Here is a 115,343-nt window from a genome sequence, read left to right as displayed (position 1 = left end):
TTGGCGGTTGCATGACTTGGTGCGGGTGTTTGGGGTGGGTTTGGTGGCTGGGGATAGGGGGTTGGCGGAGGAGGGGGTGGCGGCGCGGGAGCGGGTGCTGGGGTTCTTCTGGCGGTGGGCGGGGGCGGCTGATGGGTGGTTGCGGTGGTTGGAGGGGGATGTGGTGCCGGGGTTGTTCGGGGGTCGGGGGGAGGCGTTGGTGTGGCTGGACGGTGAGCGTGCGGGGTTGGTGGGGGCGGTGCAGTGGGCGGTGGAGGAGCGATTTGCGGGTGCTGGGGTGGGGCTGGCGTCGTGTCTGGGGGAGTATTTGTACTGGCGGCGGTATTTCGATGACTGGGTGAGTGTGGGTGTGGCTGCTTGTGCGGGTGCCCGTTCGGTTGGGGACCGGGAGGGTGAGGCTGTGGCGTTGACCAACCTCGGCAGTGCCTTGCGAGAGGTGGGTCGGGTGGAGGAGGCGATCGGCGCCTACACCCAGGCCCGCGACCGATGCCAGGCTGCAGGGGACCGCCTCGGCGAGGGCATGGCGTGGAACAACCTCGGAGTAGCCCTGCAGAAGGTGGGTCGGGTGGAGGAGGCGATCGAGGCTCACACCCGCGCCCTCGACCTGGACCAGGCTGTCGGGGACCGCCGCGTCGAGGGCAGGGCGTGGAACAACCTCGGCCTCGCCTTGCGGGAGGTGGGTCGGGTGGAGGAGGCGATCGACGCCCACACCCGGGCTCGCGGCTTGTATCAGGCTGTCGGGGACCGCCATGGCGAGGGCAGGGCGTGGAACAACCTCGGCCTCGCTCTGCGGGAGGCGGGTCGGGTCGAGGAGGCGATCGAGGCGTACGGCAGAACTCTGGAGATCTGCCGGGAGTTCGAGGACTGGTACGGGACGGGCTTGGCCTTGAACAACCTGGCCAGTGCCTACGAGGTTGCTGGCCGCCCCGCCGAGGCGCGAGCTGCCTGGTTCCGGGCTGCCGACGCCTTCACCCAGGCCGGTGCCACCGGGAATGCAGCCGAATCCCTCGCCAAGATCAACGCGACGGACACCACCCCACAGTCACCCCCAGCCCTCACCGATTGACCGCCCCACTCAAGCCGCTGCTTCCCGCGTCGCCGATCATGGCAAGGTCAGTAGGAACCAGAAGGGCGGAGACGAAGAGCGTGCCGGAGTCACCTGGAACAGACGTCGCCCCTTGGGGGGCTTCTGCTTGCTGAGTACATGGTCCTCAAGGACGAGCAGAAGACCGTATCGGCTTCCGGGACAACCTTCTCTACGTCACCCTCACCGTCGTTGCCGCCGTCCTCGCGGCCACCGCGCAGGCCGAGCAGCCCGTCATGCTGCTCGCCCTCCCGCCCGTGTGTGTCGTCCTCGGCTGGACCTACCTCATCAACGACCAGAAGATCTCCGCGATCGGCACCTGGCTCCGAGTGTGAATGAAGGGGCGGGCTCCAGAGGACCCTGGCCTGCGACGGCGATGCAGGCGTTGTCGTTCGGGTCGGGTTCCAGACGGGGCAGCAAGCGGCCCAACTCCGCGGAACGGCCGGTGAAGCCCAGCGGCCGGGGTGGGAGGGTGGCCGTCGCTACCGGGACCGGGCCATGGGAGTGGCCTCCGCGTCCAGCGTCCTGGCTACCGCCCGTCCGCGTCGCCGGGCCGGTGTCCGACGAACTTCGCGACGAAGGAGCCGTTGAACGTGCTCTGCCGGAAGTCGAAGTGGTCCCCTCCGTACGTCTCGCCGCGAAAAGGACCCTCCCGGGGGTCGGTGGTCTGCTTGGGGGTCAGCTCGCGGAGTACGGCAACGGCCGCCGCTGCCGCGTTCCCTGCGGCCCGGGGTTGCGAACCTCCCTTGTCTGCCTCGGACTTGTCCGGGTCCGCCTTGTCGCTGATGCCCCGGATGATCAACGCGCCCGCCTCACCGGCGAGTTGGACCGCGTTGGCCACGCCGGAACTCTCCATCTCGATGGCGGCGGCGTCGTTGTAGTGCTTGTGGATGTGCTTCGCGAGCTTGGATTTCTTGTCCGTGAGGAGTACGTCTCCGACGGCGATCGGCTTGAAGTACGTCTTGAAGTCCGACGTGTTGCCCAGGGCTTCCTTGGCCGCCTGTTCCAGGCGGTGCGACGCGTGCCAGGCCTCCGGGCGGACCAGGAAACCCTCGGGGGTCTCCTTGCCGCCGTGGATCGAGTACACCTTCGTTGCGACCACGACGTCGCCGATCCCGATGTCGTCCTTGAGGCCGCCCGCGACGCCGACGAGCAGTACGGCCTCGGGGTCCAGCCACGTCAGTACGCGCTCGGTGAGCGTCGCCGCCGTCAGTGTGCCTTCGCCCATGTTGACGAGGACCACCTGCCAAGGCGTGTCCGGGAGTTGGCCGAGCTTGGCCTTGGTTCCGTAGCGCGGGTGGGTGAGCGTCTCGATGTCCGTGAGGTGCTCCCGCACTGCGTCGTACTCCAGCGACAGGGCGGTGAGGACGGCAACGGTTTTCTTTGTCTCCGGCACGTTTCTACGGTACTTGGCGGGCGTACCGTTATGTCACGCGATGTGCGAAGGCGGCACGGGGGGCGGACGGCACGATGGCGACCGAGTACGACGGGGACCACATCGATCTGCGGGGTGCGAACATTGCGGGCTCGGTGACGGCGAAGGCCGTGTACCGCGAGCATGCGCCGGCGCCCACCGCGCTGGACGCCCTACCCGCTCGGGCGGTCGGCTTCACCGGACGTGGGGCTGAACTGAAGGGGCTGTTGGACGCACTCGACCCGACAGCGTGTACATCCGAGGGTGGGAACGGCGTCGAGGCTGTGCTGGTTGCGGCAGTGTCGGGGCTCGGCGGCATCGGCAAGACCGCGCTCGCGGTGGAGGCGGCGCGCGTGGCTTGTGAGAAGGGGTGGTTCCCGGGCGGTGTGCTCTTCGTCAACCTGCATGGATACGACGACGATCACGTTACGGCGGACCAAGCGCTGGAGGTCTTGCTGACGGCTCTGGGTACGGAGCCGGAGCACATACCGAACTGGGCGGATGCACGGGCAGCGTTGTATCGGTCGGCACTCGCGGAGCGGGGGCGGGAGCGGGGGGCGGTGCTGATCCTGGCCGACAACGCGTCCTCGGCGGAGCAGGTGCGTCCGCTGCTGCCCGGAGACGTACGGCACCGTCTGCTCGTCACCTCCCGCAACAAGCTGCCTCAACTGGGCGCACGACTCATGCCGTTGGACGAGTTGACTCCGAAGGAGGCACACGACCTCCTTGACCGTGTCCTACGGATCGCCGATACATCGGATGGTCGTGTCGCGCAGGAGCGCGAGGCTGCCGCCGAACTCGCCTCTCACTGTGGGTATCTGCCGCTCGCCATCCAGATCGTGGCCGCGCTGCTGGCGCTCGATCTCGACAAGCCTGTGGCCGAACTCGCCGCGGAACTGACCGAGTACGGTGACCGTCTCGTTCACCTCGATGACGGCGAGCGCAGCGTCCGGGCTGCCTTCGACCTGTCGTACCGGCGTCTCTCGCCTGAGCAGGCTCGCTTGCTTCGGCTGCTGGCCCTTGCGCCGGGGCCCGAGGTGACCACCGAGGTTGTCGCAGTCCTGGTCGGGACGGACACTGCACCGGTCCGTGTTCTGAGCGCGCTGTCCCAGGCCCATCTCATTGAGCGGGGGAGTGGGCGTGGGCGGTGGCGGTTGCATGACTTGGTGCGGGCGTTTGGCTTGGGTGTGGTTGCGGGGGATGCGGAGTTGCGGGAGGAGGGGGACGCGGCGCGAGGGCGGGTGCTGGACTTCTACTGCGAGTGGGCGGGTGCGGCGGACGACCGGTTGCGATGGTTGCCGGGGAAAGCGGAGCCGGAGCGGTTCCTGGACCGCGCGCAGGCGTTGGCCTGGCTGGACGGGGAGCGGGCGGGGCTGGTGGCGGCGGTGCAATGGGCGGGCGAGGAACGGTACGCGCGAAGCGCGAGGGAGCTTGCCGCATGCTTGCATGAGTACTTGGACTGGCGGCGGTACTTCGACGACTTGATCACCATCGAGCGTTCGGTCCAGGAGGCCGCTCACAGTGTCGGGGACCGCCGTAGCGAGGCCGACGCGTGGATCAACCTCGGCAGGGCCATGATGGCCGCGGGGCGGGCGACGGAGGCGGTCGACGCCTTCATGCGCTGCGGCGAGCTGTTCCCGACCGCCGAGGACGCGATTGAGGCACTCACTCTCGCCCATGACCCCCACCAACGCGAAGCCAACACGTTGACTGATCTCGGCTATTCCCTTTGGCAGGCAGGTCGGCTGGAGGATGCGGTTGACGCGTTCACCCGCGTCGTCGGCGTACTCCAAGCCGCTGGGGACCGCCACCGCGAAGGTGTTGCGTGGAACAACCTGGGCAGCGCTCTGTGCCAGGCGGGCCGGATGGAGGAAGCGATCGACGCGTGTGGCAAGTCGATGCAGATCTGCGGCGAGTTCGAGGACTGGTACGGGACTGGCGTGACCCTTGAGAATCTGGCCTTCACCTACGAGGAAAACAACCGCCCCGCCGAGGCCCGTGCCTACTACCTCCAAGCCGCAGATGCCTTCACCCGAGCCAACGCCCCCACCGCAGCAGCCGACGTCCGTTCTCAAGCTGAGGCCATCACCCCTTGACGGCCCCACCCAAAGCAAACCCCCCACCCACCCTCCTCGCCACCACCACATACAACAAAATCACCGGCGTCGAATAAATAACCGAAAACGCAGCCAACTGCCCATAAACAACCGTCCCCCGATTCCCGAAGAAGTCATTGATGCTCACGCTCGCCGGCATCTGATCCGGCGTAAGCAGCAGCATGAACGGGACAAAGAAGTTCCCCCACATCACCACGAACGAGAACACCGTCACCACCGCCACTCCCGGCCCCATCAGCGGCAGCACGATCCGTACCAGGGACTGGAACGCCGACGCCCCGTCCGTCCACGCCGCCTCCTCAAGCTCCTTCGGGACGCCGTCCATAAAGTTCTTCATCAGCCAGATGGCGAACGGGAGTTGGGACGCCGCGAAGAACAGGATCGTGCCCTGCGTCGTGTCGATCAGGTTCACCTGAACGAACAGCGCGTACACCGGCACCATGATCGCCGTGATCGGCAGGCTCGTCGCGAACAGGATCGTCAGGAGGAACGGGCGGTTGAAGCGCGATCTGAACCGCGACAACGGGTACGCCGCGAGCGCCGCGCACACCACCGTCAGCAGGGTTCCGGCCCCGCACAGGATCAGGCTGTTGAGGAGCGGTGTGAAGGTGATCTCCGGGGTCAGTACCGCGTCGAAGTTGTTCAGGGTCAGGCTGTCTGGGGCCTTCACCCGCAGGTCCGCGTGCGGGTCCAGAGCCGAGAGGATCACCCACGCCAACGGGAGGACGAAAGCCGCCGCAACCACCAACAAGCCCGCATCCGCCGCCAGACGGCGGCCCGTACGGCGGGAGTTCAAGGTCGCCATCTCACACCTCCGTCCGCAGCAGCCGCATGTACACCACCGAGAACAGCGAGCCCACCACCAGCAACAGCAGCGCCACCGCCGTCCCGTACCCGATCATGCTTTTCTGGAAGGCCTGTTCGTACATGAACAACGGCAGCGTCTGACTTCGATTCCCCGGCCCACCCCTCGTCATCACCCAGATCAGGCCGAACACCGAAAGCGTCTGCAGCGTGTTCAGCATCAGGTTCGTGCCGATCGAGCGGCGGATCATCGGCAGCGTGATGTGCCACATCCGGCGCCAACCACCCGCCCCGTCCACCTCCGCCGCCTCCGTGATCTCCTTCGGGATCTCGTTCAGCGCCGCCGAGTAAACCAGCATCGAGAACGCCGTACCCCGCCACACGTTCGCGAACGACACCGCCAGGATCGGCAGCGTGAACAGCCAGTTCTGGGACGGGAGATGGAGCCAGTCCAGGATCGCGTTCAGGGTGCCCTCCCGCCTGAAGAAGGCGTACAGCAAGAAACCCGCCACCACCTCCGGCAGCACCCACGCCGTGATCACGATCCCGCCCACCAACGTCCGTACCGGCTTCGACGCCCGCTGCATCAGCGCCGCCAGCCCCAGCCCCAGCGTGTTCTGGCCCACCAGCGACGACAGGACCGTGAACACCAGCGTCAGCCATACCGCGTTGATGAACGCCTCGTCCTTGAACGCCGTACGGAAGTTCTCGAAGCCCACGAACGACGACTCCGCCTGGCCCGTCAACTGGAGGTCTGTGAACGCGATGTAGGCGCAGTACGCGATCGGGCCCGCGAGGAAGAGGAGCAGCAGGACCACCGCCGGAGTGACCGGAAGTGCCCGAGTCAGCGTTCGGGGCAGGGAACGTCCAGGTGCACTCACCGCTTCTCTACTACCTGGTCGCCCGTCGCCGACTTCAGCGCCTCGTCGTACGCGCTCGCCGCCTCCTCCACCGACGCGTCGCCCGTCGTCACGCCCTCCATCGCCTCCTGGATGGCCGTCGAGACCTTCGGGTACGCCGGATACGCCGGGCGGTAGTGCGTGTTCGCCACCAGGTCCGTGAAGAACTTGATGCCGGGCTGGGCGCCGACGTAGGCGGGGTCCGCCGCCACGTCCTTCCGCACCGCTATGCCCGAGTTGGCCACGTACCACTTCTGGGCGTTCGCCTTCGTCTGCATCGTCTTGATGAACTCGAAGGCCAGGTCCGGGTTGGCCGCCTTCGACGGGATCGCCCAGGTCCAGCCGCCCGACATGCTCACCTTGCCCGGCGCCTGGCCCATCTGTGTCGGCATCGCCGCCAGGCCCAGCTTCGTCGACCACTCCGGCCATTCGTGACCGCTGCCCGGCAGCCAGTCCTGCGGGAGCCAGGAGCCGTCGAGGTTGATGCCCAGCTTGCCCTGGGGGAGCCATTCGCCCCGGACGCGGGTCGAGATGTTCGGGTCCAACGCGTCCGACACGTCCGGGCCCAGCTTCTCCTCGTACACCGTCTCGACGAATGTCAGCGCGTCCTTGAAGGCCTGGCTCCCCGCGATCCACTTCTTCGACGAGCCGTCGTACAGGGGGTCCGAACCGCCCTCGCTCCCCGTGCCGTACAGCAGCATCTCGAAGCCCTGCATCGTCGCCGCCTCGCCCGCCGGCTTGCCCGTGTAGACGTTCAGGGGGATGACGTCCGGCACTTTCTCCTTGATCTTGCGGGCCGCCGACAGGACCTCCTCCCATGTCTTCGGCTGCCAGGCCTCAGGCAGGCCCGCTTTCTTGAAGATCGCCTTGTCGAACCACAGGCCCCTCGTGTCCGTGCCGTCCGGGATGCCGTACGTCTTGCCGTCCTCCGCCTTCGCCGCCGTCTTCGCCGTGTCGATGAACTGGTTCCAGTCCGGCCACTTGGCGAGGTAGGAGTCCAGGGGCTTCAAGTACCCGCTGGTGATGTCGGAGTTGATGAGGAACGTGTCCTCGTAGACCAGGTCGGGGGCCGTCTTGGGGGAGCGGAGCATCTGCTGGACCTTGGTGTAGTACTCCGAGTCCGGCGCCTTGATCGGGACCAGCTCCGCCTTCTTGCCGGGGTTGGCCTTCTCGAACTGCCTCTTGATGTCCGCGAGATACGTGTCCATCACCTTGACGGAGTTGTCCGTCGACTGCTTGAAGGAGATCCTCACCGTGTCCGGATCGCTGCCGGAGCTTCCGCCGCAGGCCGTCAGGGAACCGGCGGCGATGGTGAGGGCGGCGGCAACGAGCAGGGACAATGGGGTAGTTGTGCGGGCTGCGGTGGGGCGCACGAGCACGACCTCCTACTGGCCTGACTACTGGCCTGAAAGCCTGTATGGCTGCTCGGTGAACGTAAGCCCACAGGGCCATGGGAAGGAAGAAGCGTGCCTGAGTCTCCGGAGTCACCTGGAGCAGGTGTCACTCTCGGGCAGCTTCTGCTCGCCGAGTACACGGTCCTCAAGGACGAGCAGAAGACCCGTATCGGCTTCCGGGACAACCTTCTCTACGTCACCCTCACCGTCGTCGCCGCCGTCCTCGCGGCCACCGCGCAGGCCGAGCAGCCCGTCATGCTGCTCGCCCTCCCGCCCGTGTGCGTCGTCCTCGGCTGGACCTACCTCATCAACGACCAGAAGATCTCCGCGATCGGTACGTATGTGAGGGAGGAGTTGGGGCCCCGGCTCGGTCTCCTCGCCCAACTCGCCCCGGAGCAGGGGGCTTTCGGCTGGGAGTCCGCCCATCGCTCCGACGCCCGGCGCCGCTCCCGCAAGGCCGTCCAACTCGCCGTGGATCTGCTCGCCTTCTGTGTCGTCCCGCTCGCCGGGCTCACCGTCTACTGGGGCGCCGGCGACATCAGTACCGGACTCCTCGTGCTCTCCGTCGCCGAGGCGATCGGCGTCGCCGGGCTCGCCGCCCAGATCGTCATCTACTCACGCCCTGGCACCTGAGCCCCGTAGCCCTTTGGCCGGCCTACTGCCCCCGCACCCACCGGTACTGCAACTCCGGCCGCCCCACCTGCCCGTACTGCGGGGCCCTTGCCGCCCGTCCCGCGTCCACCAGGTGTTCCAGGTAACGCCGGGCCGTGATGCGCGAGATGCCGACCTCCTCGGCGACCCCGGCCGCCGTGAGTCCCTCGGTGCTGGCCCGGAGGGTCAGCGTGACGCGTTCCAGGGTGGGGGCGCTCAGGCCCTTGGGGAGGGCGGCGGGGCCCGGTGCGCGCAGGCTCGCCAGGGCGCGGTCGACCTCGTCCTGGCCGCTCGCCTCGCCCGCCGCCGCGTGGTACTCGGCGTACCGGACGAGCCGGTCCCGGAGGGTGGCGAAGGTGAAGGGCTTCAGTACGTATTGGACGACGCCCAGTGAGACCCCCTCCCGGACCACCGCCAGGTCCCGCGCCGACGTCACCGCGATGACGTCCGCGTGATAGCCGGCCGCCCGGAGCGAGCGGGCCAGCTGCAGCCCGTGCCCGTCCGGCAGGTGCAGGTCGAGGAGGAGCAGGTCCACCGCCGTACGGTCCAGCGCGCGTCGGGCCTCCGCGCCCGTGTGCGCCTTGCCGACGGCCGTGAACCCGGGCACCCGGCCCACGTACATGACGTGCGCGTCGGCGGCGACCGGGTCGTCCTCCACGACGAGAACGCGGATCGGGTCGGTCGTCGTATCTCTGTGCTTCGTGTCTCTGGGGTCGGTCATACGTCCCCTCCAGGCAAGGCGGGCTCGGCGGGCTGGGCGAGTGCGGGTCCGGGGCCGGGTCCGGTCGGTTCGGCGGGCTGAGCGGGTCGGGCGGGCTCACTGGCCCCGGCGGCCCCGGCGGCCCCCGTCGGCGCCGCAACCTTAGGCAACGGCAGCCGCACCTCGAACTCCGCCCCTCCTCCCGCCGCCTCCGACACCGTCAGCGTCCCCTCGTGCCGGGCCACTGCCTGCCGTACGAGCGCCAGACCCAGACCACGTCCGCCCGGCCCCGCCGGCTTGGTCGTGAAGCCCCGCTGGAAGACCGCCTCCGTGTGGGCCGGGTCGACGCCCGCGCCCGTGTCCGAGACGCGCAGGACCAGCAGGGAGTCCTCCGTGAGGGCCGTCACCGTCACCCGCGACGCGCCCAGGCCCGCCTCTCCGCCGCCCTGGGCCGCGTCCACCGCGTTGTCGATGAGGTTGCCGAGGATGGTGACCAGGTCGCGGGAGGGGAGCGTGTCGGGGAGGAGGCCGTCGTCGAGGCTGCTGTCCTCCGACACCACCAGCTCCACGCCCCGCTCGTTCGCCTGCGCCGTCTTGCCGAGCAGCAGCGCGGCAAGGACCGGCTCGCTGACCGCCGCGACCACCTGGTCGGTGAGGGCCTGGGCCAGTTCCAGTTCGGCGGTCGCGAAGTCCACGGCCTCCTCCGCCCGGTCCAGCTCGATCAATGACACGACCGTGTGGAGCCGGTTCGCCGCCTCGTGCGCCTGCGAGCGCAGCGCCTGGGTGAAGCCCCGCTCGGAGTCCAACTCGCCCATCAGGGACTGGAGTTCCGTCACATCGCGCAGCGTCACCACCGTACCTCTGCGCTCGCCGCTCGATACCGGCGACGTGTTGACGACCAGCACGCGGTCCGCCGTCAGATGCACCTCGTCCACGCGCGGCTCGGCCGACAGCAGCGCGCCCGTCAGCGGCGCGGGCAGCCTCAGCTCGGCCACGGACCGGCCGACGACCTCCCCCTCGTCCTCGTCCAGGACGCCCAGCAGCTCCCGGCCGCCGTCGTTCATCAGCGCCACCCTGTACTGCCCGTCCAGCATCAGCAGCCCCTCGCGTACGGCGTGCAGGGCGGCCTGGTGGTAGTCGTGCATACGGCTCAGCTCGGCCGCGTTCATCCCGTGCGTATGGCGGCGCAGGCGCGCGTTGATGACGTACGTGCCCACCGCGCCCAGCGCCAGCGCGCCCGCCGCGACCCCGAACAGCGCCGTGACCTGGTCCTGGACCCGGGCGCTGATCTCCTCGACCCGGATACCCGCGCTGACCAGCCCGACGATCCGGTCGCCGTCGTGGATCGGAGTGACCGCGCGGACGGACGGGCCGAGCGTCCCGGAGAACGTCTCCGTGAACGACTCGCCGCGCAGCGCGCGCTCCCGGTGCCCGAGGAAGCGCTGACCGATCTGGTCCGGGTCGGGGTGGGTCCAGCGGATGCCCTCGGGGTTCATGATCGTGACGAAGTCGACGTCCGTGTCGCGCTGCACCTGGAGGGCGTACGGCTGGAGGAGCGTCGTCGGCTTCGGAGCGGTCCGGATCGCCTCGCGCACCGAGGGGGCGTCCGCGACCGAACGTGCGACGGCCATCGCCTGGCGGCCCGCCGCGTCCTCGGCCTGGCTGCGGTCACTGACGTACGTGAACAGCGCGTATCCAGCCACCAGGACAGCTATCAGCACGGCCTGCATCGCGAAGAGCTGGCCGGCCAGGCTGCGGGGTCCGGGAACGCGGGGGAAACGCATGCTGTCAGTCTGCCTCTCCTTATAAGTGTGAACTAAATGAACGGAAGGGTGACCGCCCTCACAAGCCGTTAGATAGTCACCGCATCGCAGGGACGCGGTTGGCGGGTCTTGGTCCGTTTTCGGTCGCCGTCCGCGACCCCGACGCACCACCTGATCCGCAGCACATCCCCAGCACAACTTTCTCCCCATCCCCCGGACGTGAGCCGCACGCCGGTGATGCCGACGACGACGTCAAGGAGGGCAGCCGTGGCCACCTCATCCCCAACGGCACCTGCCGCACCCGCCGCGAAGCGGGACCGTACCCACTACCTCTACATCGCGGTCATCGCCGCGGTGGCCGCCGGTATCGCCGTGGGTCTGATCGCCCCCGACTTCGCCGTGGAGCTGAAGCCGATCGGAACCGGCTTCGTCAACCTGATCAAGATGATGATCTCCCCGATCATCTTCTGCACGATCGTGCTCGGCATCGGCTCGGTACGGAAGGCAGCGAAGGTCGGCAAGGTAGGCGGCATCGCGCTCGGCTACTTCGTGGTCATGTCGTTCGTCGCGCTGGGCATCGGCCTGGTCGTCGGCAACCTCATCGAGCCGGGCACCGGCCTCGCGCTGACCGACGCCGTCAAGGAGACCGGCCAGGCGCAGGTCTCGGCCGAGGCCAAGGACACCACGGAGTTCCTCCTCGGGATCATCCCGACCACGTTCGTCTCCGCCTTCACCGGCGGCGAGGTCCTCCAGACGCTGCTCATCGCGCTGCTCGCCGGGTTCGCGATCCAGGCCATGGGCTCGACCGGTGCGCCGATCCTGCGCGGTGTCGAGCACATCCAGCGGCTCGTCTTCCGCATCCTCGGCATGGTCATGTGGGCCGCGCCCGTCGGCGCGTTCGGTGCCATGGCCGCGGTGACCGGGTCCGCCGGTGTCGACGCGCTCAAGCAGCTCGCCGTCCTGATGCTGTCCTTCTACCTCACCTGTTTCCTCTTCGTCTTCCTCGTGCTCGGTGCGCTGCTGAAGATCTTCACGGGCCTCAACGTCCTCTCGCTCTTCAAGTACCTGGGCCGCGAGTTCCTGCTGATCCTCTCCACCTCGTCCTCCGAGTCGGCGCTGCCGCGCCTCATCGCGAAGATGGAACACCTGGGCGTCAGCAAGCCGGTCGTCGGTATCACCGTCCCGACCGGCTACTCGTTCAACCTCGACGGCACCATGATCTACATGACCATGGCGTCCCTCTTCATCGCCGACGCCATGGGTACGCCGATGTCGGTCAGCGAGCAGATCCCGCTGCTGCTCTTCCTGCTCGTCGCCTCGAAGGGCGCGGCGGGTGTCACCGGCGCCGGTCTCGCGACCCTGGCCGGCGGCCTCCAGTCGCACAAGCCCGCCCTGGTGGACGGCCTCGGCCTGATCGTCGGCATCGACCGCTTCATGAGCGAGGCCCGCGCCCTCACGAACTTCGCGGGCAACGCGGTCGCCACGGTCCTGATCGGCACCTGGACCAACGAGATCGACAAGGAGCGCGTCGCGGAGGTCCTCGGCGGCCGGCACCCGTTCGACGAGAAGACGCTCATCGACGAGCACGACGGCTTCCACCCGGAGGACGACACCGACTCCGCCTCCGCGGACGTCCCCGAGCAGGGCGGCGAGAAGGAACTGGCCAAGGCCTGACCGGCCGCCAGGCCGCCTCACCCGCCCGTCGACTCCGGCCCGTCGACTCGGGTCCGTTGACTCCGGGCGGCTGAGATTCTCCCCCGTCTCTCAGCCGCCCGGTCGGCGCACCAGCCCGGTGCCGACACGGACGCCGTTCCCCTCGCTCGACCGACGACTGATCGTCGACCGACCGAAGCTGATCCGAACTGAACAGCAAGTGATCGGTTGCGGCCCGTGGGCCAGTACGTGCGCCTGCTCCCCGGGACACCGGTCTCGGGCCGGCATGCATCGCGGCCGACCAACTGCGCCGAGATCGCTGAGATCACCCAGATCGCCGAGAGCGACGACATACCCGCAAGCCATCTCCGGACGGCCGGACACTCCCCCGTAGTCCGGCCGGCCGGCCCGGGGCACCCGGCAGGTCCGCCGGAGTCCCGGGATCCCGAAAAACGCCGAGCGGCCAGGCACTCCCCCGAAGCCTGGCCGCTCGGCCATTTCTGTTTCCGGCACCAGCACCAGCACCAGTATCAGCACCGGTACGGCGGACGACCGTCGCCTCAGTCGCTCAGCTCGGCCACCAGCGCCGTGGCCCGCGAGGCGGGTACGCCCGCGGTCGTCAGCAGGGTGACCGCGGCGGAGCGGCCCGCCTCCTCCGGGGCCAGGAGCCCGTCGTTCACCGCTTCCATCAGCGCGAACAGCATCTGCTCATGCACGTACGCCAGTGCCGGCGCCGGCAGCGGTGAGCTGAACGCGCCCTCCTCCAGCCCCTGCCGGAGCACCTCGACACAGGCCTCGCGGACCGGGGTGAACCGGTCGCGGATGCCCTGCACGGTGACGCTGCGCTGGGCGAGCCCGACGAGTATCCGGTAGCGGTCGGCGACCTGCCAGACGGCGAGTGTGGTCCGGGCCACGCACTCCGCCGGATCCTTGGCACCCGCGCGACCCTCGGCGTGCGCGGCGGCCACCGCCTCGACCGCGCCGTCGAGCAGCGTGCTGATCAGCGCCTCCCGGCTGGGGAAATGCCCGTACACGGTCCGTCGTACGACACCTGCGGCGCGCGCGATCTGGTCCATCGAGGCGTCGGGGTCGCGCAACAGCTCGGCGAGGGCGACGTCGAGTATGCGGTGGCGGTTGGCGTCGGCGCGGCTGCTGGTGCCCGTGGTCATGGCTGACATTGTGCCTCCCCTTCCTTTTATTTGCACAGCGCTGTGCATCCGAGTAAATTGCACACTGTCGTGCAACTGCACGGTGGTGTGCAAAATGATCGAGGAAGGTGACCCCGCAGCCATGCGACTTGTCATGTCGGAACCCGTCGAAAAGATGGACCGCCCCTACGCCCGGCGCTGGTGGGCGCTCCTCGTGCTCTGCCTCAGCCTGCTGATGATCGTGATGGCGAACACCGCCCTCACCGTCGCCGCGCCCGACATGACCCAGGACCTGGGCCTCTCCAGCGCCGACCTCCAGTGGGTCATAGACGGTTACACCGTCCCGTACGCGGCCCTGATGCTGCTGCTCGGCGCGATCGGCGACAAGTACAGCCGGCGCGGGGCGCTCGTGCTCGGCCTGGTCGTCTTCGGGGGAGGGGCGGTCGCCGGGTCGCTGGTCGACAGCGGCACCGGGGTCATCGCGGCCCGTGCCGTCATGGGGGTCGGCGCCGCGCTGATCATGCCCGCGACGCTCTCCCTCCTCGCCGCGACCTTCCCGCGCGCCGAACGTGCCAAGGCGATCACCCTGTGGACCGCCACCGCCGGACTCGCCATCGCGGCCGGGCCGCTGGTCGCGGGTGCGCTGCTGGAGAACCACGGCTGGGCGTCGACGTTCCTGATCAACGTGCCGATCGTCGTGCTCGCCATCGTCGGCGCCTTCGTCCTCGTACCGCCGTCCAAGGCCGGCCACCAGGACCGGATCGACTACGTCGGCGGGCTGCTGTCGGTGGTGTGGATCGCCGCGCTCGTGTACATGATCATCGAGGGGCCGCACTTCGGGTGGGGCGTCAAGGCGATCACGGCGGCGGTGGCGGCGGGGCTCGGCCTGGTCCTCTTCGTGGTCTGGGAGCTGCGCCACCCGCGCCCCGTCCTCGACGTACGCCGCTTCACCCAGCGCCGGTTCGCGGGCTCGAACCTCGCGGTCGCTCTCTTCTTCCTGGCGGTCTTCGGAGCGTTCTACTACCTCACCCAGCACCTCCAGTTCGTCCTCGGCTACGACGCCCTGGACACCGGGCTGCGCATGCTGCCCCTCGCGGGCGCGGTCTTCGTAGGCTCGGCGCTCACCGGTTACCTCACCCCGCGTATCGGCATGAGGATCACGGTCACGGCGGGCATGGTCGGCGGTACGGCTGCCCTCGCACTGCTCTCGCAGGTCGACTCCGGTTCGTCGTACGGGGATTTCGTCGCGCCTCTCGTCATCCTCGGCCTCGCGATCGGCCTCGCCCTCTCCCCGTGCACGGACGCGATCATGGGGGCTTTCCCCGAGTCCCAACTGGGCGTCGGCGGTGCGGTGAACGACACCTCGCTGGAGCTGGGCGGTTCGCTCGGCATCGCGGTCCTCGGCTCGCTGCTCTCGACGTCGTACGCCTCTCATCTGACCGATGCGACGGCTGGCAGCAAGCTGTCGGCGAGTGCACTTGAGCAGGCGCAGGATTCGGTGGGTGCGGGGTATCAGGTGGCCCAGGCGATCGGTGAGCAGGCTCAGCAGGTCGCGGGGCGGGCGGCGAGTGCGGGGACGCCTGAACAGGCGGCCGAGTTGAAGGCACAGGCCACCCAACTTGCCCAGGGGGCACGTCAGATGGCGGACGCGGTCGGGTCCTCCTTCGCGGATGCGGTGGCGTACACGAGTCTGATCGGGGCGGTGATTCTGGGGGTGGGGACGGTGCTGGTTGCTTTCCTGCTGCCGGGAAAGGGGAGTGGTTCGGAGGGGGCGGAGGAGGAAGTGGCTGAGGGGGCTGAGCTGGTGGGCGCGGGGCGGTGAGGCGAGCTTGGTGGGGCGGGGGCGAGAAACTCAGGGGCGGCGGGTCAACGGACCTGCCGCCTTGACCGTGCGGAGTACCGGTGCCGTCTCCAGCGTGTGGATGCCGGGCAGCTGGGAAAGGCGCCGCGTCAGATACGTGTGCAGCGCCGCCGGACCCGCACACACCGCCTGAGCCACCAGATTCGTCGCCCCGGTCGTCGCCGCGACGAACGCCAACTCACCATGCCCGGCCAGTGCCCGCGCCACGCGATCCAACTCCGCCGGAGCCACCGACATCCACAACAGCGCCTGCGAAGTCGCCCCCAGCACACTGTCGTTCAGGTCGATGTCGAAGAACAGCGCCCCGGAGGAGCGGAGTTCCGTCAACCGCCGGGCAACAGTCGCCGGTGACCAGCCGGTGGCGGTCGCGAGTGAGGCGACGCTCGCCCGGCCGTCGTGCGCGAGCGCGTCGAGGAGGGTGCGGTCGGCTTCGGTCAGGGGGCTGGACGGCACTGCCGACTCGGTTTCCTCCGGTCGCAGGCCACGTACCTGATCTTCCGTCAGCACGTTCGTCCGCCCACCCCAGGTCGTCGGCCCGCCGACATACGTGTGCAGCAGACTGTGGGCCGACACCGACGTGATCCCGGCCGTGCGCGGGATGTCGTGGAGCAGGAGGGCGTGGCCGTCCGAGACGTCCAGAGGGGTCCGGACCACGGCCAGGATCTCCGTACCGCCCGACGCCAGCCGTACCCACGAGGTGTCCGGTCGGTGGGCCAGTGCGCGGGCCAGGTCCTGCGCGCTGTGCGGCACCGCAGTCAGCCGCAGCAACCACTGGACCTGCCCCGCGTGTCCCGGCGAGGCCAGCCCGACCACCCGCAGGCCGGCCTCGGCGCGCAGCCGCCGGTAGCGTCGGGCGGCCGTCTGCGCGGAGACCCCGAGCACGGCACCGATACGGGCGAAGGGAGCCCGCCCGTCGATGTGCAGGGCGTGCACCAGGCCCCGGTCGATCGCATCGAGCATGGATGAAATCCTTGTGCGGCGGGCTGTATATGGACGAAATCATCAGTCTAGGGGCGGGTGGTGGAAGCCGCGTGCTGTCTGCGCGCACTCTCCTCCCCATGCCGACCGACACGAACACCCACACGCAGACCCACCCCCGCTCCCACGCCGGCCTCGTCGTCCTCCTCATCGCCGAGGCCATGAACCTCCTCGACGCCACGATCACGACCGTCGCCGCGCCCGCGATCCACGCCGGACTCGGCGGGCCGGTCTCGGACATCCAGTGGTACGGCGCCGCCTACACCCTGCCCTTCGCCGTGCTGCTGATCACGGGCGGGCGGCTCGGTGACATCGCCGGGCGGCGGCGGATCTTCCGGATCGGCGTCGCGGGCTTCGTGCTCGCCTCGCTGGTCTGCGCGGCGGCCCCCTCGGCCGGTGCGCTGATCGCCGCGCGGGCCGTACAGGGTGCCGCGGCGGCACTGGTCGTACCACAGACGGTCGGGCTGATCCGGGCCATGTACGACGGCGACGGACTTGCCCGCGCGATGGGCAGCATCGGGCCGGTGATGGGCCTGGCGGCGGTGTGCGGGCCGGTGCTGGGCGGGGTGCTCACGCACGCCGGGTCCTGGCGGGCGGCGTTCCTCGTGAACGTCCCGCTGGGCCTCGCCGTCCTGGCCGCCGCCCGGCTCCTCCCCGAAGACTGTTCCGCCGCCCGCCCTCGTCTCGACCTCACCGGGACCGCACTGGTGAGCGGGGCCGTCGGTCTCCTGACGTATCCCCTGATCACCAGCAGCAGTTGGCCCTGGCTCGCCCCCTCGGCCGTACTGTTCGGTGTCTTCGTCCTGCACCAGCGCCGCCGCGCCCGTCGCTCACGCAGCCCGCTCGTCGAGCCGAGCCTGCTCCTCGGCAACCGGGGCTTCCCGGCCGCCCTCGTCTGCTCGCTGCTCTTCTTCGCCACCGTCAACGGCCTGCTGCTGGTCGTCGTGCTGCAACTCCAACTCGGGGCCCATATAGGGGTGTTGGCGGCCGGGCTGTCCCTCGTACCGTGGTCCGCCGCGATGGCCGTGTCGTCGTTGGTGGCGGGCGGGCGGCTCGTCCCGCGTTACGGGGCGCGGGTGATGTACGCCGGCCTGGGCACCCTCGGGGCGGGCGCGGTGGCGGCCATCGCCGCGTACGCCAATTCCCCCGCCTCCGGGGCCCGTTACCCATGGCCGCTGCTCCTCGCGTTGGCCGTCTGCGGAGTGGGCCAGGGACTTTTCGTCGTCCCGTTCTTCACCGCCGCCCTGCACCGGGTGCGCCCGCACGAGACGGGCTCGGCCTCCGGACTCCTCAACGCCGTACAGCAGTTGGGCGGCACGCTCGGAGTGGCCCTGCTCGGCGGGGTGTTCCTGCGGGCGGGGACGGTGCTGGGCGGGGCGGAGGCGGCGTTCGGGACGGCGATCGGGCTGCTGGCTCTCACCGGGGTCGCCGCCGTACGCCTGGTGAGGAGTACGGGTGCTGGTACGAGTACGGGCCCGGCTGCCTGATCAGACAGCCGGGCCCGTGCCCGGACCGGGACCCGGCCCCGGCCCCGGCCCCGGCCGCAGGTCCGCCACCAGCCGGAAGCGTTCCAGCACCGCCATCGTCGAGTCGTCCACCGTGAACCCGGGGTCGTCCAGGGCCGCCCGCACCCCGTCGCTGTGCCAGAACCGTTCGTGACCGGCACGCCAGGCGGCCACGTCGGCGTAGCCCTCGCCCTCGTCGAGTGCGTGGGCGAGGTCCACGTCGGCCAGCGGGACGACCCGTACGCCGGTGACCTCGATGATGCCGACGGGCCGGTCGGCGGAGTCGACGACCACCGAGCGGCCGCCGACCTCCGGCAGGGGCTCGCCGTCGTGTTCGTAGTCGACGACGAGCCCGGTCGTCGACGTCTTGGAACCGTCGAGGATCGCGGCGACGAGCTGGTCGCGCAGCGGGCCGGGGAAGGCGAACTCGGCTCTGGGCAGGCGCGAGGGATCGTCGGGCCGCGCCTGTGTCATGGGGGTCATGGGATCACGCTAGGTGGTCTTCTCCGAGCCGGAGTCCGCATCGGGGCCCAGCGTCTCGGCGATCGCCCGGGGCAGCCATTCCTGTACGTGGCCGAAAGTGAATCCGAGTTCGGTGGCACGGGAATTGTCCATGCCGTACGAGCGGGCGAAGGAGAACGGGGAGATCTCGCCTACGTCCACGTTCTGGAAGACGGTCCTGCCGCTCGGGATGTACTGGGCAACGGCCGCGCACAATTCCTCAGTGGTCAGCAGGCCGTGGGACGCCGCGTTCACCGGCCCGGTGAAGTCCTGGCCCACCGCCCAGAGCATGAAGTCGGCGATCTCCTCGACGTGGATGTAGGTCGCGGGCCGGTTCTCGGTCGGTACGGCGATCGGGGCGCCGGCCCGGATGCGGGTGGCGTAGTGGTCGAGCCGGCCGGTGAAGTCGTCGTTCCCGCCCAGGACATGGGCGACGCGCACGGAGGTCCAGGTGTACGGGGACTCCGTACCGTCGGCGTCGGCCGCGAAGACCGCCTCGGCCTGGCGCTTGCCCTCGCCGTAGTGCGTGTCGCGGAACTCCGCCCGGTCCCAGGGGAGTTCGAGGTCGACGGGGACGGTACGCGGATCGACGGCGTCCTCGCGCACGGGGACGACGGCATCCTCGTAGACGAGGGAGTCCTCGTACTCGTACACCTCGATCGTGGACGTCATCACATAGCGGCGGGTGCGGCCGTCGGCGAAGACGCGCCGGGCGATCGCCGCCTGGCGGGGTGTGTAGCAGACCTGGTCGACGACGGCATCGAAGGTACGGTCACCGAGAGCGGAATTCAGGGCGGCTTCGTCGTCGCGGTCGGCGACTACGTGAATTGCGCCGGTGGGCGGGGAAGCGGAACCCCGGTTGAGAACGGTGACCCGGTCTCCGGCCGCGATCAGCCGGTCGACGAGCCGCTTTCCGAAATAGCGATTGCCGCCGATGACCAATACGTCGCACATGATGTTCCTCCCCGTAGCGGACCTTGCGATCATAATTCTCCTGGCGCACCAGCCAGTTCTGAAGGGGAAGTAATGGGACATCCGGCCGAAGCACCGAAAGAACCACGGCAGTGGCGGCCCGCCGCCAGCGAAACGTCGGTGGCCTTCGACGCCCTGGACCGGCAGATCCTGGAACTCCTCCAGACCGACGGCCGGATCAAGCTGAGCGAGCTGGGCCGGAGGGTACGGCTGAGCCCGGCGGCGGTCACGGAGCGCGTACGCCGGCTGGAGTCGGCGGGCGCGATCACGGGATACGGCGCCCATGTCGACCCCGCACGCCTCGGCTACGGCATCCAGGCCTTCATCCGCGTCGACCCGCACGGCGGCTACACCCTCAAACACCCCAGGACCCTGGAGCTGCTCGCCCGCCCCGAGATCATCGAGGTGCATCACGTGGTCGGCGAGGACTGCTGGATCCTCAAGGTGGCCGTCGAGAACACGGCGCATCTGGAGGATGTCCTGGAACAGACGTCGGCGCTGGGCCGGACGACGACGTCGATAGTCCTGTCGTCCCCGGTGGAGCGAAAGCCGCTGCTGCCACCGGGATGAGGCCGTGAGGTCCCTGCGGGAGGCGGCCTTGCCTTGACGTCGGCGTCAAGGACTACGTTCGTACGTATGCGAATCGGCATGCGAATCGGGGAGCTGGCGGCGCGGGCCGGGACCACCACACGGACCCTGCGGTACTACGAGTCACGGGGGCTGCTGCCCGCGCGGCGCACGGACAACGGCTACCGCGCCTACGACGAGGGCGACCTGAAGCTGCTCCGGCAGATCCGGACGCTCCAGGACTTCGGGTTCGACCTGGAGGAGACGCGGCCCTTCGTGGACTGTCTGCGGGCGGGCCACCCGGAGGGCGACTCCTGCCCGGCGTCGCTCGCCGTCTACCGCCGCAAGCTGGACGAACTCGACGCGCTGATCGGCGAGTTGCAGTCGGTCCGGGCGAAGGTCGGCGAACAGCTGACGCGGGCCGAGCGAGCGCGAGACGAACTGGCGGCCGAGGCGACGGTTCCGGGCGGCCCGGAACCGGCATGCGAGTGGGGAGGACGAACACGATGACCAAGACGACGGGCGTGCCCGAGGTGACGGACGCGGACTTCGAGAAGGAGGTGCTCGGCGCGGACCTGCCGGTCCTGGTCGAGTTCACGGCGGACTGGTGCCCACCGTGCCGCCAGATGGCCCCGGTACTGAGCGCGCTGGCGGCGGAGGAGCCGGACCGCCTGAAGGTGGTCCAGCTGAACGTGGACATGAACCCGCTGACGACCAACGCCTACCGGGTCCTCTCCATGCCGACGTTCATGGTCTTCCGGGCCGGGGAGCCGGTCCGGTCGATGGTGGGCGCCCGCCCGAAAAGAAGGTTGCTGGAGGAGCTGGCCGACGTACTCTGACGTACTTCGACACGCACCGACCTGGCAGAGAGCAACTCCCATGCCCATGACCACGACCCTGTGGCGGCCGACCGGCCCCAAGGAACTGGACCTCGTCCGCGAGCTGGACTGGCGTGCCTGGCCGCCGCGGCTGCCCGAGCAGCCGATCTTCTACCCGGTCCTCAACGAGGAGTACGCGATCAGCATCGCGCGGGACTGGAACGTCAAGCACGACGGCGCCGGCTTCGTGACGCGGTTCGAGGTCGACTCGGCGTACGTGAGCCGGTTCCCCGTCCAGCAGGCGGGTGGGCGGACGATCCTCGAACTGTGGGTGCCTGCCGAGGAGCTGGACGAGTTCAACGCCCACATCGTCGGCGAGATCCAGGTGGTCCACGAGTTCCGCTGAGCCCCGGAAACACAAGAAATCCCCCGAGCGATTGCGCTCGGGGGATTTCTTTGCGTATATTCAATGGTTCGCGACTTTATCGGGTTGATTCGATCGAGTTCGCGGAGAAGTTCAATGAGCAGAGTATATCCGAGCGGGAGCGGAATTGTCAAACAGGGGCGCAAACACGGAATCAACTCACGATGAATTGCGGAGTGAGCAGGAATTCGTCGACGGGCTCTACGCCCGCGTCGACGTTCTGCGCGGCGACACCGAGCACTCCGTCACGGACGCGCTCGCGCAGGGCAGTACGCCGATGCAGGCCCGGCTCGAACGGGACGTGCTCGTCGCCGAGCGGTCGGGGCTGCTGGCCGCGCTGAACGCCGTCGACGGGTCGCTCTGTTTCGGGCGGATCGATCTCACCTCCGGCATCACCCACCACATCGGCCGTATCGGACTGCGCGCCGACGACGCCGAACGCACCCCGCTGCTCATCGACTGGCGGGCCGAGGTGGCCCGGCCCTTCTATCTCGCCACCGGGCACACCACGATGGGGCTGCGCCGGCGCCGGCACATCAGCACCGACGGGCGCCGCGTCACCGGCCTGCACGACGAGATCCTCGACCTCGGCGACGACACCCGCACCGGCTACGAGGACCCCTCCGGCGACGCCGTGCTGCTCGCCGCGCTCGACTCCGCCCGTACCGGCCGGATGAACGACATCGTGCAGACCATCCAGGCCGAGCAGGACGAGATCATCCGCGCCCCTCATCGGGGCGTGCTGGTGGTGGAGGGTGGTCCTGGCACCGGTAAGACCGCCGTCGCGCTCCACCGCGCCGCCTATCTGCTCTACGAGCACCGCGAACTCCTCGCCAAACGTGCCGTGTTGATCGTCGGGCCCAACCCCGCCTTCCTCGGCTACATCGGCGAGGTGCTGCCCTCCCTCGGTGAGACCGGGGTGCTGCTCGCTACCGTTGGGGAGTTGTTCCCGGGAGTGAAAGCCGCTGGCGTCGACTCCGCCCGCGCCGCCGTCGTCAAGGGGCGCGCCGAGATGGCCGACGTGCTGGCAGCCGTCGTACGGGACTGGCAGCGGCTGCCCGACCCCGTCATCGCGATCGAGCACGACCGGGACATCCTCATGCTCGACGCCGGGCTCGTGGGAGTTGCGCGGGAGCGGACGCGTGAGGCGAAGCTGCCGCACAACGTCGCGCGCGAGCATTTCGAAGGGCACATCCTCAACACGCTCACCGAGATGGTCGCGGAGCGCATCGGCACCGATCCATACGACGGCAGCAACCTTCTCGACCCCAGCGACATCACCCAGATCCGCGACGACCTCGCCGAGAACCGTGAAGTCTGGGCCGCCATCGAGCAGTTGTGGCCGCGTGTCACGCCCCGGCGACTGGTCGCCGACTTTCTCGCCGCTCCCGAGGGGTACGTGTCCGCCGCCGACGCCGATGCCATCCGGCGGCCCGTCACCCGGGCCTGGACGACCGCCGACGTACCGCTCCTCGACGAGGCCGCCGAGCTGCTCGGCGAGGACGACCGGGTGTCCCGGGCTCGGGCGGAGCGCGAGCGGAGTAGTCAAGTCGCCTACGCGCAGGGTGTGTTGGATGTCTCCTACGCTTCCCGTACCTATGAGTTCGAGGACCTCGACGCGGAGGACTCCGAAGTCCTCTCCGCGCACGACATCATCGACGCCGAGCGCTTCGCCGAGCGGCACGAGGAGGACGACCTTCGGAGCGCCGCCGAACGGGCCGCCGCCGACCGCACCTGGGCGTTCGGGCACATCATCGTCGACGAGGCACAGGAGTTGTCGCCGATGGCGTGGCGGCTGCTTATGCGGCGCAGCCCTACCCGCTCCATGACCCTGGTCGGCGATCCCGCGCAGACCGCCGAACCGGGCGGCGTCGGGGCCTGGGCGGACATCCTCGCGCCGTACGTCCAGGACCGCTGGGAGCACGCCCGGCTGGGCGTCAACTACCGGACCCCGGCCGAGATCATGGACGTAGCGGCAGCCGTGGTGCGGGCGGAACGGCCGGACTTCGTGCCGCCGACCTCCGTACGGTCGACCGGAGTGCGGCCGTGGGTGCGGGCCGTTGAAGGTGGCGACCTTGCTGCTTCCGTGGAGAAGGCCGTCGGGGAGTTGGCGCCCGTCGAGGGGCGGCTCGCCGTCATCGCTCCGCGCGCGCTGCACGAGGAGCTGGCCGCGCGACTGGACGGCGTCGAGGCGGGGGCCGAGCCCGATCTGACGCGAGGTGTCGTGCTGCTCGATCCCCGGCAGGCAAAGGGGTTGGAATTCGACTCCGTGCTGGTGGTGGAGCCGGGGGAGTTCGGCACGAGTGACCTGTATGTGGCGCTGACCCGGGCCACTCAGCGGGTGGGTGTGCTGTATCGGGGGGAGTTGCCGGTGTCGCTGTCTGTTTCTGTGCCGTGACGGCGAGTTCCGTGTACCAAGGGTCACCAAGACGTAACAGTTCGCGCCATGGTCACCGCTCGTGTACGGCCGGTGCGGTATGCGTGGCGGTATGGAAGCCCATCCCTTCGCGACCGCGCCGGCCGACAGCCCGGTGCTCGAGTCGTTGCCTGTGGAACCGCTGTTGACGTCGGAGTTCGACGCCGACCCGGGCGGCGTGTACGCGCGACTGCGGCGCACCTACGGACCCGTGGCGCCGGTGGGTCTGATGGGCGTACCGGTGTGGCTGGTTCTCGACTACCGCGAGGTGCTGGAGGTACTGCGGAACGAGAGCGTCTGGCGGCGGGACGTGCGGTACTGGCGGGCCCGGGCACAGCACCAACTGCCCCCGGACTGGCCGCTGCTCGCGGGGTACGAGGTACGGCAGACCATGTTCATGGACGACGAGGAGCACCTCGCCGCCCGCCACACCCACCATGCGGCGATGCGGCCGTTCCAGGACGGGCACAGCCCGCAGGGCTGGGAGCTGCGGGCGACGGTCGCGCGGTACGCCGACGAGCTGATCGGGATGCTGGCGGCTGAGTCGGGCACGGCCGGGTTCGCCGACCTGGGCGCCCAGTACACGCGGCCGTTGCTGCTGATGGTGACGACGAAACTGTTCGGGTGCCCGGTCGAGCTGGGCGACGAACTCGTCATGGACCTCTGGCGGATGCTCGACGGCGGGCCGGACGCGGGCCCGGCGACCGGGCGGGCGCTGGCCGCGATGACCCGGCTGGCCGCGCACCGGCGCGCGCGGCCCGGGGACGACCTGACGTCGTACATGCTGCTCGCCGACCCGAAGCTGTCGGACGAGCAGTTGGGGCGCGAGCTGTTCATGAACGCCGTGTACCTCAACGACATCACCGGGAACATGGTGCTCAACACGCTGTTGGAGGTGCTGCGCGGGAACGCGACCGTGCGGCGCAGTCTGTCGGCCGGGCAGCTCGGGGAGACCGTCAACCGGGCGGCGCTGGTGAATCCACCGGTCGCCAACATGTGCTTCCGGTTCGCGGCCAGGGATGTGCTGTTGGGGAACTTCTGGATCCGGGGCGGGGACGCCGTCCTGCCGTCGGCGGCAGCGGCGCACCGGGATCTGATCGCGATCGGGGCGTCCCACATGGTCGGTTCGACGGTCAGCACGAGGGCGCATCTGGGGTGGGGCGCCGGGCCGCACCAATGTCCCAGTGCGGCACGGGAGTTGGGCGGAATGATCGTGACCACGGCCGTGGGACGCATCTTCGACCACCTGGCCAAGGCCGAACTGACCCTGCCCGCCGACCAGTTGCCGTGGCGGTCGGGGCCGGTGGTGCGAGGGCTGCGGGTGCTGCCCGTTCGGTATGAGTTGAGCGGTGGTGTGGGAAGGGGAGTTGGCGGGCCGCGGGGAGAGGCAGAGGCAGAGGCAGTGGGGGAGTCGGTGGTCTCCGATGGAGACCGGCAGGTGAAGGGGTTGTTGGGGGCGCTGCGGAGGCTGATGTTCGGCGGGCGCTGACGCCCATGCCCACGCCCGCGGGGCCGCGTATCGCCGGCGTATCGGAAACCGGATACGCCACCGCAACGGCCCTCCGTTTCCCATGGAGGTATGGACTCCAACGCGTCTCTGCCGGCACCGCCCCACCGCACACGCCGGATCGTGCTCCTCGGCCTCGCGGTTCTCGGCCTGGCGGGCGCCGCGTACGTCGTGCAGGGGCCGCTCATGATGGCCGCACCGAGGTGCATGGCCGGGCGGTGGCACGGCTGCTACGACACGTTCAACGGTGTGGTGCTCATGACGGTGGTCCTGCTGCCGTTGGCGGTGCTGGTGGCGTCGGCTCTGGCGTACCGTCGGCGTGCCGCCGGGGTCGCTTCGGCGTGGCGGCTGTCGCTGGCCGAGGTGGGCATGGTCCACGGGACGCTGCCGTTCGTCTGGATGACCCTGATGCCGGGCAGCGAGCCTGGCACCGCCCCCGCCCGGGTGAGCCTCGTACCCCTGCGGGACCTGGTCACGATGGGGCCGCTCGGGATCGCCGGCAACCTGCTGGTCTTCGCGTCCCTGGGGTTCTTCGCCCCGATGCGGTTCGCTGCCCTGGCGTCCGTGCCGCGCGTCCTGGCGCTCGGGGCGGGCTGCTCGGTCCTGGTCGAGACCGCGCAGTACGTCTTTCAGCTCGACCGCGTGTCCTCCGTGGACGACGTCCTGGTCAACGCCACCGGCGCCGTACTGGCCGGGCTGGCGTCGCGCCGCTGGTGGCGTACTCGTACCGCGCATACGCCGGCGATATCGTGCGCTGCCTAGGCTTCGGGTATGCGCGTACTGATCGTGGAGGACGAGCCCTATCTGGCCGAAGCCGTCCGGGACGGTCTGCGCCTTGAGGCGATCGCCGCCGACATCGCCGGTGACGGTGACACCGCCCTGGAACTGCTCAGCGTCAACTCCTACGATCTCGCGGTCCTCGACCGTGACATCCCCGGCCCCTCCGGCGACGAGGTCGCCCGGCGCATCGTCGCCTCCGGCAGCGGCATCCCGATCCTCATGCTCACCGCCGCCGACCGGATCGACGACAAGGCCTCCGGGTTCGAACTCGGCGCCGACGACTACCTCACCAAACCCTTCGAGCTGCGGGAACTGGTTCTCCGGCTGCGGGCGCTGGACCGCAGGCGCGCGTACGCCCGGCCCCCGGTCCGCGAGATCGCGGGCCTGCGGCTCGATCCCTTCCGCCGGGAGGTCTTCCGCGACGGACGCTATGTCGCGCTGACCCGTAAGCAGTTCGCCGTCCTCGAAGTCCTCGTCGCCGCCGAGGGCGGGGTCGTCAGCGCCGAAGAGCTGCTGGAACGGGCCTGGGACGAGAACGCCGACCCCCTCACCAATGCCGTGCGCATCACCGTCTCCGCACTGCGCAAACGACTCGGCGAACCCTGGATCATCGCCACGGTGCCCGGCGTCGGCTATCGCATCGACACACCACCGGAGGCCGGGCCCGAGGGAGGAGACCGTGGAGACGGTGGAGACCGTGGATAGAGCGTCCGGGCTGAGCGGCCGCGCCAAGCTCACCCTCAGCTACGCCGGATTCCTCATGCTCGCCGGCGCCCTGCTGCTCGCGGCGGTGTGGGTGTTCCTCCTGCGGTACGTCCCCGAGCGCGCGCTCATCGTCCCCGGTTCCACCGGCGTCCCCACTGATGTGTTTCCCGTCCGGTCCAACCTCCTGCGCGTCTTCGCCCCGAGGGCGGCCGCAGTGCTGGTGATCCTGCTGGTGATCGGCCTCGTAGGAGGGTGGATCCTCGCCGGCCGGATGCTCGCACCCCTCACCCGGATCACCGACGCGGCACGGATGGCCGGGAGCGGGTCGCTGGCCCACCGGATCGGGATGAAGGGCCGCCAGGACGAGTTCCGTGAACTCTCCGACACGTTCGACTCGATGCTCGAACGACTGGAGTCCCATGTCGCCGAGCAGCAGCGGTTCGCCGCGAACGCCTCCCACGAACTGCGCACCCCGCTGGCCATCTCACGGACACTCCTCGACGTCGCCCGCAAGGACCCCACACGCGACCGGGGCGAACTCGTCGAGCGCCTGCACGCAGTCAACGCACGGGCGATCGACCTCACCGAGGCCCTTCTGCTGCTCAGCCGCGGCGACCGCGGCGACTTCACCCGCGAGCGCGTCGACCTCTCCCTCCTCGCCGAAGAGGCCGCCGAAACGCTGCTTCCGCTCGCCGAACGGCGCCGGATCACCCTCGACGTCACCGGCGGGGCGGCCGGGACCAGCGGCTCCGCGGAACTCCTGCTGCGGATGGTGACGAACCTCGTCCAGAACGCCGTCGTCCACAACCTCCCCGACGGCGGCACCGTGACGGTCCACACCGAGGCGTACGGCGACACGAGCGTCCTGCGCGTCGAGAACACGGGCCCTCAGCTGCCCCCGGAACTGGTACCGACCCTCACCGAACCCTTCCAGCGCGGAACGGAACGCGTACGCACCGACGAACACGCCGGCGCCGGCCTCGGCCTGGCCATCGTGCACAGCATCGTCCGCGCCCACGACGGCACCCTCGACCTCGCCAGCCGCCCCACCGGCGGTCTCGTCGTCACGGTCAGGCTCCCTGGCCCGCCGCCCTAGCAACTGCTGTTACGCCGGCCGCAGCCACACCGTCGCCAGCGGCGGCAGCGTCACATGGATGCTGGTCGCGCGGCCGTGCCAGGGCTGAGGGTCCGGTTTCAGCGGGGCGGGGTTGTGGATGTCGGCGCCGCCGTAGCGGGACGCGTCCGTGTTCAGGGCCTCGTGCCAGGCAGGGACCGTGTCCGGGACGCCGATGCGGTAGTCGTGGCGGACGACCGGCGAGAAGTTGCTGATCGAGATCAGCGGGGTGCCCTCCGCGTCGTAGCGGACGAAGGCGAAGACGTTGTCCTCCGCCGCGTCCCCGACCAGCCACTCGAAGCCCGACGGCAGCGTGTCCTGCTGCCAGAGCGCCGGGGTGTCCCGGTACACCGTGTTCAGGTCGCGCACCAGGTCCCGTACACCCCTGTGGTCCGGCTCCGCGCCGTACGCCGGATCCAGCAGCCACCAGTCGGGGCCGTGCGCCTCCGACCACTCGGCGCCCTGGGCGAACTCCTGGCCCATGAAGAGGAGTTGCTTGCCAGGGTGCGACCACATGAAGGCCAGGTACGCCCGCTCGTTGGCCCGTTGCTGCCACCAGTCGCCCGGCATCTTCGACACCAGAGAGCCCTTGCCGTGGACCACCTCGTCGTGCGAGATCGGCAGGACGTAGTTCTCGCTGTACGCGTACACCATGGAGAACGTCATCTCGTGGTGGTGGTGCTTGCGGTGGACCGGGTCGTGCTGGACGTAGCCGAGCGAGTCGTGCATCCAGCCCATGTTCCACTTCAGCCCGAAGCCGAGGCCGCCGAAACCGCCGGGCCCGGTGTGGTGCGTGGCCCGGGTGACACCGTCCCACGCCGTGGACTCCTCGGCGATCGTCACCACGCCCGGCACCCGCCGGTACACCGTCGCGTTCATCTCCTGGAGGAAGGCGACCGCGTCCAGGTTCTCCCGGCCGCCGTGCTCGTTCGGCACCCACTGGCCCGGCTCGCGCGAGTAGTCGAGGTAGAGCATCGAGGCGACCGCGTCGACGCGCAGCCCGTCTATGTGGAACTCCTCGCACCAGTAAAGGGCGTTCGCCACAAGGAAGTTGCGCACCTCCCGCCGACCGTAGTCGAACTCCAGGGTCCCCCAGTCCGGGTGGGCGGCACGCAGCGGATCCTCGTGCTCGTACAGCGTGCGCCCGTCGAACTCGGCCAACGCCCAGTCGTCGCGCGGGAAGTGAGCGGGGACCCAGTCCATCAGTACGCCGATACCGGCCTGGTGAAGGGCGTCCACCAGGTACTTGAAGTCGTCCGGGGTGCCGAGGCGAGCCGTGGGCGCGTAGAACCCGGTGACCTGGTAACCCCATGAACCCCCGAAGGGATGCTCAGCGACCGGCATCAGCTCCACATGCGTGAAGCCCATGTCCCGTACATAGGCGGGGAGTTGCTCGGCGAGTTGACGGTACGTCAGACCAGGGCGCCACGACGCCAGATGAATCTCGTAGATCGAGAAGGGCGCCTCGTGGGCCGGGGTCTCCGCCCGCCGGGCCAGCCACTCCTCGTCCTGCCACTCATGGCGCGAACTGTGCACGATGGACGACGTGTTGGGCGGCACCTCGGTCCGCCGGGCCATCGGGTCCGCCCGCAGTGTCTTCGAACCGTCCGGGCGGGTGATCTCGAACTTGTACAGCTCGCCCTCGCCGATGCCCGGCACGAACAGCTCCCAGACCCCGGTCGCGCCCAGCGAACGCATCGGATACGCCGTGCCGTCCCAGAAGTTGAAGCCCCCGGTCACCCGCACCCCGCGCGCGTTCGGCGCCCACACGGTGAACCGGGTGCCGGTGACGCCCTGGTGGGTCATCGGCTCGGCGCCCAGGGCACGCCACAGCTCCTCGTGCCGGCCCTCGCCGATCAGATGCAGGTCCAGATCACCCAGCGCGGGCAGCAGCCGGTACGCGTCCTCCGTCTCCACCACCTGGCCGTCGTACGCGATGACCAGCCGGTACTCCGGAACGCCCCGCAGCGGCAGCGCACCCGAGAAGAAACCGTCCCCGTCGTCGTGCAGCTCGGTCCGCAGATCCCCCGACACGACGGTCACCGACAGCGCGTACGGCCGCAGCACCCGGAAAGCGACCCCGCCCGGCAGCTCGTGCGCGCCCAGGACGGAGTGCGGATCGTGATGCGTGCCGGCCAGCAGCCGTTCGCGGTCGGAGGCGTCCATCGCCGGGGAGGTGAGGGGAACAACGGCCACGGTGTCCTCGGGGGCGGGGCTCTCAGGAGCGGGGCTCTCGGAAGCAGGGCTTGCGGAGGCAGGGCTCTCGGGAGCGGCCTCGACCGGCTGCGGGGCGGACTTCTCCTGCTCCGGCTTCTCCTGCTCCGGCCTCTTCTGCTCCGGCTTTTCCTGCGCCGACTCTTTCTGCTCCAACTTCTTCGCCGCCTTCGTCTTCCCGTTCGTCTTCCCGTTCTTCTTCTCGGGATCCTTCTTCGCGGACGTCTTCTTCTTGGGACCGCTGGACGGGTGGCGCGGGGTCACGGGCGGGGGCCTCCGAGGATGAGGTGGAACGGGCGGGGCGGGGAGCGAGGCGGGAGGTCAGTCGGGTGCGGCCAGCCGGTGTACCGCCGACATCGGCACGGGCAGCCAGTCGGGGCGGTGCCGTGCCTCGTACACCACCTCGTAGACCGCCTTGTCCGTCTCGTACGCCCGCAGCAGCACCGGATCGGTACGCGGATCCCGGCCGCTGGTCTCCGCGTACCCGGCGCAGTACGCGGCCCGGCACTTCGCCGCCCAGCCGGGGAGGTGGGGGCGGAGCGAGTGGGCCGCGTAGTCGAAGGAGCGGAGCATGCCCGCGATGTCCCGGGCCGGGGGCTGCGGCAGCCGCCGTTCCGCGAGCGGCTTCGACGGCTCGCCCTCGAAGTCGATCAGCGACCACTGACCGGACGGCGACCGCAGACACTGCCCGAGGTGCAGATCGCCGTGGATCCGCTGAGCCGTCCAGGTCTCGCCCTCGGCGGCGAGGTCGGCCAGCGCCTCGTACGCCGAGCGCAGACCGGGCCCGTACGGATGCAGCGCCGGTACCGCCTGGATCGCCGCGTCCAGGCGTTCGATCATGCCGTCGACCAGCGGACGCAGCTGCGCGTGCCCCAGGGTCACGGTCGGCAGGGCGCGGGCGAGCGCCAGATGCACCTCGGCGGTGGCCCGCCCGAGCGCCCGCGCCTCCGCGCTGAAGTCCTCCCCCTTGGCCAGCTCGCGCAACGCCAGCTCCCAGCCGTCGGCCGCACCCCGTACGAAGGGCTGGAGGACGCCGAGTACGTAGCTGTCCTCGGCGCTCGCGGCCATGTCGTGGTGGGTCTGGGTCGCCTCGGGGTCGTCGGCGCGTATCCACGCCACCGGGGCCGGTACCCGGGGGCAGCCCTCGCGGGCCAGCGCCAGCGGCAGTTCCAGGTCGGGGTTGACGCCCGGTACGACCCGGCGGAGCAGTTTCAGGATGAACGTATCTCCGTAGACGATCGACGAGTTGGACTGCTCCGAGGTGACCACCCGGGCCACCAGCCCCACCGGTATCTCGCCCTCGCCCTCACCGTCGTCCCCGGTCCCGCCCTCGCCGCTCCCGCTCCCGTCCCGGTCGAAACGCAGGGCGCCGATCCTGGCCCGGGTGCGCATCGCCTCCAGGAGCACTTCGGCGGGCCGGGCGTCGTAGAGGGCGTCGTACACCGTGCGTCCGGTCAGCGGGCCCCGGTCCACATGGCCGATGAGCGCGGGCGCCAGCCGGGGCGGGAGCGCCTCGCGTATGCCTATGAGGAGCTGGTAGCAGTCCCCGGGCCCTTGCAGCGCGGGCTGATGGGCGCGTACGAGGAGGTGGTACAGGCCCAGCTGTGTCGTGACCGGCAGCAGTTCGGTGGCCGCCACCAGGGAGAACCCGGTGACCGGGCGTCCTTTGCCGGCGAACCAGCGCTGTCTCGGCAGCCATTCCCGCAGCAGTGGATCAAGGGACGCGAGGAGGTCGGGACTTGTCGTGGCGGAGCGGGTGGCGGCTTCCGACATGGCGTCGCGTCCTTTCCCCGGGGCGGGGTGTGACTGATGCGTGCCCAGGGCGGGGCGGTGAAAACCGCCCCGCCCTCAATTGTGGCCAGGGGCCGTTTCAGGCGAGTTGCGCAGCCGGAACCATTGACGTGCACGTCACTCAAGACGGTGGCGTGTCCTGTCCGCGGCTGGGCTGGACCGCCGCGGGTTCCGATCACCAGAGCGGCGTGGCCGTAGCGCTACTCACCGTGTTCTCGCCGGAGCCTGAACCAGTAGAACCCATGACCGGCGAGGGTGAGCAGGTAGGGGAGTTCACCGATGGCGGGGAAGCGGACTCCGCCGATCAGCTCGACCGGATGCGCGCCGCTGAACGTCCGCAGGTCCAGCTCTGTCGGCTGGGCGAAGCGGGAGAAGTTGTGGACGCACAGGACGAGGTCGTCCTTGTATTCGCGCAGGAAGGCGATCACGGCGGGGTTGGAGGAGGGCAGTTCGGTGTACGAGCCCAGTCCGAACGCCGGGTTCTGCTTCCGGATCTCGATCATGCGTCGGGTCCAGTGCAGGAGCGAGGACGGGGACGACATCGACGCTTCGACGTTGGTGACCTGGTAGCCGTAGACCGGGTCCATGATCGTGGGGAGGAAGAGGCGGCCGGGGTCGCAGGAGGAGAAGCCGGCGTTGCGGTCGGGGGTCCACTGCATGGGGGTGCGGACGGCGTCGCGGTCGCCGAGCCAGATGTTGTCGCCCATGCCGATCTCGTCGCCGTAGTAGAGGATCGGCGAGCCCGGGAGGGACAGCAGGAGGGCGGTGAAGAGTTCGATCTGGTTGCGGTCGTTGTCCAGGAGCGGGGCCAGCCGCCGCCTGATGCCGATGTTGGCGCGCATACGCGGGTCTTTCGCGTATTCGGCCCACATGTAGTCGCGTTCCTCGTCGGTGACCATTTCGAGGGTGAGCTCGTCGTGGTTGCGCAGGAAGATGCCCCACTGGCAGTTCGAGGGAATGGCGGGGGTCTTCGCGAGGATTTCCGAGACCGGATAGCGCGACTCCCTGCGCACTGCCATGAAGATGCGCGGCATGACCGGGAAATGGAACGCCATGTGGCATTCGTCCCCGCCACTCCGATAGTCGCCGAAGTAGTCGACGACGTCCTCGGGCCACTGGTTCGCTTCCGCCAGGAGCACGGTGTCGGGGTAGTGGGCGTCGATCTCCTTGCGCACGTGTTTGAGGAACTGGTGCGTGGCCGGGAGGTTCTCGCAGTTGGTGCCCTCGGCCTGGTAGAGGTACGGGACCGCGTCGAGACGGAAGCCGTCGATGCCCAGGTCCAGCCAGAACCTCAGCGCGGAGATGATCTCCTCCTGTACCGCCGGGTTCTCGTAGTTGAGGTCCGGTTGATGGGAGAAGAAGCGGTGCCAGTAGTACTGCTTGCGGACCGGGTCGAAGGTCCAGTTGGAGGCCTCGGTGTCGACGAAGATGATCCGCGCGTCCTGGAACTGTTTGTCGTCGTCCGCCCAGACGTAGTAGTCGCCGTACGGGCCTTCGGGATCGTTTCTCGACTCCTGGAACCACGGGTGCTGGTCGCTGGTGTGGTTCATGACGAAGTCGATGATGACGCGCATGCCGCGTTGGTGGGCGGCGTCGACGAATTCGACGAAGTCGGCGAGGTCACCGAATTCGGGGAGGACGGCGGTGTAGTCGGAGACGTCGTAACCGCCGTCACGGAGCGGTGACTTGAAGAAGGGCGGGAGCCAGAGGCAGTCGATGCCGAGCCACTGGAGGTAGTCGAGTTTGGCCGTGATGCCCTTGAGGTCGCCGACTCCGTCGCCGTTGCTGTCCTGGAAGGAGCGGACGAGGACCTCGTAGAAGACGGCGCGTTTGAACCACTCGGGGTCCCGGTCCTTGGCGGGAGTGTCCTCGAAGGTGTCCGGGACAGGCTCATTGACGATCATGTTGTGGGTGACCCTCCGATCTGCGGGGTGGACGGTCGCAGGACGGTCAGGATGTGCGCGGGGCGGGTGCCCGGTTCCAGGCGCACATAGTTCGTCCTGCCCCATGGGTAGGTCTCGCCGGTCAGCTCGTCGCGTACCGGCACGGACTCATGCCAGTCCAGGCCGAGTTGCGGCATGTCCAACGAGACCGTCGCCTCCTGGGTGTGGTGAGGGTCGAGGTTCACGACCACCAGAACCGTGTTCGATCCCCGGCGTTTCGAGTAGACGATCACCGCCTCCTGATCCGCGTGGTGGAAATGGAGGTCGCGCAGCTGCCGCAGGGCCGGGCTGCGCCGCCGGATCGCGTTGAGCGTGGCTATCAATGGCGCGATGCTACGTCCGTCACGTTCCGCCGACTCCCAATCACGGGTACGCAGTTGGTATTTCTCGGAGTCCAGGTATTCTTCGCTGCCCTCGCGCAGAGGGGTGTTCTCGCAGAGTTCGTAGCCGCTGTAGACGCCCCAGGTGGGGGAGAGGGTGGCGGCCAGGACGGCACGGGCCTCGAAAGCGGGACGCCCGCCCTGCTGAAGGTACGCGTGGAGGATGTCGGGGGTGTTGACGAAAAAGTTCGGGCGCATGTACGCGGCGGCGTCCCCGGACAGTTCGGTGAGGTATTCGGTGAGCTCGGGTTTGGTGTTGCGCCAGGTGAAGTAGGTGTAGGACTGCTGGAAGCCGGTCTGGGCGAGGGTGTGCATCATCGCGGGCCGGGTGAAGGCCTCCGCCAGGAAGATCACGTCGGGGTCGGTGCGGTTGATGTCCGCGATGACCTGTTCCCAGAAGACGACCGGTTTGGTGTGCGGGTTGTCGACGCGGAAGATCCGTACCCCGTGGTCCATCCAGTGCCGCAGCACGCGGACGGTCTCCGTGATGAGGCCGGGGAGGTCGGCGTCGAAGGCGATGGGGTAGATGTCCTGGTACTTCTTTGGCGGGTTCTCCGCGTAGGCGATCGTGCCGTCCGGCCGGTGATGGAACCACTGGGGGTGTTTCTGCACCCAGGGGTGGTCGGGTGAGCACTGGAGGGCGAAGTCGAGGGCGACTTCCAGGCCGTGGCGGGCGGCCTCGGCGACGAAGAAGTCGAAGTCGTCGAGGGTGCCGAGGTCGGGGTGGACGGCGTCGTGGCCGCCGTCCTCGGAGCCGATCGCCCAGGGGACGCCGACGTCGTCGGGGGTGGCGGAGAGGGTGTTGTTGGGGCCCTTGCGGAAGGTGTGGCCGATGGGGTGGATCGGGGGGAGGTAGAGGACGTCGAAGCCCATCGCGGCGATCGACGCCAGCCGCCGCGCGGCGGTGCGGAACGTCCCGTGCGGCTGCTGCACGGTCCCCTCGGATCGGGGGAAGAACTCGTACCAGGCCCCGTACAGAGCCCGCTCCCGCTCCACGACGAGCTTCAACGGCTCACTGGCGGTGATCAGTTCACGCAGCGGATGCCGGCGCAGCACCTTGTTCACGGCAGGTGTGAGGGCCGCGGCCAGCCGGGCCGCCGGTGGGCGTTCGGTGTCCCGGAGGGCCTCGGCGGCGGTCAGGATCACCGCCCGCTTGCCTTTGTTCTTCGGTACGCCGGTGGCTGCACGCTCGTACAGCTGTGCGCCTTCCGCCAGCACCAGCTCCGTGTCGATCCCGGCCGGGATCTTGATGCCCGCGTGATGCCGCCAGGTGCTGATCGGATCGCCCCAGGCCTCCACGGTGTACGTCCACTCACCGGGCGCGTCGGCCTCGACGGTGGCGCCCCAGCGGTCGGTACCCGGGGCGAGTTCACGCATCGGCGTCCAACGGCCGGGGCGGCCCTTCGGATCCCGGAGCACGACGTTCGCGGCGACGGCGTCATGGCCCTCGCGGAAGACGGTGGCCGAGACCTCGAAGGCCTCGCCGACCACTGCCTTCGCCGGGCGGCGCCCGTTCAGGACGAGGGGGCGTACGTCCAGGACGGGGATACGGCCGACTGCGGTGTCCTCGGTGAGGGGGGCGGCGGGAGGCTCCGCCGGGTGGGCCGGAGTTTCCGGGGCCGGAGTCGTGACCGCGGCCGGCTCAGCGGCCGGCCGGGCGGCGGGGGGTGTCTTCGAGGCGGGTTGGCCGGTGGTGGCCGGTGCGTTCGAGGAACGTTGGCCGGTTAGGGAGGGCGTGTCCGGCGTCGGTCGGCCCTTGCCGGCCGGGGTGTCCGGGTCCGGCTGGTGGTCGGCGACGGCCGGGGTGTCCCCGGGCGGCGGAGCGGCGGTGAGGGGCGTGTCTGGGGCTGTCGATGCGGTGCTGGAGGGTGTGTCCGGGGCTGAGGGAGGAGCGCTGGAGGGTGTGTCGGGGGTGGTCGATGCGGTGCTGGAGGGCGTGCCCGGGGCTGAGGGAGGAGCGCTGGAGGGTGTGTCGGGGGTGGTCGATGCGGTGCTGGAGGGCGTGCCCGGGTCTGAGGAAGCAGCGCTTGAAGGCGTGTCGGGCGCGGTCGACGCGGTGCTTGAGGGCATTCCGGGGGCTGTCGGAGCGGTGGCCGGCGGTGTGTCCGGGGATGTCGGACCGGTGCTGGAGGGCTGCTCCGGTGGCGTGGACCGGGTGGCGGAGGAGCTCTCTGGTGGCGTGGATCGGGTGGCGGAAGAGGTCTCCGGTGGTGTCTCGGCGGACGTCTTCGGGGCCGGGGAGGGTGTCTCCAGGGTGGGGGAGGGTTTCTCCGGGGCAGGGGAGGGTGTCCCCTGGTTTGCCGCCGACGGGACGGTGGTGGCCGTCGGGGGTATGCCGGGGGTGGGGGTCGGGGGTGGTGCCGAGTGGTGCGTGGCGGGCATGACCGCTCCTGTCCGCGTCAACGTGGGTGGGCGGATGGATGTGGGGAGGGGTGTCCAGCGGGGCGTACTGAGTCTTGTACCGGGGGAGCCTTCCCACCCTATTCGGGTGGGCAATCCGGCACTTTGCTAACTACTCGCGCGTATGTCTGCACCCAGGATCAGCCAGGTCCGCGAACGTCATCGGCCCCGTCCGGCGGACGGGGCCGACAACGGCACAGTGCCCCTAAGAGAGCGGTATCCGCAGGAGTTTGTTCGGTGAACCGGCCCTCTTGTCGGAGACTTTCCCGGCCGTCGCCAGAGACGTCAGCGCCTTGGCGACTTGCGCCGGCCGGGATTTCGGTCGTTCCGCCAAGTAGAGGGCCGCCGCGCCCGCCGCGTGCGGCGCCGCCATCGACGTACCCGAGAACGCCACCCGGCCCGTGTCGCTCGCGTACGACGCCGAGGTGATCGAGACACCAGGGGCGAACAGATCGAGAGCCGATCCCCAGTTCGAGAAGGTGGCCCGGGCGTCCGTCCACCCGGTCGCGCCGACCGTGATCGCCTGCTTGACGGCGGCCGGTGAGTAGGACGACGCCGATGCCCCGTCGTTCCCGGCCGCGACCGTGTACGTCACCCCGGACGCGATCGAGTTCCGTACCGCCGCGTCCAGTTGGGCGTTGCGGTAGCCGCCGAGGCTCACATTGGCGACGGCGGGCTTCCTGGCGTGCCGCGTCACCCAGTCGATACCCGCGATGACCTGCGCCGTCGTACCGCCGCCCGCGTTGTCGAGGACGCGTACGGAGACGACCTTCGCCTTCTTCGCGACGCCGAGTGCCGTCCCGGCGATCGTGGCCGCGACATGCGTACCGTGGCCGTTACCGTCGCCCGCCCATCTGTCGTTGCCGACGAAGTCCCAGCCGTAGCTCGCCCGTCCGCCGAAGTCCTTGTGCGAGATGCGGATACCGGTGTCGATCACGTACACCGTGACGCCCTTGCCCGCCGAGTCGGGCGAGGAGTAGCTGTCGTCGAGCGGCAGCGCGGCCTGGTCGATCCGGTCCAGGCCCCAGGACGGTGGATTCTGCTGGCCACGCTTGCGGGCAAGGGCGTACGCCGTTTCCTCGGCGTACGTCGTGCTCTGGTCGTAGGTGATCCGGGTGTCCTGGGCGACCGAGGCCACGCGGGAGTCCGCCGCGAGGAGTCTGGCCTGTCTCTCGTTGGCCTGGACGGCATAGCCGTTCAGGACGGTGCTGTAGGTGTGGCTTATTCTCGCCCCGTACTTCGCGGCGAGTCTCTTGCCGTCCGCCGACGGGGCCGCCGTGCCTCCCTTGAGTGTGACCAGGTAACTTCCGCCGACGGAGCCGGGTTCACCGGCGCCGACTATGTGCCCCTGCGGGGCGGCCTGGGCCGGTGCGGTGACCGAAAGCACCGAGGCGGTGGCCACGGCGGTCAGGCCCGCCGCCCAGCGCAGGCGTCTTGTGCACGTCCGTTTCATGGTTGGAGTTCCCCCTCCTCGGCCGCCAACGCCGGGCGGCCTTCTGGGCAGCCTCTCGTGCGGGGAGAAGTGTTACAAGGTGGCCTACGGGGGTGGAACCGGCCATATCGTCCGTACGGGGCCTGGCAACTGCCGTGTGGACGCCCGCCACGCCCCGTGGTTCGTACGCCTCCGCCCCGATACCGTCATGGGGTTGATGACGGACGCACACGGCCGTGCGTCCTCGTAAGGCTTGACATGACGCGCGACCACCGAGGTGGCATGTGAAGGCGATCCGTCGGTTCACCGTCCGTCCCGTTCTCCCCGAACCCCTCCGGCCGCTCAGCGACCTGGCCCGCAATCTGCGCTGGTCCTGGCACGCGGAGACCCGCGAACTCTTCCAGTCCGTCGACCCCGAACGCTGGTCCGACGCGGACTGCGACCCCGTACGGCTCCTCGGCAGCCTCTCGCCCGAGCGGCTCACCGAACTCGCCGAGGACCGCCGCTTCCTGCGCCGCCTCACCGCGATCGCAGACGACCTCCACGACTACGTCACCGGCACCCGCTGGTACCAGACGCAGACTCGGCAGGAGGGAGCCGAACTACCCGCCGCCATCGCCTACTTCTCCCCCGAGTTCGGCATCACGGCCGCCCTCCCGCAGTACTCCGGCGGCCTCGGCATCCTCGCCGGGGACCATCTGAAGTCGGCCAGCGACCTCGGCGTACCGCTGATCGGCGTCGGACTCATGTACCGGCACGGCTACTTCCGGCAGTCCCTCTCCCGGGACGGCTGGCAGCAGGAGACCTATCCGGTCCTCGACCCCAACGAACTCCCCGTCGCCCTCCTCAAGGAACCCGACGGCTCCCCGGCCCAGGTCTCCCTTGCGCTGCCCGGCGGCCGGTCGCTGCGGGCCCGGGTCTGGCTGGCGCAGGTCGGCAGGGTGCCGCTGCTGCTCCTCGACTCGGACGTGGAGGAGAACGACCTCGGCGAACGGGGCGTCACGGACCGGCTGTACGGGGGCGGCAGCGAACACCGGCTGCTCCAGGAGATGCTGCTCGGCATAGGAGGAGTGCGCGCGGTCCGGACGTACTGCCGGCTCACCGGGCACCCCGCCCCCGAGGTGTTCCACACCAACGAGGGCCACGCGGGCTTCCTCGGCCTGGAGCGGATCGCCGAACTCTGCGACAAGGGGCTGGACTTCGACGCGGGTCTTGAGGCCGTGCGTGCGGGGACCGTCTTCACTACGCACACCCCCGTCCCCGCCGGTATCGACCGCTTCGACCGCGAACTGGTCGCCCGGCACTTCGGCCCCGACGCCGAACTCCCGCGCATCGACGTGGAACGCGTGCTGAGTCTGGGCATGGAGACCTACCCCGGTGGCGAGCCCAACCTCTTCAACATGGCCGTGATGGGCCTGCGGTTGGGCCGCCAGGCCAACGGGGTCTCCCTTCTCCACGGGCAGGTCAGCCGCGAGATGTTCGCGGGGCTGTGGCCCGGCTTCGACCCCGCCGAGGTCCCGATCACCTCGGTCACCAACGGTGTGCACGCGCCGACTTGGGTCGCGCCGGAGGTGTTCAGGCTCGGTGCGCGGCAGATCGGCGCCGAGCGTACCGAGGACGCGCTGACGGTCGGCGGCTCGAACCGGTGGGACGCGGTCGCGGACATCCCGGACCAGGACATCTGGGAGCTACGGCGGTCCCTGCGCGAGCAGTTGGTGGTGGAGGTACGGGAGCGGCTGCGGGCGTCCTGGCGTCAACGCGGCGCGGGTACGGCCGAGTTGGGCTGGATCGAGGGGGTGCTCGACCCGGACGTCCTGACGATCGGGTTCGCGCGCCGGGTCCCCTCGTACAAACGCCTGACGCTGATGCTGCGCGACCGCGACCGTCTCCTCGACCTGCTGCTCCACCCCGAACGCCCCATCCAGATCGTGGTCGCGGGCAAGGCGCACCCGGCGGACGACGGCGGAAAGCGCCTGATCCAGGAGCTGGTGCGGTTCGCAGACGACCCACGGGTCCGGCATCGAGTCGTGTTCCTGCCGGACTACGGCATGGCGATGGCGCAGAAGCTGTACCCGGGCTGCGACATCTGGCTGAACAACCCACTGCGTCCGCTGGAGGCGTGCGGGACGAGCGGGATGAAGGCGGCGCTCAACGGCTGTCTCAACCTCTCGGTCCTGGACGGCTGGTGGGACGAATGGTTCCGGCCCGACTTCGGCTGGGCGATCCCCACGGCGGACGGCGTCGCGGGGACCGATCCCGACCATCGGGACGATGTAGAGGCCGCGGCTCTCTACGACCTCCTCGAACAGCGGGTGACCCCCCGGTTCTACGAGCACGGCCAGACCGGACTGCCCGACCGCTGGATCGAGATGGTCCGCGAGACCCTCACGCACCTCGGTCCCAAGGTGCTGGCGGGGCGGATGGTGCGGGAGTACGTGGAGCGTCTGTACGCCCCGGCGGCCCGCGCCCACCGCACCATGACCCCGGACACGGCAAGGGAGTTGGCGGCCTGGAAGTCCCGGGTCCGGCACGCCTGGCACACGGTGACGGTCGACCATGTCGAGACCTCGGCACCCTCCCTGACGGCCGAGTTGGGAAGCACGCTGTCGCTCCGCGTGCGGGTGGGGCTCGGTGAGCTGGCTCCCGACGACGTCGAGGTCCAGGCGGTCTCGGGACGCGTCGACTCGGAGGACAGCATCACCGACGCGTCGACGGTCCCGCTGAAGCCGGTCGGAGGGCCCGACCTGGAGGGGCGCTGGCTGTACGAGGGGCCGCTGTCCCTGCATCGGACCGGGCCCTACGGCTACACCGTGCGGATCCTGCCGGCGCACCGGCTGCTGGCGTCGAGCGCGGAGATGGGGTTGGTGGCGGTGCCTTCGGAGGACGTGGGGGAGGGGGCGGGGGTTCTGATGCGGTGACGACCGCTGGACGGCCTGGCCTGCTGGTCCTGGCGGTGTGTCAGGACCAGCTCCACGCCTGGTTGCCGTTGGCCGAGCAGCTCCAGCCCTGTACCGTCCGGCCCTCCTGGCCCGTCGTGGCGGCCTCCGCGTCCAGGCAGTAGCCGTTCGGGATGCTGACGAAGGTCTGGCCGCCGAACTCGCCGGCGTCGCCGAGCCGCCAGTACTGGGCTTCCAGGCCGTCGCAGGTTCTGGTGCCGATCTGCTGGCCGTTCGTGCCGCTGGTGTCCGCGTCGGCGTCCAGGCAGCGGTGGCTGCCCTGGTTGACGACGAGGTAGCGGGAGTCCTGGCCGGGGACGCGGTACAGGGCCCACTTCTGGGTGGACGTGCCCTGGCAGGTCCACACCCCGACCGTGCCGTTCCGGGCGTCGAGGCAGCGGGCGACCGAGCCGCCGCCGGTGCTCTCGGTCATCGTCAGCGCGCCGGTGCGGGCCGCGCCGCGCGGGGTGGCGTACAGGAGTTTCTTGGTCTGGGCGCCGACCCTGCCGTCTACGGAGGTTCGGGCCTCGGTCTGGAAGGCCTTCACCGCGGCGAGGGTCTCCGGGCCGAACCGGCCGTCGACCGCGACGTACAGGCCGTGGCCGCCGAGGAGGAGTTGCAGGGCCTCGACGCAGTCGCCGGTGGCGCCCGTCACCAACTCCGCCGCGCAGGCGTCGGACCGGATGTCGAGCGTCGCCGGGTTCTGGGCGGGTACCTGGGTCGGCTCCGTCTGCGCCGCCTGGTCCTCCGTCGTCGACGGGGCGGGCGTGGGTGCGTCGCGCGGGGTGGTGGGTGCCGTGGTCGGGTTCTTCGTCGTGGTCGGGGCGGGCAGCGGGTCCGGGGCGGCCGAGGTGCCGGTCTCGGTTCCTGTGCCGGTGGCGGCCGATGTCGGGTCGTCGCCCTGGCTCAGCAGCGCCGCGGTGATGCCCCCGGCGACCAGGGCGGCTGCCGCCGCGACGGCGACCAGCGGCATTTTCCTGTTCCTGGGTTTTCCGCGTTCGCCGGGTGAGGCGGGGGCAGGGACGGGGGTTGCGGCGGGGGCGAGAGGGGGCGGGGGCGCCGCTTCCAGGAGGGGCTTCGGGCGCTTCGCCTGAGGGGGTGCGGCCGGTGCCGGTGACGACGGGGACAGCTGGTGGCCGATGGCCGTCCTGAACACCGTCTCCGGCAGGGGGCGCCGCTCGGGGTTCTTGTCCAGGCAGGTGCGGATGAACGCGGCCAGTTCCGCGTCGACGGTCCCCACCAGGTCGAGGACCTCGTCGCGGGGCGGTTCGAAGGCCACCCCGAACAGGACATCGACGCCGGTCCCCTCACCGAACGGCGCCTGTCCCGTGACGGCGTACGTCAGGGTCGAGGCCAGCGAGAAGACGTCGGAGGCGGCGGTGACCTCGCGGCCCCTGGCCTGTTCCGGGGACATGTAGGCGGGCGTTCCGACGTTCTGGCCCGTGACGGTGATCGCGGTGCCGTCGGGGGCCTGGACGACGCCGAAGTCGATGACGCGGGCGCCGTCCGCACCCAGGATCACGTTGGACGGCTTGAGGTCGCGATGGACCAGCCCCGCCTGCCAGATGGCCTCGATCGCCCGCCCGACATCGGCCAGCAGCCGCCAGGCCGCCTCCGAGCCGATCGGCCCGCGCTCCGCGACGACCTCGGCGAGAGTGGGCCCCGGTATGTACTCGGTGGCGACCCAGACCAGGTCCTCGTCGCAGCCGCTGCCCAACAGCCGTACGATGTGCGCCCCCTGGATCCGGTCCAGGGCGCCGACCTCGCGCTCGAACCGCTTCCGGAACTGCGGGTCCTCCGCGTACTCGGGCCGGATCACCTTCACGGCCGCGAGGCCCGTACCGCCGCTGGTGTCGCGGCCCAGATAGACCCGGCCCATGCCGCCGCTGCCGAGCAGCGACTCCAGCTGGTAGGGGCCCGCCTGCCGGGGGTCGTTCCTGCGCAGCGGGACCACGGGAGGCGGTTCCATACCGGCCGCCGCATAGGCCATCGCTTCGGTGCGGCTGCGGTGCTGGGGTGGCATGAGGGCCCTGGTCTCTCGCGTGGCACGGGTGACCGCGAGATTAGCGCAGCACGCCTGTACGAAAGGGGGAGTTGGACCGGTTTCCCGGCCAGGAATTCGCGCAGCCCCGCCGACCTCGGCGTACTCGACGCCCGGTCCCGTCTGCTTCCCGGCTCAGTCCTCGCCGTACTCCCCGCACAGCCGCCGCAGGACCACCCCGCACCGCCGTGCGTAGGCATGCTGCAGGCCCCGGGCCGCGGGTCCGGCCGCCTTCGCGTACCACTTCGCGCCGCGGCTGAACGCGCTGACCGTCAGCCACACGGTGCCGTCACCGGTGCGGTCCACGACGAACGCCTCCTCGCCGCACTCCGGGTGACCGGCCAGCGTGCCGTACGCCCAGCCCGCGCGCCGGTGTTCCTCCACCGTCCAGACGATCCGGCAGGGCGCCTTGATGAGACCGGCGAGGGTGACCGTGACATCGACGTCAGGGGCCGCCCGGTCGGCGCTCGCGTCGATGCCCACGCCCATCGAGCGGTGCATCTCCCAGGTGAGGACGGCCTCGGAAGCGCGCCGGAAGACCGGCTCGCCCTCGCCTATGCGGGTGCGTACATTCAGGTGGTGAAAGCCGGGCGGACAACGAAAGCCGCGCTCGCGGGTCGCGCCGACCTCCGCGTACGTGAAGGACATGGGACCCAAGGGTAGGGCGGGGGGTGGCGGTGACCTGCGGCGGGGGTGCGGGACGCGGATGCGCGTACGACGGGGGCGGTACCCGGAAATGCCTTCGTTCCGGGTACCGCCCCGCCGATCACCTGCTTCTCACCTACTGCGTGGTCACGCCGTGACGTTGACCGCCGCCCAGGCCGCGTTCACCGCCGCGTACTCCGTGCTGGTGGAGCCGTACAGGGCCGAGGCCGCCGACAGGGTCGCCGTGCGGGCGCCCTTGTAGTTGGTCGTCGACGTCATGTACTCGGTGAGCGCCTTGTACCAGATCTGGACGGCCTTGGCGCGGCCGATGCCCGTGAGCGTGGAACTGTTGTACGTCGGGGAGTTGTAGCTGACCCCGTTGATCGTCTTGCTGCCGCTGCCCTCGGAGAGAAGGAAGAAGAAGTGGTTCGCGGGACCGGACGAGTAGTGCACGTCGAGGTTGGCCAGCGACGACGACCAGTAGTTGGCCGACGAGCCGTCCTTGCTCGGCTGGTCCATGTAACGCAGCGGCGAGCCGTCGCCGTTGATGTCGATCTCCTCGCCGATGAGGTAGTCACCGACGTCGGAGGAGTTCGCCGCGTAGAACTCGACGGCCGTGCCGAAGATGTCGGAGGTCGCCTCGTTCAGGCCGCCGGACTCGCCCGAGTAGTTCAGGCCCGCCGTGTTGGAGGTGACGCCGTGGGTCATCTCGTGGCCCGCCACGTCCAGCGAGGTGAGCGGCTTGACGTTGCCCGAACCGTCGCCGTACGTCATGCAGAAGCAGCTGTCGGACCAGAAGGCGTTGACGTACGCGTTGCCGTAGTGGACGCGCGAGTAGGCGGCGACGCCGTCGTTCTTGATGCCGCTGCGGCCGAACGTGCTCTTGTAGAAGTCCCACGTCGTCTGCGCGCCGTACGCGGCGTCGACGGCCGCGCTCTGGTCGGTCGAGGAGCTGGAGGCCGCGCCCGTGCCCCAGGTGTCGTCCGCGTCGGTGAACAGCGTGCCCGCCGAGGAACTGGTGCTGCGCGCCTTGTTGTACGTCTTGTGGCCGCCGCGCGAGGTGTCGTACAGCTGGTACGTCGAGCCCGACAGGTAGGTGCCGAGGGTGACCGTGCCCGAGTACACGCTCTTGCCGGTGCCGGTCTCGATGCCCTGGTACTCGTACAGCTTGGCGCCGGTGGCCGCGTCCGTGATGACGTGCAGCTCGTTCGGGGTGCCGTCCTCCTGGAGGCCGCCGACGACGGTCTCGTAGGCGAGGGTCGGGGTGCCCGAGGCCGCCCAGATCACCTTGCGGGGGGCGTTCGACGCCTCCGACTTGGTGGAGCCGGCCTTCTTCGCCAGGGTGACCGCCTGCTTCTCGACGGCGGCCGTCGTGACCTCGGGGGTGAGGTCGGTGACCTTGATGGCGGCCTTCTGCGCCTTGGTCACGCCCGTGGTCTCGCCGGCCGCGTCCTCGTGCACGACGAGGTCGCCGCCGAGGACCGGCAGGCCCGCGTAGGTGCGCTCGTAGCGGGTGTGCAGGGTGCCGTCTGCGTCCTTGACGACGTCACGGACGACCAGCTTCTCCTTGGCGCCGAGGCCTATCTCGTCGGCGGTCGCCGGGGCTTCGGCGGCGGCTTCCTTGATGAGCGCGGTGCGCGTCGCGGGGGAGAGGGTGACGGGCACGGCGGCGGCCTTGGCCGTGGTGCCGGCCGGCTCGCTCTCCGCGGAGGCACCGGTGGTCAGACCGGTGGTGAGGAGGGCTCCGGCCGCGACCGCGGTGGCGATGGCCAGAGTGGTGCGCTTGTGACGCGCGTAGAGGGGGGTCACGCGAACTCCTTTGTGGGGGATCCGGACGGCCTTGGGGGGAACGTCCGGAGGTTGTTGTGAAGTCGGAGTGCTGTTGCTGTTGCTGCGGCGTGCGGTGGAAGAGTGGCATTGAGGGCGCGTACATGTCATGACCTTCAAGTGATGTTGGCTGAAAACCAACTGCCGGATGAACGTTTCGTGTATGTAACGCGGCGCGATCTTGGTAAAGCGGTGCTAAAGATCAGGCACGGTGGCAACAAAACCGCAGTACAGGGGCAGCAAAGGAAGCGCCGCCCCGGTGAGTTGATCCACCGGGGCGGCGCCGTGTCGTTCACGGGTTCTGAACAGTGCCCCAACGGGCCCTTACATGCTGTGTGTTCAGGCCGTCGGGAACGTGATCTTCCAGCCGTTGATCGTGCCGACGTCCTGGGCCGCCCGGTCCTGGACCCTCAACACCCAGGTCCCGTTGGCGACCTCGGACGAGGCGTTCACCGTGTACGGCTCGTTCACGTCGTCGCCCGAGTCCGAGGAACTGAACGGCTTCAGGTTGTAGACCGACCCGTCAGGGGCCACCAGATCGACGACGAGGTCGCCGCGCCAGGTGTGCGTGATGTCCGGCGTGACGACCAGGTTGGTCGGCGCGTTGCCGGTGATCCCGGTGACCGCGAGCGACGAGGTCACCGCGGCACCGTTGTCCGGAATCGATACGGCGGCCGTGGACTCGAAGGAGGTCCCGGTGCCACCGCCACCGCCCGGACGTGTACCGACGTTGATACCGGCCCACGCGTTCTGCACGGCCGTGTACTCGGCGCTCGTCGTGCCGTACAGCTCACCCGTCGCCGCGAGCGTGCCGGTGCGGGCCGCCGCGTAGTTGGTGGTCGACGTGAACTTCGTGGTGAGCGCGCGGAACCAGATCTTCTCCGCCTTGTCCCGGCCGATGCCGGTCACCGGCAGCCCGTCCGAGGTGGCCGAGTCGTAGCTGACCCCGTTGATGGTCTTGGCGCCGCTGCCCTCGGAGAGCAGGTAGAAGAAGTGGTTCGCGGGACCCGACGAGTAGTGCACGTCGATCGACCCGATGCCCGAGTACCAACTGTCCCTGGACGAACCGTCCTTGCTCGGCTTGTCCATGTAACGCAGCGGCGTGCCGTCGCCGTTGATGTTGATCTCCTCGCCGATGAGGTAGTCACCGACGTCGGAGGAGTTGTTGGCGTAGAACTCGACCGTCGAGCCGAAGATGTCCGAGGTCGCCTCGTTCAACCCGCCTGACTCACCGCTGTAGTTGAGGCCGGCCGTGTTGGAGGTGAGGCCGTGCGTCATCTCGTGCGCGGCCACGTCGATGGACGTCAGCGGGTTGGCGTTGCCCGAGCCGTCGCCGTACGTCATGCAGAAGCAGGCGTCCTGCCAGAAGGCGTTGACGTAGTTGTTGCCGTAGTGGACGCGCGAGTACGCGCCGACGCCGTCGCCCCGGATACCGGAACGCCCGTGCACGTTCTTGTAGTAGTCCCAGGTCAGAGCCGCGCCGTAGTGGGCGTCGGCGCCGGCCGACTCCAGGTTCGACGGCAGGCCGTTGCCCCACACGTCGTCGGAGCCCGAGAAGAGGGTGCCGGTGCCGGAGGTGCCGCGGTTCAGGTTGTACGTCTTGTGGGCGCCGCGCGCGCCGTCCGTCAGGTTGTACGTCGACCCGGACTGCGTGGTGGTGAGGTCGACCGTGCCGCTGTACACCGTGTTGCCGGTGCCGGTCTCGACCGCCTCCCACTCGAACAGCTTCGCGCCCGAGGTGGCGTCCGTGATGACGTGCAGCTCCTGCGGGGTGCCGTCGTGCTGGAAGCCGCCGACGACCGTCTCGTAGGCGAGTACGGGGGTGCCGCTCGCCGCCCAGATCACCTTGCGCGGCGCCTTGTTGACGTCGGGGCTCTTGGCCTCCTCCGCCTTCGCCGCGCCCAGCGCCTGGGTCTCCGCCTTCGCGGCGGCGATCTTCGGCGTCAGGGACGCGACCTTGATGGTGGCGCGGGTCGCCTTCACGACGCCTTCCGTGGCACCGGACTTGGCGGTGTCGACGACCAGGTCGCCGCCCAGGACCGGGAGTCCGTCGTACGTGCGCTCGTACCGCGTGTGCACGGTGCCGTCGCCGTCCTTGAGGACGTCACGGACGACGAGCTTCTCCTTGGCGCCCAGGCCGAGTTCCTTGGCGGTCTCCGCCTTGGTGGCGTTGGCCTCGGCGAGGAGCGCGGCGCGCTGGGCGGGGGACAGCTTGATCGACTCGGCGCCCGGTATGACCTTGCCCGCGGCCGACGGTGCCTTCTCCGGGGCTGCGGTGGCGGCACCGGCCTGAACGGCCGCTGCCAGCAAGGCGGTTACGGCGACGAGGGCGCCGGTGGCGACCCGTCGCTGGGTGGAGCGGGAGAACGAGGTGGTGCTGGTGTGGGGGGTTGCGTGGGGGGTGCGTCTGTGGGACTGGCGTCTCAACACTGACTCCTTCTGCATGGCCGCGGGTCGAGCGGCCAGGGGGGACCGGACGGTGGTCGTCCGTCCGGGGCAGAACAGGTGCGTGCGGATGCGCGGCGACGAACACAGCGATGTCGCTTGTGACGTGTTGCTGTGGAGCAGCTGTGAAGGTGCCGTGGGAAGAGTGCCAGGCGAGCGCATATACTGTCAGGACCGCGTCAAGAAGTTGGCTGGAAACAGTCCGTTGCTCGGTTGGTCATGTTCGCTATACGGACCATTCATCCTTCGAGGACTTCCGCCCTTCGGGGTGTCTACCCTTCAGGGGTGTTCGCCCTTCAAGGGCCCGGACTGCTGCTGCTCCCCGTGCCACGACCGCCACAGCGCCGCGTACGCCCCGTCCGCCGCCACCAGCCCCTCGTGCGTGCCGAGTTCGGTGAGCAGCCCCTCCTCCATCACGGCCACCCGGTCCGCGTCGTGCGCGGTGTGCAGCCGGTGCGCGATCGCGATCACCGTCCGCCCTTCGAGTACGGCGGCCAGCGCGCGCTCGGTGTGACGCGCGGTCGTCGGATCGAGCAGCGCCGTCGCCTCGTCCAGGATCAGCGTGTGCGGGTCGGCCAACACGACCCGGGCCAGGGCCAGTTGCTGCGCCCGCGAACCGTCGGTCGACTCCCCGTCGGGGCCCAGCTCGGTGTCAAGACCGGCCGGCAGCTCGCGCACCCAGTCGGCGGCGCCTACGGCGGCCAGCGCGGCCCACAACTCGGCGTCCGTGGCGGCCGGTTCGGCGATCAGGAGATTGTCCCGGACCGTGCCGAGGAAGACATGGTGCTCCTGGGTGACCAGCACGACCTGCCGTCGCAGCTCCTCGGGCCCCAGCGCGGCGATCGGTACGCCGCCCACGGTCACCGTGCCCGAACGAGGCTCGTCGATCCCCGCGAGCAGCCGGCACAGCGTCGTCTTGCCCGCGCCCGAGGGCCCCACCACCGCGAGCCGTTCACCCGGCCGCACGGTCAGATCGACCCCGCGCAGCACCTCGCCCCCACGGTCGTACGCATACCGCACACCGACCACGTCGATCCGGTCACCGACGGGTACCGGGGATGCCTCGGACCCGCCCTTCGGAGCCCGCCCGAGCCCCTCGACCCGAGCGAACGAGGCACTGCTGGACTGCAGTTGCTCCATCCAGGTGAGCACCTGGTCGAGCGGCGCCTCCAACTGCCGCAGATACAGGGCCGCCGCCACGACCGCGCCCAGGCTGACCGCACCCTGCCCGTGCAGCGCGCCGCCCAGCACCAGCACAACGGTCACGGGAAGGACGTAGGACACCTCCACCGGCGGGAAGAACATCGACCGCAGATACAGCGTGTGCAGCCGCCTGCGGCGCGACTCGTCCAGCGCCTCCCGGCTCACCGCCACCCGCCGCTCCGCCAGCCCGAACGCCTCGACCGTGCGCGCGCCGGAGGCGGTCGCCGCGAGGATCTCCGCGACCTCGGAGTTGGCGGAGCCCTCGGCGAGATACGCGGTGCGCGCCCGGCGCAGATACCAGCGCAACGCGAACCAGATACCGCTCTGCGCGAGCACTGCGGCCAGCCCGAGCAGCGGATCGAGGGCGAACACGGCACCGGCGATGAACAGACACTCCACCGAGGCGATGAGCAGTTCGGGCCCGGCATCGCGCAGGGTCGTGCCGACCTGGCTGACGTCGGCCGTCCCCCGGGCCGTCAGATCCCCGGTTCCGGCCCGCTCCACGACGGACGCGGGCAGGGCGAGCGACCGGTCGACGAACTCCTCCCGCACCCGAGCGAGCGTCCGCTCCCCGAACCGGTACCCCACGTACCGAGCCCAGCGAGCCAGCAGCAACTGCCCCACCGCACAGACGACGATGACAAGTCCGAGCCGGTCCACGACGGAGACCCCGGCCCCCGCCCGCACCTCGTCGATGATCCGCCCGACCAGCCAGGGCGCGACAAGCCCGGCACCGGCAGCGAGGGAGTTGAGCAGCAGGAGTGCGGCGAAGGCGGGAGCGTCGGCGCGGATGAGCCGGACGGCGGCCCGGCGGACATCGGCCGCGTCGGCGACGGGCAGTTGGGCGCTCACCGTACGGACTCCTCGATGCTTTCCAAGCCGTCCTCTTCGTCTATCTCGTCCGTGTCGCGGGCCACCAGGGCCCGGTAACCCGGTTCCTCCGCGAGGAGCCGCTGGTGGGTGCCTACGGCCGCTGTCTTGCCGTCGACCAGGTAGTACACGGTGTCCGCCCGGTCCAGCAGCAGGGGTGAGGTGGAGGCGACGACTGTCGTACGGTCCATGCGGTCGCAGCGCAGCCGGTCCGCTACCGCGGCCTCGGTGTGGGCGTCCAGTGCCGACGTCGGTTCGACGGCCAACAGCACCTCGGGGTCGGCGAGCAGTGCCCGCACCAGGCGTACGCGCTGGCGCTGACCGCCCGAGAGGTTGCGGCCCTGGGCGTCGATCGCCGAGTCGAGGCCGTCCGGCAGCCCGAGGACGATGTCGTCGGCGACGGCCGCGTGCACCGCGCGTGCGATGGCCGCCTCGCTCAACTCCCGGCGCCCGGAGACCAGTTCGCGCAGCGTCCCGGCGAACAGGTCGGCCTCGTTGTCGGCGACCAGGATGCGGTCGCGCACCTGGGACGGGGCGATCTCGTCGAGCCGTACGCCGCCCCAGGTCGCCGCCGACGGGGCGAACCGGCCGAGCCGGTCGACGACGGCCACGGCATCGGCGGGCCGGGCACCGGCGAGGGCGGTCAGCCGCCCCGGTACGACGGTCACGCCGGAGTCCGGGTCGTGCAGCGGGGCGGGAGACACGGGCGCGTCCAGGACGCCGCTGTCGTTGCCCGGCTCCAACGCCAGGAACCGTACGACCCGCCTCGCCGCCACCAACGCGCGGCTGATCTGGAAACCGCACTCGATGAAGAACGCCACCGGCACGATCAGCACGGCGACATAGCCGTACACCGACACCAACTCGCCCACGGAGATGTCCCCTTGGGCGGCCAGCCGGGCCGCGAGCCAGGTCACCACGGCCAGGAACAGGGTCGGCAGGCCGACCCCGAGCGCCTGGATCCAGCTGCTCACCGACCCGACCCGGTACCCCTGTTCCTGGAGGCGGCGCGAGTCACGGCGGAAGGCGTCGGCGAACAGCCCTTTGCCGCCGAGGCCGTTGAGGACACGCAGCCCGCCCGAGAGGTCGCCGATCCGGGCGGTCAGGATGCCCTGGCGGTCCCGGTACGACGCCTCGACTCCCTGCAGCCGCCCCAGCAACGGTCCGATGAGCACGGCGACGACGGGCACGCCGAGCAGGATCACGGCGGCGAGCGCCGGTGACACCGACAGCAGCAGTCCGGCGACCACGCAGTAGGAGACGAACGCGCCGACGCCCGGCCCGACGAACGTCAGCGACTGGGCGATCGTCGACACATCGCCGACGCCGATCGTGACGACCTCCCCGGCCCCGACCTGCCGGGGCAGCGCCGCCCCCAGCCGCACGGCCTGCCCGATCACGACCTTGACCGTGCGGAAGTTGGCGTCCATCCGGATCCGGGTCATCGTCCGGTGCCGCATGATGCTCAGCCACGCGCTGAACGTCCCGACGGCGAGAATCACGCCCGCCCAGCCCGCCAGCACGGCCTGGTCGCCCGGTTCGAGACCGTCGTCGACGGCCCGGGACAGCAGATACGGCGTCAACGCCATCAGCGTCGTCCAGCTGCTGCCCAGCAGCGCCCCGACCGCACACCGCCGCCACTGCTGCCGCACCAGCCACAGCAGATAACGGGCGGGGCCCCGGGAGTCGGGCGTGCCGGGATCCTCGTACGCGTCGATCATTTCTCCGCCGTCCCCCGGTCCCGTCCTGTGCCTGTTGTCCTGTACTTGTGGCTCACGTACTCATGCAAGGCTGTCCCGCCAGGCCCGGTGCAGATCCGCGAACCGGCCCGTACCGGCGATGAGTTCGGCCGGCGGCCCGTCCTCGACGACCCGCCCGTGCTCCATCACCAGCACCCGGTCGGCGATCTCCACGGTCGACAGCCGGTGCGCGATGACCACGGCCGTACGACCGTTCAGCACCGTCGACATCGCGCGCTGCACGGCCCGTTCACCCGGGATGTCCAGCGAGCTGGTCGCCTCGTCGAGGATCAGCACTGCCGGATCGGCGAGCAACGCCCGTGCGAACGCGACCAGTTGGCGCTGCCCGGCGGAGATTCGGCCGCCTCGTTTGCGTACGTCCGTGTCGTAGCCCTCGGGCAGGGCGCTGATGAAATCGTGCGCGCCGATCGCCTTCGCCGCCCGCTCGATCTCCTCGCGCTCGGCGTCCGGGCGGCCTATGGCGATGTTGTCGGCGACGCTCCCGGAGAACAGGAAGGCCTCCTGCGTCACCATCACGACCCCGCGCCGCAGCTCGGAGTTGGAAAGGTCGCGGAGATCGACGTCGTCGAGGAGGATCCGCCCCTCGGTGGGGTCGTAGAAGCGGGCGAGCAGCTTGGCCAGGGTGGACTTGCCCGCGCCGGTCGAGCCGACGACGGCGACGGTCTGCCCGGCCGGGAGGGTGAGGTCGAAGCGGGGCAGCACCTCGCCGCCGGTGCGGTACGCGAACCGGACCTCGTCGAAGACGACCTCGCGACCGGGGTGCTCGGACTCAAGTACCGGAAGCGGCTTGGGAGTTGACGGTTCGGGGACGGAGGGTGTCTGGGCGAGCAGCCCGGAGATCTTCTCCAGGGAGGCGGTGGCCGACTGATAGGAGTTGAGGAACATGCCGAGCCGGTCGATGGGGTCGTACAGCCGGCGCAGATACAGCACGGCGGCGGCCAGCACACCCAGTTCGAGCGAGTCGTCCGCGACGCGGTGGGCGCCCCACAACACCATCGCCGCGACAGCGGTGTTGGCGACGACGCGGGAGCTGACGACGTAACGGGCCATCTCCAGCAGCGCGTCGCCGTTCCTGCGCTCGTGCCGCTTGTTGAGGACCGCGAACTCGGCGTCGTTGACGGCCTCGCGGCGGAACGCGCGCACCGGCCGGATGCCGTTCATCGTCTCGACGAACTTGACGATGACGGAGGCGATGGCGGTGGACCGCAGCCCGTACACGCGGCCGGCCCGGCGGCGGTAGGACCGGATGAGGAGGCCGAGGGGGACGAAGGACGCGACGGCGAGCGCGCCGAGGCCGAAGTCCAGCCAGAGCAGGGTCGCCGAGATGTACGCGAACGACAGGGCGACGGTGACGAGTTCCTGCAGTCCGTCGTTCAGCAGCTCGCGCAGCGACTCGACGTCCGCCGTGGAACGGGAGATCAGCCGGCCCGAGGTGTAGCGCTCGTGGAAGTCGAGGCTGAGGGCCTGCGCGTGCCGGAAGATCCGGCCGCGCAGATCGAGCAGGGCGTCCTGGCTGACCCGGGCGGCGGATCCGATGAACCAGTACTGGAGCCCGCCGGAGGCCAGCGCGCAGAGGAGATAGCCGACGCCGACGGCGACGAGCGGTCCGTTGTCGTGGTCGCGGAAGGCCGGTACGGCACTGTCGATCGCGTAGGCGACGAGCAGCGGGCCCGCCTGGACGGCCGCCTGCTGGAGCAGCAGAAGCACGGCGGTGAGGACGACCCGGCCCTTCATCGGGGCGAGGAGGGAGCGGAGCAGGCCGGCGGTGGCGCCCTTGGGGGTGGGGAGGTCGTCCTGGTCGAAGGGGTCGCCGGGGGCGGGGAGTTGGGCAGTGGTGAGAGCGGCCTCCGTCTGGGGCTCGGGGGGTTGTTCGTCGTCGGGGGTCGGCGCGGTCGTCGTGGGCGCCGTCATCGGGCGGCCTCCTCGAAGCTGTCGGTGCTGCTGCTGCTGTCGTCGTGGCCGTGGCCGTGGTCGCGGTCGGTCTCCTCGTCCGCGCCGGCCATCAGCCAGGCGTACTCGGCGTTCGTCCGCAGGAGCTCGTGGTGCGTGCCCACGGCGGCGACCCGGCCGCCGGAGAGCAGGGCGACACGGTCGGCGAGCAGGACCGTGGACGGGCGGTGCGCCACGATCAGGGCGGTGGTGTCGGCGAGGACCCGGCGCAGCGCGGCCTCGACGGCGGCCTCCGTGTGCACGTCCAGCGCGGACAGGGGGTCGTCGAGGACGAGGAATCTGGGCTTGCCCACGACCGCGCGGGCCAGCGCGAGCCGCTGCCGCTGGCCGCCGGAGAGGCTGAGGCCCTGCTCGCCGACCTGGGTGTCGATGCCCTGCGGGAGGGAGTGCACGAAATCGGCCTGAGCGACGGACAGCGCGTGCCGCAACTCGGCCTCTCCTGCTTCCTCCCCGGCCCCCATGAGGACGTTCTCGCCGACGCTCGCCGAGAAGAGGGTGGGCTCCTCGAAGGCGACGGCGACCAGGGCGCGCAGCTCTTCTCTGGGCAGGGCGGAGATGTCGTGCCCGTCGAGGGTGATACGCCCCGAGGTCACCTCGTGCAGTCGGGGGACGAGCGCGGTCAGCGTGGTCTTGCCGCTGCCGGTCGTCCCGACGAGGGCCATGGACTCACCTGGACGGATGTGGAGGTCGACGCGGTCGAGGACGGGAGGGGAGTTGTCGGGGGCGTCGGGGTACCGGAAGGTGACGTTGTGGAAGTGCAGGCCGCGGCTGGCGTCGGCCGTGTCGGACGCGCCCGGGCGCGGCGGCATGGCTTCGCCGGGTCGCGGGTTGTTGGCTGCGGGCCCGGTGGGGGCTGGTCGCGCAGTTCCCCGCGCCCCTTTGGGGGCGCCGTAGTGGCCGTTGGGGGTCGCGTGCCCGTCGGTCGCGGCGGAGGCACCCGCCGCATCAGGCACACCGGCCGCACCGGCTCCACCGGCCGCACCGGCTCCACCGGCCGCACCGGCTCCACCGGCCGCACCGGCTCCACCGGCCGCACCGGCTCCACCGGCCGCACCGGCTCCACCGGCCGCACCGGCTCCACCGGCCGCACCGGCCCCGCCGGAGGCCGACGCAGGGACACCGCCGCCGGGGACCGCCTTGCTCCCCGCCTCCCCTGCCTCATCCGCTCCCTCCGGCCCCTCGTCCATCACCTCGAAGTACCGTTCCGTGGCTGTCGCCGCGTCCTGGCTCATTGCCAGGAGGAAGCCGATGGAGTCGACGGGCCAGCGCAGGGCGAGGGCCGTCGACAGGAAGGCGACCAGGGTGCCTGCCGAGAGGTCGCCGTCGGCCACCTGCACGGTGCCCAGCACCAGTGCCGCTCCGATCGCCAGTTCCGGCAGGGTGACGATCACCGCCCAGATCGACGACAGCAGGCGGGCCTTGTGCAGTTCGGTGCCGCGCAGGGTCCGTGCCAGTTCGCGGAAGGCGCGTGCCTGGCTGCGGTGTCGGCCGAACCCCTTGATGATCCGGATGCCGAGCACGCTCTCCTCGACGACCGTCGTCAGGTCGCCCACCTGGTCCTGGGCCCGCCGGGCCACGAGGTGGTAGCGCCGCTCGAAGACGATGCACACGATCAGTACGGGGATGGCGGGTCCCAGGATCACCAGCCCCAGCGACCAGTCCTGGACCAGCATGATGATCACGCCTACCAGGATCGTCACCGCGTTGACCAGCAGGAATGTGAGGGGGAAGGCGAGGAACATGCGCAGCAGCATCAGGTCCGAAGTTGCCCGGGAGAGCAGTTGTCCGGACGGCCAGCGGTCGTGGAAGGCGACCGGCAGCCGCTGGAGCCGCTGGTACAGATCCGCCCGCATCGCCGCCTCGACCCCCGCCAGCGGCCGGGCCACCAGCCACCGCCGCAGCCCGAACAGCAGCGCCTCCCCGAGCCCGAGCAGCAGCAGCCACAGCGCCCCGAGCCACACGCCGCGCGAGTCACGGTCGGCGATCGGTCCGTCCACCATCCACTTCAGGACGAGCGGGATCACCAGCCCCATGCACGACGCGAGTATGGCGACGAACGCGGCGCTGAACAGCCGTACACGCACCGGCCGTACATACGGCCACAGGCGCAGCAGCGTACGTACAGCGGAACGGCCACGGTTGTTCGCGGTTTCGGGTTCCTTGGTGTTTGCACGTGTCGTGGGCATCAAGAGCGAGCCTACGGACCACCACTGACAGTGCCTACCGAGTTTTGACCCGGATCAGGTCGGGCGCTGGTCCTACGACCTGCGTGTTCGAGAGACCGTACGGTCGGTCGTGCGGTCGGTCGTGCGGTCGGTCGTACGGGCGCATCAACCGATCGGCTGATGCCGGTCCGAGCGCGTCGGCCGATGTGCCGCCCCCGCCCCGACCGCGAACCTGATGCCATGTCCGTCATCGAAGTGAACGAACTGCGCAAGTCCTACGGTGGCCGGCCGGTCGTGGACGGCGTCTCCTTCGCCGTCGAGGAGGGCGAGATCTTCGGGATCCTCGGCCCGAACGGCGCCGGCAAGACCACCACCGTCGAGTGCGTCGAGGGCCTGCGGGTGCCCGACGCGGGCCGGGTCCGGGTCACCGGCCTCGACCCGGTCACCGACCACGAGGCCACCAGCCGCGTCCTGGGCGCCCAGCTCCAGCAGAGCGAGCTGCAGGCCAAACTGACCGTCCGCGAGGCCCTTGAGCTGTACGCGGCCTTCTATCCGCACCCGGCCGACTGGCGTCCGCTGGCCGAACGCCTCGGCCTGACCGACCGGCTCACCGCCAGGTTCGGCAAGCTCTCCGGTGGCCAGAAACAGCGCCTGTTCATCGCGCTCGCGCTCATCGGCAACCCCAGGGTCGTCGTCCTCGACGAACTGACCACCGGACTCGACCCCCGCGCCCGCCGGGACACCTGGCAGCTCATCGAGGACGTACGGGCGAGCGGGGTGACCGTCCTCCTGGTCACCCACTTCATGGAGGAGGCGCAGCGGCTCTGCGACCGGATCGCCGTGATCGACAAGGGGCGGATCGCCGCCCTGGACACCCCGGCCGGCCTGATCCGCCGCTCGGCGGGCGCCACGGTGATCAGCTTCACGCCGTCCGGGCCCCTGCCCGAGGACGCCCTGACCGCGCTTCCGGCGCTCGCGTCGGTCGAGTACAAGGACGGCCGGGTCACCCTCTCCGGCACCGACGAGACCGTCAACGCCGTCATCACCCTCCTCGCCCGCAGCCATGTCACGGCCCACCAACTCCGTGTCACCGACGCCACGTTGGACGACGCGTTCCTCGACCTCACGAAGGAGGAGGCGGCATGAGCAGTACGTCCGTACTGAGGACCGAGGTCCGGCTCTTCCGGCGCGAGCCGGGCGCGCTGTTCTGGGTCCTGCTGTTCCCGACCATCCTGCTGGTGATCCTCGGCTCCATCCCGTCCTTCCGCGACCCCGACCCGGCCTTCGACGGCCTGCGCCCGGTGGACGCCTACGTTCCGGTGGCCGTGCTGCTCGGCATGATCGTGGGCGGCCTCCAGTCGATGCCGCAGACCCTCACCGGCTATCGCGAGCAGGGCATCCTGCGTCGCATGTCGACCACACCGGTCCGTCCCTCCACCCTGCTGTCCGCGCAGATGACGGTCTACGGCGGTGCCGCCCTGGCGTCGGCACTCACAGCCCTCGTCGTGGGCCGCCTGGCCTTCGACGTACGACTGCCCGAGCAGCCCTTCGGTTACGTCCTCGCCCTGATCCTGGCCGTGCTGGCCGCCCTCGCCCTGGGCGCCCTCGTCTCCGCTCTCTCCCGCTCGACGAAGATCGCGGCGGCGATCGGCTCGGCCGTGTTCTTCCCGGCGATGTTCTGCGCGGGCGTGTGGGCGCCGGTGCAGACCATGCCGGACGTGCTGGCCAGGATCGTCGGGTACACACCGTTCGGCGCGGCGGCGCAGGCGCTGAACCAGGCGGCGGCGGGGGACTGGCCCGGCTGGGACCACCTGGGCGTGCTGGTGGCCTGGACGGTGCTGCTGACGGCGGGCGCCGCGCGCTGGTTCCGGTGGGAGTAGGCGGGGGCGGGCGAGAGCCCGTGCAGACTGGGGAGATGACCGCGCAGACCGGGGACATGACCGCGGTGGACCAGGACCAGGACCAGATCGAGCACCGTCAGGACCAGGTCCACACCTGGGGGGTCTACGGGCTGCTCGCCGTCTCCAGCCTGCTCACGGTCGTCGCCGGCGGGCTGGTGGGGAGCCGCGCCGAGTGGTACGCGGCCGGGGCACTGGTGCTCGCCGCGGTCCTGCTCCAGCTGTGGCACGGGCCCCGCCGCGGCCCCCGTACCCCGTCCTGGCGCGGGACCGTCTACTACGGTCTGCGCTGGGCGATCTCCTTCGCCCTCACCTGGATCAACCCGTTCTTCGGGTTCTTCGCGGCCACCGGCTACTTCGACAGCGACGAGACGATCGTCGGACCGTGGCGGCAGCGGTTCGGTCTCTTCGCCACCGCCGTCGTGGTGGCGGGCACGCAGGCCGGTGGGCTGCCCTTCCACAGCTTCGTCCAGTGGCCGCTGTTCGGCGTGATGCTGCTGACGAACACCGCCATGCTGGGGCTGGCCGGCCATGTCGCCCAGCAGCAGGAGCAGCGCTCTCGCGACCGGGCCGTCACCATCGCCGAACTCGAGCGCACCAACACGGCGTTGCAGCAGGCCCTCGACGAGAACGCCGCTCTGCACGCCCAACTCCTCGTCCAGGCAAGGGAGGCGGGCGTCGCCGACGAACGCCGTCGGCTGGCCGCCGAGATCCACGACACCATCGCCCAGGCCCTGACCGGGATCATCGCCCAGCTCCAGGTGGTGACGAACACCCCCGACCGGACCCTGGCACGCGAGCACATCGACCGCGCCATGAAGCTGGCCCGCCACAGCCTCGGCGAGGCTCGCCGCTCCGTACAGAACCTGGCTCCCGTGGCCCTGGAGAACGACGGACTGCCGGGCGCCCTGCGGAAGACGGTCGCCGACTGGGCCGAACGGACAGGCGTACGCGCCGAGTTCACGGTCACCGGAGCGTCGGAGCAACTCCACGCGGAACTCTCGGCAACCCTCCTGCGCATCGCCCAGGAAGCCCTGTCGAACGCCTCCCGGCACGCCCGCGCGACCCGGGTCGGCGTCACCCTCACCTACCTCGGCGACGAGGTGATCCTCGACATCCGCGACGACGGCCAGGGCTTCGACCCGCTCGCCGTCCGCGAACGCACCGGCACGGGAGGCTTCGGCCTCGACGGCATGCGCGCCCGCGCCGAACGCATCGCGGGCTCACTCACCCTGGAGTCGGAGCGGGGCCACGGCACGGCGGTCTCGGCACGCGTACCGTTGGTCCCCCATGACAGCTGACCTGCCCATCACCCTCCTGATCGTCGACGACCACCCGGTGGTACGGGACGGTCTGCGCGGCATGTTCGAGTCGGCGCCGGGCTTCACGGTGCTGGCCGAGGCGTCGAACGGCGTGGAGGCGGTAACCCTGGCCACCGCCCTCGACCCGGACGTGATCCTGATGGACCTGCGCATGCCGGGCGGGGGAGGCGTGGAGGCCATCGCGGAGCTGACACGGACCGGCGCCCGGGCGAAGATCCTCGTCCTCACGACGTACGACACGGACTCCGACACCCTCCCCGCGATCGAGGCGGGCGCGACCGGCTACCTCCTCAAGGACGCCCCGAGGGACGAACTCTTCACAGCGGTACGGGCCGCCGCCCAGGGCCGTACGGTCCTCTCCCCGGCGGTCGCCTCCCGCCTGGTCTCGGCCGTCCGCACCCCGGGCAACGAGCCCCTCTCCGCCCGCGAACGCGAGGTCCTGGCCCTGGTCGCCAAGGGCACGTCGAACCGGGAGATCGCCCGCGTCCTGTTCATCAGCGAGGCCACGGTGAAGACCCATCTCACCCACCTGTACGGCAAGTTGGGCGTGAAGGACCGCGCGGCGGCGGTGGCGACGGCGTACCAGCGAGGGATTCTCGGCTAGTTCGGCCGGTTGGTTCGGCCGCCTCGACTAACTCGGGTACGGCAGAAGCCCGTTGGCGATCTCCTCCCAGGCGGCCTTCAGCTCGGCGAGCACCTCGGGCCGGTCCGGGGCGAGATCGGCCTGCTCGCGGGAGTCGGCGGCCAGGTTGTACAGATGATCGGTCTTCGCGGCGTCCTGGTAGTACTTCCAATCCCCGCGCCGCAGCGCCCGGTTGGCCCGCACCCGCCAGAACAGATCCCGCTCGGGCAGTTCTTCGTCCAGCAGCAGATACCCGCCGAGACTGGTCCCGTCCAGCGGGTAGGCCGGATCGGGCCGGGCACCGCCCAGCTCCAGGAAGGTCGCCGTCCAGTCGGGGGAGAAGTTGGGTACGTGGCTGACCTGGCGCCCGTCGATCCCGGCGGGCCAGCGCACGATCGTCGGCACCCGGATGCCGCCCTCCTGGAGCACGAACTTCTCGCCGCTCAGCGGCCACAGGTACGACCAGCGCTCACCGCCGTTGTCGCTGGCGAAGTACACCAGCGTGTTCTCCTCCTGCCCCGAGCGGCGCAGGGCGGCGAGCACCTCACCGACGGCCGCGTCCAGGCTCTGCACCATCTCCGTGTACTTCTCGACGGAGCCGCCGTCGTAGTGGTTGAGGGCCTTGCTGATCTCGGCCTGGGTCTTGGCGGCCCGGATCTTCGCGGCGATCTCGGCACCGGTCTCCTCGTCGCCCTCGGCGAGCCAGGGCCAGTGCGGGGTGGTGAAGTTGAGGTTGAGCAGCCAGGGCTTGTCGCCGTGGTCCCGGCCGACGTACTCGACGGCCCGCTCGGTGAGGACCTCGGTGTAGTACCGCAGGTCCTGATACTCGGCGTCGCCCTCGTACAGGTCGTGGTCGCCGAGCTGGCCGAGCTTGGAGAAGTACTCCAGCACACCCCCGTGATTGCCGAAGAACTCGTCCCACCCGGACTTGGTGGGGCTGTAGTCGGGCAGCCAGCCGCAGTGCCACTTGCCGATGAGCGCGGTGGAGTAGCCGGCCTTCTTCAACAGGGAGGCGAGGGTGGGGTGTTCGGGGTCGAGCCCCTGCGTCCTGTTGGCGATCGGCTCGGCGAGCCCGCCCGGGGTACGCCCCGGATACCTCCCCGTGTACAGACTGAAGCGGGTCGGCGAGCAGGTCGCGGACCCGGAGTAGGCGTCGGTGAACCTGACCCCCTGCCGGGCGAGCCGGTCCAGGTTGGGCGTCTTGATGTGCGGGGCGCCGTAGGAGGAGAGGTCGGCCCAGCCGAGGTCGTCGCCGAGGATGACGAGGAGGTTGGGACGGCGTCTGCCGTGCTGTCCGGCCGTACGGGCCCGGAACGGACGCTCGGCGGCAGCGGCAGGAGTCGTACCGGCGGCGGCAACGGCGGTGACGGCACCGCCACCGACGAGACCACCGAACGTACGCCGGGATATTTCGGGCATGCGGGAGTTCCTTAGGGCAGAGGGGGCCCACGAAGGGGACACCTAAGGGAAGTAGGTGAAGGAAGGGACCGTGGGCTCAGCGACAGATGGCGCTGGACTGCCGGCACAGGTCGACATGACGCCGTTCCACGAGCGCGATGTGCGCGCGGCGGAGACCGGCGGAGTTCCTCATGGTCATGGACGGTGCCAGGGGGACGCCAGGGGCGTCAAGAAGCTGTCCACGGACCGGAACCGGCACGGAATTCACGCGACACGAGGCACCGGCTCTGGAACGCTACGGAACCGACGACGTCGTGCCGCGCTGGACGGGTGATCAATGAGCTTCAAACTTGCCGGACCGGTTCTGGAGGGCTCCCGCGTACGCCTGGAGCCCCTGGACCACCGCCACGCACCGGACCTGGCCGAGGCGGCGGAGGAGGACCGCGGCTCGTACCGCTTCACCTCGGTACCGAGGGCGGCGGAGATCGGCGAGTACATCGACGCCCAGCACGCCCGGGCCGCCGCCGGACTGCTGGCTCCGTACGCGCAGGTGGACCGGGCCTCGGGGCGCGCGGTGGGCACCACGGCCTACTGGGAACCGAGGCTGTGGCCGGCGGGCGACGGCCTGTGCGCGATCGAGATCGGCTACACCTGGCTCGCGGCCTCGGCCCAGCGCACCGGCCTGAACCCCGAGGCCAAGTACCTCCTGTTCCGGCATGCGTTCGAGACCTGGCAGGTGGCCCGCGTGGACCTGAAGACGGACGCCCGCAACACCCGCTCCCGTGCGGCGATCGAAAGAACGGGCGCCCACTTCGAGGGGGTGCTGCGCAACTGGTCCCCGTCCTGGGTACCGGGCGAGGAGGGCAGGCTCCGGGACTCCGCGATCTTCTCGATCACGGCGGAGGAATGGCCGGACCGCCGGGCGGGCCTGGAACGACGCCTCGCGCGGGCTCGCTCCCTGGCCCAGGGACAGCCCTCCCTGGGAAGCGGCTGATGGTCGCCACTGTCCTCGCCGTCGTCGGGACGCTCCTCGGATCGATCGTCACCGGCACGTTCCAGCACCTGGCGGCCGGCCGTGCCGAACGCGCGGCCGCCGCTGAGCAGTTGCGCCGTGACCGGCTCGACGCGGTGACCACACTCGCCTCCGCCGGCTCCGACCACCGCCGGGCCCTGTGGATGCGCGGGGAGGCCCGGCTGCGCGGCGCCGACGACGCCGCACTGGAAGAACTCCGATCGAGGTCTCACTCCACCCGCTCCGCCATCACCCGGCCCCTGGTCGCACTGCGGCTCCTCGTGCCTGATCCGGCGGTCCATGCCACGGCACAGGCCATGGTCGTCGCCACCTACGACATGGTCGACGCCGCCACGAGCATCGAGGAACTCACCGTGGCGCAGGACACCGCACGTGCCGCACACGACCGCTTCATCGACGCGGCCGCCGCGTACTTCGGCACCCATACCTGACAACGCCCGTGCTGACGGCGGCCGGCTTCACGGGCACCCCTCACCCCACCACCCGCAACAACACCACAGCCCTCCCCGGCACCCTGATCACCTCACCCGCCCGGTACTCCACCCCCGGCGCCTCCCCCTGCTCCTCCCGCGACGTGTCGACGACCACCTCGTACCGTTCCGCCCAAGGCGCCCCCGGCAGTGCGAAGTCCGTCGGGCGGTCGCCCGCGTGCAGGACCGCCAGGAAGCTGTCGTCGACGATCGGGGCGCCCCGGGCGTCGCGGCCCGGGATGTCGCGGCCCGAGAGGTACATGCCCAGGGTCGCCGCCGGCGCGTACCAGTCCCGTTCCGTCATCTCCGTGCCCCCGGCGGTGAACCAGGCCAGGTCCCGCAGCCCGTCGGCCGAATGGGCCCGGCCGGAGAAGAACGCCCGGCGGCGCAGTACGGGGTGGCGGTGGCGCAACTCGATGAGACGGGCCGTCAGTTCGGTGAGCGCCCGCCAGCCCGGGTCCTCAAGCAGGCTCCAGTCCACCCAGCTGATCTCGTTGTCCTGGCAGTACGCGTTGTTGTTGCCGCCTTGCGTACGGCCCAGCTCGTCGCCTGCGACCAGCATCGGAACACCCGTCGACAGCAGCAATGTGGTCATCAAGTTCCTCAACTGGCGGCGCCGCAGCGCCAGTACCCGCTCGTCCTCCGTCTCTCCCTCCGTGCCGCAGTTCCAGGCGCGGTTGTCGTCCGTGCCGTCCCGATTGCCCTCGCCGTTGGCCTCGTTGTGCTTCCGCTCGTACGACACCAGGTCCCGCAGGGTGAAACCGTCGTGCGCCGTCACGAAGTTGACCGAGGCGTAGGGCCTGCGACCGCCCCATGCGTACAAGTCGCTTGAGCCCGACAGGCGGTAGCCGAGGTCCCTCACGTCCGGCAGTGCGCCCCGCCAGAAGTCCCGTACCGCGTTGCGGTAGCGGTCGTTCCACTCCGTCCAGAGGGGCGGGAACGCGCCCACTTGATAGCCCCCTGACCCCACGTCCCACGGCTCCGCGATCAGCTTCACCCGCCGCAGCACCGGGTCCTGCGCGATCACCGCCAGGAACGGGGACAGCATGTCGACGTCGTGCATCGAGCGGGCCAGGGCCGCCGCCAGGTCGAAGCGGAAGCCGTCCACCCCCATCTCCGTCACCCAGTACCGCAGCGAGTCCGTGATCAGGCGCAGTACGTGCGGCTGGACCACGTGGAGCGTGTTTCCGCAGCCTGTGTAGTCCGTGTAGCGGCGTGCGTCGTTCTGCAGGCGGTAGTAGCCCCTGTTGTCGATGCCCCGCAGGGACAGGGTCGGGCCGCGTTCGTCCGCCTCCGCCGTGTGGTTGTAGACCACGTCGAGGATGACCTCGATGCCCGCCGCGTGCAGCGCGCGCACCATGCGCTTGAACTCGCCGACCTGCCGGCCCGCCGTACCCGTCGCCGCGTACCCGGCGTGCGGGGCGAAGTAGCCGATCGAGTTGTAGCCCCAGTAGTTCTTCATGCCCCGGCGCAGCAGGTGGTCCTCGTGCGCGAACTGGTGGACAGGGAGCAGCTCCACCGCCGTCACTCCCAGCCGCACCAGGTGCTCTATCGCTGCCGGGTGGGCCAGGCCCGCGTACGTGCCCCGCAGTTCCTCCGGGATGCCCGGGTGGAGTTTCGTGAAGCCCTTCACATGGACCTCATAGATCACCGAGTCCGCCCACGGGGTCTTCGGGCGGCGGTCGTCCTCCCACTCGTCGTCGGTGGTGTCGTCGTGGACGACGACGCCCTTCGGGACGTACGGCGCCGAGTCGCGGTCGTCGCGCACGGTGTCCGCGACCTGCTGCTGGGGCCAGTCGCGGACATGCCCGTACACCTCGGGAGGCAGGTCGAAGTCGCCGTCCACCGCACGCGCGTACGGGTCCAGGAGCAGCTTCGCCGGGTTCCAGCGGGCGCCCGTCCAGGGGTCCCAGCGGCCGTGCACGCGGTAGCCGTACCGCTGGCCCGGCATGACCCCGGGCACGAAGCCGTGCCAGATCTCGTGCGTCAGCTCGGTGAGGGGCACACGGGTCTCCACCTCGCCCGCGCCCTCCTCCACCTCGCCGAACAGGCACAGCTCCACCGACTCCGCCCCACCCGCCCACAGCGCGAAGTTGGTGCCCGACACCCCGTCCGGGCCCGTGCGGAAACGCGCGCCCAGTGGCATCGGGGTTCCCGGCCACACGGGCACGGTGGGCAGCGCGGCGCGCGGTGCGCCGTTCAGCACGGTGTCGGGCAATACGGCGGCGGGGTGCCTCTCCTCGACGGCGCGCTGATCCGCCACCGCCTTCTCCTCGGCTGCGCTGGACACCTCTCCGCCTCCTGCGGCTCGTGGAACGAGTGGAACGAAGCGGGTACAGGGGCCGTGGCGTCCCGGCCGCGGCGCCCTGTCGCGTCGTTCTCCCCCCTGTTCTGCCCAGAGCATGGCTCGCACTCACGTTTCCCCAGGGCGGGCCGCGTCGTTGGGTCCTGCGTGAGGCACGAAACTGGGCGCGCTCGGCGCGCGAGGGCCGGGCTGGCCGCCGTACTGACATGGGCAGGACTGCTGGCCGGAGCCGCCGGCTGCACTTCGGAGGGGGTGGGCGGGACGGACTCGGTGTTCGGGAAACCCCGGGGGCGGGAGGACGTGATCCGCGTCTCCCCGGACGACGGCAGCCGTGCCGTGCGCCCCGACAACCCCCTTCTCGTACGGGTGCCCAGCGGGCGCCTGGAGTCTGTGAAGGTCGTGAAGGCGCAGGACGCGCAGGAGGCGGAGGTGGCCGGGCGGATCTCGGACGACGGGCTGTCCTGGCGGCCCGACGACGCGCGGCTCGCGCTGGCCGCCAGGTACACGGTCGACGTCGTGGCCCTCGATGCCCACGGACGCCGTTCGGCCCGGCACACGACTTTCACCACGTACGTGCCCGATGAGCGGTTCATCGGATACGTCACCCCGGAGAACCGCGCCACCGTCGGCACCGGAATGATCGTCTCCCTGGAGTTCAACCGGGAACTGAGGAACCGCGCCGCCGTCGAACGCGCCGTCCGCGTCACCGCGGAACCCGCCGTCGAGATCCGCCCGCACTGGTTCGGCGCCGACCGCCTCGACTTCCGCCCCGAGGAGTACTGGGCCCCGGGGACCAAGGTCACCGTCGAGCTGGGGCTGCGGGACGTCGAGGGGTCGCCCGGGGTGTACGGGATCCAGCAGAAGACGTTCACCTTCACCGTCGGCCGCAGCCAGGTCTCCCTGGTCGACGCCGCCGCGCACACCATGCAGGTGCGGCGCGACGGCGAACTGCTCGCCACGGTGCCGATCACGGCGGGGGCGCCCAAGACCACCACGTACAACGGGAAAATGGTGGTCACCGAGATGCTGGAACTGACCCGGATGAACGGTGCCACGGTCGGCTTCACGAAGAAGGACGGCAAGGGGGAGTACGACATCCCCGACGTCCCGCACGCGATGCGCCTGACCACCTCCGGCACCTTCCTGCACGGCAACTACTGGGCGCCGGACGCCTTCGGCAACACCAACGTCAGCCACGGCTGCGTCGGACTGCGGGATGTGAAGGGTGGCAGTTCGGACAGTCCGGCGGGCTGGTTCTTCGACCGGAGCCTCATCGGTGACGTCGTCGAGGTCGTCCACAGCAAGGACAAGAAGGTCGCTCCCGACAACGGGCTCGGCGGTTGGAACATGGGCTGGAAGGAGTGGAAAGCGGGCAGCGCCGTGAAGTAGCGGTTACTGAATCGACGTAAACAGTCGGGTCCGACAATCCGATGATGTTGGGACGGAACAGTGACCTTTCAGGGCCGCCGGGGGGTGTGACCTTGTGGTTAATATGCGCCGGGGTGCGCGGGACGCGCCGGGGAAGTGGGCCTGACCAGGCCACGGGAGGGGAGAAAGCTTGAACGCGCGACCAATATCGGGGGCAACGGGGGCACTGCTCGCCGGAGTTCTGCTCGTCGCCGTCACCGCGTGCAGCGGGGGCGGCGACTCGGGCTCAGGGGCCGACGACGCCAAGCCGAAGGGCACGGACTCCACCGCGACGCAGTCCCAGCAGTCGCAGGCGGTCGTCACCATCGCGCCCAAGAACGGCGCCAGGTCCGTGGACACCAACGGCGCCCTCACCGTCAGCGCCGCCAAGGGCAAGCTGACCGAGGTCAAGGTCGAGGACGCCAAGGGCAACCCGGTCGAGGGCACACTGACCGCCGGTGACACCAAGTGGGCGCCCTCGACGCATCTCACCGCGTCGACCACGTACAAGGTGCACGTCGTGGCGAAGGACGCCGAGGGGCGTACGGCGGCGGAGGAGTCCTCCTTCACCACCCTCACCCCGAAGAACACGTTCATCGGTACGTTCACGCCCGAGGACGGTTCCAAGGTCGGCGTGGGCATGCCGTTCTCGATCAGCTTCAGCAGGGGCATCACGTCCCCCGAGGACGTCGAGAAGGCGATCACCGTCAAGACCGAGCCGGCCGTCGACGTCGAGGGCCACTGGTTCGGCAACGACCGCCTCGACTTCCGCCCGGAGAAGTACTGGAAGCCGGGTACGAAGGTCACGGTCTCCCTCGCCCTCGACGGCGTCGAGGGACGCCCCGGTGTCTACGGCAAGCAGGCCAAGCAGGTCTCCTTCACCATCGGCCGCAGCCAGGTCTCGACGGTCGACGTCAAGACCAAGACGATGGTCGTACGCCGGGACGGCAAGGTCATCAAGACCATCCCCGTCACCACCGGTGCACCCGGCTACGAGACCTGGAACGGCCAGATGGTCATCACCGAGCGCCTCGAAGTGACCCGGATGAACGGCGAGACGGTCGGCTACGGCGGCGAGTACGACATCAAGGACGTGCCGCACGCCCAGCGGCTGACCACCTCCGGCACCTTCATCCACGGCAACTACTGGGCACCGAGCGCCTTCGGCAACTACAACGCCAGCCACGGCTGCATCGGCCTGAAGGACGTACGCGGCGGCTACGACGGCAAGGTCGCGGCGGCCTGGTTCTTCAACCGGTCGATGATCGGCGACGTGGTGATCGTGAAGAACTCCAACGACCGCATCGTCGACCCGGACAACGGGCTCAACGCCTGGAACATGTCCTGGGAGAAGTGGAAGGCGTAGCCCTTTCCCTTTGCTCTACGAGTTTCTGCGGGCCCGGTGTGACTGACAGCACCGGGCCCGTACGCGTTAGTCATGGTTAACCTGCCTCCATGACTGTGCATCTCGAAGTCGCCGAAGGTGTGGGCACGCTCCGGCTGGACCGTCCGCCCATGAACGCGCTGGACGTCGCCACCCAGGACCGCCTCAAGGAACTCGCGGAGGAGGCCACCCGTCGGGACGACGTACGGGCGGTCGTCGTGTACGGCGGGGAGAAGGTGTTCGCAGCCGGTGCGGACATCAAGGAGATGCAGGCCATGGACCACGCGGCGATGGTCGCCCGGGCCAGGGACCTGCAGGACTCCTTCAGCGCCGTCGCCCGTATCCCCAAGCCGGTCGTCGCCGCCGTCACGGGCTACGCGCTGGGCGGCGGCTGCGAGTTGGCGCTCTGCGCCGACTACCGCATCGCCGGTGACAACGCGAAGCTCGGCCAGCCGGAGATCCTGCTGGGCGTGATCCCCGGCGCCGGCGGTACGCAGCGGCTGTCCCGGCTGATCGGCCCCTCCAGGGCCAAGGACCTGATCTTCACCGGCCGGATGGTCAAGGCCGACGAGGCGCTGTCACTCGGTCTGGTGGACCGGGTCGTACCGGCCGCCGATGTCTACACCGAGGCGCACGCCTGGGCGGCGAAGCTCGCGCAGGGCCCGGCGATCGCGCTGCGCGCGGCGAAGGAGTCCATCGACGCGGGGCTGGAGACGGACCTGGAGACCGGGCTCGCGATCGAGCGGAACTGGTTCGCGGGCCTGTTCGCGACGGAGGACCGGGAGATCGGCATGCGGAGCTTCGTCAAGGAAGGCCCCGGCAGAGCGAAGTTCTTGTAAAGCGCCTGCAGTTGACGCGATGTCTGATTCCAGGTCCCTCGATAGGGCGGTTTACGGGAGCCTTAACCCAACCTTAAGCCTGTCTTGTCGAGGGGGCCTGCCGCTTGCCCGCAAGTGAGCTTCCGTCGCAGGTGGGAGGGGCTTTACCCCCCAACGGGATGTCTCTGGCATATGTCAGGGGATCGAATCGGAATGACTCATTCCGGGGAACGTATTCCTCGGGAACGGCCCCGGCGACCGGTTCGGGCGGCCATGATGGGGGCATGGCGGGGCTGGAGGGCATGGAACAGCCGCGGGGACACGCCCGTGCGACGGCAGCGCGGTGGTCGCCTGCGGTCGAGGACGAACGGGCGCTCAAGGCGTTCGAGTTGTTCGGAAACCCCACAGAGCGCGAGATCAGGCTGCCGTCCCGCCCCGAGTCCGCCGCGACCGCGCGCCGCCTCGCCCAGATCGTCGTGCTGCGCCACTGGGGGCTCACCCCCAAGATGACGGAGGACGCGGTCCTGCTCGTCTCCGAACTGGTCGGCAACGCCGTACGCCACACCGGCGCGAGAGTCTTCGGCCTGCACATGCGCCGGCGCCGGGGATGGATCCGGGTGGAGGTCCGGGACCCCTCGCGGGGGCTGCCGTGTCTGATGCCGGTCCAGGAGATGGACATCAGCGGGCGGGGGCTGATGCTGGTGGACAAGCTCTCCGACCGGTGGGGGGTCGACCTCCTGCCGCGCGGAAAGACGACGTGGTTCGAGATGCGGGTCGCCGACAGGTAGGCGTCTACGGCTCCATGGTTGAGTGGGCGGGCCGCCGATCGGGCTAATCGCCCGTTTTCCGTCCCAACCCCCCTTAAATGGTGCGGGTGACCACGACCGACCGTCGGGCGGTGCTGCGTGCGGGCGCCGGGATCGTTGCCTCGGGGGTGCTGACCACCGGGTGCGCGACCGGCGGTGCCGCCGCTCCTCCCGCCGCCCCCTCCTCCCGTACGTCCACCCCCGCCCCCGCTCCCGCACCTCTCCTCCGCTACCCCGCCCAGATCCTCCACGGCCCCCGCGACCGCCCCCGCGTCGCCCTCACCTTCCACGGCAACGGCGACCCCGCCACCGCGCACGCGCTGCTCTCCGCCGCCGAGAAACACGGCTCCCGGGTCACCGTGTTCGCCGTCGGGACCTGGCTCGACGCCCATCCCGGGCTCGCCCGCCGTGTCCTCGACGGCGGCCATGAACTCGGCAACCACACCCTCCGGCACCTCGACATCAACGCCATGCCGGAGGCGGACGCCGAGGCCGAGATCAGGGGGTGCGCCGAGCGGCTGAAGACGCTCACCGGGTCCATCGGCACCTGGTTCCGACCCTCGCGCGCCGCCCTCGCCTCCCCGCTCGTCGAACGGCTCGCCCGCCGGGCCGGCTACCCGCACGTCCTCTCCTACGACGTCGACTCCCTCGACTTCACCTCGCCGGGCGCCCCCGCCGTCGTACGCAATGTCATGGCCGACGTCCGCGCCGGATCGATCGTGAGCCTGCACTTCGGGTACGCAGACACGGTCGCCGCGCTGCCCGGTCTCCTGCACGAACTCGACCGCCGCGGCCTGCACGCGGTGACCACCACGGAGCTGCTGAGCTGATGCCCCCCACTGCACTCGCCCCCACCACCGTCGCCCGCGCCCTTGTCGCGGGAGCCGCCCTCACCGTCCTCGCCGGACTCACCGCCTGCGGCACCGAGACCCGGGAGCAGCCGAACCGGACCCTCGGCGCGGTCAAGCCGGTGAAACCCGCCGCGCCCGCCAAACCGGTCGTCCGAGGCCTCCCCGGGATGCCGCCCGTCCTCCACCCCCGTGACGTCTACGCCGCCGACCGGCCGAACAAACTCTCCCCGGTCGTACGGGACTTCCCGTCCCGCGTGTACGTGCCCAACACCGAGTCCGACACCGTCTCCGTCATCGACCCGAAGACGTACGAGATCGTCGAGACGATCCACGTCGGACGGCAGCCCCAACACGTCGTCCCGTCCTGGGACTTGAAGACGCTCTGGGTCAACAACAACCGTGGCCACACCCTCACGCCCATCGACCCGAAGACCGGGAAGGCAGGCAAGCCGGTCGACGTGCACGACCCGTACAACCTCTACTTCACGCCCAACGGCAAGTACGCCGTCGTCATGGCCTCCCTCGACCGCGAGCTGGTCTTCCGCGACCCGCACACCATGAAGACCGTCAAGACCGAGCCCGTCAGCTGCTACGGCGTCAACCACGCCGACTTCTCCCTCGACGGCCGGTACTTCATCGTGTCCTGCGAGTTCAGCGGCGAACTGCTGAAGGTCGACACGGAGAAGATGGAGGTCGTGGCGCAGCAGAAGCTGCCCTACGAGGGCGCGATGCCGCAGGACGTCAAGATCTCGCCGGACGGGAAGCGGTTCTACATCGCCGACATGATGGCCGACGGCATGTGGGTCCTGGACGGCGACAAGTTCACCCGGCCCACCCTCCTGCCCACCGGCAAGGGCACCCACGGCCTGTACGTCAGCCGCGACTCCCGCGAGATGTACGTGTCGAACCGGGGTGAGGGCAGCGTCTCCGTCTTCGACTTCGAGAAGGGCGAACTGACCAAGAAGTGGCACCTGCCCGACGGCGGCAGCCCCGACATGGGCGGTGTCTCCGCCGACGGCAAGGTCCTCTGGCTGTCCGGCCGTTACGACGCCGAGGTGTACGCCATCGACACCCGGACCGGCAGGCAGCTGGCCCGCATCAAGGTGGGCAGCGGCCCGCACGGCCTCGCCGTCTACCCGCAGCCCGGCCGCTATTCGCTCGGCCACACGGGCATCTTCCGCTGATCCGCGACGAGTTGACCGACCGGCGGCCTGTCGTCTGACACGCCGCCGATCGAGTGACGGTCCCCGGTCCGTCGCCGTAGACCCGAGAGGGTGCACGCATGATCACCACTCGCCTGCGGCGGCGGACCGCTGCCATCGTCCTCTCCCTGGCCGCCGTCTTCGCGACCTCGGCCGCCACAGTCCCGAAAGCCGCCCCCGCCTGCCCCCAGTTCGACGACCCGGTCAAGGCCGCCGTCGACCGCCGCGTCGACGTCGACCGCATCACGCCCGAGCCGGTCTGGCGGAAGACCTGCGGCACCCTCTACCGCAGCGACGGCCGCGGCCCGGAGGTCATCTTCGCGGAGGGCCTCAAGCCCAGGGACGTCATCAACGGCCAGTACGACATCGAGAAGTACGTCCTGGTCAACCAGCCCTCCCCGTACGTCTCCACGACGTACGACCACGACCTGTACAAGACGTGGTGGAAGTCGGGCTACAACTACTACATCGATGCCCCGGGCGGCGTGGACGTCAACAAGACCATCGGCGACACCCACAAATGGGCCGACCAGGTCGAGGTCGCCTTCCCCGGCGGAATCGAGCGGAAGTACATCATCGGCGTCTGCCCGGTCAACAAGACGACAAAGGTAGAAATCATGAGCGCCTGCGAGAGCAACCCCCACTACGAGTCCTGGCACTGAGCGCGCCCTGCAGGGGCGTCCTGCAGGGGCGCGGGGAACTGCGCGGCCAGCCCCCACCGGCCCGCGGCCAAGGCACAACCCCCTCACTGGGCGAGCAGCAACGCCTCCCCGCCCACCGGCACAAACCCCGCCCCCAGGAACGCCCGCACACTGCGGGCGTTCCCCGGAGCCATCTGCGCCCACACAACCTCCCCACCGCTCAACTGCCGCGCGGCCCCCGCGAGGGCCCGCCCCAGCCCCCGATGCCGTACCCCCTCCGCCACCTCCACCGCGGCCTCCAGCCGCCCCGCGACCCCACGCCCCAGAATGAGCACCCCGCCTTCGGCCGCCCACACCCGGACGTCGTCCCGGTGCTTGTGCGCCCGGGCGACCCGGTGATGACCGGGATCGTCGATCTCCGTCAGCGTCAGAGACGGCTCACCCGGCAGCGGCGAAGCCACCGCCAGCATGTCGATCGTCTCGTTCGAGCGGCCCGTACGGTCCATGAGGGCGGCCAGGAAGCGCGGGTTCATCGGCGCGGAGAGCGCGTCGCTGTCCACGCCGGCCAGGGTCCGGCGTACCCAGTCCGGGTCCTCGTCCGTGAAGACGACCGCGTGCGCGGTGAAGGCGAGGACTCCGGCGTCGCGGTGGGAGGCCTGGGGCACGATGGTCGTACGGCCGTCCGGCGGCGGGAAGCCGCCCCGCGCGACGCCGTCGAGAATGTCCCTCAGCGTTTCCCCCACAGTGCCCCTCCCGGCCTCTTGAGTCTCCACCCACTGGAAGGCCCAGACTCGCGAACATGATCGACGACGGCAACGGATATCTCACCATCGGCGAGCTGGCCCGGGCCACCGGACTGACCGTACGGACCATCCGTTACTGGTCCGACGAGGGCGCCCTGCCGCCCGTGACCAGGTCGTCCGGCGGCTACCGGCTGTACGATGCCGGCTCCGTGGCCCGCCTCGAACTGATCCGCACCCTGCGCGAACTGGGCCTCGGCCTGGACCACGTACGCGCGGTGCTGGCCGGGGAGACGACGGTCGCGGAGGTGGCCGCCGCGCATGTGGCGGCGCTGGACGCGCAGATCCGGACGCTGAAGGTGACCCGTGCGGTGCTGTCGTCCGTGGCGAGACGCGGTTCGACCGCGGAGGAGATGACGCTGATGAACAAGCTCGCGCGGCTGTCGGCCGCCGAACGCAAACGCATCCTGGAGGAGTTCGTGGACGAGATGTTCCACGGCCTCGACGCGGCGGACCCGGTGATCCGCGAGCGGATGCGGACCATCGCCACCGACCTGCCCGAAGACCCCACGCCCGAACAGGTCGACGCCTGGGTCGAGTTGGCCGAGCTGTTGCGGGACCCGGAGTTCCGGGCGCGGATGCGGGCGGTCGCCGAGTTCAACGCCGCCGACCGCGGCCACGACACCGCGGACGGCTCCTCCCTGTGGTTCGCGCAGCGGATGATGAAGCTCGCGGTCGACGCCCGGAAGCAGGGCATCGCCCCCGACGACCCGGAGGCCGAGGACGTGGTGCGGGACATACTGGGCGACGCCGACCCCGCCGGCGTACTCGCACGCCTGGAGTCGTCGACGAACGACACGGTCGCCCGTTACCGCGAGTTGCTGCTCACCGTGAAAGGCCGGGAACCGCTGGCCGCGCACCGGGAGGAGTTCACCTGGGTGGTCGCGGCGCTCCGCGCCCACCTGGCCAGTTAATCTGACCTCGTCAGCAGGTACGTACATGAAGGGGCGGGTCCCGGTGGCGGACATCGAGGAAGCACGCAAGCAGTTCGAGCGGATCGACACGAACGGTGACGGGTTCATCACGGCCGCCGAGTTCAAGTCCGCCCTGGCGCAGGAGGGTGACTGGAACGTCACCGAGTCCGTGGCCGAGGTCATCATCGCCTCCCGCGACCTCGACGGCGACAAGCTCCTGTCGTTCGACGAGTTCTGGACGTACCTGAACAAGTAGTGCGCGGTGGTACGTGGTTGGGGCGCTCGCCGGATTCTCGGTGGGCGCCCTTTCGCGTTCCCTCATGCCCTTCCGGGGGCGGGGTCATGGCGGATCGATGGATTCGCTCGTCCAATACGTGAATCCGTCATGGGGCTTCTTGTCTTCCGGTGTGCTGTCATGTCCGAAAAGCGGCGATGTGCCAAATCAGCCACGCTGTGCGCCAGTTGGCGTAGACGCTGCTGATGCCAGGCCTTTGCATGGAACCGCCGGAGGGCTCGTGGTCCTGCCGGAGCACAGGAGGACAGCCATGATGTCGCCGGACCCCTTCAGCTACTGGATCGTGCTGCTCGACATCGAGGACTTCAGCCTGCGCCCGGAGAACGCCCAGGCCACCCTGCACGAAGAGCTGTACGAGGTGGTCGGGTTCGCGCTCGGCCGGGCCGGACTCGTCCTCGCCGACTGCCCGGTCCAGGACCGCGGCGACGGCATGCTGATCCTGGTCCCCGTCGGCACCAGCCCGACCAGGCTGCTGCGCGAACTCCAGCGCGGTCTGGAGGACGCACTGCTGGCCCACCGGGCGAGGTACAACGAGGACCACCGGATGCGGCTGCGGGTCGGCCTCAACCAGGGCCTCGTGATCCGGCAGGGCGAGCGCTGGACCGGTACGGCCATCAACGACCTCGCCCGGCTGGTGGACGCGGGCCCGGTCAGGCGGGTGCTCGCCGAGGCGCGGCGGGCCCAGCTGGTGCTCGTGGTGTCGGAGAGCGTCCACAGGGCGGTCGTGCTGGGCCGCTACCCGGGCATCGACCCGGCGGCCTATCTGCCGGCCGACTTCGTCACCAAGCACGGCGAACCGCGCCGCGGCTGGGTCACCGTACCCGGCTACGCGGCGCCACCAGGACTTCCCGCGGATCCGGGGGAGCCGCCCGGCGGAGCGACAGGGGGAGCCTCCGCTCTGGGCGGCACAGCGGGAAGAGCCGGCGGCGGAACCGACTCGGGGAGCCCGGTTCCGCCGCCCACGCTCAAGGCCCTCGGTCGTGACGACGTGGCGGGTGATCTCGATGTCCGGGATCCGGTCCGTCGACGGTCCGCCGATGTACCCGCGGCCGAAGCGGTGGAGCCAAGGGCGGAACCGGTTGCCGGGCCCGGGGACGACCGCCCCGGCGGGCAGGGCGCGTACGACGTCTTCGTGTCGTACGCGGACGCCGAGAGCGGTGCCGCGGAACGGCTGGCCTCGCGCCTTCAGGAGGCCAGCGCGTCGGTGTTCCTGGTGCGGTGGGTCGCGCCGGGGCTGGTCCCGCTGCTGGAGGCCGAACGGGCGCTGGCCGGGGCCGTGCTGGGGGTGCTCCTGTTCGGGCGTACGACGATGGACGACGTCCGGATCGCCGAGGAGTACGCGACGCTCCTCCAGCACGCACATCTGAACGGCCTGCGTTTCGTACCGGCACCGGTGGACGACGTCGCCCTCCCGGCGTTCGCCGCCATCCGGCAACCGGTGGACCTGCGCGAGCCCGGCTCCGCGCGGTACGACGCCGAGGTCGGGCGACTGGTGCGGATCGTGCGCGGGCGGCCCCCCGCGCCGGGCGTCTGACGCCTCTTGCGCCGCACCGGGGCGCACATCCAGGGACATCCAGGCACCTGTTGTCCCAGGGCAGTCCCCTGGCTCACACGGATGGGTGCCGATTATCTGAAATCAGGGCGGAATGTGGTGTTCCACCCCTATTTTGGTCGCCCCGCAGCGGACGACCCGGTTCTGCCGCAACCGGGAGATCCTGAAGGCCGGCCGAGGAGGTCCGAGCGGTTGAACGTGTTCCTCTCCTACGCGGCCGACGACGCCGACTGGGCCAGGATGCTGGCCGGACAACTCGCCGAGCACGGGCTGTCGACGTTGCACGACCAGTGGAGCATCGAGCCGGGCAAAGTCGTGCTCCACGAGCAGGAGGCCGCCCTGCGCGCCTCCACTCACGGGATCGCCGTGATCAGCCCGGCATCCATGCGCGACGCGCTCGCCAGGGACGAGTACGCCGTGCTGGCCACCGAGGCGGCCTCGCGCGGTCTGCACTTCATCCCTGTGCTGCTCGGGCACGTGCGCAGGCCCCCGTTCGCCGCACACCGGGTCTGGCGGGACTTCAGTGACGTCACCGGCCAGGCGTTCGCGTCCATGGCGGCCGAACTCGCGGACATCATCACGGGCCGCCCCCGCCCGACGGACGCCGTCCCCTCCCCGGACAACCTCGACGCCGCGAATCCCAGCCCGCCCCGGCCCCTCACACCCCCGGCGGACCCCGCCTTCGTCGTCTGCTACGCCCCCGCCGACGCCGAGTACGGCGCTCGGCTGGCCGGGCAGCTGCGCTCGGCCGGGCTGCCGGTGTGGTCGACGGACGATCTCCGGCCCGGCGACGCCCAGTTCTGGACGATCAGACAGCAGCTCCGGTACGCCGTGGCAGTCGTCGTCGTGATGACTCCCCGGTCGCAGGACTCCGACGACGTCACACGCATGATCCTGGAGGGCCAGGTGCACGGGCGGCCCTTCGTGCCCGTACTCCTCGACGGTGACGTCAACTTCCACCTGGCCGCCACCTGGCACCTGGACGCCCGCGACCACACCCTGCCGGACGCGGCGCAACTCGACCTGCTGCGCCGGCTGTACGACGACGTACGGCACGAACGCCCGGTCCGGCTCCCCGAAGCGACGCACCGCGGGCCCGGCGGCCGTCGGGTGCCGGTGGTCGCCCTGACACAGTCGGCCGCTCTCGGACAACTGCGCGCCCATCTCGCCGAGGGCGAGTACGCGCACGCCGACCTGCTGACCACCCGGCTCGTCCTGGAGACGGCCGGCCGGCTCACCGAGGGCTGGCTGAGCCGACGCCAGGCCGCCGAGCTCCCCCTGGACCTGCTGGCCGGCATCGACGCACTGTGGGCCGGCTGTTCCGACGGCCGCCAGGGTTTCGGCGGACAGCTCGCACTCGTCCCCGACCCGGGCCGACGGGGAGGCCTGTACTTCCTCGACCTGGGCGCGGCCCTGGGCTGGCGCGACTCCTCGGAGGAACTCGCACCCCGGGTCTACAGCGACTTCGTACGACGGTCCGCGCCGGGTCAGGAACAGCCCGGTCGCCTCGTGCGACCCGGGTTCTTTCCCACCCTCCGGGATCCCGGACACGAGAACGCCCATGACTGGTACGACCGTTGGAGCACGACCGTGCTGGCGATCCACGCACGGCTGCGTGAGTGGAAGGCCACCTCGTGATGCAGATCCTGACCGTCCTCGTCCTCGTACTCCTGCTGGCAGCGGCGCTGTGGGCCGGCTGGGCGGGGCGCGTCCTGGTGCCCGCCGACCATGTGGGCATCGTCACCCGCCACTTCGGCCCCTCGTATCCCGATCCCGCGTTCAAGGAGATCAACCCCGGTACGGCGAAGGGCGTGCACGCCCGCACGCTGCTCCCCGGAGGCATCCACTGGCGTACACCGGTGCTGTACAGCGTGAAGTACGTGCCCCGGGTGCACGTTCCGCCGGGGCAGATCGGCCTGGTCAGAGCGATCGAGGGGCGCAACCTCACCGACGGCCGCACCTTGGGCCGGCACGTCGACTGCGACAACTTCCGGGACGGCGAGGCGTTCCTGCTCGGCGGCGGCGAGCAGGGCGTCCAGGTGACGACGCTGGCGGGCGGTCAGTCGTACTACATCAACACCCGGCTGTTCGAGGTCTCGATGGAACCCCGCACCGAGGTGCCGTTGGGCACGGTGGGTCTGGTGCGGGCCAGGGCGGGGGCCGTCCGGCCGCCGGAGCGGCGGTTCGGCCGCCATGTCGAGTGCAACAGCTTCCAGGACGGCCAGGCCTTCCTGTCCGGCGGCGGCGAACAGGGCAAGCAGCTCGCCGTTCTGGGCGGTGGCACCTCCTACGCCATCAACCCGGCGTTGTTCGAGGTCATCACGGTCGACAATGTGGGCTCCTCGCACGAGGGGCTGACGGCGGCCCACCTCCGGGACGTGGCCATCAGCGAGGGCTACACCGGAGTGGTCGTCACCCTCGACGGTGCCGAACCTCCGGAGGACACCGAATCCGGCACGGTGGCCCCGCGGGTGCCGGGCCACAGCAGCTTCCGCAGGCCCTGGACCTTCCTGGCGAACGGGGGACAGCGGGGCATCCAGGAGCAGACGCTGGGCCAGGGCACCGCGTACTCGCTCAACCCCTGGTTCGTCCGCGTGATGCTGATCCCGACCCGGGTGCTGATCCTCACCTGGCAGAACAAGCAGGACGCCGAGACCGACAACTACGACGCGGACCTCGGGCCGATCGTCGTCAACGTCCAGGGCTTCGACCTGGCGGTGACGCTCTCGCAGAACCTGCAGATCCCGCCGCGCGTGGCACCCAGGCTGGTCAGCCAGTTCGGCAACGACAGCGACTCCGACCTGGGCGGCCTCGTGAACGACCGGGCCCCCATGAAGCGGTTCGTCCGGGACGTCCTCGGACTGACCGTCGCCGGGTACTTCGCCCAGATCGCCATGACCAGCTCGGTGCTGGACTTCCTCGCGAGTTACCAGGACGTCCGCAAGGAACTCACCGACCGGGTCATGCACGCGCTGGAGAAGTGGGAACTCGGCATGCTGGGCGGCACCCTCGGCAGCTTCACCCCCACGGACCCGGTCCTCCTCGAACGCCTCAAGGCGAAGTTCTACGAGGAGATGCGCGGCGAAAACCTCGGAGTGAGCCTGAAGAACGCCAAGCTGGAGGACCTGATCGACGAGTACCGGGTGCGACAGGAGGCCCGGCGGGTCGCCCTCGAACTCAAGGAGGAGGTGGCTCTGCTGGGCCCGGACAACGTGGCGATGATCCGCATCGTCCGGGAGTTCGCCAAGTTCGACGTCCCCGAGTACATCGGCGGCGGCGACATCACCCAACTCGCCCAGGTCCTGCCGATGGCAACCATGCAGGACATGCTCTCCCGGCTGCGCGAGCTGCGCACAGGTCAGGGGATCGAGGCGACCCCGGGCAGGGAGGAACTGACGGAGAACGTGACGGACACGATCGACGGGGACGAGGCGGCGGACGACGAGTACGACGAGGTCTGAGCGGAGAGCACAGGCACACGGGAAAACCGTTGTGCAGGGCGGAACTTCCGGCGCTCCGGTCGGTCACCCCCCGAACGCCTCCCCCTTCAACTGGTCCACCGACCGGATCAGCAACGCCTGACGCCCCGTCACGATCCAGCCCCGGCCGCGCCATTGCTCCAGCACCCGGCTCACCGTACGGCGCGAGCTGAGCACCAGCCCCGCCAGGTCGTCCTGGGAGAGCGGCAGCGTGATGCGTACGCCGGTGCCGTCCGGGTCGGGATGCCCGCAGCGTTCGGCCAGGTCGAGGAGGAGGGCGGCGAGCCGCACCGGGACCGGTTCGGTGATGCCGGTGCGCTGGACGTCGGCCTCGCGCAGCCGCCCGGACAGCGTCTGCTCCAGCGCCGCCGACACTCCTGCGCTGGTCCGGGCCAGCGCCTGGAAGCGGGCGGCAGGCAGCTGCAGCAGGTCGACCGTCGTCGCCGTGAGCAGCGAGGCCGAGCGCCGGGTTCGCTCCAACCCCGCCTGCTCACCGAGGAGTTCACCGGGACCGCGCAGCGCGAGCAGGGCGCGGTAGCCGGCGTGGGACTGGGCGACGACCTTGACCCAGCCGCGCAGCAGCACGACCAGATGGTCGGAGTCCTCGCCCTGCGCCAGGAACTGCTCGTCGGCGGGCAGCGACATCCGGCTCGCCACCCGCAGCAACGCGTCCCGCTCCGCGGGCGCCAGCGCCTCCCAGAAGGTGGCCGGGCGGCGACCGCCGTTCACGATGTGCCCGTCTCGGCCATGGGACGCCCCCGGTCCAGGTGTGCGGCTGTGCCGAGGATATGTCGGCCGTCACCTGTCAGTCGATGAGCCCGTCAGCCGACGGACCCGTCATTTGAAGTCCGCCCACTCCTGCAGCGCCTTCTTGGTCGCGAAGTCGCCGACGTTCGTGTCGACCGGGTCGTCGGTGTACTGGTGGAAGAGCCACTTGGCCTGGATACGGGGCTCACCGGCCGTCACATAGTCGGCGATCCACAGTCCGTCACCGGCGTAGGAGGTCGTGTCGATGTTCAGCCAGAAGTTCCGGTTGCAGTAGAGGACGACCCGGCAGTCCGGCCGAAGCTCCTTCACCTTGCGGATGAAGGTGTCCTTCTCCGCGTTGGACGCGTGGGTGCCGTCGCCCGTCGTCTCCCAGTCGACGGCGAGGATGTCGGCGTTGCCCCGCTCCGGGGCCTGGGCGACGAAGTACTCGGCCTGGGCCGTCAGGTTGCCGGGCCAGAGGAAGTGGTAGAAGCCGACCACGCAGCCGCCGTCGCGGGCCCGCTTCGTCTGGGCCGTCAGCTTGGGGTTGATGTACGAACGGCCCTCCGTCGCCTTGATGAAGACGAAGGAGAGGCCGTCCGTGTCGTAGGTGTCGGACTGGTACGCGCTCACGTCGATGCCGCGCAGCATGCGGTGCTCCCTGAAGTACGGGTGGGGGGACAGGAGTTGAAGTACCCCAACCCTTGCACAAGTGACACCTGCTACGGGATCTCCGGCACGCGGTACTCGCCCATCGCGTCGATGAGCCAGCGGGCCAGGTAGTCGGCGAAGGAGGCGCGGGGGTGCAGGCCCAACGGGCAGCCCTTCTCCAGCCCGTTCGAAGCGACTCCGGGGCTGTGACGCGGCCGTGTCGCACGGCCGCGTCACGGCCTCACCACGTCATGGGGCGGGTCACGAGGACTTGCACGGTTTGACCGGGCCCTTGATGAACTTGTCGCTGTAGAAGGTCGGCTGCGTCTGCCCGGGCTCCTTCGGTCCGGGCTCGGGCTCGTGCACCGTGACCAGATATGTGTCCGCGTGCGTCATGACGAACCGTTGGTCCCAGTCGCCGTCACCGGTCTTCTCCGGCATCAGGACCTCTCCCCGGTCCTGCCCGCAGACCTTGTCCCAGGGGAAGTTCTCGACGACCGCGTTGAAACCGGCCGCCCGGATCTTGGCCGTCATCTCCTTGAAGTGCGCCGCGTCCCCGTTCCTCCAGATGCTGACCTCCTTGATATAGATGGTCAGCGTGCCGTTCGCGTTCTTCTTCAGCGCGTAGCCGGCCGGCACCACGTCGGTCTTCTTCCCGTTCCCGGTCCCCGTGCCCTTCTCGGTCCCCTGTTCGGTTCCCTTCTCGGCCTTCTTCCCGCTCTCCGTCCCGCTGTCCGACCCGCCCGGCAGCGCCACCGTCACGCCCGCCGCGACCGCTGCCGCCGCCAGCCCCATCGCCAGCCGCTGCCCCACCCGGCGCCCGCGCCCGTCGGTCCGCTGTCCCGCCAACGTCCGCAAACTGCGCATCAGATGTTCCTCCCGCTGAACCCGTCGGCCTTCGGGGAAGTCCCGTTCGGCAGGCACGGCCAGCAGCCTGCGCAGCTCTCGCACGTCTCCGTCCTGCTCCTGGTCCCTGCTCACCACGGTCCCTCTCCCTTCCCACTGCTCGGCCGGACCGCCTCGTGGCGGTCACCTGTCTGCTGCCGCCGCGCAGCCGCCGGTTCCAGGTTCTGCTCCAGATTTTTCAGCGCCAGCTTCTCCAGCCGGCGGCGCGCCCGGGACAGCCGGGAACGGACGGTGCCCACCGGTATTCCGAGTGCCTCGGCGGTCGCTACGTAGTCCAGCCCCGCCCACACGCACAGCGCCAGCACCTCGCGGTCCGGCCGCGACAACTGGTCAAGTGCCTTGCGCACCGCGGCTATCCGCTCCTGGTCCTCCAGCCGGCCGACCACCTCGTCGGCGAAGTCCGGCAACAGGCCGGGCGGAGGCATACGTTCCATCAGGGCCCGGTGCCGCCGGGCCGTACGTCTGCGGTGGTGCACCACGTTGGTGGCGATCCCCAGCAGCCACGGCAGCAGACTGCCGCCGTCCGGCTCGACCTTCTCCCGCATCCGCCAGGTTTCGAGGAACGTCAGCGAGACGCAGTCCTCGGCGACCGACCAGTCCCCGGTCAGACGGAAACAGTGGTTGTACACAGCCCGCCCGTGGTCCTGGAAGAGCACGCGGAAGGAGTTCTCGTCGCCCGCGCGTATGCGGGCCCGGAAGGGTGGTTCCATGCCTGGCTCTGCCATCCGGTGACCGACGGGTTCCATGTGAGGTGCGTCACCCAAGGTATCCGAGGGGAAAATATGTACTCAGGTCGGCTCTCCCGGGCCGGCCGACCCCACCAGCACGGGAGGCCTCACGAACATGCCACCACCTCAGCGAGCACTGGGTGTTGCCGTCGTCGGCACCGGCAAGATGGGCGCGGACCACGTGCGCAGACTCCACGACGTCATCAGCGGCGCACGCGTGACAGCCGTCGTCGACATCGAGGCGGAGCGCGCCAAGTCGCTCGCGGACGCCATCGAGGGCTGTACGGCGTACACCGAACCCGCGGCGGCCATGGCCGCGCAGGATGTGGACGCCGTACTCATCGCCTCCCCGGGACCCGCCCACGAGGCCGCCCTGCTCGAAGCGCTCGGCCGTGACCTGCCGGTCCTGTGCGAGAAGCCGCTCACCCCCGACGCGGCCTCCGCCCTGCGCGTCCTGGAGGCGGAGCAGCGGCTCGGGCACCGGCGCGTCCAGGTGGGCTTCATGCGGCGGTACGACGCCGAGTACCTGAGGCTGAAACGGCTCCTCGACAGCGGGGAGCTGGGCAGGACCCTGATGCTGCACCACCGGCACCGGAACCTGTCCATGCCGCCCTGGTTCACCAACGAGATGCTCATCAACGACTCGGTGGTGCACGAGATGGACGTGACACGCTGGCTCCTCGACCAGGAGATCACGGCGGTCACCGTGCACAAACCGGCCCCGACGGCACATGCGCCGGCCGGGATGAACGACCCCCAATTCGTCCTCTTCGAAACGGAGTCGGGCGCCCTGGTCGACGTCGAGATCTTCGGCCACTGCGGCTACGGCTACCAGGTGCACGCCGAAGCGGTCTGCGAGCGCGGCACCGTACGCATCGGCGACGAGCCCGGGCCGCGCGTGAGCGCCGACGGCCGCTGGGGCGGACGTATCACGCCGGACTACGTCGAGCGCTTCGAGGACGCCTACGACCGTGAGGTCCAGGCCTGGGTGGACGCCACCCGGCGCGGCGGGATCACCGGCCCCGGCGTCTGGGACGGCTACGCCGCCGCGGCCGTCTGCGAGGCGGGCGTCCGCTCCCAGCGGGACGAGCGGAAGGGGCACCGCGTCGAGGTCGAGCTGATCGAGCGGCCGGCCCTCTACCGCTAGGCGGCGCACGGCAGTTGGGGGCGGTACGCGACAGGTACCGCCCCGGTCTCCGTACGCCATGCGGCACTCTTCCCCGGCCGAGGCCGCGCGGTCACAATGGACCGGCCGTTATCGGCGGAACCGAGACCTGGGGGGTCCCGTATGGCGTCGCAACCCGTGCCCCGGCGCAAGGGCGGTGAGGTCGGCCCGGTGGACCGGGCCGGGGCGCTTCCCGTTCCGGGACGCGCCGCGAGGGTGGACGCTCCCGTGCACGACGCCGGGACGCTCGGGTTCGTCGACCGGCCCGGCCGCGAGTACTGGTGGCGTCAGCTGAGCGAGGCGGCCCGGGACCGGATGGTCGCCAGGGTCGGTCCGATCGTCGAGTGGTGGGCGTACTGCCACCGTACGGACCCCGAGCGTCCGTACGCGGTGGTGTTCGGCGAGCGGGGTCTCGCCGTGGCCACGCCTACCGTCAACGACCGGGGCGGGGCAGCGCAGTTGCTCAAGGTCGTGCCGTTCGTGCCGTCGTCCTTGCGGCACGCGGTGGTCGTGCGGAAGCCGACCCGGGCACGCTCCGCCCGTCCCGCGCTGTCCGGCGGCGCAGCGCCGCCGGAGTACGGCGAGGAACTGCCGCTGTCGGCGCCCCTGCGCGGATTTCTCGGCAATCTGCCCGCGGAGGCGCAGGCCCGGTTGCAGTCGCCGTTCGTCAACGGCGACGAGTTCGTCCGGGGAGACTTCTTCTACTCCGGGGGCGACAACGAGCTGGACGTCTGGTGCTACCTGGCCGGACGCCGGTGGGTGACGTTCGTGTCCGGACACGGCTCGGCCCTGTCCGGTCCCGCACACCGCGCGTCGTGGCGGCTGATCTGCCGGCAGGCCGAGGTAGCGGCGCGATGACCTCGACGGACGAACCGGACCTCTACGCCCTGCTCGGCGTCCCGGCCGATGCCACCAGGGCCGAGATCGTACGCGCGTTCCGCCGCAGCGCCCTGACCCACCACCCCGACCGCGGCGGCGACGCGGAGGCCTTCAAAGACCTGCACCGGGCCTACGAGACGCTGTCCGACCCGGTGCGGCGCAGGGCGTACGACCGCCGCCGCCAGGCACCGCCGCGCGATGCGGCGCCGAGGACCTCCGCCGAACCGCCGCCCACGGCGGCCGACACCTTCACCTGGGCCTCGGGTGCGGGCCCGCGCACGGGTGCGGGTGCGGGCTCGGGCCACTTCGGTGACCAAGAGGCGTACGCCGGTTCCTTCCCGGCGCACGACCCGGGCCGCTCGTGGCGGCGGGCCGATCGATTCGCCTGGTGGGCACCCGCCGAGGAACCGCCGCCGAAGCGCCGCCGCCGCTGACCCGCTCCGGTCACCGGCAGTCCGCCGCCCCGTTCCCGGAGCCCTGCTCTCGCGTCGGCACCAGCAGCCTCTGGCCCGCCGAGAGGTCGGTCCTCTTCCCCATGTCGTTGAGTTCCTGCAGGTTTTCGACGGTGGTGCCGTACTCGCAGGCGAGGCCGGACAGCGTGTCACCGGGTACGACGTCATGGAAGCCGAAGTAGAGCTCGAGTGGCGGGGGCGAGAACAGGTCGGTGAAGACCGGCGTGGGCAGCCGCGGGGTGAAGCTCGGCTCCGGCAGGAGATCGGTGTAGGGGGGCAAGGCTGAGTACTGCGGGAATATCGGCGTCGGCTGCGCGGTCCGGTAGGTCTGCGGGAAGGTCTGGTAGGGCTGGGAGGAGTCGGAGCCGATCAGGGCGATCCCCCACACCACGCCCGCGACGATCAGCGCACCCATGGTCACCTTGGCGACCTTGCGCTGCCGTGCGAGTTCCTCGACGACCAGGTTCGACGCGTTCCTGGTGCTCCGCCGAGCCGTCGTCGGTCCGGCCGGTGCGGCCACGGTACGCAGGGCCAGGACGACCGGCGCCTCGATGTCCACGCCGAGGCGCACGAGTTCACCGCGCAGGGCCGACACCGCCGTACGGTCGCGTGCGGCTGCCGCGACGAGATCGTCCAGGCGCCCGCGCGGGTCCCGGGGACAGTCCAGGAGGTAGCCCTGGGTCCAGCTGAGCACCCAGCGCGCCCGGCCCGCGCCGGCCAGCGCCTGCCCGGTCAGCGCGTACAGGGCCTCGGTGAGCTGCTCCTCGGGATGGGGCGCGTCGGTGAGACCGCGTACCAGCTCTGTCTGTCTGCCGCGTTCCAGCAGGCCGAGGACGGTGGCGAGCGTGGGGCGCGCCGCCACGTCGGGGTCGCGGGCCGCGTCGAGCAGGAGGCTCGCGAGTTCGATGGCGAACGCCTCGGCGGCCAGGTCGGCCCAATCGGTCCAGGGCAGTGCCGTCGCCGTGTGCCCGGCCTCGCCGAGCATCTTGCGCTGCACCCGGGGCACCGGGGACGGGTCGGCGACCAGCGGCCCCTCGTCGTCGACGACGGTCCTGGGGCTCGTGGCGGGCCGCGCCTCGATCAGGGCCAGCCGTCGGGCCAGCGGAGGATGGGAGTCCAGCGGGGAACGGCCCGCCTCGACGGGGTGCGCGCGCAGGTCGGCCATCCGCTTCCGCACCAGCGGGTCGCCCACCATGGCGGCGAACGCCTCGAACACGTCCTCGGGCACGAACCCGAGCCGCTGTACGGGCCGCAGGAACCGGCTCTCGAACCCGGCCCAGGTGATGCCGAGCGCGTGGACGGCGCGCAGCGCCTGGGCGGTCACCTCCGGTCCGACCGCGGCGGCGGCCTCCGCGTCGGCCTCCAGCTCCTGGCGTCGGCGCACCGCCAGGGACAGGCGCAGATACATCCAGGCATAGGCGCCGATCGCCGCCTGGAACAGCCAGGCATACCCGAGGGCATTTTCCGACCGCGCGGTCATCCGCAGCCGGAACAGGGTGGAGTGCAGCGACGCGGCGCCCCGGTAGGCGATCGCGCCGAACCGGGTGTGGCGGCCCGCGTAGTGGCCGAGTTCATGGCAGAGCACGGCCCGCAGCTCCATGGGACGCAGCCGGAGGAGCAGCGGCACGCCCAGGTACATGGTCCGCTCGCCGACCGCGAAGCCGAGCATGCGGGCGTCCTCCGACACCGACGCGTTCGCCTCCGACGTCAGATAGATCCGGCCGGGCGGCCGGGTGCGCAACTGCCCGGCCAGATCCTCGACGAGCCGCCACAGGCCGGGCGCGTCGGCGCGGCGCAGGAGAACCGCGTCGGGCGGGGGCTCCTCGGTACGGCTCACCGTGGCTATCCCGTACAGCAGGGCGGAGGCCGCCGGGATGCTGGCGGCCAGGGCGAGCCACCAGTTGTTTGCCCGCGAGGGAAACTCGATCATCCCCCACAGCATGAGGCCGACAAGTGCCGTGTCGGCCGCGAGGAGGCCGAACGCCACGACGTAGAACCCGGCGAGCAGCGCCACGGCGAACAGCCCGCGTAACCACCCCAGGACAGCGGTCACCGCTTCTCCTCCAGCCTGCGGGCCAGCGCCGCCCGCGCCCGGCCGAGCGCCTCCGGGTCCGCTTCGACGGCCGCCCGCAGCCAGGCCTCCGCGCCGCGCAGGGCCATGACGACGGGGTCGCGGCCCAGGCCGATCCGGCTCGCGTCCAGCTGTCCCGAGCCGACCGGCCGCGGGCCGGACATGAACGGGTCGCGCCGGTTGGTGTCGTCCGTGGCCATGTCCAGCGCCTCCTTGAGCGTCAGGCGGGCCTTCGCCACGTTCGCGGCGACGCCGCCGCGCGTCATCCGCAGCGTCTTGGCGATCTCCTTCTGGGACCAGCCGTGCAGACAGAACAGCACCATGGTGACCCGCTGCCGCGGCGGCAGGGCGGCCAGCAGCCGCAGCACCTCGCGGGCCTCCGCACTCTCCTCGGGGCTCGCCAGGACCGGCACCGGCACATCCGGCAGCCGTTCCTGGCCTTTCCGGCGCCTGCGCTGTGTCTTCCACAGCCGCTGGACCGAGACGCGGTACACCCACGCCTCGGGCAGCTCGTACGAGGCGATGCGGTCCCAGGCCCGGTAGGCCTCCAGGAACGCCTCCTGAACGACGTCCTCGGCGTCCTCACGGCTGCCGCAGAGCATGATCACCTGCGCCAGGACACGTCCGTACGCGCCCGCGAAGAACGTCTCGAAGTCCCTTGGCCGCACGGCCTGTTCCGCGCTCACCGACGGTCCGCCCCGGCCGCCTCGACGGCCGTCGCCGAACGCGCGGTCAGCATGTCGCCGTCGGCCCGCGTCACCTCGACCGTGCCTCCGGGCCCCGCCGCCCGCACCACCGTGGCCAGCGCATGCGCCCACGCCCGCTCCCGCGCCGGCCGCGTCCACAGCACCGCAAGCCCATACACCAGCCGTGCACAGGTCAACACGACGACCACCACCACAGGTTCGACAACCATTTCAGGGTCCCTCCACAGGATCACAGCAGTGACACCCTGATACAGCCGTCAGCGCCCAACTGGTTTACCCGGGACCGGAATTCGGCGCGGGGATCCGGCAGCCGGGGGCGCCGAGAGCGTCAGCACTCGATGATGTTCACCGCAAGCCCACCCCGAGCCGTCTCCTTGTACTTGACGCTCATGTCGGCCCCCGTCTCCTTCATCGTCTTGATGACCTTGTCCAGGGACACCTTGTGCGAGCCGTCCCCCCGCATGGCCATCCGCGCCGCAGTGACCGCCTTCACCGCGGCCATCCCATTGCGCTCGATGCACGGAATCTGGACCAGCCCGCCGACCGGGTCGCAGGTCAGCCCAAGATTGTGCTCCATGCCGATCTCGGCCGCGTTCTCGACCTGTTCCGGACTCCCGCCCAGCACCTCCGCCAGCGCGCCAGCCGCCATCGAGCAGGCCGAGCCGACCTCGCCCTGGCAGCCGACCTCCGCGCCGGAGATGGACGCGTTCTCCTTGAACAGCATGCCGATGGCGCCCGCGGCCAGCATGAAGCGGACCACGCCCTCCTCGTCGGCGCCCGGCACGAAGTTGATGTAGTAGTGCAGGACCGCCGGGATGATCCCCGCGGCGCCGTTCGTCGGGGCTGTCACGACCCGGCCGCCCGCCGCGTTCTCCTCGTTCACCGCCATCGCGTACAGCGTGATCCACTCCATCGCGCGGGCCAACGGCTCGCCCTCCGCCCGGAGTTGACGCGCAGACATGGCCGCGCGGCGGCGCACCCGGAGCCCGCCAGGCAGGATGCCCTCGCGGGACATACCCCGCGACACACACGCCTGCATCACGCGCCAGATGTCCAGCAGCCCGGAGCGGATCTCGTCCTCGGTGCGCCAGGCCCGCTCGTTCTCCAGCATCAGCGCGGAGATCGACAGACCCGTCTCCTTCGCCAGGCGCAGCAACTCGTCGCCCGTGCGGAAGGGGTACTTCAGCGGGGTGTCGTCGAGCTTGATCCGGTCCGCGCCGACCGCGTCCTCGTCGACGACGAATCCGCCGCCCACCGAGTAGTACGTCTTCGAGAGCAGCTCGGTCCCCGAGGCGTCGTACGCCCACAGGGTCATGCCGTTCGCGTGGTAGGGGAGTGTCTTACGGCGGTGCAGGATCAGGTCGTCGTCGAAGGAGAAGCCGATCTCGTGGTCGTCCAACAACCTCAGCCGGCCCGACTCCTTGATCTGCTCCACCCGTATGTCCGCGCCCTCCACGTCCACCGTGCGCGGCGAGGCGCCCTCCAGGCCGAGCAGCACCGCCTTGGGCGTGCCGTGGCCGTGGCCGGTCGCGCCGAGCGAGCCGTACAGCTCCGCCCGGACCGACGCCACCGCCCCGAGGACCTCCTCGTTGCGCAGCCGGCGCGCGAACAGCCGGGCCGCGCGCATGGGGCCGACCGTGTGGGAGCTGGACGGGCCGATACCGATCGAGAACAGGTCGAAGACCGAAACGGCCACGGTGACTCCTCAGAGAGGGCGGGGGCACGGCCTCGGGTGCCCCCGCCAGGAAACTACTTGGTCAGACCGGGGTACAGCGGGTGCTTGTCGGCCAGTGCCTTCACGCGTGCCTTCAGAGCTTCAGCGTCGTACGACGGCTTCAGGGTTTCCGCGATGACATCCGCTACCTCTGCGAAGTCCTCGGTCGTGAAACCGCGGGTCGCGAGGGCCGGCGTGCCGATCCGCAGGCCCGACGTCACCATCGGGGGACGCGGGTCGTTCGGGATCGCGTTCCGGTTGACGGTGATGCCGACCTCGTGGAGACGGTCCTCCGCCTGCTTGCCGTCCAGCTCGGAGTTGCGCAGGTCGACGAGGACCAGGTGGACGTCCGTACCGCCGGAGAGGACGGACACACCGTGCTCACCGACGTCCGCCCGCACCAGTCGCTCGGCGAGGATGCGGGCACCGTCCACCGTACGCCGCTGGCGCTCCTTGAAGTCCTCGCTCGCGGCGACCTTGAAGGACACCGCCTTCGCCGCGATCACGTGCTCCAGGGGGCCGCCCTGGAAGCCCGGGAAGACGGACGAGTTCAGCTTCTTCGCGAACTCCTGCTTCGCCAGGATGATCCCGCCGCGCGGGCCGCCCAGCGTCTTGTGCGTCGTCGAGGTGACGACGTCCGCGTACGGCACGGGGTTCGGGTGCAGGCCCGCCGCGACCAGACCGGCGAAGTGCGCCATGTCGACCCAGAGGTACGCGCCCACCTCGTCCGCGATCCGGCGGAACTCCGCGAAGTCCAGCTGCCTCGGGTACGCCGACCAGCCCGCGATGATCACCTTCGGCCGGTGCTCCTTGGCGAGCCGCTCCAGCTCGGCCATGTCGACCAGACCGGCCTCGTCCACGTGGTAGGCGACCACGTTGAACTGCTTGCCGGAGAAGTTCAGCCGCATCCCGTGGGTGAGGTGGCCGCCGTGCGCCAGGTCGAGGCCGAGGATGGTGTCGCCGGGCTGGGCCAGCGCGAACAGCGCCGCCTGGTTGGCGGATGCGCCCGAGTGCGGCTGGACGTTGGCGTACTCGGCGCCGAACAGCTCCTTGACCCGGTCGATCGCGATCTGCTCGGCGACGTCGACGTGCTCGCAGCCGCCGTAGTAGCGGCGGCCGGGGTAGCCCTCGGCGTACTTGTTGGTGAGGACCGAGCCCTGGGCCTCCATGACCGCGACCGGAGCGAAGTTCTCCGAGGCGATCATCTCCAGGGTGGACTGCTGCCGGTTCAGCTCGGCGTCGACGGCGGCGGCGACCTCCGGGTCCAGCTCGTGCAGGGGAGTGTTGAGAAGCGACATGGGGGCAATACGTCCTTACGCCTGGGGATCTCAGCTGCCGGAGAACGCGGTGTACTCGTCCGCGGAGAGCAGGTCGCCCGGCTCCTCCGCGACGCGCACCTTGAAGAGCCAACCGCCTTCGAACGGGGCGGAGTTCACCAGCGACGGGTCGTTGGAGACGTCCTCGTTGACCTCGGTGACCGCACCGGAGACCGGGGAGTACAGATCGCTGACGGACTTGGTCGACTCCAGCTCACCGCAGGTCTCGCCCGCGGTCACCGTGGCACCGACCTCGGGAAGCTGGACGTACACGACATCGCCGAGCGCGTTGGCCGCGTGCTCGGTGATACCGACCGTCGAGACGCCGTCCTCGGCGCCCGACAGCCACTCGTGCTCCTTGCTGTAGCGCAGCTGCTGGGGGTTGCTCATGGCCTGAATTCTCCTGTACGCGGGGGACTGGTCATGCATGGGGTACTACAGGGGACTGCCCGTGAGCAGCCATGACACGGGTCGTTCGTGACGCCGGAGCGAAACCGGGGTTACTTCTGGCGCTTGTAGAACGGCAGCGCCACGACCTCGTACGGCTCGTGACTGCCCCGGATGTCCACGCCCACGCCCGCCGTGCCCGGCGCCGCGTGCGTGGAGTCGACGTACGCCATCGCGATCGGCTTGCCGAGCGTGGGGGAGGGGGCGCCCGAGGTGACCTCGCCGATCACCCGGCCGTCGGCGACCACCGCGTATCCCGCGCGCGGGACGCGACGGCCCTCGGCGACCAGGCCGACGAGGACGCGCGGCGGCTCGTACGAGGCGCGCTCGGCGGCCTCGCGCAGGGCCGCGCGGCCCACGAAGTCGCCCGCCTTCTCGAACTTGACGACCCGGCCGAGCCCGGCGTCGAAGGGGGTGAGGGAGGTGGTCAGCTCATGCCCGTACAGCGGCATGCCCGCCTCCAGGCGCAGGGTGTCCCGGCAGGACAGTCCGCAGGGGACGAGCCCGGCGGGCGTACCCGCGTCGGTCAGCGCCTGCCACACCTTCTCCGCGTCACCCGGCGCCACGAACAGCTCGAAGCCGTCCTCACCGGTGTACCCCGTGCGCGCGATGAGGGCGGGGACACCGGCGACCGTGCCGGGCAGGCCCGCGTAGTACTTCAGGCCGTCGAGATCGGCGTCCGTAAGAGACTTCAGAATCCCCGGAGACTCGGGGCCCTGGACGGCGATCAGCGCGTAGGCGTCCCGGTCGTCGCGGACGAGCGCGTCGAAGCTGTCGGACCGCTCCAGCAGAGCATCGAGCACGATCTGCGCGTTGCCGGCGTTGGCCACGACCAGGTACTCGGTTTCGGCCAGGCGGTAGACGATCAGGTCGTCGAGGATGCCGCCGTCGGCGCGGCAGATCATCGTGTAGCGGGCGCGCCCGACCGCGACGGACCCGATGTTCCCGACGAGGGCGTAGTCGAGGAGCGCGGCTGCCTCCGGCCCGGTCACGGTGATCTCCCCCATGTGGGAGAGATCGAAGAGACCGGCCCGGGTACGCACCGCGACGTGCTCGTCGCGCTCGGAGCCGTACCGCAGGGGCATGTCCCAGCCGGCGAAGTCGGTCATCGTCGCGCCGAGCGAACGATGCAGGGCATCGAGCGCGGTCGTACGCGGAACAGGGCTACTGCTCATCGGTTGTGCTCCCAGGGCATGACGGCGAGGTCGTTCCTCCCCATCTGTCATCGGAACCTGAGAGGTTCGCCATGACCATCGAGGGCATGGCTTGCACCGTGGGTGGAGCCGCTGGTCACAGGACCGGCAGCCCGCTTTTCAGATGTGCCTCGCCCGCGCGGTACGGGGCCTGAGAGATTCAAGGGAGGGACTTGCTCCTTCGGCGCCCGGCCACCCGTAGGTGTCCGGAACTCTCCCGCGCGGATTCAAGCGGCCGGTATGCAGTTGGCGGGCACATCATCGCACGCATTGCTTCGGCACGGCAGGGGGACCCTTCACAGAGAGAACACAGTCACGCCACAGCGACACATACCGCCCTGTAGCAGGCCTGTTGCAGTAAGCGGACCCAAACGAGAGGCACCGCGTATTACCTTCTCTTTACACTCGACGGGGATGGGACTTCCCGACCCCATGGGAGGACGATCACGGTGAACAGGACCACGGCGTACGCGACGACCTCAGCCCTCGCACTGACCGACGCGCTGCCCACGCAGCCCGCCGCCCCCGCCCGGGAGGCGTGCGCCCCGCGCCCGGCACCCGTGATCCGCGATCTGCGGGAGCGCGCGGGCCACAGCCCGCACGGCCTCACCTTCGGCGCCCGCGACCTCGTCGTGGTCACCGGCCTGCCCGGCAGCGGCAAGTCCACGCTGATGCGCCGGGCGGTGCGCGGCCCCGGCATCGACTCCCAGAACACCCGCGACCGCTGGGACGCCCGTACGCCCTCCTTCCTCCCCTACGCCGTCTACCGGCCGCTCGTCCGCCTCGCCCACTACGCCGGACTGCGCCGCACCCTGCGCTCCGGCGCCGGGGTCGTCGTGCACGACTGCGGTACGCAGGCCTGGGTGCGCGGCTGGCTGGCCCGCGAGGCCCGCCGCCGGGGCGGCACCCTCCACCTGCTCCTCCTCGACGTCACCCCGGACGAGGCCCTGGAGGGCCAGCGGGAACGCGGCCGGGGCGTCTCGCGGTACGCGTTCCTGCGCCACCGCCAGGCCGCCTCGCGGCTGCTGCGCTCGGTGGAGAAGGGGAACCTGCCGGAGGGCTGCGGCTCGGCGGTGCTGATCGACCGGGACGCGGCGGACACCCTGCGCAGGATCGACTTCGCGGACTGATGTCCGTACCCGCCGGGGCCGGTTAGGGTTTTGCCCATTAAGAGACTCAAGGCAGCGGTTCACAGCAGGCGGTAGGCAGCAGATGGACATCCCGGCGGACTTCCCCCCGGACTTTCCCGGGGGTTTCCCCGCACAGGCGCACCCCCATTCGCACGGCGGGTGGCCCGGCAACGAGCTGGAGGAGGTGCTCTCGGCCTCCCTCGGCGTCCCCGGCGCGGGCGCCCGGATCGTCGAGGTCCTCGGCCGGAGCTTCGTCTGGGTGCCCCTCCCGTCCGGCGGCGGCCCCCACTCCGGCCCCCTCGACCTGCCCACGATGGACATCGGCGGCCAGGCGTACGTGCCGGTCTTCAGCTCGGAGGAGCAGTTCCGGCAGGTCGTCGGCGGCCACCTGGCGTACACCGTGGCCCCCGCCGTCGAGTTCGCCCGGGGCCTCCCGCCCCAGGTCGGCATCGCCATGAACCCGGACGGCATGGTCGGCGTCCCGCTGCCCCCGCCGGCCGTGGCCGAACTCTGCCGCTCCGGCCGTTCCGTCCTCGACGGCGCCGGCGGCGGCCGGGTCCGCCTCTACGAGCCGAACTGGCAGGAGGACCCGGTCGACTTCCTCACCGCCGCGGCAACGGAGTTCGCCGGCACGGGCGTCGTCCGAACGGCCCGCCGCTGCCTGGCGACCATCGAAACCTCCGCCCCCGTCATGTTCATCGGCGTAGAACTCTCCCCTTGGGACCCGGTGGCCCGCACCATCCCCATGGACGCGGTAGGAAGAGCACTCGGCCAGGTGGGCTCCCCCTGGCCGGTAAACCTGGTCTTCCTGGACGCGGCCCAGGACCCGGTAACGGACTGGCTGAGGGACCGAGTCCGCCCCTTCTACCAGCACGGTTACTGATGAACTTGCCTCAGGGGCACCCACCTAGGGGCGCGGGGAACTGCGCGACCAGCCACGACGGCCCGCAGTCGCCGAAAACCAGCAAGTCCCGAGCTCCTGGGCGCCTTCGACAGGCCGTGTCTGTCAGTGGCGCCGCTTAAGCTAGGGAACGCACAACTCGGTAGGGGAAACGAAGGGGCGGTAATGGTGAGCGCGTCGGGCACGGCCGCGGCCGGTCAGGTCGAGCACATGCTGCGCCAAGTCACGCCCGGGCGCTACGACGCCTACGAGGCGCTCCTGCGCGCCCTCGCAACCCCGTCTTCCGGCCAGATCTGGATGCTGCTCTGGCACGGCCAGGCCGGCTCCCCGGACGCCCAGTACGGAAACATGCAGGTCGAGGGGTACGGCTACGCCCCCTGCGTGACCTCCGCCCAGGAACTGTCGGTCAGCGGCTGGAACAGGTCGTACGAGGTGGTCGACGGCCTCGACGTCGCCCGCACCCTCTACCCGGACCAGTACGGCCTCTGGCTCAACCCGCACTCCCCGGGCGGCGGCGTCGGCATCCCCTGGCTCGACCTGCGCCGCATCGCGACGGGCCTGGAACGCCAGCCCGCAGGGCCCCTGCGCCTCGCCGAACCCGGCATCGAGATCCCGCAGTTCTACGCCCTCCTCTCGCAGAACGCCCACCGCACCCCGGCGGTCCGCTCGCTGCGCCGCGCCTGGGTGCAGCCGGCGCTCGGGGCGCCGTACCTCGCCATCGGGCTCGATGTGTACGACACCTCGCCGCCGGCCGTGGACTCGGTGCGGGCGATGATGCAGCAGTCGATCGGGGCGGTCCCCGACGGGCTGCCGGTGTCGACGGTCGCGATGTCGGACGAGCAGGACCCGGTCGTGATGTGGCTGCGCGTGAACGCCCGCCCGTTCTACGACCGCGAGGCCCACGCGATCGCCGCCCCGCCCCAGGCTCCGGCCGCGGGGTACGGGTATCCGCCGGCGCGGGGTCGTTACTGAGCGGAAACACCACCGCGTCGCCCGCGTCACCTGAGGGTGACCATGCTTCGGGACGAGGTCGCTGTCTCCGCGCGTAGATCAAGGTGAAATGAACAAACATACGGGCAATGTCCGTATCCGTCCCCGTCCGGCGGCCGTTACCTGCCGTTCGGATAACGGAATCCCCAGGACAGCATCACGGTTACGCATCCATTCATCGCCAGGTCTGGTGACAGATCGCTGAACCGTTGAAGACTCCCGCAGCAGGGGGTTGTCCTCCCCTGCGTACAACGGACTGGTCACGTCGCTACAGCGGCAAGTGTGAGCCGGCTACCGCCGGTTGAGAGGGGTCCCTGCCAGATGACGGCACCATTGCACGAGCCGACTGCGGAAACGGCCCCGAGCGCGGCCGAGGAAGCGGCGGTGGCCAGCACCGATGCGAAGGCCGTTCAGGGGCGTTCGCTGGGCCGGATCGCCTGGGAGCGGCTCAAGCGGGACAAAGTCGCCCTGACCGGCGGCGTCGTGGTGCTCTTCCTCGTAGTGATAGCGCTTCTCGCGCCGGTCCTCACCAGCCTGCTCGGGCAAGACCCGAACGAGTACCACGAGAACCTCATCGACCCGCTGTTCGGCACTCCCACGGGCTCCCTTGGCGGCATCAGCGGTGACCACCTGCTGGGCGTCGAGCCCGTCAACGGCCGCGACATCTTCGCCCGCATCCTCTACGGCGCCCGGATCTCCCTGCTCGTCGGCTTCCTGTCGGCCATCGTCGCCGTGATCCTCGGAACCGTCCTGGGTATCCTCGCCGGCTTCTTCGGCGGCTGGATCGACTCCCTCATCAGCCGCGTGATGGACGGTCTGCTCGCCTTCCCTCAGCTGCTGTTCATCATCGCGCTGGTCTCCGTCATGCCGAGCAACCTGCTGGGCATGACCGGCTCGAGCGTGCGCGTGTTCGTGATGATCCTGGTCATCGGCTTCTTCGGATGGCCCTACATCGGACGCGTGGTGCGCGGCCAGACACTCTCGCTGCGCGAGCGTGAGTACGTCGAGGCCGCCCGATCCCTGGGCGCCGGGCGGGTGTACATCCTGTTCAAGGAGCTGCTGCCCAACCTGGTCGCCCCGATCGTCGTCTACACGACGATGATGATCCCCACCAACATCCTCACCGAGGCGGCCCTGAGCTTCCTGGGCGTCGGCGTCAAGCCGCCCACGGCCTCCTGGGGACAGATGCTCTCCAGCGCGATCGACTACTACGAGTCCGACCCCATGTACATGGTGGTCCCGGGCGTGGCGATCTTCATCACTGTACTGGCCTTCAACCTCTTCGGCGACGGCGTCCGGGACGCGCTCGACCCGAAGGCTTCCCGCTGAACTGCCACACCACAACCGTCCCGTGGCACTCACACGGGGTCTCTCATCAATCCGGAGGATCCGAGATCGTGACTACCCAACGCACCTCAGGGCGGCGGAAGCAGGCGTTTGCCGCTGCCGTCGCGGTCGCCGCGCTGCTGACCACGGCGGCGTGCGGCGGCGGAGGCGACGACGAGGGCTCGAGCACCAGCGCCGCGGGCTTCGACGCCGCGAACGAGAAGGTCGCTCAGGCTTCGCTCGCCAAGAAGGGCGGCACGCTGAAGTTCGGCGGCGCTCAGGACGCCGACTTCTGGGACACCACGCGTGGTTACTACGGCTTCATGTGGAACTTCGCGCGCTACTACAGCCGTACGCTCGTCACGAACAATGCCGCGCCCGGTGAGGCCGGCGCCGAGACCACGCCGGACCTCGCCACCGGTCTCGCCAAGGTCACCGACGACGGCAAGACCTACACGTACACCCTGCGTGACGGCATCACGTGGGAGGACGGCAAGCCGATCACGTCCAAGGATGTCAAGTACGGCATCGAGCGCGTGTGGGCGCAGGACGTGCTCGCCGGCGGTCCGACGTACCTGAAGGACGTCCTCGACCCCAAGGGCGAGTACAAGGGTCCCTACAAGGACACCTCCGCCGACAAGCTCGGTCTGAAGGCGATCGACACGCCGGACGACAAGACCATCGTCTTCCACCTCCCCGAGGCCAACTCGGACTTCGAGGACATGCTGTCCCTGGTCTCGGCCTCCCCGGTCCGCCAGGACAAGGACACCAAGGCCAAGTACACCCTGCACCCGTTCTCCTCGGGTCCGTACAAGTTCCAGTCCTACACCCCCGGCAAGGACCTCACTCTGGTCCGCAACACCGAGTGGAAGCAGGCCTCGGACCCGGTCCGCAAGGCCTACCCGGACAAGATCACCGTTCAGTTCTTCTCGGACGCCAACCAGCTCGACCAGCGTCTGATCAACGGTGACATCGACCTCGACATCAACCAGACCGGTATGTCGCCGCAGGGTCGCACCACCGCCCTGAAGGAGCACAAGGCCAACCTGGACAACCCGACCACGGGTTACGTCCGTTACGCGGTCTTCCCGCAGAGCGTTGCGCCATTCGACAACATCGAGTGCCGCAAGGCCGTGATCTACGGCGCCGACCACGTGTCGCTGCAGACAGCGCGTGGTGGCCCGATCGCCGGTGGTGACATCGGCACCAACATGCTGCCGCCGTTCCTCCCGGGTGGCGAGGGCCAGAAGTACGACCCGTACGAGATCTCCGGCAAGAACAAGTCGGGCAGCGAGGCCCTGGCCAAGGAAGCCCTGAAGGCCTGCGGTGAGCCGGACGGCTTCAAGACCACCATCGCGGTCCGCAACAACAAGCCGGCCGAGGTGGCCACGGCCCAGTCGCTCCAGGCGTCCCTGAAGAAGATCGGCATCACCACCGAGATCGACCAGTACGACGGCTCGCAGACCTCCGGCATCATCGGCAGCCCCGAGAACGTGAAGAAGAAGGGCTACGGCATCATCATCATGGGCTGGGGCGCCGACTTCCCGTCGGTCCAGGGCTTCGGTCTGCCGCTGTGGGACAGCAAGTACATCTCGGACACCGCCAACAACAACTACGCGCTCATCAAGGACAAGACCATCGACGGTCTGTTCGACTCGTACGTCACCACCCTGGACGACGCCGACAAGGCCAAGATCGCCACGGACATCAACCACAAGGTGATGGAGGGCGCGTACTACCTGCCCTTCACCTTCGAGAAGACCATCAACTGGCGCTCGGACAACCTGGCGAACGTCTACACCAGCGCGGGCACGAACGGCACGTACGACTTCGTGAACATCGCTCTGAAGGACCCGAAGAAGTAAACCCGGCACACCCGCCGTACGGCACGAAAGGCAGGTGAAGGCCGGCGCGGCGTGACCGCGGGCCACCGGAAGACCTCCGGTGGCCCGCTGTCCGCGGCGGGCCGAGAGCTGTGCTCGCTTACCTCATCAGGCGGTTGTTCGCCGCCGTAGTGATGCTCGTGGTCATCGTCATGGTGGTCTTCGGCATCTTTTTCCTGATCCCCAAGTGGGCGGGCGTCGACATCGCGCTGAGCTTCGTGGGCAAGCAGGCAGACCCTGCCGCCATCGCGGGCGTGCGGGAGAAGCTGGGCCTGGCCGACCCGATCTATGCCCAGGTCTGGGAGTTCTTCAAGGGCATCTTCGCGGGCCGCACCTACACGGGCGGCGGGGACACCATCCACTGCTCCGCCCCGTGCTTCGGCTACTCCTTCCGCAGCGAGCAGGCCGTCTGGCCGGTGCTCACCGACCGCTTCCCGGTGACCCTGGGTCTCGCGCTGGGTGCCGCCGTGCTGTGGCTGGTCTTCGGTGTCGCGGCGGGTGTGCTCTCCGCGCTCAAGCGGGGCAGCCTGTGGGACCGCAGCGCCATGGTGATCGCGCTCTCGGGTGTCTCCCTCCCGATCTACTTCACCGGCATGATCGCCCTGTCGATCTTCGTCTACGGACTGGACCTGTTCGACGGGCAGTACGTGCCCCTGGAGGACAGCTTCGGCGGCTGGTTCGGCGGCATGATCCTCCCGTGGATCACCCTCGCGTTCCTCTACGCGGCGATGTACGCCCGCATCACCCGTGCCACCATGCTGGAGATCCTCGGCGAGGACTACATCCGCACCGCCCGCGCCAAGGGCCTCAAGGAACAGACCGTCATCGGCAAGCACGCCATGCGCTCCACGATGACGCCCATCCTGACCATGCTCGGCATGGACCTCGGCGCCCTCATCGGCGGCGCGATCCTCACTGAGACGGCGTTCAACCTGCCCGGCCTTGGCCAGGCCGTGCTCAACGCCATCAAGAACCAGGACCTGCCCATCATCCTGGGCGTCACCCTGATCACCTCCCTCGCGGTGCTCGTCGCCAACCTCGTGGTGGACGTCCTGTACGCCGTGATCGACCCCCGAGTGAGGCTCGCATGACCGAACTCAGCAAGAGCGGAGCAGCCGTGGGCGAGCCCACCCCCGCCTCGCCCGCGCCGACCGCCTTCCTCGAAGTGCGCGATCTCAAGGTGCACTTCCCGACCGACGACGGTCTGGTCAAGTCCGTCGACGGGCTGAGCTTCCAGCTGGAGAAGGGCAAGACCCTCGGCATCGTGGGCGAGTCCGGCTCCGGCAAGTCGGTGACCTCGCTCGGCATCATGGGCCTGCACAGCGCCGGCCAGTACGGCAAGCGCAAGGCGCAGGTGTCCGGTGAGATCTGGCTGGACGGCACGGAGCTGCTGTCCGCCGACCCGGACTACGTACGCAAGCTGCGCGGCCGGGAGATGTCGATGATCTTCCAGGACCCGCTGTCGGCGCTGCACCCGTACTACACGATCGGCCAGCAGATCGTGGAGGCGTACCGCATCCACCACAAGGTGGACAAGAAGACGGCCAAGCGCCGTGCCGTGGAGATGCTCGACCGGGTCGGCATCCCGCAGCCGGACAAGCGGGTCGACAGCTACCCGCACGAGTTCTCGGGCGGTATGCGCCAGCGCGCGATGATCGCGATGTCGCTGGTCAACAACCCCGAACTGCTCATCGCGGACGAGCCGACGACCGCCCTGGACGTGACCGTCCAGGCGCAGATCCTCGACCTCATCCGTGACTTGCAGAAGGAGTTCGGCTCGGCGGTCGTCATCATCACCCACGACCTGGGTGTCGTCGCCGAGCTGGCCGACGACATCCTGGTGATGTACGGAGGCCGCTGCGTCGAGCGCGGACCGGCCGAGCAGGTGTTCTACGAGCCGCGGCACCCCTACACCTGGGGTCTGCTCGGCTCGATGCCACGCCTCGACCGCGACCAGCAGGAACGCCTCATTCCGGTCAAGGGCTCCCCGCCCTCCCTCATCAACATTCCGTCCGGCTGTGCCTTCAACCCGCGTTGCCCGTACGCGGACATCCCCAAGGACAACGTCACCCGTACGGTCCGTCCCGAGCTGGCCGAGGTCGGCAGCCGGCACTGGGCCGCCTGCCACATGACGCAGGAGCAGCGGGAGCGAATCTGGACCGAAGAGATTGCGCCGAAGCTGTGAGCGAGAAACCCGAGGACGCGGCAGTGAAGATTCCCGCGCAGAGCGAGGGTGCCACCCTCACCAAGGACGCCGCTCCCGGCGAGATCCTGCTGAAGGTGACCGGCCTCAAGAAGCACTTCCCCATCCGGAAGGGCCTGCTCCAGCGGCAGGTCGGCGCGGTGCGCGCGGTCGACGGCATCGACTTCGAGGTCAGGGCCGGCGAGACCCTGGGTGTCGTGGGCGAGTCGGGCTGCGGCAAGTCGACGATGGGTCGGCTGATCACCCGGCTGCTCGAACCGACTGCCGGCACGGTCGAGTTCGAGGGCAAGGACATCACGCACCTCGGTGTCGGCGGGATGCGCCCACTGCGTCGTGACGTGCAGATGATCTTCCAGGACCCGTACTCGTCGCTGAACCCGCGGCACACCATCGGCACGATCGTCGGCGCTCCTTTCCGGCTCCAGGGCGTCGAGCCCGAGGGTGGCATCAAGAAGGAGGTCCAACGGCTGCTGTCGGTCGTGGGTCTCAACCCCGAGCACTACAACCGCTACCCGCACGAGTTCTCCGGCGGTCAGCGCCAGCGCATCGGCATCGCCCGAGCGCTCGCCCTGAAGCCGAAGCTGGTCGTGGCGGACGAGCCGGTCTCCGCGCTGGACGTCTCGATCCAGGCCCAGGTCGTCAACCTGATGGACGACCTCCAGCAGGAGCTGGGCCTGACGTACGTGATCATCGCGCACGACCTCTCGGTGGTCCGGCATGTCTCGGACCGGATCGCGGTGATGTACCTCGGCAAGATCGTCGAGCTGGCCGACCGTGAGTCCCTGTACAAGGCGCCGATGCACCCGTACACCAAGGCGCTGATGTCGGCGGTGCCGATCCCGGATCCGCGGCGCCGGTCGGCGAAGAGCGAGCGCATCCTGCTCAAGGGTGACGTGCCCTCGCCGATCTCACCGCCGAGCGGCTGCCGGTTCCACACCCGGTGCTGGAAGGCTACGCAGATCTGCACGACGGTCGAGCCGCAGCTCGTAGAGCTGAAGCCGGGTCAGCGGGTCGCCTGCCACCACCCGGAGAGCTTCGAGGACCAGGCCCCGCAGGACACCGTGTTGCTCACGGTCGCCAAGGAGGCGGCGGAGCTGGTGGCGGACGAGGTGCTGGCGGAGTCGGCGGAGACGTCGGCGGCCGTGGCGGCGGAGGTTGCGGCCGACAGCGCCGGGGCCACGTCCGAGGAGTCCGCGAGCGGGACTGCTTCCGAGGAGCCGGAGACGCCGGATGCGCCGGAGACCGGCGGCGAGAAAAAATAGAGGAAAGCTTTATCGACGCGTATGCCCCGGCAGCCAGTGAATTGGCTGCCGGGGCATACGCGTTCAACAAGCAGAAGTCATCGGCCGATCAGGAACTGGTTTCCCAGTAGTGCCAGCCGACGGAAGTCGCGGGCAGCACGGCCGTTCCGCTGGCGAGAGTGGTCGTCGAGCAGCTCGGGTTCGTGCGGTTCGACTCCCAGCTGACCTTGAAGCCATTGGAGCCGTACTGCAGGTTGCCGTACTTCCGGGCGTGGATGTCGTGTGAATACGAGTGACCGGTCGTGATGGCCACGGACTTGGTGATGCCACCGCTGACCGAGGCCTTGGCCGAGGCGAACAGGTAACTGGCCGAGACCTCCAGCGAGGTGGAGACGCTGTACGTGATGGTGCTGGCCCTGGTGACGGAAGCCGTCATGGTGCCGCCCGGGCCGTCCTTGAGGTAGGCGCCCTTCGCCGGGATCCGGTAGGCGCTGTGGGACTTGATCAGAACCCCGTAGGTGGTCGGGCAGGACTTCTTCGGTGTGACGAGCGCCGAGGCCGGTGCCGCTCCCGCGAGAACCGGCATTGTCCCGGCCAGAATGAGCGCGGCAAGCTTTGCTCTCTTACGCATGAGAGTCCCCCATGTTATTGGTCTGGTTTCCCGTGCTGCGGAAACCGTTTGGTCGAGAGCGAGCGTATGGAGATTGATCGCGGGCAGTCAATGGAATTCGGTCGAGTTGAGCAAGAGTTGAGCTTGGTGACGAGTAATCAACTCCCCGACAGCTTCCGCCTGTTCGGGGGAAATGCAATTCGGGGACCAGGTATTGGGTGTCAATCAACCAGCAATTCGTGATGAGTTGGCAAAGTCATATGAGTGGCGGGGTCGTCGCAGGCGCGGCGGCCTTCTTCCTTGTCATAGTCGCGGCCTCCTGTCCAAGGGGCGGGAGTCCAAGGTCGCCGTCACCTACGGCGGCGTACCCGAACCGCTCGGCGCCAACGCCGCCTCCACCTGGTTCCGGTCACCGCCGAGGCCGCCGCCAGCGCGGCGCGATGACCCTCCAGGTGATCTATTCCTGCCATCTAAGAGGTCGCACACGTCTCACCTTGCTTTGTAAGGCACACGCCCGTTTTTGGTGAGAATATAGGGGTGATCCAGCAGCTCTTCAGTCCCTCCGTCCAGCACACCCTCGACCTCGTCGGCATCTTCGTCTTCGCGATCTCGGGCGCGCTGCTCGCCGTACGCAAGAACTTCGACGTCTTCGGGATCGCCGTGCTCGCCGAGGTCACCGCGCTGGGCGGCGGGCTGCTGCGGGATGTCGTCATCGGGGCCGTGCCGCCGGCCGCGTTCACGGATCTCGGGTACTTCCTCACCCCGCTGCTCGCCGCCCTGCTCGTGTTCTTCCTCCACCCGGAGGTGGAGCGCATCCAGGTGGGCGTCAACGTGTTCGACGCGGCGGGACTCGGGCTGTTCTGTGTCACGGGCACGGTGAAGGCGTACGACTACGGCCTGGGCCTCACCGCCTCCGCCGCCCTCGGTCTCGCGACCGCCGTGGGCGGTGGAGTGCTGCGTGACGTCCTCGCCAACGAGGTTCCCTCGCTGCTGCGTTGGGACCGGGACCTGTACGCGGTCCCGGCGATCGTCGGCTCCGCGCTGACCGTCCTGTGCATCCGCTACGACGCGCTCACCTCGCTCACCAGCGGGCTGGCGGTCGTCACGGCTTTCGTACTGCGGCTGCTCGCGATGCGGTTCCACTGGCGAGCGCCGCGCGCGTGGAACCGGCGGTCGACGGCGACCGAGGGTGAGTAGTCCGTCCCGAGGGCGTGGAGCCGGTCGTGTTCGACGTATCGCCGCCCGCCTTGTGGCCGCCCGCGTCGAACTGCTGGGTGAGCCAGCGGAACACCGTGGTGATCTGGGGCCGCCACAGTGCCATGTTGTGGCCGCCCGCGCTGCGCGGCAGGTACACGACGTCCACTGTCGTCGGTGACTTCGCCACCCGCTGCAGGGCCATGCCGGCCTCGTAGCCGTCGCCGGACTCGCCGGAGACGTAGAGCGAGATCGCGGGCGGGACGCGGTCGTGCTTGAGGATCAGGTACGGGTTGTTGGCGGCCCGCAGCTGTAGGGTCTGCGCGGCCAGGGACAGAGGCTCGCCGATCGGGTCGTTGTAGCCGGACAGCGACACCCCGGCCCGGTAGCGGTCGGGGTGCGCGACCGCGAGCTTTGCCGCGCAGTGTGCCCCGGCCGAGTACCCGGCCACCGCCCAGCCGCCGGGCCCGCCCTCGGCGCGGAAGTTGTCCGTGACCATTTTCGGTACGTCGACACTGAGCCAGGTGTCCGCGTTGACCCGGCCCGGAATGTTGGCGCAGCCGGTGTCCGCGTCGGCGATGAGAGTCGTACGCGGCGACACCAGGATGAAGGGCGTGATCTGGCCGCTCTTCATCAGCGGCAGCAGCTGCTGGGGCGCGTGGAGTGAGCCGAACCAGGACTTCGCCGAGCCCGGGTAGCCCGGCAGCAGTTCGACGACCGGGAACTTGCGGTGCCGGTAGGCGGCCTCGTGGTACTGCGGGGGCAGCCAGACGTAGACCTCGGCGTCGACGCCCGAGACCTGGCCCTTCAGGTCGGTGACCTGGACGCCGCCGGCCGCGTGCATGCCGGGCCCGTTGGCCTCGCGGAACGTCTGCTTCACCTTCGGCAGCTCGCGCAGGGAGATGCCGCCGGTGCCGTCGGCGCCGAGGTTCGCGGCGGCCTGGACGTGGTCGCCCGTGCCGAGGAGGTCGCCCCAGTTGTCGTACAGGTTGTTGGAGTTGTTCACCAGCAGGAAGACCAGGGTGACCGCCGTGGTCTGGGCGAACAGCACCATCAGCAGCCGGGCGGCGCCGCGCACCAGCGCGGGCCCGCGCACCCGGGACCAGAGGGCGAGGGGCAGCAGCACGGCGACGGCGGCGAGGGCGATCGTCGTGATGAGGAACGGCGTACCGGTGAGGCTCATGTCTGGGAGGAGGGCGATCGGGCCGGTCGGGTCACGTCTGCGCGGAAACCCTTACCCAAGACATTCCGGACACTTACCAAGTGCGAGAGGTGAGGAGCGTGAGGGTGCGACGTCAAAAGCTACCGCTTAGTATTTCTCTGTTGTACCGTTCACGCATGCCAGAAGCAGCTTCCGCCCAGGCCGCGCGGGCCACCATCGGCGACAGCGAGTTCGACCGCGACACCGCCGTCACTCGCCGCGAGGCCGGCGTCTACGACATCGACCTCAACGTCGGCTGGACCATCCAGAACGCCCTCAACGGCGGCTATCTGCTGGCCGTCCTGGGCCGCGCCCTCGCGGACGCCCTCCCGCACGCCGACCCCTTCAGCATCTCGGCGCACTATCTGACCGCGTCCCGCCCCGGTCCGGCCGTCGTCCGCACGGACGTGATCCGCACCGGCCGCAGGCTGTCGACCGGCCAGGCCTCGCTCTTCCAGCGCGACGAGGAGGGCCAGGAGGTCGAGCGGATCCGCGTCCTCGCCTCCTATGGCGACCTGGACGCCCTTCCCGACGACGTCCGGACGACCGCCGAGCCGCCCGCGATACCGCCGATGGACCAGTGCTTCGGGCCGCAGGACGCCCCCGACCGGGTCGCCGGCCGCTCCGCCATCGCCGACCGGCTGTTCCTCAAGCTCGACCCGTCCACCCTCGGCTGGGCGGTCGGCGCGCCCTCCGGCAAGGGCGAGATGCGGTCCTGGTTCGGACTCGCCGACGGCCGCGACGCGGACCCGCTCTCACTGCTCCTCGCCGTCGACGCGCTGCCGCCGACCGCGTTCGAGATCGGCCTCTCCGGCTGGGTCCCGACGGTTGAACTGACCGTGCACGTACGCTGCCGCCCAGCGCCGGGCCCCCTACGGATCACGATAACGACCCGCAACCTGGCCGGCGGCTTCCTGGAGGAGGACGCGGAGGTCTGGGACAGCACGGACCGACTGGTCGCCCAGTCACGGCAGTTGGCTAGCGTGCGGCTGGGGTGAGGTGTGGGCCTCGGGCGGGGCGTGCGGCTCGGGTGAGCGTATTCCTCGGGGGAGGTTGCGGCTCGGGTGAGATGCGCGGGTGGATGACCGGAGCTCGCTTGTCGGCGCCGGTCGGGCTGCGCCGGTCGCGGGGTCGGTGTCGTCGGCCGGTTATGGTCTTGGGCCCGCGACCGCGTAGGCCGTGGTGCCGGCGACCGTGAGGGGCAGAGTCGTCCGGCGGGGGACCGGCGCCCGCTTGTCGGCGCCGGTTCGGTGGCCCGGTTCGGTGGCGTCGGCCGGTTGTCGTCTCGGGCCCGTGACCGCGTAGGTCGTGGTGTCGGTGACCGTGTGAGTCAGGGCCGTCCAGTGGATGGTCGGCGCCTGCTTGTAGGCGGCGGTTGGGTGGCCCGGTCAGGCGGCGCGGGCCGGTGGTCCCGGTCCGGTGGCGTCGGCCGGTTGTCGTCTCGTGTCCGCGACGGCGTGCGCCGCGGTGCTGGCGACCGCGAGGGCAAGGGCCGTCCAGCGGATGGCTGGCGCCCGCTTGTCGGCGCCGGTGCTGTGGCCCGGTTCGGTCAGCGTCTTGGGCCCGCGATCGCGTAGGCCGTCGTGCCCGCGACTGTGAGGGCCACGGCCGTCCAGGTCGCCGTCGCCGTGCCGGAGGGCAGCAGCATCCAGGTCGCCACCTGTGTCGGCGTGCTCGTCGGGGGTGGGGCTACGAACGTCAGCGAGAGCCAGGCGAACGGGAGCGTCCACGCGTACTGGGCGCCCGAGAGTGCCGCGCCCAGGGCGGCCAGGCCCATCAGGCCCGCGCTGTCCCGGATGACGAACGCGGTCGTGGCCATCTCCCCGCCGCCCAGCGCCTGCACGGCCAGCAGCGTCGCGGCGACGACCGCACCGGCGAGCAGTACGTGCGCCGCTCTGCGCGGCACCCAGCGGATCGCGGCCGTCCGGTCCAGCGCGAGGTCCTGCCCGCCGAGCCCGATCGAGGCCGCCATCGCCCCCGTGGCGAGGACGAGCACGACCGGCCGGGGATCACCGGGGCCCTCGCCCCCGTCCCCCGCGAGCGCCCACACCGCCACCGTGCCCACCAGCACGGCGGTCAGCGACGCGGGTACCTGACGCGAACGCGCGTACAGCGTCAGCCATCTCACCGGCGGCCGTCCCGTCGTCACCCCTCTCATCGGGACGCCCCGCCGGACAGCACCTCGAACGCGTCGGCCTCGCAGGAGAGCGCGGCGGCGCGCATCGCGTTGATGCGCGCGAGCTGTTCGGGCCGTGGCATCGCCATGAGCTTCTTCCACACCGGGCGGCTCTCGACGAGCGGGTCGCCCGAGAAGGAGTCGGTGCCGTCGAGCCGCTTGAGGTCTCCGAGGACCCAGCCCGCCGCGACGGTCCGCGCGATGTCGTCTCCCCCTACCCCGCTCCAGCCGACGGGGGAGCACCCCGGCACCATGCCCTTGGCGATCAGGGCCCGCGTCAGCTCCTCGCCCTTCGCGGCGGTGACGAGGTCGTCGTCGAAGTCGAGCAGCACGGTCGTACGGGACCACTTCGGCGTGGAGCCGTGCGGCAGTACGGCGGTGTTCTCCCGTACCGAGACCGGTGCTGTGGCGCCCAGGGCAGTGCGCAGCAGGCGCAGCGCCTCCTTGCCGGGGCCCGCGAGGTCGGCTAGCCGGTCCTGGTGCGCCTTCGTCACGCACACCGGGCCGTCGCACACCGACTCGGCGGCCGCCTGGTCGACCACGTACATCCGGCGCGGGTCGGAGGGCAGGACGAGCAGGGCGATCGCCGCGCTCGCCAGGACGGGCGTCAGGGCGGTCAGCCGGGCGCGCGGGGTGATGGCGACCAGCAGCGCGAAGCCGGTCGCGGCCATGCCGAGCAGCCAGACCGTCTGCCCGATGTGCACGGAGGCGGAGAGGGTGACGAGCACGCTGCGTACCTCCTCCACCTCTGGTGACAGCAGCGAGAGCTGGTTCGGCTCGGTGATCGTGAACCCGTCCGTCGTGGGCGTGTCCGTCCGGCCCAGCGACATGTGCATGAGGGCCGTGAACACGAAGGCGGTCATGGCCAGCGCGGGCGGGGTGAGCGCGGACGGCACGGCCCGCCCGGCGCCCATGCCGAGTACGGCCCCGGCGACGAGGAAGCCTGCCCCGACCAGCGAGATCGGCAGCCAGCCGAGGTGCGTGTACTCGGTGTGGGCGAGCACCTGGACCCCGCCCACGAGGACGAGGAGCGCGAAGGCCGAGCCGAGTGTGAGCGTCGTCGTGCCCGCCAGCAGGGCCGCGCGGTGCCGGGCGGGCCGCGGGGTGCTCGTCAGCAGCTCGGACATCTTCGAACGGTGGTCGCGCAGGCCTTGCAGTGCCCCGAGGCCGACAGAGATCGGCCACAGGTAGAACAGCAGGGAGCGGGTCCACATGGCCAGGGACGTCCACTGGGCCGTCCACGCCGTGGTGCCCCGCCACCAGGCGCCGTTGAGCAGATACAGGAACGCCAGCGCGGTCGTGAGGACCACGAGACCGGCCCAGGGGGCGACGGAACGCCTCAACTCGATACGCAGCACACGGGTGTTCACCAAGTGCCCCTTGCCTGCTCGGGGTTGAGGAGCAGCGCCGAGTAACCGCGCTCCAGGGGGCTGTCGCCAGGGTGCTCCGGGCCGCCCATCGAGGCCAGTTCGTCCGGCGGGCCCTGGAATACCAGCCGCCCCTCGGCGAAGACCACCACGTCGGTGCAGGCGGCGGCGACGTCCTCCACCAGGTGCGTCGAGACGAGCACGCAGGTGTCCGTGCCCAACTCCTGGAGCAGCTCCCGGAATCGGAGCCGCTGCGCCGGGTCCAGACCGACCGTCGGCTCGTCGAGGAGCAGGATCGTCGGGTCGTTGACGATGGCCTGGGCGATACCGACCCGCCGGACCATGCCGCCCGACAGCGCCTTCATCCGCTCGTCGGCACGGTCCGCGAGGCCCACGCGCTCCACGGCACGCTGTACCGCCCCGGGGATCTCCGCCTTCGGCACCTCCTTCAGCCACGCCATGTACTCGACGAACTCGCGCACGGTGAAGCGCTTGTAGTAGCCGAACTCCTGCGGCAGATAGCCGATCCGACGGCGCAGCGCACGGTGTTCGCCCATGCCGGCCACACCGCCCACGGACTCGCCGAGCAGCTCCAGGCTGCCCTCGGTGGGGCGCAGCACGGTGGCCAGCGTCCGGATGAGGGTGGTCTTGCCCGCCCCGTTGGGGCCGAGGAGACCGTGGACACCGGTGCCCAGCGACAGATCGAGGCCGTCGACGGCCATCCGTTTCCTGCCGACCCTGACCTTCAGCCCGGTCGCCAGGATCTCCCAGGCGTAGGCGGTCGGCGCGATGTCGGCCGCGCTCACGGCGGAGGTCATGGTCGGTCCTGCCTTTCTGATGGTCATCGATGGGCTCCCAGCACGGAGTACGCGCCCCTGCGGGCGATCACGACACCGACGCCGAGGACGAGGAGCAGCCCCCACACGGGCAGACCGTCCGCCCGCAGAACAAGAGCCGTACGGCCGGCGGCCAGGGTCGGTGCCACGACCACGGCGGCCCATACGGCGGCCAGCGCGACGGCGGCACGGGTCACCCCGACGACACCGCCGAGCGCCAGGGTCGTCGCCGTGAACGCCAGACAGGGCAGCAGCCACTGGGCCACCATCACCCCCGTCACCCACCCGCCCACCAGCAGCGCGGGCACGACCACGCCGAGCACGGACGCGGTGCGCCGCAGCACCAGCTGGAGCCCGGCCCTGGGCACCGAGGCGGTCAGTTCGTACGCCGGGTCGAGACCGCGCGACCAGGACGCCGCGACGCCGAGCACGGGCAGGACGGGCGCGAGCAGCAGCACCAGCGAGACATCACCGGAGCCGGAACCGGACCCCGAGCCGCTGTCGCCGAGGTCGAGCAGCAGGGCCAGCAGTGTCACGGCCACGGCCATGGCCAGCCACGGCACCATCGTGGGCGTCATCCACCGCGACAGCCGCCCCGACCACCGCCGCCCGCGCGGCATCGGGGCGGTGGCCGCCAACTGCGGTTCGAGGCCGGACCACACGCTGCCGACCAGCGCCGCCACGGCGGGCACCCCGGCACCGACAGCGGCGGAGAGCCGGTCACGGCACTCCCTGCACGTCTCCAAGTGGGCCTCCACGGCCCACACTTCGTCGGCGGCGAGGTCGGTGCCGCCGTGCGCGTACCCCTCGATGATCCGCGCCGACGCGTGTTCCACACTGTCCCCACTCATGCCAGCGCCCTCCGCATGGCGATCCGGGCCCGGCGGGCACGGGTCTTGACCGTGCCCTCGGGCAGCCCGAGCAGGACCGCGGTCTCCCGGACGGACAGCCCGTCGAGCACCATGGCCTGCAGTACCTGTCTCAACTCCGGCGCGAGGCACCGCAGTGCGTCCCCGACATCACCGCCGACGGTCTCCGCGAGCGCCAACTCCTCGGCGGCGGGCGCCACTTCGGGCCCGGCGGCGGCCGGCGGCGGCTCCGCGTGATGGGCCCTGCGCCGGAACGCGTCGACCAGCCGGCGCGCCGCGATCGTCCACAGCCAGCCGACGGCCGTCCCACCGACCGCGGCCCCCGCGAACGCACCCGCCGCGCGCCACACCGCCAGGTAGGTCTCCTGCATGACCTCGGCGACGATCTGCTCGTCCGCACACCGGCGGCGCAACCGCACCGCCAGCCACGGCGACGTACGCCGGTACAACTCCTCGAACGCGCCCCGGTCGCCCTTGGCCACCAGCCGCACGAGACGCTCCTCGTCCACCTGATGCAGCGCTGCTGCCCTGACTGATCTCACACCGGCTAGACGCCCGAGCGGGCCCACGGGTTTTCCCCTGAATGTGACCCCCGCCACACGAGGGCGGCGCTCTCATGCTTCTGTCACGGCCCTGTACCAGCGGGTAGTTTGACCGTTGAGGAGAAAGGCCAGGTCAGAGCCGTTCCTATAGGGGTGCTTTACCTGACGCACAGGCAGGGAACAGGGCGGGCCCAAGGAAGCGCTAGGTGCCGTTGATTCGATGCCCGCCTCGAAACTCCCTCATCGTTCTTGGAGTTGTCTCTCATGAAGCGTGTGCGTCTCGTCCCCGCCGTTGCCCTGCTGGCGCTGTCCCCGCTCGCCCTCACCGCCTGCGGTTCGGGTGACTCGTCGACCTCGACCAGCGGCAACTCCGGCACGTCCAGCCAGAGTTGCCAGGCCCCCTCGGGCGCCCCGTCCGGCGCCCCATCGGGTGCGCCCAGCGGTGCCCCGTCCGGCGCCCCGACCGACGGCGCGTCAGGAGCCCCATCGGGCGCGCCGACCGGCGCGGCCCCGTCGGGAGCCCCCTCGGGCATGCCGTCGGGCGGCCCCGGCGGCGGTGGCCAGGGCGGTGGCGGTGGCTGCGGCGGCGGCCCGGGCGGCGGTCAGGGTGGCGAGGGTCAGCAGGCCCAGCAGCAGGGCTGACATGCCGTAGAGGCATCGCGGGTACGACATGGGCGGCGCGCTCGACGAACGGGCGCGCCGCCCACGTATGTTCGGGGCGCGCCCCGCCAGGGGCGCGGGGAACTGCGCGACAAGCCCCCACCGGCCCGCAGTCGAAGTACCACACTCCGCTCCGAACAGTTCACCCCAGCCAGTGCCGACGCCCGATGGCAATCAACCGCATCCGCCGCGTGGCCACCTGGGCCACCTGGTCGCGTTCCGCCTCCGGGGCGTCCAGGGTCTCCAGGAACTGCGACGCAGTCACCAGCATCTGGTCGACGTACAGGCCCGCCAGCATCAGCAGGTCCTCCTCCGTCCAGCCCGCCGACTCGGGCTGTTCCGCGAGCGCGTCCCGTACCTCCTCGGCGAAGCGGGCCAGTTGGTCGCGGATGGCCTCGCGGACCGGCTGGACCCCGCCGTGCCGCTCGCGCGCGATGAAGCGGACGTGGGCGGGCTGCGTCTGGACGTGACCGGCGATCAGGTCGACCGCGCGGACTATGCGGTCCTCGCTGTCGCCCGACCCGGACACAGTCGTGGCGATCATCGGGTGCAGGCTACCGAGCGCCTCCTCGACGAGGGCGACGCCCAGGTCGGCCGTGGAGCGGAAGTGGCGGTAGAAGGCGGTCGGGGCGACTCCGACGGCACGCGTGACCTCGCGCAGGCCGAGGCTGCTCAGGCTCTGGTCCTCCAACAGGGCGAGCGCCGCGTCCAGGAGCGCCTGCCGGGTCTTCTGCTTCTGGGCCTGTCGGATGCCGAGAGTGTGACTCATGCCATGCAGTTAACAACTGTTCTCTGTAATTGAAAAGCCGGGCGGCGCGCTAGACTCAGGAGTCAGTGAACAAGTGTAACTACAACCGTTCGCTGAACTGTAACGAACGAAAGGGATCTCCTCCCATGTTCTTCCTCGTGGCCGTCCTTCTGCTGCTGGGCATGGTGCTGGGCACCGTCGCCCACGTCCCGGTCTCGTTCACCGTCCTGGCCGCCGCCGGCATCGCCGTCTGGCTCGGCATCTTCGCGCTCCGTGAGCGCCTCGCCCGTCGGAGCTGATCACCATGCAACTCACCGCATCGGCCACCGGCCGTACCAGCGATACCGAGCGCACCGGCCCCCGCGACGCCGACGGCATGGCCGTCGCGTCCTTCGTCCTCGGGCTGCTGGGCCTGCTGGTCCTGAACATCTTCCTCGGCCCCGTCGCCATCGTCCTGGCCGTCGTCGCCCTCTGGCGCGGTACGCAGCGGCGCGGCCGGGCGATCCTCGGCCTCGGTCTCGGCATCGCCGACCTGGCCGTGCTCGTCACCCTCATGCAGCTCGACCACACCGTCTCGTGGAGCTTCTGACCGGGGTCCACCAGTTTCCCCGTCACCACGGCGCCGTAGAATCACGACACCATGGCATACCTCGACCACGCCGCGACCACCCCGATGCTTCCGGAGGCGGTCGAGGCAATGACCGCGACGCTGGGCGTCACCGGTAACGCTTCCGCACTCCACGCGGCCGGCCGCAGAGCGAGGCGTACGGTCGAGGAGGCCCGCGAGACGCTCGCCGAGTCGCTCGGCGCCCGGCCCAGCGAGGTCGTGTTCACCTCCGGCGGCACCGAGGCCGACAACCTCGCCGTCAAGGGCCTGTACTGGGCCCGCCGCGACGCCGACCCGGCCCGTACGCGCGTCCTCGCCAGCCCCGTCGAGCACCACGCCGTCCTCGACGCCGTGCACTGGCTCGGCGAGCACGAGGGCGCCGACGTCGAGTACCTCCCCGTCGACGCGTACGGCCGCGTCCACCCCGACGCCCTGCGCGAGGCGATCGCCCGCAACCCCGACGACGTCGCCCTGGCCACGGTCATGTGGGCCAACAACGAGATCGGCACGATCATGCCGGTCCGTGAACTCGCCGACGTGGCAGCCGAGTTCGGCGTCCCGCTGCACGCCGACGCCGTACAGGCCTTCGGCCAGGTGCCCGTCTCCTTCGCCGACTCCGGGCTCGCCGCGATGACCGTCTCCGGCCACAAGGTCGGCGGCCCGTACGGCATCGGCGCGCTGCTGCTCGGCCGTGAGTACAGCCCCGTACCGGTGCTGCACGGTGGCGGTCAGGAGCGGCACGTACGGTCCGGGACCCTCGATGTGCCGGCCGTCGCCTCCTTCGCGGTGGCCGGGCGGATCGCCGCCGAGCAGCAGGAGTGGTTCGCGCACGAGATCGGCGCGCTGCGGGACTCGCTGGTCGAGGAGGTGCGGCGGGTGGTGCCGGACGCGATCCTGGGCGGCGATCCGGTGGACCGGCTGCCCGCCAACGCGCACTTCACCTTTCCCGGCTGTGAAGGCGATTCCCTGCTGTTGCTTCTGGACGCGCAGGGGATCGAGTGCTCCACCGGCTCCGCCTGTACGGCCGGGGTCGCGCAGCCCAGCCATGTCCTGCTGGCCACGGGTACGGATCCCGATCTGGCTCGGGGCACGCTTCGGTTTTCCTTCGGCCATACCTCCACGCAGGCGGACGTGGAGGCGGTGGCGAAGGTGATTGGGCCTGCGGTGGAGCGGGCCCGGGTGGCTGGGTTGAGCTGAGCTCTTGAGGGGTTGTCGGTTGGGTGCTGCGCCGTCGTGGCTGGTCGCGCAGTTCCCCGCGCCCCTATGGGGCGCCTACCTGAGCGGCGTGGGGTAGGTGTCGGTCGCCTGCCGCATGCATGGGCTGCGCCAGTACGTGATGTGGCCGACGCCGTCGTATGTCAGGAGGTGGGCCTCGCGGTCCATCTGGTGGGCCGCGTTCGTCGCCCAGCGGTTGGCCTCGCGGAGGGTCTGGAACGAGGCCTCGTCCGTCGGGTTCAGCGCGGTCCGCCGGGCGTCCACCTCCTCCTTGTCGCAGCGCATCTCCGCGCTGCCGCCGATACCGCGCGGGTCGAAGCCCACGAAGTCGAAACGGGCGGCCAGCTCGGGGGAGAAGGAGAACGGCGCACTCAGCGCGAGGTTCACCCCGGACTGGCCGGGCCCGCCCGGGTTGAGCAGCAGCGAGCCGATCCGGCGGTCGGGGTCGGTGGCCCGGTGCCGGGCGAGGGCCAGGTCGACGGTCGTGCCGTCCGGGTGCTGCCAGATCACCGGGACCGTGAGGGTCCCGCACTCGAACTCGCCCTGACCCTCGCCGGACGGGGATTCGCAGGGCTATCAGGCTATGGAGCCGGTCCGGGAGAGGGAGGGGGTGGCGGCGGTGGCCGTCCCGGTCAGTAACTGGCCGAGCAGCGCACCGGCCGCCACGGCGACGGCCGCGAGCCTGGATTGTCAGTTACTGACCTGGACTAGCTGTCCATCACCATCAGCGCGGCCATCATGCCCTCGTCCTCGTGCTGAAGGAGGTGGCAGTGGAGCATGTACATGTACGTGTCGTCGGTGAAGTCCGTGAACTTCATCGCGATCTTGATGGAGCCACCGCCGACCACCTCATAGGTGTCGAACCAGCCGAGGTCGACGCCGGTGGGTTCCTCGCCGTTGATCTCGATCAGCTGGAACGGCACGTCGTGCAGATGGAAGGAGTGCTCCAGCTGTGTGCTGTTGGTGATCGTCCAGATCTCCTCGGCGTCGAGGGTCGTCATGATCGTGGCCATCGAGTCCATGGTCGTGCCCGCGGAGCCGTTGATCGTCATCAGCTGGCCGCTCTGCCCGAGGGTGATCGTGCGGGCGGCGAAGTCGGTCGTGTCGTACCGGGTGATCGTGTTGAGGCTGCTCGGCAGGTCGTCCGGGGTGTCGGAGGCGTCCGGCGTGACGGTCAGGAAGTCGTACGTGCCGCTGCCGCCCCGGATCCAGCCCGTGGTGACCACCGTCTGGAGCGTGACCGCCGCGTCGAGGTCGAGGACGAACTCGGCGCGGGCGCCCGCCACCAGCCGGATCGAGGTCACCTCGGTGGCCTCGGTGAGATAGCCCTGGTCGGTGGCGATCTGGGTGAGCGTGCCGCCGTCGCTGCGCTGCAGGGTCAGGATGTCGGAGGGGGAGGCGTTCAGGACGCGGAAGCGGGTGCGCTTCTTGGTGGCGGTGAAGCCCAGGGTGGTCGCGTCCACGTTGGTGCCGTTGCACAGCACCGGATAGGTGAGGCCGGAGCTGAGGTAGCCGGTGATGTCGTACTTGATGTCACCGCTGGTGTCGACCGCCAGGCACTGCAGGATGAGCGGGATGTCGTCGACGCCGTACTCGCTCGGCAGCGCCGCCGAGGCGTCCGAGTCGTCCTCGACGATGATCATCCCGGCGAGGCCGTGGACGACCTGCTCGGCCGTGGTGCCCAGGGCGTGCGG

99 protein-coding genes, 2 pseudogenes and 2 riboswitches (2 of these 103 only partly in view) are annotated in these 115,343 nt (G+C 70.1%); of the genes and pseudogenes, 52 read left to right on the top strand and 49 right to left on the bottom strand.

Features of this window, described 5'->3' with window-relative positions:
* Together LUX31_RS11890 and LUX31_RS11885 are read left to right on the top strand one after the other, a co-directional pair.
* A protein-coding gene (locus LUX31_RS11890; RefSeq protein WP_235474749.1) for a tetratricopeptide repeat protein crosses the window boundary here: on the top strand, positions 1-1,066 show its 3' end. It extends 1,109 nt beyond the left edge of the window; 1,066 of the gene's 2,175 nt are visible here — the last part of the coding sequence; its start codon lies beyond the left edge, outside the window; it ends in the stop codon at positions 1,064-1,066.
* Between the two features lie 138 nt (positions 1,067-1,204).
* A pseudogene (locus LUX31_RS11885) lies at positions 1,205-1,413 on the top strand (hypothetical protein); the annotation flags it as partial.
* A 200-nt stretch (positions 1,414-1,613) separates the two neighbouring features.
* Here the strand turns inward: LUX31_RS11885 and LUX31_RS11880 are convergent.
* The gene (locus LUX31_RS11880) at positions 1,614-2,480 is read right to left on the bottom strand and encodes a 5'-methylthioadenosine/S-adenosylhomocysteine nucleosidase family protein (protein ID WP_235474748.1); all 867 of its coding nucleotides are present in this window, start codon (positions 2,478-2,480) and stop codon (positions 1,614-1,616) included.
* A gap of 74 nt (positions 2,481-2,554) precedes the next feature.
* Here LUX31_RS11880 and LUX31_RS11875 point away from each other — a divergent pair, with 74 nt between their 5' ends.
* Entirely contained in the window at positions 2,555-4,594 is a 2,040-nt protein-coding gene (locus LUX31_RS11875) for a tetratricopeptide repeat protein (protein WP_235474747.1), read from the top strand.
* On the opposite strand, the gene LUX31_RS11870 is transcribed toward LUX31_RS11875, so the two are convergent.
* The 3 genes from LUX31_RS11870 to LUX31_RS11860 are packed head-to-tail and all read right to left on the bottom strand — an operon-like array spanning position 4,584 to position 7,697.
* Positions 4,584-5,420, bottom strand: coding sequence for a carbohydrate ABC transporter permease (locus tag LUX31_RS11870; RefSeq protein ID WP_235474746.1), 837 nt, complete (start codon positions 5,418-5,420; stop codon positions 4,584-4,586). The two genes, LUX31_RS11875 and LUX31_RS11870, sit on opposite strands and share 11 nt — an antisense overlap.
* Before the next feature lies 1 nt (position 5,421).
* On the bottom strand, positions 5,422-6,300 hold the full coding sequence (locus LUX31_RS11865) for a carbohydrate ABC transporter permease (protein WP_235474745.1): 879 nt from the start codon (positions 6,298-6,300) through the stop codon (positions 5,422-5,424).
* Positions 6,297-7,697 (bottom strand): extracellular solute-binding protein, encoded by a 1,401-nt coding sequence (locus tag LUX31_RS11860; protein ID WP_443045949.1) that lies wholly within the window; start codon positions 7,695-7,697, stop codon positions 6,297-6,299. Before LUX31_RS11860 ends, LUX31_RS11865 begins: the two co-directional genes overlap by 4 nt.
* Positions 7,698-7,784: 87 nt before the next feature.
* Here LUX31_RS11860 and LUX31_RS11855 point away from each other — a divergent pair, with 87 nt between their 5' ends.
* Complete coding sequence (locus tag LUX31_RS11855; RefSeq protein WP_235474743.1) at positions 7,785-8,345, top strand: hypothetical protein; 561 nt, start codon at positions 7,785-7,787, stop codon at positions 8,343-8,345.
* A gap of 22 nt (positions 8,346-8,367) precedes the next feature.
* On the opposite strand, the gene LUX31_RS11850 is transcribed toward LUX31_RS11855, so the two are convergent.
* Positions 8,368-9,084 (bottom strand): response regulator, encoded by a 717-nt coding sequence (locus LUX31_RS11850; RefSeq protein WP_235474742.1) that lies wholly within the window; start codon positions 9,082-9,084, stop codon positions 8,368-8,370.
* A complete protein-coding gene (locus LUX31_RS11845; protein ID WP_235474741.1) occupies positions 9,081-10,847 on the bottom strand; it encodes a sensor histidine kinase in 1,767 nt (588 codons plus the stop codon). Before LUX31_RS11845 ends, LUX31_RS11850 begins: the two co-directional genes overlap by 4 nt.
* A 216-nt stretch (positions 10,848-11,063) precedes the next feature.
* Here LUX31_RS11845 and LUX31_RS11840 point away from each other — a divergent pair, with 216 nt between their 5' ends.
* The gene (locus LUX31_RS11840) at positions 11,064-12,500 is read left to right on the top strand and encodes a cation:dicarboxylate symporter family transporter (RefSeq protein WP_443046052.1); all 1,437 of its coding nucleotides are present in this window, start codon (positions 11,064-11,066) and stop codon (positions 12,498-12,500) included.
* Positions 12,501-13,039: 539 nt separating this feature from the next.
* Here the strand turns inward: LUX31_RS11840 and LUX31_RS11835 are convergent.
* Positions 13,040-13,657, bottom strand: coding sequence for a TetR/AcrR family transcriptional regulator (locus tag LUX31_RS11835; protein WP_235474739.1), 618 nt, complete (start codon positions 13,655-13,657; stop codon positions 13,040-13,042).
* A 112-nt stretch (positions 13,658-13,769) separates the two neighbouring features.
* Between LUX31_RS11835 and LUX31_RS11830 the strand changes: the two genes are divergently transcribed.
* A complete protein-coding gene (locus tag LUX31_RS11830; protein ID WP_235474738.1) occupies positions 13,770-15,449 on the top strand; it encodes an MFS transporter in 1,680 nt (559 codons plus the stop codon).
* Positions 15,450-15,479: 30 nt separating this feature from the next.
* On the opposite strand, the gene LUX31_RS11825 is transcribed toward LUX31_RS11830, so the two are convergent.
* Complete coding sequence (locus LUX31_RS11825) at positions 15,480-16,448, bottom strand: Lrp/AsnC family transcriptional regulator (RefSeq protein WP_235474737.1); 969 nt, start codon at positions 16,446-16,448, stop codon at positions 15,480-15,482.
* Positions 16,449-16,546: 98 nt separating this feature from the next.
* On the opposite strand from LUX31_RS11825, the gene LUX31_RS11820 reads away from it, so the two are divergent.
* Entirely contained in the window at positions 16,547-17,953 is a 1,407-nt protein-coding gene (locus LUX31_RS11820) for an MFS transporter (RefSeq protein WP_235474736.1), read from the top strand.
* On the opposite strand, the gene LUX31_RS11815 is transcribed toward LUX31_RS11820, so the two are convergent.
* On the bottom strand, positions 17,954-18,454 hold the full coding sequence (locus tag LUX31_RS11815; protein ID WP_235474735.1) for an ASCH domain-containing protein: 501 nt from the start codon (positions 18,452-18,454) through the stop codon (positions 17,954-17,956). It lies immediately after the preceding gene.
* 9 nt (positions 18,455-18,463) lie between these two features.
* Entirely contained in the window at positions 18,464-19,426 is a 963-nt protein-coding gene (locus LUX31_RS11810) for an NAD-dependent epimerase/dehydratase family protein (RefSeq protein WP_235474734.1), read from the bottom strand.
* A gap of 72 nt (positions 19,427-19,498) precedes the next feature.
* Here LUX31_RS11810 and LUX31_RS11805 point away from each other — a divergent pair, with 72 nt between their 5' ends.
* From LUX31_RS11805 to LUX31_RS11765, 9 genes are all read left to right on the top strand, one after another.
* On the top strand, positions 19,499-20,014 hold the full coding sequence (locus LUX31_RS11805) for an Lrp/AsnC family transcriptional regulator (protein ID WP_443045948.1): 516 nt from the start codon (positions 19,499-19,501) through the stop codon (positions 20,012-20,014).
* A 78-nt stretch (positions 20,015-20,092) separates the two neighbouring features.
* Positions 20,093-20,521, top strand: coding sequence for a MerR family transcriptional regulator (locus LUX31_RS11800; protein ID WP_235479889.1), 429 nt, complete (start codon positions 20,093-20,095; stop codon positions 20,519-20,521).
* A 14-nt stretch (positions 20,522-20,535) separates the two neighbouring features.
* The gene (locus LUX31_RS11795; RefSeq protein WP_235479888.1) at positions 20,536-20,850 is read left to right on the top strand and encodes a thioredoxin family protein; all 315 of its coding nucleotides are present in this window, start codon (positions 20,536-20,538) and stop codon (positions 20,848-20,850) included.
* A 40-nt stretch (positions 20,851-20,890) separates the two neighbouring features.
* On the top strand, positions 20,891-21,235 hold the full coding sequence (locus LUX31_RS11790; protein WP_235474733.1) for a hypothetical protein: 345 nt from the start codon (positions 20,891-20,893) through the stop codon (positions 21,233-21,235).
* A gap of 127 nt (positions 21,236-21,362) precedes the next feature.
* The gene (locus tag LUX31_RS11785; protein WP_235479887.1) at positions 21,363-23,651 is read left to right on the top strand and encodes a HelD family protein; all 2,289 of its coding nucleotides are present in this window, start codon (positions 21,363-21,365) and stop codon (positions 23,649-23,651) included.
* Between the two features lie 91 nt (positions 23,652-23,742).
* A complete protein-coding gene (locus tag LUX31_RS11780) occupies positions 23,743-25,158 on the top strand; it encodes a cytochrome P450 (RefSeq protein WP_235474732.1) in 1,416 nt (471 codons plus the stop codon).
* 90 nt (positions 25,159-25,248) lie between these two features.
* Positions 25,249-25,938: a VanZ family protein gene (locus LUX31_RS11775; RefSeq protein ID WP_235474731.1), complete on the top strand. Its 690-nt coding sequence runs from the start codon at positions 25,249-25,251 to the stop codon at positions 25,936-25,938.
* 9 nt (positions 25,939-25,947) lie between these two features.
* A complete protein-coding gene (locus tag LUX31_RS11770; protein WP_235474730.1) occupies positions 25,948-26,661 on the top strand; it encodes a response regulator transcription factor in 714 nt (237 codons plus the stop codon).
* Positions 26,654-27,757, top strand: a complete 1,104-nt coding sequence (locus tag LUX31_RS11765) for a sensor histidine kinase (RefSeq protein WP_235479886.1) — start codon at positions 26,654-26,656, stop codon at positions 27,755-27,757. The genes LUX31_RS11770 and LUX31_RS11765 overlap by 8 nt, the downstream gene beginning before the upstream one ends.
* Before the next feature lie 9 nt (positions 27,758-27,766).
* Here LUX31_RS11765 and glgB read toward each other — a convergent pair whose 3' ends face one another.
* The 6 genes and pseudogenes from glgB to LUX31_RS11735 all read right to left on the bottom strand — a co-directional run bounded on the left by glgB (position 27,767) and on the right by LUX31_RS11735 (position 37,956).
* Positions 27,767-30,253 (bottom strand): 1,4-alpha-glucan branching enzyme, encoded by a 2,487-nt coding sequence (gene glgB / locus LUX31_RS11760; protein ID WP_235474729.1) that lies wholly within the window; start codon positions 30,251-30,253, stop codon positions 27,767-27,769.
* A gap of 57 nt (positions 30,254-30,310) precedes the next feature.
* Entirely contained in the window at positions 30,311-31,762 is a 1,452-nt protein-coding gene (locus LUX31_RS11755; protein ID WP_235474728.1) for a maltokinase N-terminal cap-like domain-containing protein, read from the bottom strand.
* Between the two features lie 218 nt (positions 31,763-31,980).
* Positions 31,981-33,684, bottom strand: a complete 1,704-nt coding sequence (gene treS, locus LUX31_RS11750) for a maltose alpha-D-glucosyltransferase (RefSeq protein WP_235474727.1) — start codon at positions 33,682-33,684, stop codon at positions 31,981-31,983.
* A pseudogene (locus tag LUX31_RS11745) lies at positions 33,681-35,804 on the bottom strand (alpha-1,4-glucan--maltose-1-phosphate maltosyltransferase); the annotation flags it as partial. The pseudogene LUX31_RS11745 and the gene treS, both read right to left, overlap by 4 nt.
* Entirely contained in the window at positions 35,746-36,582 is an 837-nt protein-coding gene (locus LUX31_RS11740; RefSeq protein WP_235480199.1) for a hypothetical protein, read from the bottom strand. The pseudogene LUX31_RS11745 and the gene LUX31_RS11740, both read right to left, overlap by 59 nt.
* Positions 36,583-36,708: 126 nt before the next feature.
* On the bottom strand, positions 36,709-37,956 hold the full coding sequence (locus LUX31_RS11735) for a S8 family peptidase (protein WP_235474726.1): 1,248 nt from the start codon (positions 37,954-37,956) through the stop codon (positions 36,709-36,711).
* A 263-nt stretch (positions 37,957-38,219) separates the two neighbouring features.
* Here LUX31_RS11735 and LUX31_RS11730 point away from each other — a divergent pair, with 263 nt between their 5' ends.
* The gene (locus LUX31_RS11730) at positions 38,220-40,853 is read left to right on the top strand and encodes a glycosyltransferase family 1 protein (RefSeq protein ID WP_235474725.1); all 2,634 of its coding nucleotides are present in this window, start codon (positions 38,220-38,222) and stop codon (positions 40,851-40,853) included.
* Positions 40,854-40,893: 40 nt separating this feature from the next.
* Here the strand turns inward: LUX31_RS11730 and LUX31_RS11725 are convergent, their stop codons facing one another.
* From LUX31_RS11725 to LUX31_RS11690, 8 genes are all read right to left on the bottom strand, one after another.
* Entirely contained in the window at positions 40,894-42,894 is a 2,001-nt protein-coding gene (locus LUX31_RS11725; protein ID WP_235474724.1) for a protein kinase domain-containing protein, read from the bottom strand.
* Between the two features lie 153 nt (positions 42,895-43,047).
* Entirely contained in the window at positions 43,048-43,560 is a 513-nt protein-coding gene (locus LUX31_RS11720; RefSeq protein WP_235474723.1) for a DUF1990 domain-containing protein, read from the bottom strand.
* Positions 43,561-43,704: 144 nt separating this feature from the next.
* On the bottom strand, positions 43,705-45,366 hold the full coding sequence (locus LUX31_RS11715) for a M4 family metallopeptidase (RefSeq protein WP_235474722.1): 1,662 nt from the start codon (positions 45,364-45,366) through the stop codon (positions 43,705-43,707).
* 357 nt (positions 45,367-45,723) lie between these two features.
* A complete protein-coding gene (locus tag LUX31_RS11710) occupies positions 45,724-47,829 on the bottom strand; it encodes a M4 family metallopeptidase (RefSeq protein WP_235474721.1) in 2,106 nt (701 codons plus the stop codon).
* Between the two features lie 279 nt (positions 47,830-48,108).
* Entirely contained in the window at positions 48,109-49,884 is a 1,776-nt protein-coding gene (locus tag LUX31_RS11705) for an ABC transporter ATP-binding protein (RefSeq protein ID WP_235474720.1), read from the bottom strand.
* Complete coding sequence (locus LUX31_RS11700) at positions 49,881-51,623, bottom strand: ABC transporter transmembrane domain-containing protein (RefSeq protein ID WP_235474719.1); 1,743 nt, start codon at positions 51,621-51,623, stop codon at positions 49,881-49,883. Before LUX31_RS11700 ends, LUX31_RS11705 begins: the two co-directional genes overlap by 4 nt.
* Before the next feature lie 60 nt (positions 51,624-51,683).
* Entirely contained in the window at positions 51,684-53,573 is a 1,890-nt protein-coding gene (locus LUX31_RS11695) for an ABC transporter ATP-binding protein (protein ID WP_235474718.1), read from the bottom strand.
* The gene (locus tag LUX31_RS11690; RefSeq protein WP_235474717.1) at positions 53,570-55,798 is read right to left on the bottom strand and encodes an ABC transporter ATP-binding protein; all 2,229 of its coding nucleotides are present in this window, start codon (positions 55,796-55,798) and stop codon (positions 53,570-53,572) included. The genes LUX31_RS11695 and LUX31_RS11690 overlap by 4 nt, the downstream gene beginning before the upstream one ends.
* A 219-nt stretch (positions 55,799-56,017) precedes the next feature.
* Here LUX31_RS11690 and LUX31_RS11685 point away from each other — a divergent pair, with 219 nt between their 5' ends.
* Genes LUX31_RS11685 through LUX31_RS11670 form a run of 4 tightly spaced genes read left to right on the top strand, consistent with a single transcriptional unit; the run spans position 56,018 to position 59,601 of the window.
* Positions 56,018-56,923 carry an ABC transporter ATP-binding protein gene (locus LUX31_RS11685; RefSeq protein WP_235474716.1) on the top strand — a complete coding sequence of 302 codons (906 nt, stop codon included), beginning with the start codon at positions 56,018-56,020 and terminating at the stop codon, positions 56,921-56,923.
* Positions 56,920-57,657 carry an ABC transporter permease gene (locus LUX31_RS11680; RefSeq protein ID WP_235474715.1) on the top strand — a complete coding sequence of 246 codons (738 nt, stop codon included), beginning with the start codon at positions 56,920-56,922 and terminating at the stop codon, positions 57,655-57,657. Before LUX31_RS11685 ends, LUX31_RS11680 begins: the two co-directional genes overlap by 4 nt.
* Positions 57,658-57,713: 56 nt before the next feature.
* Positions 57,714-58,976 (top strand): sensor histidine kinase, encoded by a 1,263-nt coding sequence (locus LUX31_RS11675; protein WP_235479884.1) that lies wholly within the window; start codon positions 57,714-57,716, stop codon positions 58,974-58,976.
* Positions 58,966-59,601, top strand: a complete 636-nt coding sequence (locus tag LUX31_RS11670; protein ID WP_235474714.1) for a response regulator — start codon at positions 58,966-58,968, stop codon at positions 59,599-59,601. The genes LUX31_RS11675 and LUX31_RS11670 overlap by 11 nt, the downstream gene beginning before the upstream one ends.
* 27 nt (positions 59,602-59,628) lie before the next feature.
* Here LUX31_RS11670 and LUX31_RS11665 read toward each other — a convergent pair whose 3' ends face one another.
* Positions 59,629-61,038: a sulfatase family protein gene (locus tag LUX31_RS11665; RefSeq protein WP_235474713.1), complete on the bottom strand. Its 1,410-nt coding sequence runs from the start codon at positions 61,036-61,038 to the stop codon at positions 59,629-59,631.
* 76 nt (positions 61,039-61,114) lie between these two features.
* A complete protein-coding gene (locus LUX31_RS37660; protein ID WP_328285649.1) occupies positions 61,115-61,210 on the bottom strand; it encodes a putative leader peptide in 96 nt (31 codons plus the stop codon).
* A gap of 144 nt (positions 61,211-61,354) precedes the next feature.
* Here LUX31_RS37660 and LUX31_RS11660 point away from each other — a divergent pair, with 144 nt between their 5' ends.
* Together LUX31_RS11660 and LUX31_RS11655 are read left to right on the top strand one after the other, a co-directional pair.
* Positions 61,355-62,011 (top strand): GNAT family N-acetyltransferase, encoded by a 657-nt coding sequence (locus LUX31_RS11660; protein WP_235474712.1) that lies wholly within the window; start codon positions 61,355-61,357, stop codon positions 62,009-62,011.
* Positions 62,011-62,481 (top strand): hypothetical protein, encoded by a 471-nt coding sequence (locus tag LUX31_RS11655; protein WP_235474711.1) that lies wholly within the window; start codon positions 62,011-62,013, stop codon positions 62,479-62,481. Before LUX31_RS11660 ends, LUX31_RS11655 begins: the two co-directional genes overlap by 1 nt.
* Positions 62,482-62,521: 40 nt before the next feature.
* Here the strand turns inward: LUX31_RS11655 and glgX are convergent, their stop codons facing one another.
* Positions 62,522-64,810 carry a glycogen debranching protein GlgX gene (gene glgX, locus LUX31_RS11650; protein WP_235474710.1) on the bottom strand — a complete coding sequence of 763 codons (2,289 nt, stop codon included), beginning with the start codon at positions 64,808-64,810 and terminating at the stop codon, positions 62,522-62,524.
* Between the two features lie 162 nt (positions 64,811-64,972).
* On the opposite strand from glgX, the gene LUX31_RS11645 reads away from it, so the two are divergent.
* From LUX31_RS11645 to LUX31_RS11615, 7 genes are all read left to right on the top strand, one after another.
* A complete protein-coding gene (locus LUX31_RS11645) occupies positions 64,973-66,214 on the top strand; it encodes a L,D-transpeptidase (RefSeq protein ID WP_235474709.1) in 1,242 nt (413 codons plus the stop codon).
* 169 nt (positions 66,215-66,383) lie between these two features.
* Complete coding sequence (locus tag LUX31_RS11640; RefSeq protein WP_235474708.1) at positions 66,384-67,598, top strand: L,D-transpeptidase; 1,215 nt, start codon at positions 66,384-66,386, stop codon at positions 67,596-67,598.
* Positions 67,599-67,687: 89 nt separating this feature from the next.
* Positions 67,688-68,455: an enoyl-CoA hydratase/isomerase family protein gene (locus tag LUX31_RS11635; RefSeq protein WP_235474707.1), complete on the top strand. Its 768-nt coding sequence runs from the start codon at positions 67,688-67,690 to the stop codon at positions 68,453-68,455.
* A gap of 263 nt (positions 68,456-68,718) precedes the next feature.
* The gene (locus LUX31_RS11630) at positions 68,719-69,222 is read left to right on the top strand and encodes an ATP-binding protein (RefSeq protein WP_235474706.1); all 504 of its coding nucleotides are present in this window, start codon (positions 68,719-68,721) and stop codon (positions 69,220-69,222) included.
* A 77-nt stretch (positions 69,223-69,299) separates the two neighbouring features.
* Entirely contained in the window at positions 69,300-70,070 is a 771-nt protein-coding gene (locus LUX31_RS11625) for a polysaccharide deacetylase family protein (protein ID WP_235474705.1), read from the top strand.
* Positions 70,070-71,275, top strand: coding sequence for a YncE family protein (locus LUX31_RS11620; RefSeq protein WP_235474704.1), 1,206 nt, complete (start codon positions 70,070-70,072; stop codon positions 71,273-71,275). Before LUX31_RS11625 ends, LUX31_RS11620 begins: the two co-directional genes overlap by 1 nt.
* A gap of 98 nt (positions 71,276-71,373) precedes the next feature.
* Positions 71,374-71,955: an ADP-ribosyltransferase gene (locus LUX31_RS11615; protein WP_235474703.1), complete on the top strand. Its 582-nt coding sequence runs from the start codon at positions 71,374-71,376 to the stop codon at positions 71,953-71,955.
* An 83-nt stretch (positions 71,956-72,038) separates the two neighbouring features.
* On the opposite strand, the gene LUX31_RS11610 is transcribed toward LUX31_RS11615, so the two are convergent.
* Positions 72,039-72,677 (bottom strand): GNAT family N-acetyltransferase, encoded by a 639-nt coding sequence (locus tag LUX31_RS11610; RefSeq protein WP_235474702.1) that lies wholly within the window; start codon positions 72,675-72,677, stop codon positions 72,039-72,041.
* Between the two features lie 56 nt (positions 72,678-72,733).
* Here LUX31_RS11610 and LUX31_RS11605 point away from each other — a divergent pair, with 56 nt between their 5' ends.
* The 5 genes from LUX31_RS11605 (at position 72,734) to LUX31_RS11585 (ending at position 78,956) form a co-directional block, all read left to right on the top strand.
* Positions 72,734-73,648, top strand: a complete 915-nt coding sequence (locus LUX31_RS11605; RefSeq protein ID WP_235474701.1) for a MerR family transcriptional regulator — start codon at positions 72,734-72,736, stop codon at positions 73,646-73,648.
* A 43-nt stretch (positions 73,649-73,691) separates the two neighbouring features.
* Positions 73,692-73,904 (top strand): EF-hand domain-containing protein, encoded by a 213-nt coding sequence (locus LUX31_RS11600; RefSeq protein WP_235479883.1) that lies wholly within the window; start codon positions 73,692-73,694, stop codon positions 73,902-73,904.
* Between the two features lie 289 nt (positions 73,905-74,193).
* Positions 74,194-75,477, top strand: coding sequence for a toll/interleukin-1 receptor domain-containing protein (locus LUX31_RS11595; RefSeq protein WP_235474700.1), 1,284 nt, complete (start codon positions 74,194-74,196; stop codon positions 75,475-75,477).
* A gap of 216 nt (positions 75,478-75,693) precedes the next feature.
* Positions 75,694-77,133, top strand: a complete 1,440-nt coding sequence (locus LUX31_RS11590; protein ID WP_235479882.1) for a TIR domain-containing protein — start codon at positions 75,694-75,696, stop codon at positions 77,131-77,133.
* Positions 77,133-78,956, top strand: a complete 1,824-nt coding sequence (locus LUX31_RS11585) for an SPFH domain-containing protein (RefSeq protein WP_235479881.1) — start codon at positions 77,133-77,135, stop codon at positions 78,954-78,956. The genes LUX31_RS11590 and LUX31_RS11585 overlap by 1 nt, the downstream gene beginning before the upstream one ends.
* Before the next feature lie 63 nt (positions 78,957-79,019).
* On the opposite strand, the gene LUX31_RS11580 is transcribed toward LUX31_RS11585, so the two are convergent.
* From LUX31_RS11580 to LUX31_RS11565, 4 genes are all read right to left on the bottom strand, one after another.
* Positions 79,020-79,703 (bottom strand): Crp/Fnr family transcriptional regulator, encoded by a 684-nt coding sequence (locus LUX31_RS11580; protein ID WP_235474699.1) that lies wholly within the window; start codon positions 79,701-79,703, stop codon positions 79,020-79,022.
* Between the two features lie 108 nt (positions 79,704-79,811).
* Positions 79,812-80,372, bottom strand: a complete 561-nt coding sequence (locus tag LUX31_RS11575) for a glycoside hydrolase family 25 protein (protein WP_235474698.1) — start codon at positions 80,370-80,372, stop codon at positions 79,812-79,814.
* 261 nt (positions 80,373-80,633) lie between these two features.
* Entirely contained in the window at positions 80,634-81,356 is a 723-nt protein-coding gene (locus LUX31_RS11570; RefSeq protein WP_235474697.1) for a hypothetical protein, read from the bottom strand.
* Complete coding sequence (locus LUX31_RS11565; protein ID WP_235474696.1) at positions 81,350-81,988, bottom strand: RNA polymerase sigma factor; 639 nt, start codon at positions 81,986-81,988, stop codon at positions 81,350-81,352. The genes LUX31_RS11570 and LUX31_RS11565 overlap by 7 nt, the downstream gene beginning before the upstream one ends.
* Positions 81,989-82,121: 133 nt before the next feature.
* Here LUX31_RS11565 and LUX31_RS11560 point away from each other — a divergent pair, with 133 nt between their 5' ends.
* The 3 genes from LUX31_RS11560 (at position 82,122) to LUX31_RS11550 (ending at position 84,484) form a co-directional block, all read left to right on the top strand.
* Positions 82,122-83,153 (top strand): Gfo/Idh/MocA family protein, encoded by a 1,032-nt coding sequence (locus LUX31_RS11560; protein WP_235474695.1) that lies wholly within the window; start codon positions 82,122-82,124, stop codon positions 83,151-83,153.
* Between the two features lie 141 nt (positions 83,154-83,294).
* Positions 83,295-84,029, top strand: a complete 735-nt coding sequence (locus LUX31_RS11555) for a hypothetical protein (RefSeq protein ID WP_235474694.1) — start codon at positions 83,295-83,297, stop codon at positions 84,027-84,029.
* Complete coding sequence (locus tag LUX31_RS11550) at positions 84,026-84,484, top strand: J domain-containing protein (RefSeq protein WP_235474693.1); 459 nt, start codon at positions 84,026-84,028, stop codon at positions 84,482-84,484. The genes LUX31_RS11555 and LUX31_RS11550 overlap by 4 nt, the downstream gene beginning before the upstream one ends.
* Before the next feature lie 10 nt (positions 84,485-84,494).
* Here the strand turns inward: LUX31_RS11550 and LUX31_RS11545 are convergent, their stop codons facing one another.
* The 7 genes from LUX31_RS11545 to gcvT all read right to left on the bottom strand — a co-directional run bounded on the left by LUX31_RS11545 (position 84,495) and on the right by gcvT (position 91,932).
* Positions 84,495-86,555, bottom strand: coding sequence for a M48 family metalloprotease (locus LUX31_RS11545; RefSeq protein WP_235474692.1), 2,061 nt, complete (start codon positions 86,553-86,555; stop codon positions 84,495-84,497).
* Positions 86,552-87,259, bottom strand: coding sequence for an RNA polymerase sigma factor (locus tag LUX31_RS11540; RefSeq protein WP_235474691.1), 708 nt, complete (start codon positions 87,257-87,259; stop codon positions 86,552-86,554). The genes LUX31_RS11545 and LUX31_RS11540 overlap by 4 nt, the downstream gene beginning before the upstream one ends.
* Complete coding sequence (locus tag LUX31_RS11535) at positions 87,256-87,489, bottom strand: hypothetical protein (RefSeq protein WP_235474690.1); 234 nt, start codon at positions 87,487-87,489, stop codon at positions 87,256-87,258. Before LUX31_RS11535 ends, LUX31_RS11540 begins: the two co-directional genes overlap by 4 nt.
* A gap of 119 nt (positions 87,490-87,608) precedes the next feature.
* Entirely contained in the window at positions 87,609-88,976 is a 1,368-nt protein-coding gene (locus LUX31_RS11530) for an L-serine ammonia-lyase (RefSeq protein WP_235474689.1), read from the bottom strand.
* Positions 88,977-89,029: 53 nt separating this feature from the next.
* On the bottom strand, positions 89,030-90,292 hold the full coding sequence (glyA, locus tag LUX31_RS11525) for a serine hydroxymethyltransferase (RefSeq protein ID WP_235474688.1): 1,263 nt from the start codon (positions 90,290-90,292) through the stop codon (positions 89,030-89,032).
* Between the two features lie 30 nt (positions 90,293-90,322).
* The gene (gene gcvH / locus LUX31_RS11520; protein WP_235474687.1) at positions 90,323-90,700 is read right to left on the bottom strand and encodes a glycine cleavage system protein GcvH; all 378 of its coding nucleotides are present in this window, start codon (positions 90,698-90,700) and stop codon (positions 90,323-90,325) included.
* 110 nt (positions 90,701-90,810) lie between these two features.
* Positions 90,811-91,932 (bottom strand): glycine cleavage system aminomethyltransferase GcvT, encoded by a 1,122-nt coding sequence (gene gcvT, locus LUX31_RS11515; RefSeq protein WP_235474686.1) that lies wholly within the window; start codon positions 91,930-91,932, stop codon positions 90,811-90,813.
* A gap of 34 nt (positions 91,933-91,966) precedes the next feature.
* Positions 91,967-92,080, bottom strand: a riboswitch (glycine riboswitch).
* Positions 92,081-92,180: riboswitch (glycine riboswitch) on the bottom strand.
* 213 nt (positions 92,181-92,393) lie between these two features.
* Between gcvT and LUX31_RS11510 the strand changes: the two genes are divergently transcribed.
* From LUX31_RS11510 to LUX31_RS11475, 8 genes are all read left to right on the top strand, one after another.
* Positions 92,394-93,080 carry an AAA family ATPase gene (locus LUX31_RS11510; RefSeq protein WP_235479880.1) on the top strand — a complete coding sequence of 229 codons (687 nt, stop codon included), beginning with the start codon at positions 92,394-92,396 and terminating at the stop codon, positions 93,078-93,080.
* An 82-nt stretch (positions 93,081-93,162) separates the two neighbouring features.
* Positions 93,163-93,963, top strand: a complete 801-nt coding sequence (locus tag LUX31_RS11505) for an enhanced serine sensitivity protein SseB (protein ID WP_235474685.1) — start codon at positions 93,163-93,165, stop codon at positions 93,961-93,963.
* 186 nt (positions 93,964-94,149) lie between these two features.
* Complete coding sequence (locus LUX31_RS11500; protein ID WP_235479879.1) at positions 94,150-94,953, top strand: enhanced serine sensitivity protein SseB C-terminal domain-containing protein; 804 nt, start codon at positions 94,150-94,152, stop codon at positions 94,951-94,953.
* A gap of 339 nt (positions 94,954-95,292) precedes the next feature.
* On the top strand, positions 95,293-96,300 hold the full coding sequence (locus LUX31_RS11495) for an ABC transporter permease (protein WP_235474684.1): 1,008 nt from the start codon (positions 95,293-95,295) through the stop codon (positions 96,298-96,300).
* Between the two features lie 68 nt (positions 96,301-96,368).
* Positions 96,369-98,162, top strand: coding sequence for an ABC transporter substrate-binding protein (locus tag LUX31_RS11490; RefSeq protein ID WP_235474683.1), 1,794 nt, complete (start codon positions 96,369-96,371; stop codon positions 98,160-98,162).
* Between the two features lie 110 nt (positions 98,163-98,272).
* Positions 98,273-99,271, top strand: a complete 999-nt coding sequence (locus LUX31_RS11485; RefSeq protein WP_235474682.1) for an ABC transporter permease — start codon at positions 98,273-98,275, stop codon at positions 99,269-99,271.
* On the top strand, positions 99,268-100,365 hold the full coding sequence (locus LUX31_RS11480) for an ABC transporter ATP-binding protein (protein WP_235474681.1): 1,098 nt from the start codon (positions 99,268-99,270) through the stop codon (positions 100,363-100,365). The genes LUX31_RS11485 and LUX31_RS11480 overlap by 4 nt, the downstream gene beginning before the upstream one ends.
* A 23-nt stretch (positions 100,366-100,388) precedes the next feature.
* Positions 100,389-101,645, top strand: a complete 1,257-nt coding sequence (locus tag LUX31_RS11475) for an ABC transporter ATP-binding protein (RefSeq protein WP_443046051.1) — start codon at positions 100,389-100,391, stop codon at positions 101,643-101,645.
* Between the two features lie 88 nt (positions 101,646-101,733).
* On the opposite strand, the gene LUX31_RS11470 is transcribed toward LUX31_RS11475, so the two are convergent.
* Entirely contained in the window at positions 101,734-102,255 is a 522-nt protein-coding gene (locus LUX31_RS11470; RefSeq protein ID WP_235474679.1) for a hypothetical protein, read from the bottom strand.
* Positions 102,256-102,771: 516 nt separating this feature from the next.
* Here LUX31_RS11470 and LUX31_RS11465 point away from each other — a divergent pair.
* The gene (locus tag LUX31_RS11465; protein ID WP_235474678.1) at positions 102,772-103,431 is read left to right on the top strand and encodes a trimeric intracellular cation channel family protein; all 660 of its coding nucleotides are present in this window, start codon (positions 102,772-102,774) and stop codon (positions 103,429-103,431) included.
* Here LUX31_RS11465 and LUX31_RS11460 read toward each other — a convergent pair.
* Complete coding sequence (locus tag LUX31_RS11460) at positions 103,337-104,611, bottom strand: alpha/beta hydrolase (protein ID WP_235474677.1); 1,275 nt, start codon at positions 104,609-104,611, stop codon at positions 103,337-103,339. The genes LUX31_RS11465 and LUX31_RS11460 overlap by 95 nt on opposite strands.
* 155 nt (positions 104,612-104,766) lie before the next feature.
* Between LUX31_RS11460 and LUX31_RS11455 the strand changes: the two genes are divergently transcribed.
* Positions 104,767-105,627, top strand: coding sequence for a thioesterase family protein (locus LUX31_RS11455; RefSeq protein WP_235474676.1), 861 nt, complete (start codon positions 104,767-104,769; stop codon positions 105,625-105,627).
* A gap of 551 nt (positions 105,628-106,178) precedes the next feature.
* Here LUX31_RS11455 and LUX31_RS11450 read toward each other — a convergent pair.
* The 5 genes from LUX31_RS11450 to LUX31_RS11430 are packed head-to-tail and all read right to left on the bottom strand — an operon-like array spanning position 106,179 to position 110,359.
* Positions 106,179-106,757 (bottom strand): hypothetical protein, encoded by a 579-nt coding sequence (locus tag LUX31_RS11450; protein WP_235474675.1) that lies wholly within the window; start codon positions 106,755-106,757, stop codon positions 106,179-106,181.
* A 26-nt stretch (positions 106,758-106,783) separates the two neighbouring features.
* The gene (locus LUX31_RS11445) at positions 106,784-108,175 is read right to left on the bottom strand and encodes a hypothetical protein (protein WP_235474674.1); all 1,392 of its coding nucleotides are present in this window, start codon (positions 108,173-108,175) and stop codon (positions 106,784-106,786) included.
* Positions 108,172-108,990 carry an ABC transporter ATP-binding protein gene (locus LUX31_RS11440; protein WP_235479878.1) on the bottom strand — a complete coding sequence of 273 codons (819 nt, stop codon included), beginning with the start codon at positions 108,988-108,990 and terminating at the stop codon, positions 108,172-108,174. Before LUX31_RS11440 ends, LUX31_RS11445 begins: the two co-directional genes overlap by 4 nt.
* Before the next feature lie 23 nt (positions 108,991-109,013).
* On the bottom strand, positions 109,014-109,859 hold the full coding sequence (locus tag LUX31_RS11435) for a zf-HC2 domain-containing protein (RefSeq protein WP_235474673.1): 846 nt from the start codon (positions 109,857-109,859) through the stop codon (positions 109,014-109,016).
* A complete protein-coding gene (locus tag LUX31_RS11430) occupies positions 109,856-110,359 on the bottom strand; it encodes an RNA polymerase sigma factor (RefSeq protein WP_443046050.1) in 504 nt (167 codons plus the stop codon). Before LUX31_RS11430 ends, LUX31_RS11435 begins: the two co-directional genes overlap by 4 nt.
* Before the next feature lie 324 nt (positions 110,360-110,683).
* On the opposite strand from LUX31_RS11430, the gene LUX31_RS11425 reads away from it, so the two are divergent.
* The gene (locus LUX31_RS11425; RefSeq protein WP_235474671.1) at positions 110,684-111,061 is read left to right on the top strand and encodes a hypothetical protein; all 378 of its coding nucleotides are present in this window, start codon (positions 110,684-110,686) and stop codon (positions 111,059-111,061) included.
* A gap of 160 nt (positions 111,062-111,221) precedes the next feature.
* On the opposite strand, the gene LUX31_RS11420 is transcribed toward LUX31_RS11425, so the two are convergent.
* On the bottom strand, positions 111,222-111,848 hold the full coding sequence (locus LUX31_RS11420) for a TetR family transcriptional regulator (RefSeq protein WP_235474670.1): 627 nt from the start codon (positions 111,846-111,848) through the stop codon (positions 111,222-111,224).
* Positions 111,849-111,973: 125 nt separating this feature from the next.
* Here LUX31_RS11420 and LUX31_RS11415 point away from each other — a divergent pair, with 125 nt between their 5' ends.
* From LUX31_RS11415 to LUX31_RS11405, 3 genes are read left to right on the top strand one after another with little or no spacing between them, the layout of a single operon-like run.
* Positions 111,974-112,126 (top strand): hypothetical protein, encoded by a 153-nt coding sequence (locus tag LUX31_RS11415; protein WP_235474669.1) that lies wholly within the window; start codon positions 111,974-111,976, stop codon positions 112,124-112,126.
* A 5-nt stretch (positions 112,127-112,131) separates the two neighbouring features.
* Entirely contained in the window at positions 112,132-112,416 is a 285-nt protein-coding gene (locus LUX31_RS11410; protein WP_235474668.1) for a DUF4190 domain-containing protein, read from the top strand.
* A gap of 51 nt (positions 112,417-112,467) precedes the next feature.
* Entirely contained in the window at positions 112,468-113,631 is a 1,164-nt protein-coding gene (locus LUX31_RS11405; RefSeq protein ID WP_235474667.1) for a cysteine desulfurase family protein, read from the top strand.
* Positions 113,632-113,706: 75 nt separating this feature from the next.
* Here the strand turns inward: LUX31_RS11405 and LUX31_RS11400 are convergent, their stop codons facing one another.
* A complete protein-coding gene (locus LUX31_RS11400) occupies positions 113,707-114,159 on the bottom strand; it encodes an alpha/beta hydrolase (RefSeq protein ID WP_235474666.1) in 453 nt (150 codons plus the stop codon).
* Positions 114,160-114,356: 197 nt separating this feature from the next.
* Positions 114,357-115,343, bottom strand: the 3' portion of a protein-coding gene (locus LUX31_RS11395) for a multicopper oxidase family protein (RefSeq protein ID WP_235474665.1). The gene runs 567 nt beyond the window's last position; 987 of the gene's 1,554 nt are visible here — the last part of the coding sequence; its start codon lies off the right edge, out of view; it ends in the stop codon at positions 114,357-114,359.

It is taken from the genome of Streptomyces sp. GQFP (genome assembly GCF_021545335.1).
Taxonomy (GTDB): domain Bacteria; phylum Actinomycetota; class Actinomycetes; order Streptomycetales; family Streptomycetaceae; genus Streptomyces.
The sequence above is the reverse complement of the archived record's forward strand: the minus strand, read 5'-3'. Positions and strand labels throughout refer to the sequence as shown.

Bases quoted from the DNA above. Each gene is read 5' to 3' on its own strand.
- LUX31_RS11875 (WP_235474747.1), top strand. From the start codon at position 2,555: ATGGCGACCGAGTACGACGGGGACCACATCGATCTGCGGGGTGCGAAC.
- LUX31_RS11870 (WP_235474746.1), bottom strand. From the start codon at position 5,420: ATGGCGACCTTGAACTCCCGCCGTACGGGCCGCCGTCTGGCGGCGGAT.
- LUX31_RS11850 (WP_235474742.1), bottom strand. From the start codon at position 9,084: ATGACCGACCCCAGAGACACGAAGCACAGAGATACGACGACCGACCCG.
- LUX31_RS11845 (WP_235474741.1), bottom strand. From the start codon at position 10,847: ATGCGTTTCCCCCGCGTTCCCGGACCCCGCAGCCTGGCCGGCCAGCTC.
- LUX31_RS11840 (WP_443046052.1), top strand. From the start codon at position 11,064: ATGCCGACGACGACGTCAAGGAGGGCAGCCGTGGCCACCTCATCCCCA.
- LUX31_RS11835 (WP_235474739.1), bottom strand. From the start codon at position 13,657: ATGTCAGCCATGACCACGGGCACCAGCAGCCGCGCCGACGCCAACCGC.
- LUX31_RS11830 (WP_235474738.1), top strand. From the start codon at position 13,770: ATGCGACTTGTCATGTCGGAACCCGTCGAAAAGATGGACCGCCCCTAC.
- LUX31_RS11825 (WP_235474737.1), bottom strand. From the start codon at position 16,448: ATGCTCGATGCGATCGACCGGGGCCTGGTGCACGCCCTGCACATCGAC.
- LUX31_RS11820 (WP_235474736.1), top strand. From the start codon at position 16,547: ATGCCGACCGACACGAACACCCACACGCAGACCCACCCCCGCTCCCAC.
- LUX31_RS11815 (WP_235474735.1), bottom strand. From the start codon at position 18,454: ATGACCCCCATGACACAGGCGCGGCCCGACGATCCCTCGCGCCTGCCC.
- LUX31_RS11810 (WP_235474734.1), bottom strand. From the start codon at position 19,426: ATGTGCGACGTATTGGTCATCGGCGGCAATCGCTATTTCGGAAAGCGG.
- LUX31_RS11805 (WP_443045948.1), top strand. From the start codon at position 19,499: ATGGGACATCCGGCCGAAGCACCGAAAGAACCACGGCAGTGGCGGCCC.
- LUX31_RS11800 (WP_235479889.1), top strand. From the start codon at position 20,093: ATGCGAATCGGGGAGCTGGCGGCGCGGGCCGGGACCACCACACGGACC.
- LUX31_RS11790 (WP_235474733.1), top strand. From the start codon at position 20,891: ATGCCCATGACCACGACCCTGTGGCGGCCGACCGGCCCCAAGGAACTG.
- LUX31_RS11780 (WP_235474732.1), top strand. From the start codon at position 23,743: ATGGAAGCCCATCCCTTCGCGACCGCGCCGGCCGACAGCCCGGTGCTC.
- LUX31_RS11775 (WP_235474731.1), top strand. From the start codon at position 25,249: ATGGACTCCAACGCGTCTCTGCCGGCACCGCCCCACCGCACACGCCGG.
- LUX31_RS11770 (WP_235474730.1), top strand. From the start codon at position 25,948: ATGCGCGTACTGATCGTGGAGGACGAGCCCTATCTGGCCGAAGCCGTC.
- LUX31_RS11755 (WP_235474728.1), bottom strand. From the start codon at position 31,762: ATGTCGGAAGCCGCCACCCGCTCCGCCACGACAAGTCCCGACCTCCTC.
- treS (WP_235474727.1), bottom strand. From the start codon at position 33,684: ATGATCGTCAATGAGCCTGTCCCGGACACCTTCGAGGACACTCCCGCC.
- LUX31_RS11735 (WP_235474726.1), bottom strand. From the start codon at position 37,956: ATGAAACGGACGTGCACAAGACGCCTGCGCTGGGCGGCGGGCCTGACC.
- LUX31_RS11725 (WP_235474724.1), bottom strand. From the start codon at position 42,894: ATGCCACCCCAGCACCGCAGCCGCACCGAAGCGATGGCCTATGCGGCG.
- LUX31_RS11720 (WP_235474723.1), bottom strand. From the start codon at position 43,560: ATGTCCTTCACGTACGCGGAGGTCGGCGCGACCCGCGAGCGCGGCTTT.
- LUX31_RS11710 (WP_235474721.1), bottom strand. From the start codon at position 47,829: ATGCAGAAGGAGTCAGTGTTGAGACGCCAGTCCCACAGACGCACCCCC.
- LUX31_RS11700 (WP_235474719.1), bottom strand. From the start codon at position 51,623: ATGATCGACGCGTACGAGGATCCCGGCACGCCCGACTCCCGGGGCCCC.
- LUX31_RS11695 (WP_235474718.1), bottom strand. From the start codon at position 53,573: ATGACGGCGCCCACGACGACCGCGCCGACCCCCGACGACGAACAACCC.
- LUX31_RS11690 (WP_235474717.1), bottom strand. From the start codon at position 55,798: ATGCCCACGACACGTGCAAACACCAAGGAACCCGAAACCGCGAACAAC.
- LUX31_RS11685 (WP_235474716.1), top strand. From the start codon at position 56,018: ATGTCCGTCATCGAAGTGAACGAACTGCGCAAGTCCTACGGTGGCCGG.
- LUX31_RS11680 (WP_235474715.1), top strand. From the start codon at position 56,920: ATGAGCAGTACGTCCGTACTGAGGACCGAGGTCCGGCTCTTCCGGCGC.
- LUX31_RS11675 (WP_235479884.1), top strand. From the start codon at position 57,714: ATGACCGCGGTGGACCAGGACCAGGACCAGATCGAGCACCGTCAGGAC.
- LUX31_RS11670 (WP_235474714.1), top strand. From the start codon at position 58,966: ATGACAGCTGACCTGCCCATCACCCTCCTGATCGTCGACGACCACCCG.
- LUX31_RS11665 (WP_235474713.1), bottom strand. From the start codon at position 61,038: ATGCCCGAAATATCCCGGCGTACGTTCGGTGGTCTCGTCGGTGGCGGT.
- LUX31_RS37660 (WP_328285649.1), bottom strand. From the start codon at position 61,210: ATGAGGAACTCCGCCGGTCTCCGCCGCGCGCACATCGCGCTCGTGGAA.
- LUX31_RS11660 (WP_235474712.1), top strand. From the start codon at position 61,355: ATGAGCTTCAAACTTGCCGGACCGGTTCTGGAGGGCTCCCGCGTACGC.
- LUX31_RS11655 (WP_235474711.1), top strand. From the start codon at position 62,011: ATGGTCGCCACTGTCCTCGCCGTCGTCGGGACGCTCCTCGGATCGATC.
- LUX31_RS11635 (WP_235474707.1), top strand. From the start codon at position 67,688: ATGACTGTGCATCTCGAAGTCGCCGAAGGTGTGGGCACGCTCCGGCTG.
- LUX31_RS11630 (WP_235474706.1), top strand. From the start codon at position 68,719: ATGGCGGGGCTGGAGGGCATGGAACAGCCGCGGGGACACGCCCGTGCG.
- LUX31_RS11625 (WP_235474705.1), top strand. From the start codon at position 69,300: ATGGTGCGGGTGACCACGACCGACCGTCGGGCGGTGCTGCGTGCGGGC.
- LUX31_RS11620 (WP_235474704.1), top strand. From the start codon at position 70,070: ATGCCCCCCACTGCACTCGCCCCCACCACCGTCGCCCGCGCCCTTGTC.
- LUX31_RS11615 (WP_235474703.1), top strand. From the start codon at position 71,374: ATGATCACCACTCGCCTGCGGCGGCGGACCGCTGCCATCGTCCTCTCC.
- LUX31_RS11605 (WP_235474701.1), top strand. From the start codon at position 72,734: ATGATCGACGACGGCAACGGATATCTCACCATCGGCGAGCTGGCCCGG.
- LUX31_RS11595 (WP_235474700.1), top strand. From the start codon at position 74,194: ATGATGTCGCCGGACCCCTTCAGCTACTGGATCGTGCTGCTCGACATC.
- LUX31_RS11585 (WP_235479881.1), top strand. From the start codon at position 77,133: ATGCAGATCCTGACCGTCCTCGTCCTCGTACTCCTGCTGGCAGCGGCG.
- LUX31_RS11575 (WP_235474698.1), bottom strand. From the start codon at position 80,372: ATGCTGCGCGGCATCGACGTGAGCGCGTACCAGTCCGACACCTACGAC.
- LUX31_RS11565 (WP_235474696.1), bottom strand. From the start codon at position 81,988: ATGGAACCACCCTTCCGGGCCCGCATACGCGCGGGCGACGAGAACTCC.
- LUX31_RS11560 (WP_235474695.1), top strand. From the start codon at position 82,122: ATGCCACCACCTCAGCGAGCACTGGGTGTTGCCGTCGTCGGCACCGGC.
- LUX31_RS11555 (WP_235474694.1), top strand. From the start codon at position 83,295: ATGGCGTCGCAACCCGTGCCCCGGCGCAAGGGCGGTGAGGTCGGCCCG.
- LUX31_RS11550 (WP_235474693.1), top strand. From the start codon at position 84,026: ATGACCTCGACGGACGAACCGGACCTCTACGCCCTGCTCGGCGTCCCG.
- LUX31_RS11535 (WP_235474690.1), bottom strand. From the start codon at position 87,489: ATGGTTGTCGAACCTGTGGTGGTGGTCGTCGTGTTGACCTGTGCACGG.
- glyA (WP_235474688.1), bottom strand. From the start codon at position 90,292: ATGTCGCTTCTCAACACTCCCCTGCACGAGCTGGACCCGGAGGTCGCC.
- gcvH (WP_235474687.1), bottom strand. From the start codon at position 90,700: ATGAGCAACCCCCAGCAGCTGCGCTACAGCAAGGAGCACGAGTGGCTG.
- gcvT (WP_235474686.1), bottom strand. From the start codon at position 91,932: ATGAGCAGTAGCCCTGTTCCGCGTACGACCGCGCTCGATGCCCTGCAT.
- LUX31_RS11505 (WP_235474685.1), top strand. From the start codon at position 93,163: ATGGACATCCCGGCGGACTTCCCCCCGGACTTTCCCGGGGGTTTCCCC.
- LUX31_RS11495 (WP_235474684.1), top strand. From the start codon at position 95,293: ATGACGGCACCATTGCACGAGCCGACTGCGGAAACGGCCCCGAGCGCG.
- LUX31_RS11480 (WP_235474681.1), top strand. From the start codon at position 99,268: ATGACCGAACTCAGCAAGAGCGGAGCAGCCGTGGGCGAGCCCACCCCC.
- LUX31_RS11470 (WP_235474679.1), bottom strand. From the start codon at position 102,255: ATGCGTAAGAGAGCAAAGCTTGCCGCGCTCATTCTGGCCGGGACAATG.
- LUX31_RS11460 (WP_235474677.1), bottom strand. From the start codon at position 104,611: ATGAGCCTCACCGGTACGCCGTTCCTCATCACGACGATCGCCCTCGCC.
- LUX31_RS11455 (WP_235474676.1), top strand. From the start codon at position 104,767: ATGCCAGAAGCAGCTTCCGCCCAGGCCGCGCGGGCCACCATCGGCGAC.
- LUX31_RS11440 (WP_235479878.1), bottom strand. From the start codon at position 108,990: ATGACCTCCGCCGTGAGCGCGGCCGACATCGCGCCGACCGCCTACGCC.
- LUX31_RS11435 (WP_235474673.1), bottom strand. From the start codon at position 109,859: ATGAGTGGGGACAGTGTGGAACACGCGTCGGCGCGGATCATCGAGGGG.
- LUX31_RS11425 (WP_235474671.1), top strand. From the start codon at position 110,684: ATGAAGCGTGTGCGTCTCGTCCCCGCCGTTGCCCTGCTGGCGCTGTCC.
- LUX31_RS11420 (WP_235474670.1), bottom strand. From the start codon at position 111,848: ATGAGTCACACTCTCGGCATCCGACAGGCCCAGAAGCAGAAGACCCGG.
- LUX31_RS11415 (WP_235474669.1), top strand. From the start codon at position 111,974: ATGTTCTTCCTCGTGGCCGTCCTTCTGCTGCTGGGCATGGTGCTGGGC.
- LUX31_RS11410 (WP_235474668.1), top strand. From the start codon at position 112,132: ATGCAACTCACCGCATCGGCCACCGGCCGTACCAGCGATACCGAGCGC.
- LUX31_RS11405 (WP_235474667.1), top strand. From the start codon at position 112,468: ATGGCATACCTCGACCACGCCGCGACCACCCCGATGCTTCCGGAGGCG.